Source organism: Gordonia sp. PDNC005, from assembly GCF_016919385.1.
Taxonomy (GTDB): Bacteria; Actinomycetota; Actinomycetes; order Mycobacteriales; family Mycobacteriaceae; genus Gordonia.
The window spans coordinates 683,710-797,292 of record NZ_CP070351.1; the positions used below are offsets into that span (position 1 = coordinate 683,710).

Genomic DNA, 113,583 nt, shown 5'->3' on the forward strand with positions numbered 1-113,583 from the left:
TCCAACTCGGTGCGGGCCCGTTCGTACGCCTGGCGGCGTTCCTGCGGTGACGCGCCGTCGTCCATCGCCAGTGCCAGCAACCGCTGGGCCCGGGACAGCCGTTCCTGCTCCACCGGACTGAAATCCGAACGTCGACGGCGTTTGGCCTCCTGTTCGGCCAGGTCGAGGGACGTCGTGTAGTCGTGCACGGCGTCGCGGTAGGACCGGACGGCGGCCGGATCGGCGGCGTCGTCCGCAGACGGCCGGAGGAGTTCGGCACGACTTCGGGCGCGATGAAACTTCTCCGTCAGCGGCTCGCGAAGGTCGACGAGCATCGGGTAGTCGAGAAGGGTCGCGAGATCGGTTTCATGGGTGAACCACCGTTCGTCGGTGGCGTTGTGATCGGCGACCGCGGACGCGAGCTCCCGCTGCACCGAGGCGGCGTCGATCCGCCCTCGACTCTCCGCCTCCGCTCGGGCGACGCTCGTCTCCTGTTTGATGCGATACCGCTCGAGGCTGCGTTGAGCACGCCGTTCGTTCCACGCGGAGACGGCCCGAATCGCGCCGCCGATCGATCCGCCGAACACGAACACGAGCCACCAGTACTGGCCGATGACGCCCCACATGGCTCTATTGTGCCGTGGTTCAGCAGATCTCGGTGCCCACCGGAGTCGTGTCGTCGAGGTAGCGGGCATACACCTCGCCGCCGATCGAGGCCTTCTTCGCGCAGGTGGCGGCCACCGATGAACCCTCGTAGTAGACCGCGTAGATGGGGCTTCCGTCGTCGTACGCCTGGCGCATCGACGAACAGGAATTGTCGGTGCGCAGGTACTCCGCGCCCGGATTCGCGGCGAGTGCCGCGCCGACCTGCTCCTCGTACCGGCCGGGAGTGGTCGCATTGAACACGATCAGAATGCTCTGCCCATTGCATTCGGGGACAGTGATCGGTGTCGACAGTCCGAGATCGTTCCGGTCGCGGGCCGTTGTCGGACGAATGGCGGTCTCGGTGACCGTGGTGGCGGTCGCTGTCGGCGTGGATGCCGAGATGGTCGTCGTGGACACCGCGACACTCGTCGGCGAGGCCGCAACCGGATCCGTGTCTGAGTTCTTCATGGCCACCCAGACCGCGCCGGCGCCCGCGAGCAGTGCGACTGCTGCGACAGCAGTGGCGATGAGAGCCACACGACCGCTGTTCGACGCCGGAGCAGGTTGTGCGTTGGGATGCATCATCGGTTGGTACGGCATCGCCGGGGCGGGGTGCGGCGCACGAACGGGTGCGACCAGAGTCGGCGTGTGACGGCCCGCGAGTGCATCTTTCGCGGCGGCGGCGAACGCGCCGCACGTGGCGATCCGCTGGGTCGGGTCTTTTGCCGTGCCCGCTGCGATCACCGGGTCGAGGACAGTGCCGGTTGGTGGGACGGGCCTGGTCAAGTGGCCGGTGATGATCTTCTCATAGCTGGTCGACGGGTACGGCGGACCACCCATGACCGACTCGAACAGCACACACGCCAGCGAATAGACGTCGCCGGCGGGAGTGAGCGCAACGTCGTCGGCGAACCGCTCCGGCGCCATGTACGCGAACGATCCGATCGCCGATCCGGTCGCGGTGAAGCGTGTGGCGCCGGCCGACTGCGCGATCCCGAAGTCGACGAGATACGCGAAGTCGTTGGCGTCGACGAGGATGTTCTCCGGCTTCACGTCGCGATGCAGAAGTCCGGACGCGTGTGCCGCGTCGAGCGCGCCCGCGATCTGCGCGATGAGAGCCACCGCCCGCTCGGCGGGCAGCGGTGCGTCCTTGATGAGACTCCGCAGGTCGCGGCCGTCGACGATGCGCATGTCGAGATACAGCAGCCCGTCGATCTCGCCGAAGTCGTGGATCGGGATGACGTGGGGATCGTTGAGCCGTGCGACCGTCTGCGATTCGCGCAGGAACCGGGCACGGAACTGCTCGTCGTCGGCGAGATGGGGCGGCAGGAGCTTCAGAGCGACCGTCCGGTCTTTGACCGTGTCGACGGCCTCGTACACCTCGCCCATACCGCCTCGACCGATGAGTCGGACGAGGCGGTACGGGCCGAGTTCGGTGCCGGAACGATCGGCTGCGGTGCTCATGCCGAACAGACTAATCGGGCGAGTGGCTGATCAGACCGGCAGACCCGCTTCGAGGAGGTCGATCGCCTCGATGCACTCCTCGAGTGTCGGGATCTCGCCGTTGCCGCTGTTGTCGACCACGTGGAACAGCACTCCGACAACCGCGGCGATGAACACGCGCAGACGCAGGTCGTCCGGCTTCACCCCGAGATAGTCGGCGATGAATCCGGTGGTCTCGGTGATCACCTCGTCCGCCTCGGCTTGATGCGCCGCGAACAGGGTCGGTTCGTTCTGGATCAAGTGGTAGCGAGCCATGTTCGACGCCCACTCGTCCTCGGCGGCGATCGCGAACATGTCCGACACCATGCGGCGAAGCAGGTCGAAGCGGCTGAGCCCCGGCTCGATTCCGCGGAGCATCGCCGCCCGGCGTTCGTTGTCCAGGTCGTCTTTCAGGACCACCTGTTCCTTGCTCTGGAAGTATCGGAAGAAGGTGGTGTGCGAGACGTCGGCCGCGTCGGCGATCTGCGCCACCGTGGTGGCGGTGTATCCCTGCCTTTCGAACAGGTCCATAGCGGCGGTGCGAATCGCGTTCCGGGTGCGCGCCTTGTTGCGTTCCCGTAGACCGGGCCGCGGCCCCGGGGTGTTCCCCGGGGCCGCGGTCTGGGTGGAGCTCTCGGTCGACATGGCTACTTCGCCTCGAGCGCCTCTGCGTCGGCCACCAGCGGCTCGGTGGTCTCGCCGACACCGCGGTCGCGCACCTTGCTGCCTTCGATGTCGAAGTCGACGACAAGCTTGTCGAGCCACTTCGGCAGACCCCAGGCACGGTCGCCGAGGAGGGAGATCACGGCCGGGACGACGATCATGCGGATGATGAAGGCGTCGAAGAACACTGCGATCGCAAGGGCGAAGCCCATCATCTTCGCGGTGGTGTCCGGTGCCAGCATGAACGCGGCGAACACGCTGATCATGATGATCGCGGCCGAGGTGACGACGCGGGAACCGTGACGGTAACCGGCGACGATGGCCTCCTTCGCGGACATCCCGTGCATGTACTCCTCACGCATGCGGGTGACCAGGAACACCTGGTAGTCCATCGCGAGACCGAAGACCACACCGATCAGGAAGATCGGCAGGAACGCGATGATCGGCTTGGTGTGATCGATCATGCCGAGTGCGCCGTCGGTGAAGATCCACGTGGTGATGCCGAAGGTGGCGAGCACCGAGAACAGGAAGCCGACGGTGCCGATCAACGGCACCCACAGGGAACGGAACACGCCGATCATGATCAGGAACGCGAGTCCGACCACCACCACGAGGTAGGGGATGAGGGCTTTGTCGAGCTTGGCCGACAGGTCGGACATGATGGCCGTTTGACCGCCGACGTGGATCGACGCGCCCTGCTTCTCGATGTCGCTGGAGATGCCGCGGATGTCCTCCACGAGGTCGTGGGTCTCCGGGGCCGACGGTGCGGTCTTCGGAACGATCTGGATGATCGCCGAGTTCGCGCCGACATTCGGGTTCTTCGGATCAGTGGTGCCGTTGCCCATCCACATCAGGGCGTCCGGCGAGGCGACGCCCGGGAGTTTCGCGATCTCGCTGACGGCAGTGGTCGCGGCCTTGTCGATGGTGCCGGAATCGGTGTGCAGGACAGCGATCAGCGGTCCAGCGACACCTTCGCCGAAGCCCTTGGCGACGAGTTCCTGAGCGGCCACCTCGTCGTCGGTGGTGGTGTCCATGCCGATCTGCATGCCCTTGATGGGCAGGGCGGCGGCGATCAGGATCGCGAGGCCGGCAACGATGAACACGACGGGACGCTTGACGACCATCGAGCCGAACTTCACGCCGAACGTCTCGGTCGACTCGTCGGCATCGCCGTGGCGCAGCCACGGGATGCGGGGACTGAACGCGAAGCGGCCGAACGCGCCGAGCAGCGCCGGAATGAACGTCAGGGCGGCCAGGACGGCGACGATGATCGCGAGGGCCGCACCCAGACCCATCTGGGTGATGAACGGCAGGCCGATCACCATGAGGGCGGCGACGGCGATGACCACCGTCAGGCCGGCGAAGACCACCGCCGTGCCCGCGGTGCCGACCGCTCTGCCTGCGGCGTCTTCGCGACTGCCGCCGCGATTGATCTCCGACCGGTAGCGGGACACGATGAACAGCGCGTAGTCGATGGAGACGGCGATGCCGAGCATGGTGATGATGCCGGTCGCGGCCTGGTTCACCGAGATCCACTCGGCGGACAGGGTCACTAGCATCATGGTCAGGCCGACGCCGACGAGGCCGGTGACGAGCGGGATGAACGCGGCGATCAGTGCGCCGAACGCGACGATCATGATGACGAAGGCGATTGCAAAACCGATCATCTCGGCCTTGCCCGGCTCCTCCTGTGCGGCCATCACGCCGCCGGTGGCCTCGACCTGCAGGCCGTTCACACGGTGTTTCTCGAGGACGTCGAGAAGTTCTGTCTTCGATTCGAGTTTGACGTCCATCAACTCGATGCCCTGCGGGACGGTGATCAGGCCGACGCGGCCCTGGTCACCGAGAACCGCCGACGCCATCTGTGGAGCCGCGGCTGCCGCGGTCACCGGGTTGACGATGGCGTCCTTGTTTGCCTTGGGGAGTGCCTGCAGGCCGGTGACGAGCTTGTCGATCTCGGCGGTGTGGGCGGCGAGGCCGTCCTTGGCGCCGATGACGACCGTCGTCGAGGCCTGGGACTGCGCCTTGTTGGCAGCGGGGAAGTACTCCTCCAACTGCGTCATGGCGGTGCCGCCGTCGGTGCCAGGCAATTCGAAGTCCTTGGAGAACTTCGGCTGCATGGCGTTGACGAGCGAGCCGGTGATCACGAGCGCGGCGATCCACGCGACGATCACCCACCACTTGTGCCGGAAGGAGAACCGCCCGAGGCGGAAGAGAATCGATGACATGCTAACGATTGTTAGTCACTAACAGTTTCGCCGCAACCTCAGACGGGCGTGACGTCCGTCGCCTTCCCTCCCGGGACCACCAGGGCCGCGGCCACCGCGGTGGTCAGCGGAACCGACAGCGCGAGTGCGATGCCGCCGACGAAGGCGCGTGCGAGTTCGATGGCGACCTCCTCCGAACTCAACAGTGACGACACCGGCTGGCCCGCCACGGAGAACAACAGGAGCAGTGGGAGTGCACTGCCCGCGTAGGCGAACACGAGCGTGTACACGGTGCTCGCGATGTGGTCGCGCCCGACGCGCATCGCTGCGCGGAATGCGCCGAGTCGTGTCTGATTCGGCATCGCGGCCAGCTCGAAGGTGGCCGACGCCTGGGTGATCGTGACGTCGTTCAACACGCCCAGGGTGCCGATCACAAAGCCCGCGAGCAGCAGACCTTGGAGCGAGATCGTGCCCTGATACATCTGCAGGTTCGTCGTCGACGACGCCGACAGTCCGGTGAGTGACAGGGTCGAGATCGCGGCATTGCTCAACAGGCCGGCGACGACCAGCGACAGCAGAGTTCCGACCAGCGCCGCACTGGTGCGCAGGTTGACGCCGTGGGCGAGGTAGAGAACGGCGAACAGAATGGCCGCCGCGGACACGATCGCGACGATCACCACGTCGTTGCCGTCCAGGATCGACGGCAGCGTGAAGAAACCGAGGACCGCGAATGCTATCGCCAGGCCGATGATGGCGCGAAGGCCGCGCCAGGTGGCGACGACCACGACTGCGAGCACGAAGGCGATCGCCCAGAAGATCAGCGGGGTGCCGCGAGCGAAGTCGTAGAACGCGTAGCGCACCGAGGCCGTCGACGATTCGGCGCTCTGATCGGGCATCGCGCTGACTTTGATCGAGTCGTCGACCGCGAGACGGGGTTGACCGGGCTGCGGGTCGTCGGGTGCGCCGACGGACATATTCGCGGAGTCGGGTCCAGTGCCTGCCTGGGCTTTGTTCGTCGGAATCGACAAGACCGTGTACCGGCCTTCGTCAGGGCCCGACTTCAGTGCCAGCACGGTCGCGATGCACGGACCGCCGGTTGTCGGAATCTGCGGGAAATCGGCTGTCGGGACGCCTGCGTCGATCATCGAGCAGTCGGTGCGAGTCTGCGCGACGACATCGGCCTCGTACACCTGGAGTGGCCCGCCGTCCGACGACTTGTACTGCATCGGGATCGGGTGAGAGGCGTTCGACGGCCACGTCAGGAACACGCCAACGGACACGAACACGGCCGCCGCGGCGAGGACGACGATGACGGCCGGTTTGGCGAACCGAGTGAGGGTCCCCGGGATGTCCCCACCGTGCGAATGGTGGTGATGGTGCTCGTGCGTGGCAGACGCAAGAGGAGGGCGTGAGACCTCCGGCTGCGGATCTGGGTCCGGTAGTCGGTGGCTCACGCCCTCCGAGTCTGCCCGAAAGCGGCCGCGGCCGCTCTCTCGGGCTGGTGACCTGTGGTTACAGGCCCATGTTCTTGGCGATGATCGAGCGCATGACCTCGCTCGTGCCGCCGTAGATGCGGTTGACGCGGTTGTCCGCGTACAGGCGAGCGATCGGGTACTCGTTCATGTAGCCGTAGCCGCCGTGCAGTTGGAGGCAGCGATCGATGATGTCGGCCGCGGCCTCGGTGCAGAACAGCTTGGCCGAAGCGGCGTCCGCTGCTGACAGCTCCTTGCGGTCGTACGCCTCCAGAGCGCGGTCGACGACAGCCTCCATCGCGTCGGCCTGCGCCTGGCATGCGGCGAGCTCGAACTTGGTGTTCTGGAATGCTGCGACCGGCTTGCCGAAGACGTTGCGCTCGAGCGTGTAGTCCTTCGCGAAGCGGATCGCCGCCACTGCCTGCGCGTACGCGCCGACGGCGATCGACAGGCGCTCGCGGGGAAGATGCTGGCCCAGGTAGTAGAAGCCCTGGTTCTCCTCGCCGAGGAGGTCCTCGACCGGAACCAGCACGTCGGTGAACGACAGCTCGGCGGTGTCCGAGGTGCGCAGGCCCAGCTTGTCGAGCTTGCGGCCGATCTCGAAGCCCTTGGTCTTGGTGTCGACCACGAGCAGCGTGATGCCGAAACGGCGGTCGGACTCGCTCGGAGCCGAGGTGCGGGCGCAGACGATCACGCGATCGGCGTTGACGCCGCCGGTGATGAAGGTCTTCGCGCCGTTCAGGACGTAGTGGGTGCCGTCCTCGGTGAGCTTGGCAGTGGTGCGCATGCCCGCGAGGTCCGAACCGGTGCCCGGCTCGGTCATGGCGATGGCGAACATCGTCTCACCGGACGCCATACCGGGGAGCCAACGCTGCTTCTGCTCTTCGTTCGCGTGCTTGAGCAGGTAGGGGAGGCACAGCGGGATGTGCGCTGCGCTGCCGCCGAGGCTGACGCCGGCGCGCGCCATCTCCTCGGTGACGACGGCCTCGAACTTGTACGAGTCGATGCCTGCGCCGCCGTACTCCTCCGGGACCTCGATGCCGAAGAGGCCGAGCTCGCCCACCTTGAGGTAGAAGTCGCGCGGGACGATGCCGTTCTCGAGCCACTCGTCGTACACGGGCACGATCTGGGTCTCGATGAATGCGCGAACAGTCTCGCGGAACGCATCGTGGTCTTCGTTGTAGATCTCGCGGCGCATCGCCGCCTCCTTCATTGTGTCGACTGGAACTGATGTCGGGTCAGGCTGCGCCCACCATGCGCAGGGAGAGGTCGGCGAAGTAGTCGCCGACCGCTTGCGGGCTCCAGGATCGACCGTCGCGGAACCACCGCGACACGTCGACGGCCAGGGAGGCGACCGCGGTGGTGGTCATGGGGATGTCGCCGATCGTGAACGCGCCCTCTGCGACTCCCGCGTCGAGGACCGCCGTGATCGCGACGTCGATTCCGACTCGCATCTCGACGATCTCGGTGAGATGGTCGGGTTCGAGGCGGGTGAACTCGTAGTTCACCACGCGTGAGCTCGCGTGATTCTGCGCGTGGTAGACGATGAAGTCCCGGACCAGGGTCCGTAACCGCGTCGTCGCGTCGGCGTCGAGGGCGACCGCGGCCTGCACGATCTCAAGCAGCTCGCGGTGGCCTTTTCGGCTGATCTCGTAGAGCAGTTCCTCTTTCGACGAGTAGTGCACGTACACCGCCGCCGGGCTCATGCCCGCCGCCGCTGCGATGTGCCGGGTGCTCGTCCCGTGGAAACCATGATCGGCGAACGACGCCATCGCGCCGTCGAGGAGCCGCTGGCGCGTCAGCTCAGACTTGGATGACATCGCGACTCCTTTCTGGCACTCTAGAAATAAGCGATCGCTTATTTCGCGTTAGATGATACCTCAGACGCAATCGAAGGCACGATCGCGGACATCTCGACGGCGGGGTGCCCGTCTTGTCAAGACGCGATGAGCGGCCTGAGATGGTCGCCGCGTCGGATGATCTCCATGAGGAGCGGTCCGATGTCGTCCCACTGGTACACGACCTGCTGGTAGGTGAGCCGGATCGGTCGATACCCGAGCGTCCACGCGGTGAGGTCGCGTAGACGGTCCTTCTCGAACTGTGACGGATCGACGTGGTACTCGGCTCCGTCGACCTCGATGATCATGGACCGCCCGACCACCAGGTCGACGCGCCCGACTCCCGGAATCTGGACCTGCGGTCGGATCCTACGGTTGGGGGCACGTAGACGCAGTCGGACCATCGTCTCGGTGCCGGACTCTGCGCGGCCGTCGACGGCCGCCAGAGCGCGATGAACCGATCGAGGGGCACTGCCGAACTCCGCCTCCAATTCGGACGGAGCCATCAGTCGTCGGTTGAGGACGGAATCGCAGATGACGATGAAATCCTCCGACGGCAAGCAGTGAGCTGCGTGTCTGAGCGCTGTGGGGAGGTCATCGACGGCGTCGTCGGCGGGCGGTTGGCCGCCATGCTGCCTGCACCACGTTGGATGCATACGTGCTCGGCCGATGCCTCGGACGTGGAACTTCGTCGTCGGAGGCGTCCAAACTCCGTGTAGGCGTAGCGCCGACGAGCAGGTGAGGACTCCACCGGCCTGCACCGCGCGAACGGCGTCGGGGTGTGCGGTGGGCGTCGCTAGCCAGCCGTGCCTGATCTGCGTTAATGAACCGTCGGCGATCGCGCGGTCCACGGCTGCGCGCGGCATCCGGTCGAGCAGCTTCCCCCGCCTGAACACCCCCAAGTCCACGGGTACAGCCTGCCTCAGGGCTAAGTCATTCGGGAGGTTTCGTAAAAATAGGCTGTATGAGGCTCATTGCCGGATATAGGGAGCAACGTGCCGTATAGGGGCGGATTCTACGAAGCAGCCTTAGCGGCGGCGATGAACGCGCGGACCTTGGTGTGGTCTTTGACGCCGGGCGAGGCCTCGACGCCGCTGGAGGTGTCGACTCCCCACGGGTGGGACTGGTTGATTGCCGCGGCGACGTTGTCGGGGGTCAGCCCGCCTGCGAGCAGCCATGACCCTGAGACGCCGCGGTCGGTGAGGACGGTCAGGTCCCAGGTCTCGCCCGAGCCCGGCTTCGGGGCGTCCAGCAGCAGTGCGGCCTCGCCGTAGGCCCCGACCTCTAGTGGAGGATCGTCGGCGAGCGACGTCGCACGCCAGAGGTGGGGAAAGATCGCGGCGGCGGCGTCGAAGTCGGCCCGCGTGTAGGCACCGTGCAGCTGTAGAACCGTGAATCCGAGGTCGGACGCTACGCGGGCGGCGTCCGTGGCGGGCATGTCGTTGACGACGAGGACTGTATCCAGCAGACTGCCCGCTCGATCGATGATCGAGCGGGCAGTCTCGGTGTCCACGGCACGTGAACTCGTCCGATTCATCACCACCCCGACGGCGTCGGCGCCGGCTTCGACGGCGACGTCGACGGTGTCGGGATCGGTGAGTCCGCAGACCTTCACGTACATGGGGTCAACGGTAGCGAATCAAAGCAGTTCGACAACCGCCGACTTGTCGTTCATCACCACGACGGGCGTCACCGTCGGATAGCCGGCGGCTTCGATCTTCGCGAGGTCGACGTTGAGCAGTGCCTGCCCTTCGGTGACGGTGTCGCCCGCCTTCACCAGTGGTTCGAAGCCGTCGCCCTTCATCTTCACGGTGTCCAGGCCGACGTGGATGAGGACCTCGGTGCCGTCGGTCAGCTTGAGTCCGATGGCGTGTCCGGTCGGGAACACCGTGACAACCGTCGCGTCGGCGGGGGCGGTGACCTCTCCCGAGGTCGGGACGATCGCGGCTCCCGGGCCCATCATGCCTGATGAGAACGTCTTGTCGGGTACCTCCGACAGGGCGATCGCGTACCCCTGCAGGGGACGCTTGAGGGCCACGGTCGCGGTCTTCTCGAGAGTGGCGACCGGGCTGGAGTCGACCGTCGCGTCCGGAACGGCGTCCGGGACGTCAGCGGCGTCGGGCGCGTCGATCTGCCCGGCCATGATCTTCTCCATCGCGTCCTTCACGAACTGGACGTTGAGGCCGTAGATCACCTGAACGGAATTGCCGCCCGGCTTGATGGTTCCCGCTGCGCCTGCGCGCTTGAGCGCCGGTTCGTCGATGACCGAGGTGTCGGCGATCTCCATGCGGAGGCGGGTCGCGCAGTTGTCGAGCTCGGTGATATTGGCCTTGCCGCCGAGCGCGTCGATGAACTTGGCTGCAGTGCCGACGAATCCCGCCGACGAGTCGCCGTCCTCGTCGCCCATCTCGTCGTCGTCTTCACGACCGGGAGTCTTGAGCTGGAACTTGAGGATCACCCAGCGGAACACGAAGAAGTAGATCAGGAACCAGATCGGGCCCATGATCAGGATGATCCACGGATTCTCGGCCATGGGGTTGGTCCAGTTGAGCACGAGGTCGACGAAGCCGCCCGAGAAGCCGAAGCCCATGCGGACCGGCAACAGCTGGCTGATCGCCATCGAGATGCCCATGAACACGGCGTGGATCAGGAACAGGAACGGCGCGAGGAACATGAATGCGAACTCGAGCGGTTCGGTCACACCGACGAAGAACGACGCCACCGCACCCGACAGCAGGATGCCGTAGGCGATCTTCTTGCGCTTGGTCTTCGCCGTCACGTACATCGCGAGAGCCGCGCCGGGCAGACCGAACATCATGATCGGGAAGAAGCCGGTCATGTACTGGCCGGTGACGCCGAAGACGCCGTCGCCCTTGTCGCCCGCCGCGAAGTTCGACAGGTCGTTGATGCCCGCGACGTCGAACCAGAACACCGAGTTCAGAGCGTGGTGCAGGCCGAACGGGATGAGCAGTCGGTTGAAGAATCCGTAGATGCCGGAGCCGAACGCGCCGAGTCCGACGATCCATTCGCCGAAGTTGACCAGGCCTGTGTACACGAACGGCCAGACGAACAGCAGGATCAGTCCGACGATCAGGGAGACGCCCGCGGTGACGATCGCGACCGAGCGGCGGCCCGAGAAGAACGACAGTGCGTCGGGGAGCTTGGTGTCTTTGAAGCGGTTGTAGCAGAGCGCGCCGATCACACCGCAGAGGATGCCGATGAAGGCGTTCTGGAACGAGCCGGGAGCGAACGCCGCGTTGACGTCGGGGGACTGCAAGACGAGCTTGCCGCCGACCTCGGCCACCTGCTGGCCCGCGCCGAGTTTCGAATCGGGGTTGAGTTCGGAGTCCGCGAACCCCGAGTTCAACAGGGTCATCACCGAGGTGGGCGCGAGCAGGCTGGTGATGATCAGCCAGGACACCAGGCCCGCGAGGGCCGACGTGCCGTCGGACTTCTTCGCCATGCCGATGGATACACCGACGGCGAACAGAATCGGCATGTTGGCGATGATCGCCAACCCCGCCGTCTGCAGGAACGACGTGACGACATTCGCCTGACCGTCGTTCGCGCCGATTATCCAGTTGGATATACCGACAAGTATCGCGGCAACCGGCAGTACTGCAACTGGCAGCATGATCGATTTGCCGAGGTTCTGAAGGAATTTCATCATGCGGATCTCGCCCGTTCCTCACCTGTGACGTGGTGAACACTTGGTGTGTGTCCGGCTAGACAATACAGCGGGTAGGGCGTTCGACACCGGTGTTCTGTGGGGAGCGTCCGGTCGGCTGATATGTTAGGGCAGGCTACCCAAGATAAGATGTGGCTCTCCCTCTGTGAAAGGCCCCCGAATCATGCGCAAGACCAGACTTCTCGCGTTGCTGACCGCAACTGCGCTCGCGGCGACAGTCACTGCCTGTTCCTCGTCGGACGACGGAACCGCCGGACCCTCCGGTGAAGGCTTCCCGATCACCGTCACCCACGCGCTCGGTTCGACGACGGTGGAGTCGGCCGATCGCATCGCGACCGTCGGCTGGTCGAACCAAGAGGTTCCCCTTGCGCTCGGCGTCGTGCCCGTCGGCATGGCCAAGGCCACGTGGGGCGACGACAACAACAACGGTGTTCTGCCGTGGGTCGAGGACAAGCTCAAAGAGCTCGGCGCCGAGACTCCGGCGATGTACGACGAGACCGATGGCCCCGACTACGAAGCCGTCGCGGCGACCGAGCCGGACGTGATCCTGGCGGCCTACTCGGGAATCACCAAGGACCAGTACGACAAGCTGAGCAAGATCGCACCCGTTGTCGCCTACCCGAAGATCCCGTGGGGCACCACGTGGGAGGAGACGATCGCCCTCAACTCGAAGGCGATGGGCCGTGAAGACGACGGAAAGAAGCTGATCGCCGACCTCACCGGTCAGGTGAATGCCGCCGTCGCCGCGCATCCGGCTCTGAAGACCACGAAGACGATGTTCGCGTACCTCGATCCGACCGATCTGAGCAAAATCGGGTATTACACGCTGAACGATCCGCGCGCTGAGTTCCTGAAGACCGCGGGACTGCCGGTCCCGACTGCGGTCGAGACGTCGTCGTCCACCACCAAGGAGTTCTACGTCGATGTCAGTGCCGAGCAGGCTGACCAGTTCAACGACGTCGGGTTGATCATCACCTACGGAGACGGCAGCACTCTCGCTCGTCTGCAGGCCGACCCGCTGCTCGGCAAGATCCCCGCGATCAAGGCCGGTCACGTCGCGATCCTGAAGGACTCCACTCCGCTCGCCGCGGCGTCGAACCCGTCGCCGCTGTCGATTCCGTGGGGCGCCGCGCAGTACTTCGATCTGATGGCGGCGTCACTCAAGTGACACGCACCCGGGTGACCGGGCGGATCGTGTGCTTGATCGTTGCGCTCGCCGTCCTGGCGGTGCTGTTCTGCGTGTCGATCGCGTTCGGCAATCGCGAGGTGTCGTTCGATGAGATCGGCAACGCGCTCTTCGGGTCCGCGGACACGTTCGGAGAGGCGGCGATCGTCAAACGAGTTCCGCGCACGGTGCTGGCGATCCTGGTGGGTATGGCACTCGCGCTGTCCGGCGCCGGCATGCAGGCGGTGACTCGGAATCCGGTCGCCGACCCCGCGATCCTCGGGATATCGGGCGGTGCATCACTCGCCGTGGTGATCGGGTTGGTCTTCTTCGGGATCACCGATCCGTTCTCCTTCATTGGAGCTGCGATCATCGGTGCGGCGTTGACCGCCGTGTTCGTGTACGCGATCGGCTCGATGGGCCGCGGCGGAGCCACCCCGCTCAAGCTGGCGCTCTCGGGTGCGGCCACCGCCGCTGCCGTGACCTGCCTGATCAGTGCCGTCCTGCTTCCTCGCGTCGACGTCATGTCGAAGTTCCAGCGGTGGCAGGTCGGTGGAGTCGGCGGCGCCGACTGGGAGCGGATCGGGGCTCTGGCCCCGGTCCTGGGGATCGGCGTGCTCATCACGTTCGCGTGTGCGCGAGGCATGAACTCGCTCGCGCTCGGCGACGATGTGGCGACCGGGCTCGGCGAGAACGTAGCTCGTACCCGACTGCTCACGGGCATCGCCGCAGTGGTCCTGGCGGGCGCGGCGACCGCGATCGCCGGACCGATCGGTTTCGTGGGGCTTCTCGTTCCGCACGCGTGCCGCGCGATCATCGGTACCGATCATCGCTGGCTGCTGCCGTTCACCGCGCTCGTCGGCGCGTCGCTTCTCATGTTGTCCGATGTGGTGGGGCGAGTGATCGCGCGGCCGGAAGAAGTCGACGTAGGCGTCGTCACAGCGATCATCGGCGCCCCGTTCTTCATTTGGATCGTCCGTCGGCAGAAGGTGCGTGAGCTATGACGACGACGACCCAGTCAGTGCTCGCCGGCCGCAGGTCTCGCAGTCGCCGCCGGATCACGATTCTCACGGTCCTCGCAGCACTGTGTGTGGTCCTCTTCTTCGTGTCGCTCATGGTGGGCCTGAAGTTCTACCCGCTGGACACGGTGATCCGCGTGACGTTCGGGGAGCAAGTACGCGGCGCGACGTTCACCGTCGGCGAGCTCAGGCTCCCGCGGGTGTGCCTCGCTGCGTTGTCTGGTTTCGCATTCGGTTTCGCCGGTGTGACGTTCCAGACGCTGCTTCGCAATCCGCTCGCCTCTCCGGACATCATCGGCATCTCCTGGGGCGCGTCTGCGGCGGCTGTCGTCGGCATCGTCGTCTTCGGCCTCACCGGCACCTCGGTGTCGGTGGTCGCTCTCGTCGGAGCGGTCGCGGCCGCAGCGGCGGTCTACGGTCTGTCGATGAACGGCGGTTTCGCTGCCACCCGCCTCATCCTGATCGGCATCGGCCTCGCCTCGATGCTCACCAGCATCGTGTCGTACACCCTGGCTCGCGCGTCCGAGTGGGACATCGCGGTGGCACTGCGCTGGTTGACCGGCAGTCTCGGTGAACCGTCGTGGGATCGTGTCATTCCGCTCGCCGTGATCGTCGCCGTCGTCGCACCGTTGATGCTCTACCGCTCGCGGGACATGAACTCCCTCGCGCTCGGTGACGACACCTCTGCAGGTCTCGGCGTCCACGTCGAACGCACCCGACTCCTGTACATCCTCGGCGCGGTGATCCTGCTCGCGTTCGCGACGGCCGGAGCCGGGCCGATCTCGTTCGTCGCATTCATGTCGGGACCGATCGCCGCACGACTGATGACTCGCGCCGGCGGGTCGATGCTTGTCCCGTCCGGGCTCGTCGGCGCGATCCTGGTGATGTCCGCCGACCTCATCGGCCAGTTTGCGCTCCCGCACCGCTACCCGGTCGGCGTCGTGACAGGTGTGCTCGGCGCCCCGTTCCTGATCTACCTGCTCATTCGTGTCAACCGGTCGGGAGGAACTCTGTGACCGCTCACCACTCATTGAACGCCGAGAAGATCCGGCTGTCGTACGGCGATCGGGTGATCGTCGACTCTCTGGATCTCGAAGTGCCTCCCGGCCTGATCACGTCGATCGTCGGCGCCAACGGCTGCGGCAAGTCGACGCTCCTGCGGGCACTCGCACGCCTGCTCGGACCGACGTCGGGCCAGGTGATTCTCGACGGCAAGGACATCTCGTCGCAGCGGTCCCGTGACGTCGCCCGGGTGCTCGGTCTGCTGCCGCAGAGTCCCGTCGCGCCCGAGGGCATCACCGTCGCCGACCTGGTCGGACGTGGCAGGCACCCACACCAGCGGGCCCTGGCACGGTGGACGTCCCACGACTACGAGGCGGTCGCCGACGCTCTCGACGCGACCGGAATCGCCGACCTCGCCGACAGGTCGGTCGACGAACTGTCCGGTGGCCAGCGACAGCGAGTGTGGATCGCGATGGCGCTCGCGCAGGAGACCGACATTCTGCTGCTCGACGAGCCGACGACGTTCCTCGACGTCGCTCACCAGGTGGAAGTCCTCGACCTGCTCACCGACCTCCGCGAAGCGCGTGGCACCACGATCGTGTTGGTGCTGCACGACCTGAACCTCGCGGCCCGGTACTCGGATCGGCTGATCGCGATGCAGTCCGGCCGGATCCACGCCAACGGAACACCCGAAGACGTCGTCACGGCCGAACTGGTCAGCGACGTGTTCGGGCTCAAGAGTCAGATTCTCACCGACCCCGTCTCGGGGAAACCCGCCGTCATGCCGATCGGAAGGCACCATGTCCGCTGACACCACCAGCCCGTTCGTCCTCGCTCGCGCAGAAGTCGACGTCGTCGAACCCGTATCACCGAACTTCGTGCGCATCACCTTCACCGGAGCCGACGTCGATCAGATGGCGACCCCGGGCAACACGTTCGACCAGCGGATGAAGATCATCTTCCCGCCGGTGTCCGGGGTGCTGCCCGACCTCGCCGACGGCGACGACTGGTATCAGCAGTGGCTGGACGTCCCCGAGGAGGAGCGCGGTTCGATGCGCACGTACTCGATCCGCGACGTGGTAGTCGACGACGGCGGAGCGACCAGGCTCGTCGTCGACTTCGTCCTTCATCTCGAGCCGGGCCTGACTGGTCCGGCCGCGACGTGGGCGTCCCGCGCACAGCCCGGCGACGAGGTGCTCCTGATGGGTCCGCGCCGCGGACGCACCGATGGCGGTGGCATCGAGTACAACCCCGGTGATGCCGAATCCGTTCTCCTCGCGGGTGACGAGACCGCCGCGCCCGCGATCGCCAGGATCCTCGAAGACGCACCGTCCGATCTGCGGGGTGTCGCGTTCATCGAGGTCCCGACCGCCGCCGACGTTCTGCCGTTCGCCGCTCCGGCGGGGGTCGACGTCCAGTGGCTCACCCGCGACGGCGCCGCGAAGCACGGCGAACGTCTCCTGCCCGCCGTTCTCGCTCACCTGGACACCGCGGTGTCCGACACCGGTGACAGCATCGATGCACCGGACGACGAACTCGTCTGGGAGACACCTGAATTCTCTCGTCTGGGAGAGGACGTCAACTCCTCCGTCGTTGCCCCCGGCGATCGCTACTACTGGATCGCGGGGGAGAGCAAGGTCGTCACGGGGCTGCGCCGTCACCTCGTGAAGGAATTGGGCGTCGAACGCTCGCAGGTCGCCTTCATGGGGTATTGGCGCCGCGGTGTCGCGATGAAGGGCTGATCACGCCAGGGAACCGAGGTCGACGGTCACCGGGAACGGCACGTCGGACGTGCACGTGCCGGTGACCCAGTCGCCGACATATCGGCCGTCGGCCAGTGTGAGCGCCTCCAGGCGAGGCGTCCCTTCGAAGTCGACGATCCAGTAGTGCGGAATCCCCGCCTCGGCGTACTCGAACGTTTGAGCACGAGGTCGACGCGTCGGGTTCCGGGGAACAGGACCTCGATGACGACGACCACGTTGCGTGCGGCAACAGGTCCGGTCGCTGACCTGGTGACGATCAAGTCCGGTCGACGAACGGTTGGCGGGAATGCGGGGTCGAGGAGAACGTCCACCTCTGGTAGCGCGTCGTATTCGGCGGGCATGGCCGCGTGTAGACAGACACCGAGGCGCATGATCGCGCGCTGATGTCTCGGTGTCGGGCTCGGAGACACGATCACGACCCCCTCCTGAAGTTCCGACCGCACGGACGTGTCCTGCCCCAAGGCACGCCACTGCTCCAGGGACATCAACTCGTTGTGTCGTGAAGCGAGGGGCATGTCCCGAGTCTAGGTTCGATCGACGATCCGGCCCAGGAACTGTCAACAGGTCGGAACATCGAGAGCGTCGGCGCGGTTGGACAGAACATGGCTGCTGATGACATCGAATACCGAATCGAACACGACACGATGGGTGAGGTGCGGGTGCCCTCGGCCGCGCTCTGGAGGGCGCAGACCCAGCGTGCCGTTGAGAACTTCCCGATCAGTTTCCGGCCGCTCGAGCGGACTCAGATCCGTGCGCTCGGACTGCTGAAGGCGGCGACAGCACAGGTCAATCACGACCTCGGACTGCTCGACGCGCAGAAGGCGGACGCGATCGTCGCCGCGGCCCGCGAGATCGCCGACGGTGTGCACGACGACCAGTTCCCGATCGACGTCTTCCAGACGGGCTCCGGCACCAGCTCGAACATGAACGCCAACGAGGTGATCGCGTCGATCGCCGCGCAGAACGGCGTGAGCGTCCACCCCAACGACGACGTCAACATGTCCCAGAGCTCAAACGACACGTTCCCGACTGCCACCCATGTGGCCGCGACCGAAGCCGTTGTACGCGAGCTCATTCCGGCGCTGGAACAGCTCCATGAAGCGCTCGCGACCAAGTCGTCGGAGTGGAAGACGGTCGTGAAGTCCGGGCGTACCCACCTGATGGACGCGGTTCCGGTGACCCTCGGCCAGGAGTTCGGCGGATACGCCCGCCAGGTCGAGGCCGGCGTTGAACGTCTGCGTGCGACGCTGCCGCGTGTCGGTGAGCTCGCGATCGGCGGCACCGCAGTCGGGACCGGACTCAATGCGCCCGACGGCTTCGGAACCAAGGTCGTCGAGCAGCTCGTCACGCTGACGGGTGTCGACGCGCTGAGCCTCGCGACAGACAACTTCGAGGCGCAGGCCGCGCGCGACGGACTCGTCGAACTGTCCGGGCAGCTCAAGACTGTCGCCGTCTCACTCACGAAGATCGCCAACGACGTCCGTTGGATGGGTTCGGGGCCGCTCACCGGGCTCGGCGAGATCGCTCTGCCAGACCTGCAGCCCGGCAGCTCGATCATGCCCGGCAAGGTCAATCCAGTGCTTCCCGAAGCAGTCACGCAGGTCGCGGCTCAGGTGATCGGCAACGACGCAGCGGTCACGTGGGGTGGCGGAAACGGCGCCTTCGAACTCAACGTCTACATCCCGATGATGGCCCGCAACGTGCTCGAGTCGATCACTCTGCTCGCCAATGTGTCGAGGCTGTTCGCCGACCGGTGCATCAGCGGGCTCGTCGCCCACGAGGATCGGCTCCGCACGCTGGCGGAGTCGTCGCCTTCGATCGTGACGCCGCTCAACTCTGCCATCGGATACGAAGAAGCTGCCGCGGTCGCCAAGGAAGCTCTGCGTGAGGGCAAGACCATCCGGCAGACCGTGATCGACCGCGGGCTCATCGGCGACAAGCTGTCGCTCGACGAGCTCGACGTCCGGCTCGACGTCCTCAAAATGGCGAACGTCGACCGACTCCGCTGACCACCGGGGAAGCGGTCAGCGTTCCTTCGACCGGACGCGGATGCCGCTGATCGGAACGTTGACCGTGCCCGAGGGATCGGTGAAGAAGTCGTTGCCCTTGTCGTCGACGACGATGAAAGCGGGGAAGTTCTCGACCTCGATTTTCCAGACCGCTTCCATGCCGAGTTCGGGGTACTCGATCACTTCCTGGCTCTTGATGCAGTCGAGTGCCAGGCGCGCCGCGGGACCGCCGATGGATCCGAGGTAGAAGCCGCCGTGGGCGTCGCATGCGGTGGTGACTTGCTTGGACCGGTTGCCCTTGGCGAGCATCACCATCGAGCCGCCGGCTGCCTGGAACTGCTCGACGTAACTGTCCATGCGCCCAGCGGTGGTCGGTCCGAACGAACCCGACGCCATGCCCTCGGGAGTCTTCGCAGGTCCGGCGTAGTACACCGGGTGGTTCTTGAGGTACTCGGGCATCGGCTGCCCGGAATCGAGGAGGTCCTTGATCTTGGCGTGAGCGATGTCGCGAGCGACGACCAGCGGGCCGGTCAGCGACAGACGGGTCTTCACCGGGTGCTTGGTCAGTTCGGCGAGGATGTCGGCCATCGGCTGGTTGAGGTCGATGTCGACGACCTCGCCGCCTGCGATGTCCTCAGCAACGCCCGCATCGGGCATGTACTGCGCGGGGTCGGTCTCGAGCTGTTCGAGGAATACGCCGTCGGCGGTGATCTTGCCGAGCGCCTGACGGTCGGCCGAGCACGACACGGCGATCGCGACTGGGCACGACGCACCGTGGCGGGGGAGACGGACCACACGCACGTCGTGGCAGAAGTACTTGCCACCGAACTGCGCGCCAATGCCGAACGACTGGGTGAGCTTGAAGACTTCTTCTTCCAACTCGGTGTCGCGGAAGCCGTGTGCTGCCATTGACCCCTCGGTCGGCAGATTGTCCAAGTAGTGAGCGGAGGCGTACTTGGCGGTCTTGAGAGCGAACTCGGCCGACGTTCCGCCGATGACCACGGCCAGGTGGTACGGCGGGCAGGCGGCCGTGCCGAGCGAGCGGATCTTCTCGTCCAGGAACTCGAGCATGCGCTTCGGGTTCAAGATCGCCTTGGTCTCCTGGAACAGGAACGACTTGTTGGCCGAGCCGCCACCCTTGGCCATGAACAGGAACTTGTACTCGGGACCCTTGGGGCCCTGCTCGGTCGCGTAGATCTCGATCTGTGCCGGCAGGTTGGTTCCGGTGTTCTTCTCGTCGTACGTGGTGATCGGCGCGAGCTGCGAGTAGCGCAGGTTGAGCTTGGTGTAGGCGTCGTACACGCCACGGCTGATCACCTCGCCGTCGTCGACGCCGGTGAGGACGCCTTCGCTCTTCTTGCCCATGACGATCGCCGTGCCGGTGTCCTGACACATCGGGAGGACGCCGCCTGCCGAGATGTTGACGTTCTTCAGCAGATCGAGCGCCACGAAGCGGTCGTTGCCCGACGCTTCGGGGTCGTCGATGATCTTGCGGAGCTGGCGCAGGTGTGCGGGACGCAGGTAGTGGCTGATGTCGTGCATCGCCTCGGAGGTGAGCCGCTGGATCGCTTCGGGCTCCACCTTCAAGAACTTCTGACCGTCCACCTCGAACGTTGACACGCCTTCGGTGGTCACCAGACGGTAGGGCGTGTCGTCCTGGTTCGCCGGAAGGAGGTCCGAGTAGAGGAATTCGGGGGCCGATGCAGATTCGCTCACGGGACGCATGGTATCGATCGCGAACGACAAGGCTGGAGTAAGGCTACCCTATATCACTCTTTGTGGGGCGAATCAGTGCTGGTCGGCGGCACTTCGGCGGTCGATGCTCACGAAGACACGAGAGGCTCTGCGGGCTCCGCGCGACGACCTCCGTCGACGTCGAGGAACGATGCCGCGGTCAGGTACGCGTCGACGATGAGTTCGTCGGCCCGACTGAAGTCGAGAGCTCCGACGGTGATCGGGCACGGCGGCGGCAGGACGATCAGTTCTGCATCGTCGGAGTACTCGCGAATGTCGGTGATCAGCCTGCGGTGAATGAGTAGTGCCATGGTGTGGAGCAGGATCTCGGCGACGTTGTCCGGTGGCGCGGTCAAGGTGCACGGGTCACCGCAGGGGAGGACGTAAACGACGTCCGCGCCTCGCTCGATGGCAGGAGCCAGCGCAGTGTTGTCGGAGACTCCGCCGTCCACGAGCGTGCGGCCCTCCCACAGCACCGGCGGCAGGAGTCCGGGCAGCGCGCTGCTCGCGAGGACCGCATCGACGGCCGGTCCGTTCCGGAGCGGAACCTCGTCGCCGGTGATCAGATCGGTGGCGATGACGGTGAGATCGACGGGCGCGTCCTCGATTCGATCGAACGTCAGGTGCCTCTCGATGAGATCGCGCATCCCGCTGTCGTCGAACATCGATGGGCGCTGCCCGCGCAGTGCGCCGACAACCTGCCGGACGCTCGGTGGAAACAGATCCCATGCCTTGAGGGAGCGCCAGATGTCGGCGAGGTCGTCGAGTGCCGAGCCAGTGAAACCGTGCCCGGAGATGAACGATGCGTTCAATGCTCCGGCCGACGTGCCGATCAGGACGTCTGGGGTGATGCCACGTTCGCGAAGGGCCTGCATCATGCCGACTTGTGTGGCGCCAAGATTGGCCCCACCGGCGAGGACGAACGCGGTGGTCATGGCTGCGAGGCTCGCGGTGGAAGGCCGACGTCCACCCGGTGGTGTTCGAGGTCGTGGAGGGCGTACACGGCGAACGTGTCCACCGTGAACGACGAGCCGTTGCTGCGGAAGCCCTGTCGGCTCCATTGGTCGTCGTCGACCATGTCGTAGGCGGCCGCGAACCGGGCGGCGGCGTCGGCGATCTCACCCGCGACGACGGCCGGGTCCTGTGCTGCGTAGCCGTCGGCGACGGCGGTCTGGTCCTGGTCCCAGTTCGCGAACTCGGCGGGTTCGGAGGTCAGCATCAGGTCCAGGCGCTCGGCCATTATCCGGTGCACGTCGCGGACGTGGCAGCCGTACTCCAGTGTTGACCACGTGGCATCGTTCGGCCTGCGAGTCGCGTCGGGCCCGGCCAGGACGTGCGCCCACCCGTCGGCGGACGACGCGATCCGATCGCCGACCAGGTCGCGGCTCACCGTCGACGGGTCGAAGCCGCAGTCGGTGCACGGGTGCGACATCACCCAGGTCCAGTCCTTGGTGTCGGGTTCGATCGCCATGGACGTCATTTTAGGCTGGTGACCTCACGTGCACTGCGTCGACGAGTGATGCGAGCTCGGGTTGCTCGCCGGCCTCCTGGAGGGCTTCTGCGAGCGTGTGGTCGTGGGTGGGGCGTGCGGCTTCGAGAAGCGCCACGCCGGACGGGGTCAGCTCGGTGTAGATGCCTCGTCGGTCGTCGGCGCAGAGGATGCGCGTCAGAAGTCCGCGGTCTTCCAAGCGGGTCACCAGCCGGGTAGTAGCGCTGCTCGACAGTGCCGCCGCACGGGCGAGTTGCTGCATCCGCATGTGCCACCCGTCCTGTCGGTTGAGGGCGTCGAGGACGGTGAACTCGACCACCGACAATCCGTGTTCGGACTGCAGGGAGCGCTCCAGCTTGGTCTCGATGAGGGAGTGAAGTGCCACGAGGGTGCGCCACCCGCGTGCGCGGATCTCGACCGCATCATCTGCGATTCCCATGGTCAGCCGCCTTTCGTCAGTGGACTCAGCATAGCACCTTGCGAAGATAACCAGCGTGTGCAACTATCTATTCGTTGCGTAAGCAAAGATTGCACACGCCGTTAATTGTAAGGAGTTGATATGCCTGTAGCGCTCTACGCCCTCGCCCTCGGCGGCTTCGGAATCGGTCTCACCGAGTTCGTCATCATGGGGCTGCTGCCCGAAGTGGCCACCGACTTCGTCGTCTCCGAGACCGTCGCCGGTTACCTGATCTCCGGGTACGCGCTGTCCGTCGCCGTCGGCGGGATTCTGATGACCGCGCTGCTCGGCCGCATCGACCGCAAGAAGGCGTTGCTGGGGCTGCTTGTCTTGTTCATCGTCGGCAACTTGATGTCGGCCACGGCGTCTACCTACGAACTGATGCTCGCAGGCCGGATCGTCGCCGCGCTGTGTCACGGTGCGTTCTTCGGAATCGGGGCTGTCGTCGCGGCCGACCTTGTTCCAGAGAATCGCCGCGCCGGGGCCATCTCGATCATGTTCGCCGGCCTCACCATCTCCAACGTGCTCGGCGTCCCCCTCGGCACTTTCCTCGGTCAAGCCGCCGGCTGGCGTTCCACCTTCTGGGCCATCACGGTCATCGGCGTGATTGCGCTCATCGGAATCGCCGCATTGGTCAAGCCGACGCCGGCACCCCGCGAGAGCGCTGGCGTGTTCGCCGAGTTCGGCATCTTCCGCAGCCGTCAGGTGTGGCTGTCGATGATCGTCACAGTTCTCGGATACGGCGGCATGTTCGGTGCGTTCACCTACATCGCCTACACCCTCACCGATGTCAGCGGCTTCAGCTCGTCGACCGTCCCGTGGCTGCTTGTTCTCTTCGGTGTTGGCCTCTTCATCGGAAACCTGCTCGGCGGCCGCGCGGCAGACCGCGATCTGCGCCGCACGCTGATCGCCCTGTTCGTCGCCCTTTCGGTGGTTCTCGCCGCGTTTGCTCTCACCGCCGGTTCGCAGATCGCTACCGTCGTGGCCCTCGTCCTCATGGGCGGCCTCGGCTTCGCGACCGTCCCCGGTCTGCAGATGCGCATCATGAATTACGCGGCTGACGCGCCAACTCTGGCCTCCGGAGCCAACATCGCGGCGTTCAACGTCGGAAACGCTCTCGGCGCGTGGATCGGCGGCCTCACGCTGGCGGCAGGACTCGGCTACACCTCGCCGCTCTGGGTCGGCGCGATCATCACCGCGGCCGGGCTGGCCGTCTACCTGGTCGCCACCCGCCTGCCTGGCGGCGAGTCGACAACCACGAATGAGCACGCGCTCGTCGCAGCCTGACAAGTTCACCACCTGACCAAGCTGTGGGTCGCCGACCTCGGGGCGGGCCGTGCCGAAGCCGGTCTCGGCGCCAGCCTCGAGCGGCTGGGTCTCGACGCCCTCTATCTGATCCACTGGCCCGCGCCGGCGACAGACGCCCACCTCGACACGTGGACGCAGCTCGACGAGCTCGGGACGTATCGCACCCGCGCCATCGGCGTCTCGAACTTCCCGTCCGAGCACCGCGGAGATCGACGCCATCAACATGCTCGACCGCGACTGCCGGACGGGGCCGGGCCCTGCCGACTTCAAGGTTGAGGCGCGACCTAAGCGCCGCGCGTCGTCCAGTCGAATGACAGACTGTTCACAGCGAACAAGCTGTGTTCGATGTAGTTGATGTCAGCGTTCGACTCCGGGTCGGCGCGCGGGAGGAAGGGCGCACCGATGAAGCGCAGCATCGCTGGAGTCGTTGGCACCTTCCTCCTATCGGGAGCTGCGATCGTCGTCGTCGGATGCTCCGCGGAGCCGCTGTCGGCGGAGCAGACGACTGTCGACGAGCCGCTCACGCCGTGCGCGTTCGCGGAACCGGACGATCTGGTGATGATGGTTCAGAACTCCGACCTCTCCGAGAGGCTGGCGTGGCCGATCACGTTCGAGCACGTCGACTGCTCTGGTGATTCGGCGATCGCCCACACGATGCCCGACGGCCGGACGCAGCCGACCGGTGTCCTGTTCCGGTACTCGGACGGAACCTGGCGGGCGCTCGATGTCGGAACCTCGATCGACTGTGCGGCGTTCGGCGTGCCTGCGTCGGACGTCGGTCGCCTCGGCGGCTGCATGAAGACCGTCGAATAGCGGTCTCCGTACGCTGGGATGGTGCGCATCCCTGACGAACTGAACGCCCAACGACGTCTCGGGCCCGCCTGGGCGAACTGGCTCGACCGGCTCCCGCGGCTCTGCGACGAGATCGTCTCCGAGTGGGGACTGGCCGTGGCGGGGGAGCCGACCAACGGGTTCGCGTCGATCGTGATTCCGGTCCGCACTTCTGACGGGGACGCGATGCTGAAGGTCGGCTTCGACTCGTCCCCGGAGACCGAACACGAGCACCTGGCGCTGACGTACTGGGCGGGGGACGGTGCGGTGACGATGTTCCGAGCCGATCCCGCCCGCCACGCGATGCTCCTCGAACGTCTCCATTCACGCGACCTGTCGCAGGAGTGGGATCTACAGGCGTGCGAGATCGTCGCGGGCTTCTACCCGAGGCTGCACCGGCCTGCCCCGCCGCGGCTGCGGCCACTCACCGGTTTCGTCGACCGCTGGCTCGACGCGCTGGCGGCCGACGCCAAGGAGGTGCCGGTTCCACGGAGGCTGATCGACCACGCGCTCAACCGCGGCAGGGCGTTCATCGACGATCCGGAGTCGGTCGGTCGGATCGTCCACGGCGACCTCCACTACGAGAACGTGCTGGCGGCCGACCGTGAGCCGTGGCTGGTGATCGACCCTCAGCCGATGTCGGGTGATCCGCACTACGAACTCGCTCCGATGTTGTGGAACCGGTGGGACGAGATGGACGGCTACCTGCGAGAGTCGATCCAGCGCCGCTTTTACACGATCGTCGAGGCCGCCGGACTCGACGACGAGCGTGCACGCGACTGGGTGATCGTCCGCATGATACTCAACGCCCACTGGGCCGTCGAAGACGCCAAACGCATGAACCGTGCCCTCGACGCCGACGAGCGGGACTGGATCACCCGCTGCATCGCCGTCGCCAAAGCCGTCCAGCGCTAGCGTCCCTTCCTCGCCTGCCCCTGCTCCCCACTGCTCCTTGAGCGAGCTTGCGAGTCGAAAGGGCCGAACGCCGCCACAGCTCGGTAGTCGAACAAATTCGCTAACCTATTGTGGTTTCAAACACATATGGGTAAACTGGACATACCGACAGGAACGGCGAAGGAGGTGGCACCCATGACGAGCACTGACCTCCCCGACAGTCCAGTCGAACTCGCACGACTGCAGGGCGCCGTCGCAGAGAAGCTGGCCAGGGTGTCCCTTGATGGACTGTCGAACCGGGAACTCCTCGATGTGGTGCAGGACGTGGAACGTTCGCACCGCCGGAACGTCGGTGTTGATGCCCGATTGTTCGTTGAGGTGTGCGAGCGGGGCGCGCATCGTGATGTGGGGTCGCCGTATCCGCAGCATTACCTGCAGCATCACCTGCGGTTGAGTGCGGGGGAGAACCGTCGGCGGCGTGATGCGGCGGCCGGGTTGGTTCCGATGTTCAACTTCTCCGGTGAGAAACTCGACTCGCCCATGCCGGCCACTGCCGAAGCGGTCGCTGATGGTGACCTGTCCCTGGAGCACGTCACCGAGATCGTGAAGATGGTCGAGGACATCCCCGCCGCGATTCCCGCAGAGGACAAGGGGCGTGCTGAAGCGCAACTGGCCGAGGTCGCTCGCACTCTCACTCCGGAGGGCACACGGACTGCGGGCAAGCGGATCCTCGCCCATCTTGATCCTGACGGTGAGCTCACCGATGATTCTGATCGCGCCCGTACGAGGGGTGTCACATTGGCACCGCAGGATCGCCGGTTGATGTCGGCGATCGGCGCCAAACTGACTCCGGCCGCGCGGGCCAAGCTCGAGGCGCTACTGGTCCTGTGGGCCGCTACTGGGATGAACAATCCCGACGACCCGGAGTCTCCGTCGGGGGCGGCGATCACCGTCGACCCCGCGGCCTTGGCGGCGGCGCGTGAGCGTGACACTCGCACGCAGGCCCAGCGCAATCATGATGCGCTCGATGCGATGTGGACGGTGCTGCTCGAGACCGGCGGGCTCGGCGAGTCCAAGGGGCTGCCCGCCCACCTGGTGGTGACCGCGTCGCTCGGCGATCTCGAGTCTCGTTCGGGTGTGGCGGTGACTGCGACCGGGACTCGTCTGCCGGTGAAGGATCTGGTTGAGGTCGCCGCTGACGCGACGCCGTGGCTCGAAGTGTTCGGCGATGCGTCGTCGCAGGTCCTGTACCTGGGGCGCGGTAAGCGGTTGGCGTCGTTGCCGCAGCGTTTGGCGTTGTTCGGTCGTGATCGTGGGTGCACCGCGCCCGGTTGCACCGTGCCGTGGTCGCGGACTCAGGCTCACCACATGCCCGACTGGGCCGACGGCGGGCCGACCGACATCGACCACCTCGGCGGTGCGTGCGGCGGCCACAATCGCATCGTCTCCACCCGGCCGGGCGGGTGGGAGACCACCATCCTCGCGTCGGGGCCGTTCGCCGGTCGGGTCGGGTGGCGCCCCACCGGCTCGAATGAGCCGTGGCAGGTCAACCACGCACTACAACCGGAGAAGGCGTTGCCGGCCCGGGCGGCCCGGATCACCGAGTCCGGGTCGGCAGTGGAGAAGTGGCTCGGCTGCCGGATCCCCGGTCCACCGCCGGGGCCGTCCGTCCCGAAGGGGACGGACGTGGTGCGGTACCCCGTCTGAGATCGGTCAGGCGGGGACACCGTCATGCCCGACGTCAGGCAAGCATGCGCGCGCGGAGATTGTCGATCGCCGCCTGGTTGATCTTCAGGCCCTTGCGGACGTAGCGTTCCATTGAACCGTAGAGGCGCTTCACCTGATCGAACGCTGCGTTCAGCCAGGAGAGCTCAACGGCGTCACTGCGGCCGAGGTAGGTGTTCGACTTCATGAAGTCGGCCTCGATGGCCGCTCGCGGAACGCCGAGGATGCTCAGGATGATCGCGGTACCCCAGCCGGTGCGGTCCTTGCCCGCGCTGCAGTGGAAGACCACGCCGCCGGGGTTGGTGGCGGCGGCTTCGACCAGGTCGAGGAAGGCCGCGTCCGACCCGACGAAGCTGACCATGAACGGGTATCCGATGCTCTGCCCGACGTTCGACGACCTCGTCGTGTACGCGTCGATCAGCGCACGACCGAGAGTGATCGGCACGAATTCGTGGAACCAGAGTCCGCTGTTCAGGCTGACGACGTCGGCCACCTGGTAGCGGATGCTCTCGGGCATCTGATCGGGCGCCTCGTCGCGCTCGGAAGCGTTGCGGAGGTCCACGTCGAGGGTGATCCCCAGGTCGACGAGTGTCTCCTTGTCGGCGGCGGTGAGGTTGCTCAGCTTGTTCGATCGGAACAACTGCCCGGTGCGGACAGTCTTGCCGTCGACGGTCTCGTACCCGCCGATGTCGCGGAAGTTCGACGCGCTCGACAGTCGAGGGGCGGCCGACGCGGTGCCGGCCGCTCCGGGCACCAGTGCGATGGCGGCGAGCGCTGCGAGTAGCAGTGTTGCGACGCGGATGGACAACGAGCGGAAGGTGATCACCGCCGGAGAGTAGCGCCGCGAGGTGGCGATCGCACGGCGCAGTGTGGTGTTCGGCACGAATCGTCGGCTTCTGCCGCAGCGAGGGAAGCGCCGTCGAGCGGGGCCACGTCACGGATTGGACAACAGCACCGAGCGGATCGCGTCGGTCACCGTGTGGGCGATAGCGGCTGCGTCCCACGGTCCGCCGGGAGCGAGAGCTCCGTCTGATCGGAGGCCGATCACCGACTCCACGAGGCGGAACGGGATCAGCACTCGTGGGTCGTCGGAACGGCCGATCACTTCGGAGGCGAGGCGGGCGTAGTGGTCGGCGAGTTCGGTGCGAGCCGCTCGGAACTCGCCGAACTCGTCTGTCCGAAGCTCAGGCATCAGATAGAGCGCACCGAGGTTCCATCGAGATTCGGCGAGCTGTGTGGCATCGAACTCGGCGAGCTCCAACAGCCTGTCGAGTGCGGGGCGAGGGTCGGCGGCGAGAGCGCGTGCGACGTCGAGTGACGCTCGGACTGTCGAGTCGAGCAGTGCCGTCAGGATGGCGTCCTTGGTCCGGAAATGGTGGTAGAGGGAGGCCTGGCGCACGCCGACAGCGTCGGCGATGAGACGAGTCGACGTGGCCGCGAACCCTCGCGCGATGAAGAGCTCGGCTGCCGCGTCGAGGATCTCGTCAGCTGGTGAGGCGCCGTCGCGCTGCGGGGCTGCGAGGCGCGGTCGCCCCCGTCTACCTGCGGTTTCTGGCGACGCCTCGGTTATCTCCACGCGTGCCACACTACCGCGAGCCGCATCCGACCAGGACGAAACATTCTCGTAGCACCGGTTATCGCGGTTGCAACGAAACGGTAGTCGGCGTGACAACTCCGAGGAGTTTTCTATCAATCGACAGGAAAACATCAGCAGGGAGCACACGCATGACGACAACACACGCGTCGCCGGAGCCAGACTCCGATGACCTGACCGCCCTCGGCTATAGACCCCAGCTGAATCGGTCGCTCGGATCGTTCGCTTCATTCGCGGCCGGATTCTCGTTCGTCTCCATCCTCACGACGATCTTCCAGCTGTTCGGGCTCGGCTTCTCATTCGGCGGTCCGGCGTTCTTCTGGACGTGGCCGGTCGTCTACGCGGGACAACTCCTCGTCGCCTTGTGCTTCGCCGAACTAGCCGCTCGATATCCGATCTCCGGCGCGATCTACCAGTGGTCACGACGCCTCGGTGGGGAAGTCCTGGGCTGGTTCGGCGGTTGGTTCATGATCCTGGCCCAGATCGTCACTGCGTCGGCCGCGGCGATCGCCCTCCAAGTGGTGCTGCCGACGGTGTGGAGCGGGTTTCAGATCATCGGAGACGACCCGTCGCTCACCAGTTCCAGTGGCGCGGCCAACGCGGTTCTGCTCGGCAGCGTGCTGCTGGTCCTCACCACGGGCATCAACTGCATCGGCGTGCACTGGATGGGCCGGATCAACGCGATCGGCGTCACCTGCGAGATCGTCGGCGTGGTCGCGGTGATCGGTGCGCTGGCCGCCCATGCCCGTCGAGGCCCGCAGGTCGTCCTCGACACGGGGCAGGCCGGAGCCGCCGCCACCGGCAGCCTCGGCTACCTCAGCGCGTTCATCGTCTCCGGTCTGATGGCCGCGTACGTGATGGTCGGATTCGGTTCGGCCGGCGAACTCGCCGAAGAGACCCGCAATCCTCGTCGCGTCGCACCGCGCACCATCCGGCTCGCGCTCACCGTCTCGGCAGTCGGCGGCGGCCTCATGCTGTTGACCGCGCTAATGGCGGCTCCGAGCCTGGGCGACAAACTCGCCACCGGCGGCCTGCCGTACGTCCTGTCGTCCGTGCTCGGTTCGTTCTGGGGCAAGGTCCTGCTCGTCGACGTGGCCGTCGCCATCTTCGTCTGCACGCTCGCCATCCAGACTGCGTGCAGTCGTCTGATCTTCTCGATGGCCCGCGACCGCCGTCTCCCGTTCTCGACACAACTCGCACACGTGTCCCGGACCGGCACGCCGATGCTGCCGTCGATCGTCATCGGTCTCGCCTGCATCGCGGTTCTGGGCGTCAACGTCGGCAACCCCGCGATCTTCGCGACCCTCGCCAGCGTGTGCATCGTGCTGATCTACCTCGCCTACCTGTCGGTCACCGGACCGATGCTCGTCGCGCGGATCCGCGGAGCGTGGCCGAAGAAGGACGACGCCCGTGACGCCGACGGTCGAGAGGTGTTCACTCTCGGACGCTGGGGCCTGGCCGTCAACGTCGGCGCCGTGCTCTTCGGAACGTTCATGGTGATCAACCTCGCGTGGCCGCGACCCGAGATCTACGACCCGGCGGGCACCTCCACGCTTCTCCAGTGGGCCGGTCCGCTCATCGTTGTTGCCGCGGTCGTCGGCGGCGCCCTCTGCTTCCCGCGCAGACGCCCGCACCCCGTGCCCGTCCTCGTGCCTGGTCGCGCTCTTCCGGAAGGACTCTGACATGTTCGACACCATCACCGCCACCACCAGCGGCGCCCGTGACCACGCTCGAGCCCAGGCCGCTGCGGCAGCCGCCGACGTCGCCATGCCGATCGTCCCGGCGTCCGCCTTCCAGACCCCTCCCGACGGGATCGACGCGGAACGGCTGACCTGGGCGGAAACCGTGCCCGGCGGGCGATACACCGTCAAAGCGCTGGCGAGAGGAACCCGCCTGCGCCTCACCGACGTCGACGGCACCGCCTGCGCACACGTACTGCTCTGGCGAACGGATGCGCCATGGGAACGGCTCAACGTCGCCGACACGGTGAAAGTCCCGTGGCAGGCGTACCTGGGGGCCGGACATCCGCTGCTGTCCGATCAGGGACGTGTCCTCGCGACCATCGTCGCCGACACCTCGGGCATGCACGACGCGCTGTGCGGGACGACGACCCTCGCCTCCAACACGGAGCGCTACGGCGCCGGAGAGGTGCACTCACTCAGCCCCGCGGGACGCGAACTGCTCCTCCTCGCCGCCGCCAAACACGGTCTCGGTCCGTCGGACGTCGCTCCGTCGGTCTCCCTGTTCCACGGAGTTCGCGTCGATCCCGACGACGGAACGCTCGTGTCCGTCGGGTCCGCCGGAGCGGGTCGCAGCGTCGACCTCGTGCTGCACCTGCCGTGCATCGTCGCGATCGCCGACACCGCACATCCGCTCGACCCGGCGCCTCGCTACACGACCGGACCGCTCGAGGTCCTCGCCTGGCGTGCCGACGCCGATCTGCAGGAACTGATCGACGACGACACCACCGACCCCGAGTACCGCAGGGCGGTCGCCAACTCCGAGGACGCGTTCACCGCGTCCACACTCGCCTGACTAGGAGCCTTGTCATGAGCATTACCGTCACCCCGCGCGCACCCTGGTCTGGGGTTGTCCCGGCGGGCCACACCATCACGATCACCGACCTCGACGGCAATCAGGCCGTCGACACCCTGTTCTACGGCGCGAATGACCACACGATCCGATACAGCGCACAGACGACGATCGCCGCGCAGGGGAGCATCTTCCTGGGTACCGGCAGTGTCATCCGCGATCAGGAGTCGCGCCCGATGATGACGATCGTCTCCGACGAGGTGGGGCGTCACGACACGATCGGCGGCGCGTGCTCTCAGGAGTCGAACACACTCCGCTACGGGCACCACACCAAGCACCAGCACGCGTGCGTGGAGAACTTCCTCATCGAAGGGAGCCGACACGGCCTCGGGAAACGAGACCTCGTCGGCAACGTCAACTTCTACATGTACGTGCCCGTCGACGCCGACGGGACTCTGGGCATCGTCGACGGACTCTCCGCTCCTGGACGGACGATCGTCCTGCGTGCCGAGATCGACACGCTGGTTCTCATCTCCAACTGTCCCCAGATCAATAATCCGTGCAACGGCTTCGATCCGAGTGCCGTGTCGCTCGCGTTGTCAGAGACTGCGGAGCTGATCGCATGACCGCGCAGATGACGATCGTCCGGCCCGGGCCGATGACGACCGTGCAGGACTGGCCGGGGCGAGTCGGCTTCTGGCAGGTGGGAGTCCCGCCGTCGGGCCCGATGGACGATCTCTCGTTCCGCCTGGCCAACGTCGCAGTGGGCAACGATGAGACCGCAGCGGGCCTGGAGAGCACTCTCGGTGGCCTCGCCGTGACCTTCGATTCGACTGTCACCGTTGCAGTCACCGGCGCCCCCGTGGCGGTCGCGGTCGGTGGTCGGCCGGTGGCCGCGTGGCGTCCGGTGGAGGTACCCGCCGGGCAGGAGCTGTCGATCGGTGCGACCGGACAACTCGGCATGCGCGTGTACGTCGCGGTCCGCGGCGGGATCGAGGTTCCCGAGTATCTGGGCAGTGCGTCGACGTTCACTCTCGGTCGCTTCGGCGGCCTCGACGGTCGGGTTCTCGCCACGGACGACGTTGTCGCGATCGGCGCCGAACCGACAGTACGTCCGCGTCGCATACTCAGTGACGAGATCCCGGCCATCACCAGTGATTGGCAGCTGGCGGTGACCGTCGGACCACACTCCGCACCGGAGTACTTCACCGCATCCGACATCGAGACGCTGTACGCGACGCCGTATGAGGTGCACTTCAACTCCGACAGGACCGGTGTCCGGCTCATCGGACCGCAACCCGAGTGGGCGCGCACCGACGGTGGGGAAGCTGGCCTTCATCCGTCGAACATCCACGACAACGCGTACTCGGTGGGCGCTCTGGACTTCACCGGAGACACCCCGATCCTGCTCGGCCCTGACGGCCCGAGCCTCGGCGGCTTCGTCTGCCCGGTCACGGTGACGACGGCCGACAGGTGGAAGCTCGGCCAACTGCGGCCGGGCGACACAGTCCGCTTCGTGCCGGTGAAGGCGGCAACGGCGGCACCGCACACCGCGATCGGATCGGCGCGCCGAGCGTCGTCGCCGACGGTGATCTCGACCGGAGGCGACGCGGACGCGGGGATCCTCTCGCGCGGTGTCACAGCCGACGGGGAGACCGGGATAACGTACCGGCGGTCCGGTGACGACAACGTGCTGATCGAGTACGGCTCCATGACACTCGATCTGGAGCTGCGTGCCCGGGTCCATGCTCTCGCGCAGCGGCTGGGCGACGAGAGACCTCGCGGCCTCGTGGACCTGACTCCTGGCGTCCGCAGTCTGCAGGTCAAGTTCGATCCGAGCGTTCTGAGGCAGGACGCGGCACTCGACTGGATCACCGAAGCCGAATCTCAGCTGCCTGCCGCGCAGGACATGATCGTGCCCAGCCGGACTGTGCGACTCCCGCTCTCGTGGGACGACCCGTCCACCCGTGAAGCCATCGAGCGGTACATGCTCGGCGTGCGTGACGACGCGCCGTGGTGCCCGTGGAACATCGAGTTCATCCGGCGGATGAACGGCCTCGGATCGGTGGACGACGTGCACGACATCGTGTTCGACGCCGAGTATCTGGTGCTCGGCCTCGGCGATGTGTACCTGGGCGCACCCGTCGCTGTGCCGCTCGACCCGCGTCATCGGCTGGTGACCACGAAGTACAACCCGGCGCGGACGTGGACGCCGGAGAACGCGGTCGGGATCGGCGGCGCCTACATGTGCATCTACGGGATGGAGGGGCCGGGCGGCTACCAGTTCGTCGGACGCACCACACAGGTGTGGAACCACCGGCACCCGGGGAACGCAGGCGGCTTCGAACCCGAGCACCCGTGGTTGCTGCGATTCTTCGACCGGATCAGCTGGTACCCGGTGTCGACTGAGGAGCTCGCCGATCTGCGTGCCGACACGGCCGCGGGACGGGGGAGCGTCGACATCACGCCCGGCTCGTTCTCCTTGTCGTCGCACCGCGCATTCCTGGCTGAGCACGCCGAGGACATCGGGCGGGTGCAGCGGGTGATGGAGGCGGCCCGTGCCGAAGAGCGTGGTCGGTGGTCGGCCGCGGGTGAGTTCGCGGGCCGCGCGGCCTGACTGCTCCGACGAGGAAGGAACCACAGATGACCGGATCGGACCGGATTGCCGAGATCTATCGGCGCATTCATCGCGACGGCCGCTACGAAGTGTTCGTGACGTTGCGCGCACAGGCCGATGTCGAGGCCGACTACGCAGCCGCACTTGCGACTGGCGGACCGCTCGCCGGGATGGTGCTCGCGGTGAAGGACAACGTCGACGTCGCAGGTCTGCCGACCACGGCGGCCTGTCCCGGGTATGAGTATCACCCGAGTGCCGACGCGGAAGCCGTCGCGGCATTGCGGGCGGCGGGGGCGACCGTCATCGGCAAGACCAACCTCGACCAGTTCGCCACCGGGCTGGTCGGAACCCGCAGCCCGTACGGAGCGGTGCGGGATTCGCGCCGTCCCGAGTACGTCTCGGGCGGCTCGAGTTCGGGGTCGGCCGTCGCCGTGGCGATGGGCTATGCGGACATCGCGATCGGCACCGACACCGCCGGATCGGGTCGGGTCCCAGCTGCCTTGCAGGGCATCGTCGGGGTGAAGCCGACCATCGGGACGGTGAGCACAGTGGGTGTCGTGCCCGCGTGCGCGTCGTATGACTGCGTCACGATCTTCGCTGCCGACGTCGACACCGCGAACAGAGCGATGACGGTGATGGGCTCGACGGGATCCCGCGCGTGGCCTGCGTCGACCCCGCTTGCTGCGGCGCCGGATGCCGTGCTCGCTGCACCCGTCGATCTGCCGGGCCTGTCGCCTGCGTGGCAGGAGGCATTCGAGGCGGCGGTCGAACGTGCCGTCGGCGCTGGGTTGCGTGTGGAGCGGATCGACATCACCGACTTCCTCGACGCCGCTCGACTGCTGTACGACGGCGCGCTGGTGGCCGAAAGATTCAGCGCGGTGGGGGAGTTCGTCGTTCATGCGGGAGACGCCGCGGGACTCGATCCCACCGTGGCGAGCATCGTTCGAGCGGCGCGTGATCATCCCGCGCATCGGTTCGCAGCCGACCTCGCGCTGCTTCGTGGCGTTAAGGCGTCGACCGCTGCTCAGTTGGCGGGCTTCGCCGGGCTGCTGGTGCCGACGGTGCCGATGCACCCGACGATCGTCGACGTGCTCGCCGATCCGGTCGGCGTGAACTCCCGTATGGGCACGTACACGAACTTCTGCAATCTGCTCGACATGTGCGCCGTTGCAGTCCCTGCGGGTGAGACCTCTGACGGTGCGCAGTTCGGCGTCACCGTCTGCGCGCCCGCCGGGCACGACGCTGTGGCTCTTGATCTCGCGGCCAGGCTCTCGGGCGAAGGATTGCCGCGACCGTGGAACGCGGGCGCAGCGGGCGCCGTCGAACTGGCTGTGTTCGGAGCACACCTTCGCGGACAGACTCTGGAACGTGAGCTGATCGCGTTGGATGCACGATGGGAAGGTGAGGTCCGCACGGCCCCCGAGTACCGGCTGACCGCACTGGACACGATCCCGCCGAAACCTGGGCTGGTCCGGGATCCGTTGGACGGCAGGAGCATCCGCGGTGAGAAGTGGCTGCTCGCTCCGGCCGCACTCGGCCGTTTCTTGGCGGCGCTTCCTGCGCCGATGACGCTCGGCGCCGTCACGCTGTCGGACAGTACCCAGATCGTCGGCTTCAGTTGTGAGCCGTCGGCCGCCGCTGCTGCCACTCCGCTCCTCGTCGACTCCTGGCTGGACCGCGACGCCGCCGGGCTCTCGCCCGCTCGTTGAGCGCCGCCGGACTCTCACTTGCTCGTTGAGCGCCGCCGGGCGCTCACCTGCTCGTTGAGCCGGACCGGAGCGCCAGCGGAGGTCCGTGTCGAAACGCCCGCATCCGGTCACGAAATCGAGTGTGCCCACACCCCGCGTAGCCCCAGACGGGCATGATGGGTGACATGAGTCGTCGTCACGTGGTGGTCGCCACCGGGCTGGGGCCAGTGACGATCGTCGCCGACGGCGAGTGCGTTGTCGGTCTGTACTTCGACGATCAGGCGCGACGTCCCGACGACTCACGCTTCGGCGACGACGTCAGTTCCGCGCCCGATCCACTGCTGACCGCCGCGTCGTCCCAACTCGCGGAGTACCTCGCCGGGGAGCGGACGACGTTCCACCTGCCGCTGGCTCTGACGGGCACGGACTTCCAGCGCAAAGTGTGGGCCGTATTGGAGGAGATCCCGTTCGGCGAGACCGTCACCTACGGCTGGGTGGCCGAGCGGCTCGGCGGCAAGGGCCTGTCGTACGCCGTCGGTCAGGCGGTCGGCTCAAACCCGATCGGCGTGATCGTCCCGTGCCATCGGGTGATCGGCTCAGACGGCTCGCTCACGGGATACGCAGGCGGCCTCGAGCGGAAACAAGCACTCCTGACCCTTGAAGAGCCTCCGGCAGAAGACGCCGGTCGATTGTTCTGACGGGCGAAGTGCCCCCAGTCGGACTCGAACCGACACTTTGCGGATTTTAAGTCCGCTGCCTCTGCCAATTGGGCTATGGGGGCGCGGGGACAAGCATGCCAGGTGTGGTGGACGAGACAGTCGCGCGGCTGGCCCTTCCTCAGAAAATGACTACGCTCAATATTGAGCACGATCAGTGGAGGAGGTGCGAGATGGAGCAGGGGCGACGCGACCGCAACATGGCGGACAAGCGGGACCGCATCTTCCGAGCAGCCTCCGACCTCTTCGACGAGCACGGCTTCGAATCGGTGACGACACGGCAGATCTCCGACCGCGCGGACGTCGCCGCAGGCACCCTCTTTCGCTACGCGTCGTCCAAGGGCGAGCTGCTGTTGATGATCTACAACGAGAGGTTCGCAGCCGCCCTCGACGAGGGGATCGCGGTCGCGGAGGCTGCCTCGGACGTCGTCGACGCGATTCTCGCTGTCGTCGAGCCGATCCTGGCGAGCGCTCGAATTCGACCGGAGGATGCCGCCGCGTATCAGCGTGAACTGATCTTCGGCGCTCCGGCCGAGCGATACCGCGCCGAAGGGCTCGAACTCGTCGCGCGGACGCAGGCGGCGATCGTCGACATGCTCGAGCGGGAAGCCTCGCGGCAGGGCCTCGACCCGTCGCCCACTGCTGCTCGCCTCGCCGGCCGCACCGCATTCGCGGCCGTCCACCTCGCCGTCGCGGCGCATGCGGCGAGCGCACCCACAGACTCCGCCGACGACCTCCGCCGCCAACTGCGGCAGATCGTGGACGGCTACCTGATCGACCCTTCTCACGAGAGGAACCGGCAATGACCGACATCAAGAAAGTGGTAGTCCTCGGCACGGGCGTGCTCGGATCGCAGATCGCGTTCCAGTCCGCTTATCACGGCTTCGACGTCACCGCGTACGACATCAACAACGACGTCCTCGAACAGGCGAAAGGCCGATTCGCCGGACTGGTCGACACCTACAAGAACGAAGTGGACGGCGCCGCTGACGGCAAAGCCGACGAAGCGTTGGCTCGCGTCTCGTACTCGTCCGATCTCGCGGACGCCGTCAAAGACGCCGACTTGGTGATTGAGGCGATCCCGGAGATTCTCGACCTCAAGCGCAGCACCTACGCCACTCTCGGTGAAGTGGCGCCGGCGAAGACGATCTTCGCGACCAACTCGTCGACCCTGCTGCCCAGCGACATCGCCGACTCGACCGGCCGTCCTGACCGTTTCCTTGCGCTGCACTTCGCCAACCACGTGTGGGCTTTCAACACCGCCGAGATCATGGGCACCGCCCAGACCGACCCGGCAGTGTTCGACACCGTGGTCGAGTTCGCCGGCGAGATCGGCATGGTGCCGATCCCGATCCACAAGGAGAAGGCGGGCTACGTCCTCAACTCGATGCTTGTGCCGTTCCTCAACGCCGGGCTCGCACTCGCGGCGGGCGGGTACGCCGCACCGGAGGACGTCGACAAGACTTGGCGCATCGGCACCGGAGCACCCATGGGGCCGTTCCAGATCTACGACGTCGTCGGACTCAACACCCCGTACAACATCCTGATGAGCGGTGGCGACGACGAGCAGAAGCTCGCCGCCTGGCTCAAGGAGAACTACATCGACAAGGGCAAGCTCGGTCTTGCCGCCGGAGAGGGCTTCTACAAGTACAGCTAGGCCGTGTTGCGAAACTCTTCCGCCTCGGATCGGCGGATCCGATGGGCGACTGGCAAGGCGGAGGAGGGAGGGATACCGGTAGGTATCGCGACCGACGACAACGCGGCCAGGCGTTCATCGGGCCGTCGAGACAGGCGAAGGGAGTTTCGCAACACGTCCTAGTCGCAGACGAGAGGAAGGAACACCTCGTCGACGATCGCCTCAAGCGTCTCGTCGGGGACCGGCTTCAAGGTCATCAAGACCTCGTGGCGATACAGATTGAACGGCACGGCTCGCACCAACGGTGTGAGCCGTGCTTCGTTTATGTCGCCACGCGCGACGGCACGTTCGAGGATCTCGTCGATCCCCAACCGCTGCCCGCCCAGCAGGAGGTCGCGGACGTCGCTCGGCGTGGAGCCGGACTCGTCGTAGTACTCGCCGAGACTGGCGGAGAGCAGGACGAGGAAGTTCGATCGCCGCTGGTTGGAGCGACGCAGAGCGGCGAGCAGGTCGCCGCGTAGGCTCCCGGTGTCGGGAGCCGACACGTCCTCGGCGGCACCGTGGTGACGGATGGTCGCCTGCAGGAGCTCGGTGCGCGACGACCACCGCCGGTATAGGACCGGCCGTGACGTTCCAGCTCGCTCCGCGACGGCCTCGAACGTGAATCCGGCGTATCCGCGCTCGGTCAGCTGCTCCCACGCCGCGTCGAGCAACGCTGCTTCCAGCTCGGCCCCGCGCCGACGCGTCGGCTTCTCATTAAGAGTCACTTGCGCATCTTAACTTGTCGGCCTACAGTCGGCGAAATATAAGATACGTAACTGAATCTAAAAAGGGGTTCCATGAGCACTCAGACGCTCGACGCGATACCTGCCGAAGCCAAGAGAGTCGCGGTCGCCGTCATCGCCGGGCTGATCGCGCCGATCCTGGACACGACGATCGTGACCATCGGCTTCGATCGTCTGGCCGCGGCGATGTCGGCATCCGTCGACACCATCGGCTGGACCAACACCGGCTACCTGCTTGCACTCGCCGTCGCAGTCCCACTCGCCGGCTGGTCGGCGTTGCGATTCGGATCGCGGACGGTGTGGCGCACCGGTCTGACCGTGTTCCTGCTCGGCTCCGTGCTGTGCGCGTCCGCCTGGAACATCCACGCGCTCATTGTGTTCCGGGTGCTCCAAGGGTTGGGTGCGGGACTGCTGTTCCCGCTGATGACGTCCGTTCTCGTCGCGGCGAGCGGCGGCCGTGCTCTGGGGCGGCTCGTCGCGATGGTGAGTGTTCCCACCGCGCTCGGCCCGATTCTCGGACCTGTCGTCGGCGGCGTGATCCTCAATTGGCTCGACTGGCGGTGGCTCTTCCTCGTCAACGTCCCGGTCTGCCTGGTGGCACTGGCGCTGTCGGGGAGAATCCCCGACGACCGCTCGAACGACCGGACGCCGCTCGACTGGGTCGGTCTGCTGCTCCTCGCTCCAGGACTCGTCGGTGTGCTTCTCGGGCTGTCGAATGTCCATGCGGGGGTCGTCCGTGCCGACGTGCTGATTCCGGCGACCATCGGTCTCATCCTGCTCGCCGGGTTTGTGGTTCGTGGCCTGAATCCTCGTCGCCCGACGCTCGTCGACGTGCGGGTACTCGGGCGACGAGCGGTGGCGTCGTCGTCTGTTGCGCTGTTCTTCTTCGGTGTGACGTCGTTCGGTGCCATGTTGGCGTTGCCGCTGTACCTCCAGCAGATCCGCGGGGAGTCGGTCCTCGCCGCCGCGTTCGTCCTGGTCCCTCAGGGTGTCGGTGCCCTCGCCAGCAGGACGATCGGCGGCCGATTGACTGATGCGATCGGTGCCAGGTGGGTCGCGGTTGCAGGATTCGCGGTGGTCGCCGTATCGACGATTCCGTTTGCACTCGTCGATGTCGACACACCCTTGTGGTGGTTGATGGTCGCGCTGTTCGCCCGAGGGCTGGGCCTCGGAGTGCTGCTCAGCCCGATCATGTCGGCGTCGTTCGTCGGATTGCCGTCGGACATGAAACACGACGCGTCGATGGTCACGCGGACGTTTCAGCAGGTAGGAGGCTCAGTCGGCACCGCGATCGTCGCGGTTGTCCTCGCTGCGGGGACGGCGGGCGCAGCCGGATTCCGCAACGCGTTCTGGTGGACCGTCGTCCTGACGGGCATCGGTGCGCTGCTCGCACTGCGGATGCCGGGAACATCCGCGCCCGTGCCGGCGTTGAAGACGACTGATTGAGTCATCTTCTCTTGGAGGCGTTACACACATGCAGGTCGAGATCTGGACCGACGTCAACTGCCCGTTCTGCTACCTCGGGAAGAAGCGCTTCAACGACGCGCTCGCTGAGTTCGGCGGACGCGAGTCGGTCACCGTCACACACCGTTCGTTCGAACTCGACCCCACGATCCCCGCGGGAACCTCAGGCAGCGTGGTGGAACATCTGGCCCAGAAATACGGTCGCACCCTGGAACAGGCCGCGGACGGTGAGCGCCAGCTCGGCGCGGCAGCGCATGAAGCGGGTCTGGCGTACGTGACGTCCGGCCGCGACTACGGCAACTCGTTCGACATGCACCGCCTTCTGCAGTGGGCAGCCGAGCTCGGTCGCCAGGAGGAGATGCTGGACGCTCTGTACCTCGCGAACTTCGCTGAGCAGGCTCCTCTGTTCGGCGACGACAATCGGCTTGTCCAGGTCGCGACCGGTGCGGGCTTCGACGAGGCGGCCGTCCGCGAGGTGCTCGATGATCCGTCGCGCTACGCCGACGAGGTCCGACGCGACGAGGCTCAGGCACAGGAGTTCGGAGTCGGCGGTGTGCCGTTCTACGTTTTCGACCGCAAGTACGCGGTCTCCGGCGCCCAGCCCGTCGAGGTGTTCACGCAGGCACTCGACAAGGCCTGGGCCGACCGTCCCGGACCGACGCTGCTCGCCGACGGCGACGCGTGCGGACCTGAAGGATGTGCCGTTCCGTAAGAACTCTGATGCCCAGAGAACTGAAACGGGCTAGGGTCTGATTCGTGGCGCGCATGAATCAGAACTCCGACGACTCGGGTCGTGTGATTCTCGGCCTCGATGCGGCAGAGCGCGCGGAACGTCGCCGCCAATTGCTGCTGGACACGGCGCTCGAGATGTTCGCCACGGCCGGATTCGCCGGAACCACGATCGAAGGGCTGTGCCAGACCGCACTGGTCGGCAACAAGGCGTTCTACGAACACTTCCGCAGCAAAGAGGAGTGCTACGTCGCGCTGCTGCAGAGGTGCACGGAACGAACCTTCAATCGAGTCGTCGCGGCGATCCCGGACGACGACGCCGACGAGGAGACGACAACACGAGCGCTCGTCGGTGCGCTTGCTCGTGCACTCACCGACGATCCGCGAGTCAGCATCGTCACGTTCGGTGTGGCAGGCGGAATCACCGTCCGCATCGACAAACTGCGTCGCGAGAACCGGCGCGGGGCGTCGAGCCTGGTGGTCTCGACCTGGGAACGATCCGGCGCCGACCTCCCCGACAACGTCAGTGCGATCGCCCTCGCGGTGATCGGCGGCCTGTTCGGCCTCATCGGCGACGAACTCGATCGCGTCGACTACCGCCCGGATCCGTCCGCCGTCGACGAGTTGATCACCAACATGGCCGACTTCGTGCTCGCGGTCCGCAGGGGAATGGCCTGACCGACTACAGATCGCGCAAGTGGTACCGCTCAGCATGACCGATGCCGTGAGGGCCTCGGCGCGGCTCAGCGGTACCACCCGCGCGAGGTCACGGAGCTACGTCGATGTACTCGGCGAATCCGTACTGGTCGTGCGGCCCGATGACGGCGAACTCGAACAGCCCGTCGCCGATGACCGAGGTGTCGCCGTCGGTGTAGGTGAACGTCGCGTAGTGGTCGATGGGGCAGAACATCTTCATGGTCGGGTCCAGTTCGGACACCTTGTTACGGACGGGTTCCACCTTCTCGTCGCCCTGCCACATTCCGTGCCGCCAGTCCTGCTCCAGGCCGTAACCGGTTCCGAAACCGATGAAATTCGCGACCTTCGGCTCGCAGCGCACCGATGTCGACTCTCCGGACGGCTTCACAAAACGCAGCGTGGCGCCGGACGGTTCCCGTCCACCGGAGACGAACTCGATGGTGTGCTCCACCCGACCGAGCCATTCCGGTTCGCGCGACGGGTCGTTCCAGACGCGGCGGGCGTCGCCCATGATCCGTTCGCCGGTCCGCAGTTCCTGCACGATCACGATGATCGAGTAGTCGGCGAAACGCATAACCGAGTAGATCCAGAAGAACGACGTCGCATCGGTCTCGGCGGCACGACGCCCGGGCGGCTCGGCTTCGCCCACCGGACGGACACCCCACGACCGGTCCCGATTGCCTCGCCACGTGTCCGGCTGGACGTCGAAGTCGTCGCCGTCGACGGTGAGCGAACCCGTCCACCGACCGGTCTGCACGAACCGCATGGTGTCGAACGTGACGCGCTCGAGTTGGCGCTGGTAGTGACGAGGTTCGAGGGCTGCCGGGCCGTCGGCGTCGAAGACGAGATCAAAGGAGACGTCGCCGTTCCCGGGCTCGAGAGACACGCGCAAGCGCTGTAGGCCGTCGAGGACCTCGACCTTCAACGGCCCAACCGTCAAGTCGTTGCGATTGTCGCCCAACGCTTTCGACGCGCGGACCACGATGTGATCGTCGCCGTGGCGCACCACCGCGAATCCGTCGACGACGCCGAGGTTCGGGTATACGCCGAGTCCGACGATCAGCCATGGCTCGGCGGTGTCGCCGCGCATGTCGCCATGGCAGTTGAAGTAGTACCGATCGTAGAAGTTGCGATCGGACGTCCCGACGTGGCGGACCACCTCCGCGATCTGATGGATCGGGTAGTCGTCCATCTCGGACAGGGCTGAATGGCTCATCGCTTCACGTTCTCCCAGTAGGTCCCGGCCATCATCGCTTCGACGGTGGCGCGGTGCAGGATCATGTCGTCCGGATCAGCCGGTTCGGCGGCCTGTCCGAAATGAATCGCACGGCAGTTGATGCGGAACATGATGACGGCGTGCACCAATGCCGAATAGGTGATGTAGAAGTCGAGGTCACGCGGGGAGTAGCCGGTGCGACGCTCGTACTCGGCGGCGACGTCCTCGCGGCCCAAAAACGTCGGCAGACCCTCGAGTGTGGCGAGTTCGGCGAGGTCTTGGAAGAAGCGGTGGATGAAGATCATCCACGCGATGTCGAGTTCGCGCGGCCCGACGGTGGCCATCTCCCAGTCGAGCACGGCGACGGGTGTGAAGTCGCGGTACATGATGTTGCCGATGCGGGCGTCGCCCCAGGTGAGCACGGGGTCGGACTCCTCGGTGGGGAAGTTCTCCTCCACCCAGGCGAACGCGCGCTCGATCAGAGGCGCCCCTGTACGACCGCTTGCCGCCCAGTCGTAGAACTCACGTAGACGACGCACATGGCCGCGTAGCGGCGTCTCTCCCGGGTTGGGGAGCGTGACGCCGACGCCCGGCGGCGGAGCGGCGTGCACCGCGGCCAGCACGCCGACCGACTCGGACATCAGAGTGCGGCGCTGCTCGTCGGTCGCCTCCGACACCCACGACCCGAAGGTATACGGCATCACGTCCGGGGGAACCATGCCGTCGACTCGTCCCATGACGAAGAACGGAGCCCCGAGGGCGTCCGGACTCGGTTCGGACCACCAGAGTGTGGGCAGCGGGACGTCGGTGTGATCGGCGACGTGGCGGATCAGTTTGAACTGTCCGTCGAGGTCGTATGACGGGAACACCGGGTCGCTGTCGGCCATCGGGGCGACGCGGACGACGAGGCTCTGCTCGACGCCTGCGATGCGTGCTGTGGCGAGCAGCGTCTCGCTCGACATCCCGTTGGCCGACGGCAGCTCGACACTCAAGACGGCGGCGTCGTCGCCCTCATGCGACTTGAGCCAGGTGTCGAGGCGGTCGCGAAGCCACTCGGGGTCGCGCTGGGATTCGCTTGGGCGCGCTACCTGCGCACTCTCATCATTTGTGATCGGGGACACATGCGAATTAGAACAGGTTCCATGCCAATCTGTCGAGGTTCATTTGGCACGGAATTGTACTTTTCATCGTTAAGTTAATGGTGGTAACTTAATCGCGATAACAATGATCGAACGACGTCAGGAGATCGACGTGCTGGCACGGATGACCGAGCGGATCATTTCCGCTCCACGCGCGGTTCTCGCCGTCGCTGTCGTGATTCTCGCGCTCTGTGCCGTGTACGGCGCAGGGGCGGCGGGGAAGATGCTCGCGGGCGGATACGAAGACCCCGGCTCGGAGTCGACACACGCCAACAACGTCCTCCGTGACACATTCGACCGCGGCGGCATGCAGTTCGTCGTCAAACTCGACGGCGCACCCGGTGTCGACATGACCGTCGACCGGAACTCCATCGCCGCACGAGACGAGATCCTCGCGATCGTCGACGGCAAGTCCGTGGCACGCGGCGGGTACGTCCAGCAACCGGTGCTGACGGTGTGGAACTCGCCGAATCTCGCCGGTGAACTGCTCAGCACCGACAAGTCGTCCACCCAGATCGTCGTGTCGATCGCGGGCGGTGACGAGCACGCCCCCAAGAACGCCGACGAACTCCGCGACCTGCTCGGCGCCCAGCGGCACGGCGTGCAGATCCAGACCGGCGGAATGGCGCTGGTCTACGGCACGATCAACAAACAGACGAGCAAGGACCTCGCAGTCGCCGAGGCCATCGCCATCCCGATCAGCTTCCTGTTGCTGATCGTCATCTTCGGTGGTGTCATCGCGGCATCACTCCCGGTACTCGTCGGTGGCGCCGCCATCGTCGGGACCCTCGCGCTGCTTCGACTCATCGCAGGCGTCGCCGACGTCTCGATCTTTGCGCTCAACCTCACCACCGCGATGGGTCTGGCCCTCGCGATCGACTACACGCTCCTGATCGTGACCCGTTACCGCGAAGAGGTGACGAACGGACTGGACCGCCGCGCCGCGATCATCCGGACCATGGACACCGCGGGGCGCACGGTCGCGTTCTCCGCGGTGACCGTCGCACTGTCGTTGGCGGCTCTCGCGATCTTCCCCATGTACTTCCTGCGGTCCTTCGCGTATGCCGGAGTCGGAGTGGTTCTTGTCGCGCTGGTGGCGGCACTCGTCCTGACTCCCGCACTGCTCATGGTTCTCGGCGACCGCGTCGACGCATTGAACGTCCGCAAGGCGTGGCGCAAGCTGAGGCGTCGGCCGCTCGATCCAGTAGTCGACCAGGCACGAGCCGCCGCGCCGATCGAGGAGTCGGGTTGGTACCGGGTGTCTCAGGCGGTGCTGCGACGTGCTGTCCCCGTGGCGATCGTCGTGCCCGTCCTGCTGCTGATCCTCGGCGCGCCGTTCCTGTCGCTGAAGTTCGGGTTCCCCGACGAACGTGTGCTCCCGAAGGATGCGAGCGTGCACTCGATGGCGGACGAGACACGTGCCGAGTACGCGCAGGAACCCGGCGCCACCGCGATCGCCGTGATCGAAGGCGGCGTCGCCGAGTCGGAGTTGGAGCGCTACGTGGCCGACCTGTCGAAGGTCGACGCGGTCGCAGCAGTCACCTCGCCGGTGGGGACGTTCGTTCACGGAAAGTCGGTGGCGCCGGGCGACCCGGCGGACTCGGTGGACGGAGTCGCGCTGGTGAGCATCGCGACCGACGTGGAACCGATGGGCGACACCGGCCAAGACCAGATCGAGGCTCTGCGCGCCGTGGACCGGCCCGCTGGGGCGACGGTGTCGTTCACCGGACTGGCCGCGGTCAACAACGACGTGGTGAGCGCGATGTTCCGTTACCTGCCGTGGGTGCTGATCATCATCGCGGTCGCGACCTACGTGCTCCTCTTCCTGTTCACCGGCAGCGTGTTCCTGCCGCTCAAGGCTCTGGTCCTGAACATCCTGTCGCTGTCGGCGACCTTCGGCGCGATGGTCTGGATCTTCCAGGAGGGACATCTCGGCGGCTTCGACACCACGCCGCAGGGCTACCTCGTGGCGACGATGCCGATTCTGATGTTCTGCATCGCGTTCGGGTTGTCCATGGACTACGAGGTGTTCCTGCTCGGGCGTATCCGCGAGGAGTGGCTCAAATCCGATCGCACGAAGGAGGCGAACGACCATGCTGTCGCCGTCGGCCTCGCCCGCACTGGTCGAGTCGTGACCGCGGCAGCGCTCCTCATGGCCATCGTGTTCGCGGGAATCGCGGCATCCGAGGTGTCGTTCATGCGGATGTTCGGTGTCGGGCTGACACTCGCGGTCTTGATGGATGCGTCGATCATCCGGATGCTGTTGGTGCCCGCATTCATGCGGCTGGCCGGTCTGTGGAACTGGTGGGCGCCCGCGCCGCTCCGCAGACTCCATGATCGGATCGGACTGAAGGAGGAGTGATGGCCGACAACGTGTCGCGCCCGAGGTCTCCCCGCGGCGCCGGGGATCAACTCGCCGACGAGATCCTCGATGCGACCACCGATCTTCTCATTGAGATGGGCAGTGCGCACGCCGTGTCGATCCGTGCCGTCGCGCAGCGGGTAGGTGTCACACCACCGTCGATCTACCTGCACTTCCAGGACAAGGACGAGCTGCTCGACGCCGTCTGCGCCAATTACTACGAGCGTTTCGACGACGTGATGATGGCGGCGGCCGAAGGCATCGACGATCTGTGGCATCGAGCCGTCGCGCAGGGGATGGCATACGTGCGGTTCGCGATCGAGAACGACGTCGTCTTCCGGACGACGTTCTCGCGGGTGACCCGAGCCGGGGAGCCGAGCCTCACCGACGAGGTGCTGCTGTCCTCGGCGTTCGGTCACATTCGGGAGACCATCGAAGAGGCCATGGCGGCCGGACTGATCGCTGAGGGTGATCCGGTGGCGGTGGTGATGCAGGTGTGGTCCGTCGCTCATGGTGTCGCGTCGCTGATGGTCACCAAGCCGGGGCTGCCGTGGGGTGACGATCTGGCGACGGCGGAGGCGGCGATGCGCGCCGTCTGCTCCGGCTTGAGTCAAGTACCGGTAAAGTGGGAACCAATCGGCTTCGACGTTCGTTGAACTGTTCGAACCAGTCGTGGAAGCACCCATTCGTCTAAGGAGCGGACAGTGCGAGAGAGCAGCAACCCGATCATGCGGGGCGTTGTCAAAGACAACAAGCAGCAGAACGCGGGCGGATACGCCACGTTCGGCACCGGTATGGCCGGTGCGGGCCAGGGCGCGATGACCTACGGCCAGCAGCAGTACGGCCAGCAGTACACGCAGCCGGGCTACCAGCCGCAGGCCGGCACCCGACCGATGACCATCGACGACGTCGTCACCAAGACGGCGATGACGCTCGGCACCGTCATCCTGTTCGCCGTCGCCACGTACTTCGTGATCAGCGGACGCGACACCCTCGACGCGCAGATGTCGATCGCCGCGCCGATCATGGGCGTCGGCGCCATCGGCGGCCTCGTCCTGGTCCTCATCGCGACTTTCGGCCGCAAACAGGACAACCCGGCGATCGTGCTCGCCTACGCGGCCTTCGAAGGCCTGTTCGTCGGCGCGATCTCGTTCGTGTTCGGCAACCTTGTGGTCAGCGACGTGTCAGCCGGCGTCCTGATCGGACAGGCGGTCCTGGGCACCCTCGGTGTGTTCGTGGGCATGCTTATCGTCTACAAGGTCGGCGCCATTCGCGTCACCCCGCGCTTCACCCGCATGATCACCGCAGGCATCTTCGGCGTGCTGGTCCTGGTGATCGGCAACCTGGTGGTCGGCTTCTTCAACGGCGGCTCGGGACTCGGCCTGCGCGACGGCGGTCCGATCGCGATCATCTTCTCGCTGGTCTGCATCGCCCTCGCGGCGTTCTCGTTCCTTATCGACTTCGATTCGGCTGACGAACTGATCCGCGCTGGTGCTCCGGCGAAGGCGTCGTGGGGCGTTGCACTCGGCCTCACCGTGACCCTGGTCTGGCTGTATGTCGAGATCCTGCGTCTGCTCAGCTACCTGAACAGCGATTAGTCTTCACTGACTGACAGGTTCCCCGTCGCCCCGGCTTCCGTTCTTCGAAGCCGGGGCGACTGCTTTGTGTGCGCTTCGGATCAGTGCACCAGGCCGATGGCGACAAGCAGGTAGAACACCGAGATCGACACGATGAACACTCGCTCGGCGATGCCGAAGAGACGGGATCGAAGAGGGGTGACCAAAGCGACGACCAGCACGATCAGCGACACCAGCGCGACGATGTGGAGCGCGGACGCGGCAGATGCGAGCCCGCCGCCGACAGCCTCTGACATCCATCGGCTGAAGTTTCCCGTCAGCGAGTACGAGATCGCGAACCAGGCGATGGCCAACACGTAGTGGAGCCTGCCGATCATGGTCACCGCGGCACCCTCGAGATCGGTCGGCACCAGCGGCAACACCACGAAGACTGCGGCGAGGACGAGCAGGAGCGCGGTGGCCTGGCCGGTGTCCGACCACTCCGGGAGGCCCGTCCACACGGCGGCAGCGAGAACCGCCCACCCGGCGGCCGTCACCACCGTCATCGCAGTCGACAGGCCGCGCGTCGGCCCGACCGCGTAGTCGCTCACGGCGTGCCGCACCGGATTGTAGGAGTGGCCGACCACGTGCAATGCAGCGAAGATGATCAAACGAACGGTGAACGCGACGACGGCTGTCGCGGCGAGAGTGGTGCTCATTTCTGATCCTCCGGGGTTCGAACTGCGTTGTGCAGCGCGTGGATGGTGCGGGTGAGTTCCTCTGGGTCGAGCCCGATGCGTCGGGCCGCGTCGCCGAGCCCGTCGCCGAGCAGGTCGTCGCACTCAGTGCGGAGAGCGACACCCGCAGGGGTGGCAGTCCAGTTTCGAACGCGTCCGGACCCGTCGGGGGAGACGTCGTGAATGAGTCCTGCCGCCTCGAGTTTGCGGACTATGCCGCTCGACGCGGCGTCGCTCACACCGACGGCGTGAGCCAACTGGCGACCGCTGATGCCGGGGTGCTCGTCGACGATGATCAGAGCGACGTAGCGGAGGTAACCGAGATCCTGTGTCCGAAGAATGTCGTCTGCCTGGCGGTCCAACGTTCGGACGAGATCGTGAAGTTCATAGGCGAGGTTCACCCGACTGATTTAACTAGTTAAATCACTCCGTGGCAAGTTGTACCGATAACTCGTTTGCATCGTTCGGGGGACGCGGGGTTTCCTTGTTCAGTGAATCGCAAGGACTACACCATCATCGGCACGCTGATCGTCGCGACATTCGTGGTGATCCTCAACGAGACGGTGATGAGCGTCGCGCTCCCGATCCTCCAGACCGATCTTGGTGTCCCCCCGAGCCAAGGGCAGTGGCTGACCACCATCTTCATGCTGACAATGGCCGTCGTCATTCCACTCACCGGTTTCCTGATTCAGATGTTCGGCACGCGGACGATGTTCCTCGTCGCGATGACCCTGTTCACCGTCGGCACGACGATCGCGGTCGTCGCGCCCGGCTTCGAAGTGCTGCTCGTGGCTCGCGTTGTGCAGGCTCTCGGCACCGCGGTGATGCTGCCGCTGCTGATGACCACGGTGATGACGCTCGTTCCCGAAGACCGCCGAGGCGTCATGATGGGCAACATCTCCGTCGTCATCGCTGTCGCGCCTGCACTCGGTCCCACGATGTCGGGGCTGATTCTCGATCACTTCAGCTGGCGCTGGGTGTTCGGTGTGGTGCTGCCGTTCGCGGTGGTCGCGACCGCCGTGGGTGCGAAGTTCGTCGAGCCGGTGGGCGAGCGATCGTCGGCCCGTATCGACTACCTGTCGATCCCGCTGTCGGTTCTCGGCTTCGGTGGCCTGGTGTACGGACTCGTCGCGATCGGCGAAGCGGCCGACGACAAGGCTGCGATGCCGATCTGGATCCCGTTCGTCGTCGGCGCCGTCGGCCTCGCGGCGTTCATCGGACGCCAGCTCCAACTGCAGAGTGACGACAGAGCTCTCCTCGACCTGCGTGTGTTCACCACACGCTCGTTCTCACTCTCGGTGATCCTGGTGGTCGTCGCGATGGCGACGATGATGGGAACGTTCATCGTCGTCCCGCTGTTCGCACACGAAGTTCTCGGCATGAGTCCGCTGGCGACCGGCCTGATCACCCTTCCCGGCGGCCTCCTGATGGGCATCTCGTCGCCGTTCATCGGTCGGATCTACGACGTGCGCGGCCCGCGGATCCTGGTGATCCCCGGAACTCTGCTGATCGCAGGCGCAGTGTGGCTGATGACGCTGATCACCCCGGACACGTCGTTCTGGTTGCTCATGGGTGCCAACATGATCCTGTGCGTGGGCCTCGCCGCGACGTTCACCCCGCTGATGACACTGAGCCTCGGTTCCCTGAAGCCGACGTTGTACTCGCACGGTTCCGCAGCACTGGGAGCCCTGCAGCAGGTGGGCGGAGGCGCGGGCACCGCACTGTTCATCACGATCATGACCGTCGTTGCACGCAGCGGCGTCGATGCCGGTGACGCCGCCGACATCGCCATGACCGACGGAGTGCGCACAGTGTTCCTCGTAGCCGGATGCCTGAGCATCGTGCTCGTGGCGCTCGGCCTGCTCATCAAGGCGCCGAAGCCCGTGGAACGCGAACTGGAGGTCGCGACCACGCATTGACTCAGGTCAGCCCACTCGGGGATCCGTCGCCCTCAGCTGGCGGATCAGAGTCTGTGCATCGTGCGGGCCGACGAGTCGTCGACCATTGACGTAGAACGTCGGCACCGCGGTGATGTCCATGGCCTCGGCGTCGAGCATGTCGTCGCGAACTCGGGCCGACACCTCGGCTGAGGAGAGATCGTCGGAGAACCGGTCGACGTCGAGTCCGAGTTCCTCGGCGCGACGGATGATGTCGGACGGAAGCTGTCGATCCTGGTCTGCCATCAGGGTCTTGCCGTACGCAAAGAACGCACCCTGGCGGGCAGCGGCCTCCGACGCCTCCGCGGCGGCGACTGCATTCGGGTGATGATGCTCCAGCGGTGCATGCCGCCACACATAGCGGAGCTCGTCGCCGAGCGCCTGCCGCACCTCGTCGATCGCGCCCGATGCCCGAAGGCAGAAGTCGCACTGGTAGTCGCCGTACTCGACCATCGTGAGCGGTGCGTCGACCGGTCCGGCGATGTGGTCGCGATGGGGATCGACAGGCCTGGCCAGCAGGAGGTGCGACGCGTCGTCGGCCGGCCGGAGGCGCTCGGCGATACGGAACACAACAGTCGCCAGTGCAAACGCGAGCACTGATGCGAGGAGGACACCGACGCGGGCCTCGTTCTGAGCGGCCGGATCGTCGATGGCGAGCTCGATGATGAACAGCGAGATCGTGAATCCGATGCCGCAGAGGGCCGCGCCTCCCGCGATGCGGTCAAGGGTGAGGCCAGGGCCGAAATCGCCGACACCGAGCTTCTTCAGAACGGCCGACGAACCGAAGACGCCGACGAACTTGCCGACCACGAGGCCCACCACCACAGCCCAGGTGAGCGGTGACCGGAGGGCCGTGGACAAGATGTCCCCGTTCAAGCGGACGCCCGCGTTCGCCAGCGCGAACAACGGCAGGACGATGAACGCGATGTACGGCGCGTACGCGAGCTGCAGGCGTTCGTTCACCGAGATCGACGACCTCAAACTGTTGGCCGCGGCTCGCGCGTACTTCGTGTTGGGCGACTGCTGGAACGATCGTGCCAGATCAAGCGCGTGTTCCACCTGCCGCCGATCCGGCCGGTACACCGGCACCACCATCGCGACCGCGACGCCCGCCAGCGTCGGATGGACTCCGGATTCGAGGAAAGCAGTCCACACGACGAGTGCGAGCATCGTGTACGCCAGCGCCCGCCCCTGCGGTAGGAACCGAGTCGCATAGATGCCTGCGAGCCCTGCCGCGGCGACGACGAGCGGCCAGAGGGTGAGGTCGTCGGTGTAGACGCCTGCGATGATCGCGAGGGCCCCGATGTCGTCGACGACGGCGAGCGCCAACAGGAACACTCGGAGGCGTCCCGGTGCCGAAGGTCCGATCAGGGCGAGCGCTCCGACGAGGAACGCCGTGTCCGTGGAGATGACCACACCCCACGCACCCGCGTGCCCGGTACCCGACGCGATCACCGCGAACAGCACCGCTGGGATCACGAGGCCCGTCAGCGCGGCGATCACCGGGACCAGCGCACGTCGGGTGTTGGTGAGCTCACCGATCGTGAACTCGCGGCGCACCTCGAGTCCGACCGAGAAGAAGAAGATCGCCATCAGTGCGTCGTTCACGATCGAGTGCATCGTGAAGTCGAGCCGGGCGTCGCCGATGAACGCCCCGACCTTCAGGCCCCAGAAGTCGTGGTAGCTCGTATACGACGTGTTGGCCCAGACGATGGCCACGACTGTCGCTGTCAGCAGGGCGACAGCACCGAGGCGGGCGTCGCCCATCGATCGGATTCGTGCGGCGACCGATGGGCGGCACCCGTCGTCGGGTTCGGTGGGGTCCGGTGATCGGGTCGTGACCGTGAGGAACTGCGCGGACCGGACCTCCGGCATCGGGAGATCGGAGCGATCGCGTCGACCCATCAGTCGTCCTCGAGCGCCCGGGCGATCATGTGGAGTGCAGCGGTGGTGGCGAGACGACGAACAGAGTCCCGGTCGCCGGGGAACTGCCTGGTGGCGGTGACGGTTTCCTGGCCTGCGATCGACAGGCCGAAGCAGACGGTGCCGACGGGTTTGCCGGGGCGCTCGCCGCCGGGGCCGGCGATGCCGGTGGTGGAGACCGCGATGTCGGAGCCGATCACTTCTCGAGCGCCGTCGGCCATGGCGGCGGCGACGGGTTCGCTGACGGCGCCGAGTTCGTCGATCAGGTCGACAGGCACTCCGAGTACACCGGTTTTGACTTCGTTCGAGTACGAGACGACACCGCCGAGCATGTAGGCCGACGACCCGGGACGATCCGTGAACCGCGCGGCGACGAGACCACCGGTGCACGATTCGGCGGTTGCGATCGTTCGCCCGTTCAGCCGTCCGACGAGGACGTCGTCGATCGTCGAATCGTCGGTGGAGAAGATGCGCTCACCGTGGCGGGCCAGGAGCAGGTCCTGCAGGCGGTTGTAGGTGCTCGCCGCGCGGCCGTCGAACCGGCTGACTATCTCGAGCTCGCCACCTCGCATGCAGGTTGTCACTTCGACGTCGGCGATGCCGACCACCTCAGATTCGGCGCTCTGCAGAGTGACCGCGAGATCCGGCTCGGACAGCCCGTACGCGCGAATCGTCTTCTGCTCGTGCAGGACTCGCCCAACGATCGCCTCTACGATCGGCGCGGTCCGGACGGCGACAGGCCACATCGCCTGCAATTCGTGGGGCGGTCCGGGAAGCACGAGGACAGCCGGGAGCGTGTCCGACGACGGGACGGCGACCCCGGGGGCCGTACCTGCCGGGGGGATGGCCTCACTGCCCAGCGGGATGAGAGCTTGTTTGTCGATCGCGGCTTCCAGCGGCGCGGGAAGTGCAGCGCCGTCCGGCACTTGGCGCCACGCGCGGATCACCGTCGCGATCGTCTGCCGCATCGCGGGATCCTGCTCGAGCGGGCGATCGAGGAACTCGGCGACGGTAGCGACTGTCAGGTCGTCCGCGGTCGGTCCGAGACCGCCGGTCGTGACGATCAGGTCGACACCTTCGGACGCGAGGAAACGCAACTGTGCGAGGAGGTCGGCCGGCCGGTCTCCGCACACCGTCAGGTGGACGACGTCGACGCCGAGATCGGCGAGCCTTGCGGACACCCACGGACCGTTCCGGTCAGTGATCCACCCGCTCAGAACTTCAGTGCCAGTGACGACGATCCCCGCGCGTGTACTCACGGTGATGAGAGTACGCGCGCGGGGATCGTCGTGTGGTCCGCGGCAGAGCGTCAGCCGAGGCTGAAGGGCTTGCCGTAGGCGGTGATGTTGCCCTTGAAGGTGTCGGTCGAGACCTGGACCTTCACGAGTGCACGAGCCGAGGCGTGGCCTGCGCAGCCGTCGACGCCGAAGCGCTCCTGGCTGTAGGCGAGGCCGCCGCGGCCGTTCTCGAAGCTGATGCTGTTGACGTCTTCATCGTCGACCGAAGCCTTGATGATCGGGAAGAAACCGGCTTCGCCGGGGCCGAGGGTGAAAGACCCATCCACAGAGGGGTCGCCAGAGGGGGTGGCCTCGGCGATATCACCGGTGCCTGCGCCGGCGCTTGCGCCGAAGTTCAGTTGGCAGCCGACGAGGTAACCCGCGGTCAGGGTCGCGCCCTTGATGTCGCCGGTGGTGCTGACGGCGATCTTGCCGGTGACCCAGGCCTCGCGGCTGGTGGGGATGTTGGTGACGGCGCGGGCCACGCGGACCGACTCGTCGTAGAGGCGGATGGTGACGCCGTTGCCGTCGCCGAGGTTCTTGTGCTTGAACGAGCCGGGCAGCTTGCCTGCGTCGGCGTGGCCTGCGGCGACGCCGGTGAAGGCCATGGCTGCGGCGCCGACGACACCTGCGACTGCGAGGATGCGAGAGTTCTTCTTCATGGTGTGTGAGTCCTTATGCAGGGTCGTCGGGGTCAGGAGAGGCTGAAGGGCTTGCCGTACAGGGTGGACTGCACGAAGCCGCTGGCGCCGGAGATCGCGCCGTCTTCGGCGGTGAAGCCGTCGGCAGCGAGGACCTGGACCACCGAGCGGGCCGATGCGTAGCCGCCGCACTGCTCAACGTTGATCTGGAACGAGTCGACCAGGACGGTGCCGTGGCCCTTCTTCAGCGATAGCCCGTCGCTCTTGACGAACTTCACCTCGCCCGGCTTGAGCGGGACCGACACTGAGCCGCTCAGCGACGGCGCTGCCGAGATGGTGCCCGACAGCCCGCCTTCGAGGCCGGTGATGTTGATCTGGCAGCCGACGAGGTATCCGACGGTCAGCGAGCCGGTGCCCTTGCTGAGCTTGGCCGAGTACGTGCCCGAAACGGCGGCCGAGCGGCCTGCTCCGTTGTTGGCGACAGACACCTGGGGGCGGACGCTCTCGCCGGTGCGGGAGAGCTTGACGACCTGGCCGTCGATGCCAGTGGTGGTCTTGCTGCCGCCGGGCAGACGAGCGGCGTCTGCGTCTCCGGTCGACGCGATGACGCCGGTCGCTGCGACTGCGAGTGCAGCCGACGCGACGGCTGCGCGCCGCACGAACGAGGTGGTCTTGACGGTCATCCAGGGCTCCTACATGTGGGGGTAAGAAATTCTTCGGACGTGACATTAGCGGATCGATGCCCCATGTCGCAGGGAAAGATTCACTATGAACTTAGGTAACACTAAGGTTGGATGCGTGCCAAGCTGGGCATGTTGATTTCTCGTAACCCGCCCGACCCTGCTGTGTTGCATTCTGTCGTCCGAATGGGCGAATTGTCACGGATTATGTGAAAAACATAAGTGAAACTGCGAATCACAGGTGTTACATCCACATGCCTGTGAGTTCGGTCACCTCGTCTCGTTCTGTGGGACGGTCGACATCCGAACACACGATTCCGGCGACAAAAAACGGGCGGCCCCGGATCGCTCCGGGGTCGCCCGCTTAGGGTTTCTTCAGGTTCAGCTCAGGCGCTCGAGCACCATCGCCATGCCCTGGCCGCCGCCGACACACATCGACTCGATGCCGAACTGCTTGTCGGAGGTCTGCAGGTTGTTCAGCAGGGTGGTGGTGATGCGCGCACCGGTCATGCCGAACGGGTGCCCCAGCGCGATCGCACCGCCCGAGACGTTGAGCTTGTCGTGGTCGATGCCGAGTTCGTTGGCCGAACCGAGCACCTGGACGGCGAACGCCTCGTTGATCTCGAACAGGTCGATGTCGCTGACGCCCATGCCCGCGACGCGCAGCGCCTTCTTGATCGCCTCGATCGGGCCGAGGCCCATGATCTCCGGTGACAGACCGGTGGCGGCCGTCGAGACGATGCGAGCCAGCGGCGTCAGGCCGAGTTCCTTGGCCTTGACGTCGCTCATGATGACGAGCGCGGCCGCGCCGTCGTTCAGCGGACACGCGTTGCCTGCGGTGATGGTGCCGTCGGGGCGGAACACCGGGTTCAGCTGCGAGATCTTCTCGTAGGTGGTACCTGCGCGCGGGCCGTCGTCCGTCGACACGACCGTGCCGTCGGGGAGAGTGACGGCGTCGATCTCACGTGCGAAGAAGCCGCTGTTGATCGCTGCTTCGGCGCGGTTCTGCGACAGGACACCCCAACGGTCCTGGTCCTCGCGGGAGATGCCGGTGTAGGTCGCCACGTTCTCGGCGGTCTGGCCCATCGCGATGTAGACGTCCGGGATGAGACCGTCTTCGCGCGGATCGTGCCATGCGCCCGCTCCGCCTTCAGCGGTCTTCGCGGTGCGAGCCTGAGCCTCGTCGAACAGGGGATTCTTCGAGTTCGGTGCGCCGTCGGCCCCGCCCGAGATGCCGAAGCTGGAGACGCTCTCGACACCTGCCGAGATGAAGACGTCGCCTTCGCCCGCCTTGATCGCGTGCAGCGCCATGCGTGTGGTCTGCAGCGACGACGAGCAGTAACGGTTCACGGTGACACCGGGAACGTGGTCGAGGCCGAGCTGGACGGCGACCGAACGGGCGATGTTGTAACCGCCCTGTCCGCCGGGCTGGCCGATGCCGAGGTGGATGTCCTCGATCAGGGTCGGGTCGAGCGAAGGAACCTTCGCCAGTGCCGCGGCGATCATCTGCCGGGCGAGTTCGTCGGGTCGGACGTCCTTGAGGGATCCCTTGCCTGCACGCCCGATGGGCGAACGAGCATGGGCCACAATCACTGCTTCTGCCATGAGCGTCAGGATACGCGAACGTGTTCCAGTTCAAGACAGTTACGGTCATGTATCGGGCCGGTACGCCGCAATCGCCCGCGAGGTGGGACGATGGACTCATGCGCATCGCCAATCATGTCGTGGACCTGGTCGGAAACACTCCGCTCGTCAAGCTCAACTCGGTCGTCAAGCCGGGATCGGGCCTGGTCGCAGCGAAGATCGAGTACCTGAACCCCGGCGGCAGTTCCAAGGACCGCATCGCCACCCGGATGATCGACGCCGCCGAGAAGTCGGGCGAGCTGAAGCCGGGCGGCACGATCGTCGAGCCGACGTCCGGAAACACCGGTGTCGGGCTCGCACTGGTCGCGCAGCAGCGCGGCTACAAGTGTGTGTTCGTCTGCCCCGACAAGGTCGCAGAGGACAAGCGGAACGTGCTGCGTGCCTACGGCGCCGAGGTCGTCGTCTGCCCGACCGCCGTTCCGCCGGAGCACCCCGACAGCTACTACAACGTCTCGGACCGTCTCACACGTGAGATCCCCGGAGCGTGGAAGCCGAATCAGTACGCCAACCCGGCGGGCCCGCAAAGCCACTACGAGACCACCGGTCCCGAGATCTGGCGCGACACCGACGGCACGGTGACCCACTTCGTGGCGGGTGTCGGCACAGGCGGCACCATCACCGGCACCGGTCGATTCCTCAAAGAGGTGTCCGACGGTGCTGTGAAGGTCGTCGGCGTCGACCCCGAGGGCTCGGTGTACTCCGGCGGTTCGGGGCGCCCGTATCTCGTGGAAGGTGTCGGTGAGGACTTCTGGCCCGCTGCATACGATCCGACCGTGCCGGACGAGATCATCGCCGTCTCCGACTCCGACTCGTTCGAGATGACTCGTCGTCTCGCCCGCGAAGAGGGACTCCTCGTCGGTGGATCGTGCGGCATGGTGATCGTCGCCGCTCTCGAGGTCGCCGAGCGTGAGGGCCCCGACGCCGTTGTCGTCGCGCTGCTGCCCGACGGCGGCCGCGGATACCTGTCGAAGATCTTCAACGATGACTGGATGAGCAGCTACGGCTTCCTCCGCACCCCGCTCGGCGGCGGCGACGTCCCGCAGTCGAACGTCGGCGACGTGCTGCGCGGCAAGACCGGCAACCTGCCCGATCTCGTTCACACGCACCCGCAGGAGACTCTGCGCGACGCCATCGAGATCCTCCGCGAATACGGCGTCTCGCAGATGCCCGTCGTCGGTGCCGAGCCGCCCATCATGGCAGGCGAGATCAACGGCGCGGTGACCGAACGCGACCTGCTCAGCGCAGTCTTCGAGGGTCGCGCGAGTCTCGCCGACCCGGTGTCCGCTCACATGGGCGGGGCGTTTCCGCTCATCGGTTCCGGCGAGCCCGTGTCCGCCGCGATGAAGGCACTCGGCGAGTCCGACGCCCTGATGGTCGTCGATGAGGGCAAGCCGATCGGCGTCATCACTCGCCACGACCTGCTCGCCTTCGCCAGCACTCACCCGATCGCCCCCAACCTGATCACCGCAGTGAAGGAGGACTGAACCACATGACCGACCAAGGATTCTCGACCAAGGCCATCCACGCGGGCTGGGATCCGGATCCCCAGACCGGTGCCGTCAACGTGCCGATCTTCGCGTCGTCGACGTTCGCGCAGGACGGCGTCGGCGGAATGCGCGACGGCTTCGAGTACGCACGCACCGGCAACCCGACTCGGCGTGTCCTCGAGGCGAACATGGCCGCCATCGAGGCCGGCGCGTACGGCCGCGGCTTCTCGTCCGGTATGGCCGCGACCGACGCCCTGCTCCGCGCGACGCTGCGCCCGGGTGATCACCTCGTCATCCCGAACGACGCCTACGGTGGAACATTCCGGCTGATCGACAAGGTGTTCAGCCAGTGGGGGATCACCTACTCGGTCGCGCCCGTCGTCGACCCCGAGGCCGTCGCCGCCGCGATCAAGCCCAACACCAAGCTGGTGTGGATCGAGACTCCGACGAACCCGCTGCTCAACGTCGGCGACATCGCCGCTCTCGCGGACGTCGCTCACGCGGCGGGCGCCAAGCTCGTCGTCGACAACACCTTCGCGACGCCGTACCTTCAGCAGCCGCTGACGCTCGGCGCGGACGTCGTCCTGCATTCCACCACCAAGTACCTCGGTGGCCACTCGGATGTCGTCGGCGGGGCCCTTGTCACCAACGACGAGCAGTTGGACTCCGACATCGCGTTCCTGCAGAACGGCGCGGGCGCCGTCCCCGGCCCGTTCGACGCGTACCTCACGATGCGCGGCATCAAGACACTCGCCGTTCGCATGGATCGCCACAGCGACAACGCGGAGAAGCTCGTCGACTTCCTGGTCGCGCACCCGAAGATCGACACTGTCTTGTACCCGGGGCTGGACGGCCATCCCGGCCATGACGCCGCGGCCAAGCAGATGAAGCGCTTCGGCGGCATGATCTCGGTGCGCGTGGCGGGTGGAAAGCAGGCGGCTCTCGACTTCTGCGCGAAGACCAAGATCTTCACACTCGCCGAATCACTCGGCGGGATCGAGTCGCTCATCGAGCATCCCGGCGCCATGACGCACGCGTCGACCGCCGGTTCGCTCCTCGAGGTGCCGGACGATCTCGTCCGCCTCTCGGTGGGCATCGAAGACGCCGATGATCTCCTCGCCGATGTCGATCAGGCCCTCGCCTGATTGTTCTGCCTCCACTTCGGCACTCGCACCGGGCTCTGGTCCCGGCGCGAGTGCCGAAGTCGTTTCAGGCCGCGAGTCGGCGTCGATCCAGGATGCTGGTGAGTTCCCGGTACACCTCGTCGGCCGAGTAAGTGAGCCGCTTCCATGTGAAGACGAGTGGCACCCAGCCGATTCCGACGAGCATGTTGGTGGTCTGCTGATCGGTCTCCCACCGATCGTGGTGCCGATGGAAGGCCCACCCGTGCAGCGATACGGCGAGCCTTTCCTCAGGCCATACGAAATCCATCCGCCGCCCGTTGATCCACTCCTGCTGTGTCCAACCGGAGATCCGCCGTCGGTGGAGGAACCGCACGAACTTGCGTTCAAGCTCCGATTCCGAGAGGTCCTCCGCAGAGGTCAAGATCCTTCGTGCTTCGGCCATTCCGTGAGCGCCCGAGTTGCGGTCAAGGGCTGCCCGCAGCTCTGCGAGCGTCACGCGCCGGGTCTGGAGGGCCCGATCCATCATCGCGATCCCATCGCTCAACTCTGCCGACGCCGCCAAGATGGTCAAGGGGAGCGCAGTCGTCGGCACGCCGCGCACCAGCGTGAGGTCCTCTGCCGGGAACGTGCGACGGCGGATGGACGTCTCGACCGCACACTGCGCGGCTCCGTGGCCGGATCGCGGAATGGACAGGGTGACCGGGGTCGGCAGGTCCTGCGGTACCAGGTTGTGTAACCACGCCGCCGACGTGCGGTCGACGACCCCACGGTGAGCGGCGGCCGCCACCCGGAGACGACCGATCGAGGTCATGTGATGCTCGGCCGACAAATACACGGATCTCGCGTGTGGAATCCACAGACCTTGCGCGGTCTTGCGGCGGATTTGGTCGTCGGTGAGGCCCAGTTCGCGTGCCTGGTTCAGTGTGATGACCCCGTCGTGGTCGGCGAGGAACTGAGCGGTCCGAACCGCCTCGGACGATTGTGTCCCCATACTCGGTTAGACGCACAAAACGGGTGAACGGTTCCGTCTGCTCTTACTTCGGCACTCCAACCGGGCGCAGAACCCGGCCTGAGTGCCGAAGTCGGGTCAGAACGTGGCGAAGTGTTTGATCGTGTCCGTGCGGACCATTCCGAAGGCGCCGTTCGCAATCGGACCTGACAGGAACGGGGGGAGGCCCGCGCCGGCCAGTTCCATCGCGAACTTCCACACCAGGCGAGTGCCGTGCTCGGCGGGGGAGACCTCGGTGTACTCGCCGAACTTCTTCAGGCCTGGAATGTTCGCCTGTACGCCGTGGAAGGCGTGGCGGTAGGTCGACGACGCCCTGTCCTCGTCCCAGATGAAGAACACCTCGTCCATCTTCACAAGCCCGGGCGCCAGCGCGATCGACCGAGTGGTGCCGGCATGATGCGGTTCCGGGGAGGTGTAGGTGACCGACGACAGGGCGCGGCACCAGTCCAGGGTGTTCTGACGTGTGAACTCAGCCCACGCGACCTCCGGCGCGACAGGCAACGTCACGTCGATCGTGTACTTCATGGGGGCGGCGTCGAAGAACGGTTCGTCGAATGAGTCGAGGTCGTAGGCCATGGGGCGCAGTGTAGGCGATCGGACCGCGACGGCGTTGCGCAGACCGGCACCTGCGTCGACCTCGTATTGTGTTGCGCCGCAACACGATACGCACAACATGATGTGCGGACAATGCGTTGTGAGTCGGCCAGCATGAAGGGGTGAGTACACCGCGGTGGGGATCCCTCGAATGGGACACGTACGCGTACTCGTTCGGCCACCGGCTGCTCGTGGTCCGTAAGGAGTGCGGCTACTCGCAAGAGCAGCTCGCGGAGCGCAGCGGGATGCACCGCAATCAGATATCCAACCTCGAGCGGGGCACCAGCAACCGGGAACCGTTCGTCTCCGACCCCCAGTTGTCGACGGTCTACCGTCTGGCGCGGGCCCTGGACGTCCCGCCCGCATATCTGCTTCCCGATCTCGAGCAGCAAGTTCGTCCCCGCTCCACCGAGCAGGCGTCGTCCGACGCGTTGTCCGTAGTCGAAATGCGTCTCCGCGACGACCTCGAGTTCCTCCGCCGGCCGTAGACACAAGACGCAACGCGGAAACGACTCAGCGGCACCGGACGAGTGATGTCCGATGCCGCTGAGAAGGTCGTGTCAGGAGTGGTACGGCTCCGCGCTGACCAGCGTCACGCTGATCTTGGCGCCACTGGGGACCGTGTACTCGCGCGTTTCGCCGACCTTGGCGTCGATGATCGCGCCGCCGAGCGGTGAGCTCGGCGAGTAGATCTCGAGGTCGCTGGCCGAGCTCTCTTCGCGCGTTGCGATGAGGAACGTCTCGGTGTCGGACTTGTCACCGTCGAAGTAGACGGTGACGACCGAACCTGGCAGTGCGACGCCCGACTGGGTGGGCGCCTCGCCGACCTTGGCGTTGTTGAGCAGGTCCTGCAGCTGGCGGATGCGCGCCTCCTGCTGACCCTGCTCGTCACGGGCCGCGTGATAGCCGCCGTTCTCCTTGAGGTCGCCTTCTTCACGACGCTCGTTGATCTCGGCGGCAATGACTGGACGATTCGCGATGAGCGAATCCAGCTCGCCCTTCAAGCGCTCGAACGACTCCGGCGTCAACCATGTAACGCGGGTATCAGTCATTGTGATCTCCTTTTGCTGTCCGCGAATTGGACTGCTCTGAATGCAGCAACACGACCCCTCGCGAGGCCGTGCACGAGTCATCCTATCATTCGTGTGTTTTATGGCACACGGATGCTCGACTGCTGCTGCGCTTCGAGGGCCTCCCGGTATGACGGCTCCGCCCGCTTGAGGTGACCGACGACGGCGTACGTCAGGGGCATCACCACGACCTCGACCAGCGTCTTCCACACAAAACCGATGACGACGTAGTTGATGAAGTCCGACCATGTGGCGATACCGATCGCAGTGGCGGCAATCGAGCAGAACACCAGCGTGTCGAAGAACTCGCCGACCACAGTCGAACCGATGAGGCGCGCCCACAGCCTGCGTTCTCCGGCGCGTTCCTTCATCTTCACCAGGACGAGCGAGTTCAGCAGCTCGCCGACCACGTATCCCGCCAGGCCTGCGGCGACGATCTGGGGGACCGAGCCGAGCACACCTTCGAAACCCGACTGGTTGTCGTAGAAGTCTGCGGCAGGAAGCTTGATCGCGATCCAAAAGCACAGGGACGCGAGGAGGATCACAGCGAAGCCCGCGGCGATTGTGCGTCGCATCGCGCGGAAGCCGTACACCTCGCTGATCACGTCGCCGATCACGTAGCTCAGCGGGAACAGGAAGAAGGCGCCGTCGGTGACGAGACCGTTCACGTGAAGCGGACCGAGGTCGAAATGCAGCCAGTCGCCGAACAGCACGACGGCCTTGGTCGCGGCGATGTTGCTGATCAGCATGACGCCGACGAACAGGGCTGTCAGGATCGGGAAGTACGGGCTCGAGAGTCGAGCGAAGACCGCCTTGTTGACGGCGCTCATGCGGCCGGCTTCAGGTACGGCGGAACGGTCGCGGTGCAGCCGAACACCTCGCCGATCACCGCGGGCTGCGAGGTCAGGACCTCGGTCTTCGCGCCGACCTGCGTCTCGCTGCCCGCGGGGATGAGGACCTCGCGGCGTCCGACCTCTGAGCCGTCCTGTGCGCGTGCCCGCACGACGCAGGCGACTGCTTCGTCGGGATTGCTGCGATTCACGGTGTACTGCACGGAGACGGTGTCGGACGACAGGATTTCGAAGGCCGTTGCGCTGCCGGAGACTTCCGGGTCGGCGAACTGTGTGTAACCGGCGTACGCCAGTCCGACACCCGCCACGACGACCAACGCCGACAGTGCGTAGAACCACCGCTTCTTGCTCGACGACGACTGTTCCACCGGATATGTCGCACGTGGGCCGCTGCGGGGAAACGTGGACTCATCCTCGGCTGGGCCGGGCTCGACACTGCCCCCGTCTGAACTGCTCACGTGTCAATACCTACCATGAGTAGGAACAGCTAGCGAAGGTGAGGAAGCGTGAGCGAACACGCGAACGGTCTGCGTCTGATGGCCGTGCACGCACATCCCGATGACGAGGCCAGCAAAGCTGCTGCGACGCTGGCCAAGTACGTGGCCGAGGGTCACGAAGTGATGGTGGTGACGCTCACCGGCGGTGAGCGCGGCGACGTGCTGAACCCGGCGATGGATCGTCCGGGCGTGCTGGAGAACCTTCCGCAGGTGCGTCGTGACGAGATGGCGGCCGCGGCGAAGGTGCTCGGTGTGCAACATCACTGGCTCGGTTACGTCGACTCGGGACTGCCCGAGGGCGATCCGCTGCCACCGTTGCCCGAGGGCTGCTTCGCTCTCGTCCCGAATGAGGAGTCGACGGGCAAGCTCGTCGAGGTGATCCGCGACTTCCGGCCGCACGTGATCGTCACGTATGACGAGAACGGCGGCTACCCGCACCCGGACCACATCAAATGTCACGAGATCTCGGTTGCGGCGTTCGACGCGGCGGGCGACCCCGACGCGTACCCGGAGGCGGGGGAGCCGTGGACCCCGTCGAAGCTGTACTACACCCACGGTTTCATCCGTGCGCGGATCCTGCGGTTCGCCGAGGAGTTCGGAAAGAACGGTCAGGACAATCCGTTCGAGGAATGGCTCAGCCGCTGGAAGACCGACCAGGGCGACATGATGGCCCGCGTGACCACTCAGGTGACCTGTGGGGAGTACTTCCCGCAGCGTGACGACGCCCTGCGTGCGCACGCGACCCAGGTGGACCCGAATGGATTCTTCTTCGCAGTTCCCCTTGAGTGGCAGCAGCGCCTCTGGCCCACGGAGGAGTTCGAGCTCGCGCAGACCCGCGTGAAGACGGCGATTCCCGAGACCGATCTGTTCTCCGGAATCGAGCAGTCATGAGTCTGCACGCGTTGGCCGGTGCGGCCGCTGTCGTCGCCGCGGACCAGGAACCCCGCGGCCCCGAATTCGGCAAGGCGTCCCCGCTCGGCCTGCTCATCATCGTGCTGCTCCTGGTGGCGACGTTCCTTCTGATCCGGTCGATGAACCGTCAGCTCCGCAAGCTGCCCGAGAGCTTCGACACCGAACATCCCGAAGCCGACCAGAAGTTCGACGAGGGCACCGACGCAGCGGCTGCTGACGAAGCCGCTCCGGCCGAAGGCGCTCCGGATCCGTCCGACGCCGGTCCGCCGCCGAAAGACACCTGACTCCATCCCGTGTGAGAATCCCACCTGCTTGTTGGTCGAGCCGGTGGGATTCTTTGTTGTGCAGCGGAATTCCGGAATCGCCTGAACTTGAATCCGACTTCAATTACGTTCGTGTGGTGACCCCGATCACTCTGTGGGGCGCGTCGAACGAGTGAGAGGCCCGGTTGCATGGTCAATGTGGCGGCGATCGTCTGGGAGAACGCGGCGGCAGATCCGACGCGGGTTGCGCTCCGGTCGGCACGAGGGGACCTGACCTACGGTGACCTGCGCGATCTGAGTGGTCGCGTCGCCACTGCGGTCCGGGCGGCAGGCCGCCGGCCGCGCGAACGAGTCGTGTTCATCGCGCCGACGATCATCGAGTTCCCGATCGTCTACTACGGTCTGCACGCGGCAGGCGTCAGCGTGATCACGATGAACACCATGGCTACGGCGGCGGAGATCGGGTACGTCCTCGACGACTCCGGGGCGTCGCTGGTGATCGCATGGCACGAGTGCGCCGGATCCGCCGAAGCGGCTGCAGCAGAGCATGGGCTGCCCTTCTGGCTGATCAACGACGGCGCCGTGTTCAACGATCAGCCACTCGCGAAAGCGCACGATCACGAGCCGGACGACACCGCCGTCATCCTGTACACGTCGGGGACAACCGGACGACCGAAGGGCGTTGAACTGACCGCAGCGAACCTCGTCGACACCACGGCGTCGTTCACACCCGTCCTCGGACTGACCTCGGACGACAGGTTCGGCACCGCCCTGCCGCTGTTCCACGTGTACGGGCAGGCCGTCATCATGAATCTCACGTTGGTATTGAACGCGTCGTTGTCCCTGCTGTCGCCATTCGACCCGACCGCGATGATCGAGCTGGTTCGCAACGACAGGCTGACCGCGCTCGCAGGCGTCCCGACCATGTGGAACGCGATGCTTCAGGCGTCCGACGGTTATGGTCCCCGCGACTTCGAGCAGCTCCGCCTGGCCACGTCGGGTGGAGCCTCGTTGCCCGTCGAAGTGATGCGCGCGTTCAATGAGCGGTTCGACTGCGCGATCCTCGAGGGCTACGGCCTCACTGAGTCGACGGGGGCGGCGAGTTTCAACGACATCCACCGCATCCTGAAGCCGGGAACGGTGGGGCCGGCGCTGCCGGGCACCTCGATCGAGGTCCGGGGCCCGGATGGCGGCATGCTTCCCGCAGGGGAGGTCGGGCACGTCTACCTCAAGGGCCCAACGATCATGAAGGGCTACTGGAACCGGCCCCAGACCACCGCAGAGGAACTGCGCGACGGGTGGCTCACCACCGGCGACCTCGGGAAGCTCGACGACGACGGCTACCTCAGCATCGTCGATCGTGCAAAAGACCTGATCATCCGTGGTGGGTACAACGTGTACCCGCGGGAAGTCGAGGAAGTGCTCTACGAGCATCCCGATATCGTCGAAGTCGCGGTCGTCGGCGTGCCGGACGATCATTTCGGCGAGGAGGTCGCGGCCGTGATCGCCTTGCGGCCCGGAACGACGGCCACGGTCGACGGCATTCGGACGTGGGCGAAGACGCAGTTGTCGGCCTACAAGGTGCCGCGACTGATCCAGTTCGTCGACACCCTTCCGAAGGGCGCGACCGGCAAGATCTTGAAACGGGAGATCAACAGGGACGCCATCCGGGCGTCGGTCGCCGGGACGAGTGCCGATGGCTGACGGCACGACTGTCAAAGAGCCGCCTGCGACGGCGCGTGGCGCGCGTACCCGCTCTGCGTTGATCTCTGCGGCACGCATCGTCTTCGAGCGTGACGGGTTCCTCAACTCGCGCCTCACGGACATCACGGCGGAGGCGGCCTGCTCGACGGGATCGTTCTACACCTACTTCGCCACGAAGGAGGACGTCTTCTTCGCCGTGATGGAGCGGGCGCGCGACGACATGTTGCACCCGGGAGTACACCACCAAGCCCCCGACGACGATCCGGTCGCCGTCATCGAGGCGAGCAACCGGGCGTACTTCGAGGCCTACCAGCGCAATGCGCGACTCATGATGCTGCAGGAGCAGGTGGCGACGATCAACGCCGACTTCCGTGCGTCACGCATCGAACGTGGTGAGGCGTTTGTGGAGCGGAACGCGCGAAGCATCAAGCGGATGCAGGACGCCGGTCTCGTCGACGAGACGCTCGAACCGATCATGACTGCTCGAGCGCTGTCGGGCATGGTCGCGCGCCTCGCATATCACCACCTCGCGCTCGGCGTCGACGGCGACATCAACGACCTCGTTTTCACCAGTACGAAGCTCTGGGCCAACGCGCTCGGGCTGACCCCGAGGATTGACCCCTCCCACTGAAAGGCACGTCAAGCATGAGCACCATCCAGACCGTCACCGGGCCGATCGACTCCAGTGAACTCGGACGAACCCTCGTCCACGAGCACGTCTTCATTCTCAACACCGAACACAAGGAGAACTACCTCACCGACTGGGACGAAGAACAGCAGATCGCGGACGCGGTCGAAAAGCTCACCGAACTCAAAGCGATCGGCATCGACTCGATCATGGATCCGACCGTGCTCGGCCTCGGCCGATACATTCCTCGGATCAAGCGGATCGCCGAGCAGATCGACCTGAACATCGTGGTCGCGACCGGTCTGTACACGTACAACGACGTCCCGTTCCAGTTCGAGTACCGCGGTCCCGGGACTCTCGTCGAGATGCCGGAACCGCTCACCGAGATGTTCGTCAAAGACATCACCGAGGGCATTGCGAACACGGGTGTGCGCGCCGGGATTCTCAAGTGCGCGATCGAGCATCAGGGTCTGACACCGGGTGTGGAGCGAGTGATGCGCGCCGTCGGTCAGGCGCACGTGCAGACCGGGGCGCCGATCACCGTGCACACGAACCCGGCGGCCGGCACCGGTCTGATCGCGCAGCAGGTCCTCAAGGAAGAAGGCGTCGATCTGAGCAAGGTGATCATCGGCCATTGCGGTGACAGCAACGACATCGACTACCTGTGCAAGGTCGCCGACAACGGTTCGATGCTCGGCATGGACCGCTTCGGGCTCGACGTGTTCAACCCGACCGGCGAGCGCATCACGACGATCATCGAGCTGGTGCGTCGCGGCTACGTCGACAAGATCACCCTCGCCCACGACGCGAACTGCTTCATCGACTACTTCAGCCCCGAGCACAAGCATGCGATCGCGCCCAACTGGAATTACACCCACATCAGCAAGGACGTCATCCCGGCACTGTTGGACGGCGGCGTCACCGAGGCGGACATCAACACGATCCTCGTGACCAATCCCCGTCGGCACTTCGAGTGAGCCGGGTGGCCTGGAGCTAGGAGAACCCCGGTTCGGCGGTCACGGCGAGGAGGCCCACTCGGCCGAACGCCGGGGGTGCTGTTCTTCGCCTGTCGGCCGGAGTGCTCGGCCATCGCGATGCCCAGGCTTCCGAGCGTGAGCATCTTCGCGGTGGAACCCTTGCTCATGACCCGCACTGCCGCCAGTTGGGGCGTGCCGACAGATTCGACGAATCAGTGGCCATCGCGCGCTTCCTTCGGGCGATTCGTCAACGGACGTCGGACCACGATAAGCGATGAATGTCGGGTCGCAGGGTGGTTTGCCCGCTCACCGGGACCGGTGGATCGGGGCCGTGTCGCTCACACTGGGGAATGATGGAGACCATGAATCGTCTGGCGGAGTCCACCAGTCCGTACCTTCGGCAGCATTCGGGAAATCCGGTGCATTGGCGGGAGTGGAGCGATGCGGCGTTCGACGAGGCGCACAAGCGTGACGTTCCGGTCCTGTTGAGCATCGGCTACGCCGCGTGCCACTGGTGCCATGTGATGGCGCACGAGACGTTCGAGGACGCCGAGCTTGCGGCCCAGATGAACGACGGATTCGTCTGCATCAAGGTGGACCGCGAGGAACGCCCCGACATCGACTCGGTGTACATGGCGGCGACCGTCGCGATGACCGGCCAGGGCGGCTGGCCGATGACCTGCTTCCTCACCCCGGACGGCGACCCGTTCTACTGCGGCACCTACTTTCCGCCGCGACCGCGAAACGGGCAACCCGGTTTCGGTGATGTCCTCGACGCCATCAGTCGTACCTGGGAGTCTCGGCGCGACGAGGTGGAACTCGCCGGATCGAAGATCACCGAGCATCTGCGATCGTCCGCCGCCGGACTGCCCGACGGACCGCGACTCGATCGGCAACTGCTGGCCGACGCGGTCAGCCAGATCGTCGCCGATGAGGATCCGGTCTCGTCCGGATTCGGCGGCGCGCCCAAGTTCCCGCCGTCGGCGATGCTCGAAGGGCTGATCCGTGCCGCCGAGTACACCGGCGACGACACCGCGCTCGCCGCGGCGTCGCGGACCCTGGAAGCGATGGCGCGCGGAGGAATCTACGACCAGCTCGCGGGCGGCTTCGCGCGATACGCCGTCGATTCGGCCTGGGTGGTCCCGCATTTCGAGAAGATGCTCTACGACAACGCACTGCTCCTACGCGCGTACGCCCACTTGGCCCGACGCGGTGATCTGCTGGCGGCGCGGATCACCGAGGAGACCGTCGCGTTCCTCGACGACGTGCTGTGGACGGGAACGGGATACGCGTCGTCGTTGGACGCCGACACCGAAGGCGTCGAGGGCCTCACGTACGTGTGGAGTCCGGCCGAGTTCGCCGACATCCTCGGCGACGATGCGGGCTGGGCGGCCGACTTGTTCACCGTCACCCACGAAGGGAGCTTCGAGCACGGGACGTCCACGTTGCAACTGCTGCACGACCCGGACGACCTCGCACGGTACGAGTCCGTCCGGGCCAGGCTCTCCACCGTGCGGGCGCAGCGGCCCCAGCCTGACCGCGACGACAAAGTGGTCACCGGATGGAATGCGTTCGCGATCACCGCGCTCGTCGAGGCCGGCGCGGGACTCGGGCGGCCCGACTGGATCGACAGGGCGGCGGAGTGCGCGTCGAATCTCCTCGCCACGCACCTCGTCGACGGCGACCTCCGTCGATCGTCACTCGACGGAAAGCCCGCCACGCCGCTCGGCGCCCTCGAGGACTACGCCGCGCTGGCCACCGCGTTGCTGGCGCTGCACACGGTGACGGGTGCAGATCGGTGGCTCGATGCCGGACTGTCGATCGTAGACCGGGCGATCGACGTCTTCGCCGTCGTCGACGAGCCGGGGGCGTGGTTCGACGCGCACCCGACCGGTCTGCTGCTCCGGCCCAGGGACCCGGTGGATGGCGCCACCCCGGCGGGCGCGTCGCTGATGGCCGAGGCGCTGCTCACCGCGACGGTCCTCGCCGACACCGAACGCGCCACGCGCTACGCCGAACTCGCCGACGCCACCCTCGCGCGGGCGGGCATCATCCTGGCGAAAGCCGCTCGGTCGGCGGGCCACTGGCTCGCGGTGGCGCAGGCGTACGTGGCGGGGCCTGTCCAGGTGGCCGTCGCGCAGACTCCCGACTCCGACGGGGCCTTCGCTGCCGAAATCCGACGGATCGCGCCCGGCGGAGTCGTCGTGGTCGCGGGGCCGAAGGACTCGGCGTCGCTGCTGGCCGACCGTGGACCGCTCGCCACCGGCGGTCGACTCCGCGACGCGGCCTACGTCTGCCGCGGTGAGGTGTGCTCACTGCCCGTCACCGCTCTCGACCGCGTGGAGTCGTTGCTGTAATGGCCTTTCGGCTCGCGCGTCGCCCTCCTGCTTCTTGAGCGCGCGCCGTCCTCCTGCTCCTTGAGCGAGCTTGCGAGTCGAAAGGTGTTCGGGTGCAGGGCCTTTCGACTCGCTCCGCTCGCTCAAGGAGCAGAAGGTCGCGGCTCGCTCAAGACCCGTTTGCGAGTCGAAAAGGTGCCAGAGAAGAGCATTCTCAGGCCCGATGTGGATCGATCGATCAGATGTCGGTTATGGTGTCGTCGACATCACACCGCGAACGACCTTTGCGGTAGCTCACCCTCGACACGCGCGGGGAGCAGGAGGAGTGCGACACATGGGCTTGGACGACCACACGATCAACCGTCGGAGCGTGCTGGTGGGCGGCTCCGTCGCCGCGGCAGGACTCGTCGCCTCATCGCTCGCCGGTCAGGCGGGCGCGGCGCCGCGGCAGGACGCCGACGTGATCGTCGTCGGTCACGGACTCGCCGGTCTGGTCGCGGCCTCCGAACTCGCCGCCGCAGGACGGTCGGTGATCGTCGTCGACCAGGAGTCACGCTCGAATCTCGGTGGTCAGGCGCACTGGTCGCTCGGCGGACTGTTCTTCGTGAACTCGCCCGAGCAGCGTCAGTGCCAGATCCGGGACTCGATCGAACTCGCGCGTGCCGACTGGTTCGGTTCCGCCGGATTCGACCGCAAGCCGCACGACCGACTGGGAGAGGACTACTGGGCCCGCCAGTGGGCCGAGTCGTACTTGAACTTCGCCGCGGGGGAGAAGCGCAGCTGGCTCGAACGCAAGGGTGTTCGCTGGGTTCCGGTGGTCGGATGGGCCGAGCGGGGCGGCACGTCAGCGAGTGGACACGGCAATTCCGTGCCACGTTTCCACATGACACTCGGCACCGGACCGGGTGTGGTCGAGCCGTTTCGGAACGCCGTCCTCGACGGTGAACGTCGCCGCCGGATCTCGTTCCGATTCCGCCACCGCGTCGACGAACTGATCACCGACGGCGGACGTGTCACCGGTGTGCGAGGCAAGAAACTCGCAGCGTCCAACGCCCCGCGCGGCGTCAAGTCGAACCGGACCGTCATCGGCGACTTCGAACTCCGCGCACCGATCACCCTCGTCGCGTCCGGCGGCATCGGTGCCAACCACGAGCTGATTCGTCAGAACTGGCCGTCGCGCCTCGGCGCCCCGCCCAAGACGATGGTCACCGGCGTCCCCGCCCACGTCGACGGCCGGATGCTCGCCATCACCGAGGCGGCAGGCGGGCGCATCGTCAATCGCGACCGCATGTGGCACTACACCGAGGGCCTCAAGAACCACTCGCCGATCTGGCCCGACCACGGGATCCGGGTGCTCGGCGCACCGTCGTCGATGTGGTTCGACGCCGAAGGCAACCGCTTCGACAGTCCGGCGATCCCCAGCTACGACACGCTCGAGACGCTCGCCATGATCAAGCGGACGGGCTACGACTACTCCTGGTTCGTCCTCAACAAGAAGATCATCAGCAAGGAGTTCATCCTGTCCGGGTCGGAGCAGAACCCGGAACTGACACGCAAGGACCTGGTGGCCTACCTCGCCAGCCGTGCACTCGACGACGTCCCGAAGTCAGTGCAGAAGTTCGTCGACAAGGGCGTCGACTTCGTGCAGGCCCGGAGCGTGGACGACCTCGTGCGGAAGATGAACCGGCTTGCGGGAAGTGATCTCGTCGACGCGGGCAAGCTGCGGGCGCAGATCGTTCAGCGCGACCGGCAGGTGCACAATCCGTTCACCAAGGACCCGGGTGTCATGGGGATTCACAATTCGCGGAACTACTTGGGCGACAACATCGTCCGCACTGTCGAGCCGCACCCGATCCTCGACCCGGCGGCCGGCCCGCTGATCGCGATCCGGATGAACATCCTGACCCGCAAAACACTTGGCGGACTTCAGACGAATCTTTCCGGCCAGGTGATGAACGACGGCGGGACACCCGTGCCCGGCCTCTACGCCGCGGGCGAGGCGTCCGGTTTCGGCGGCGGCGGTGTGCACGGCTACAACGCGCTCGAGGGTACTTTCCTCGGCGGTTGCCTGTTCTCCGGCCGTGCCGCAGGTCGCGCCGCGGCACGCGCGACGTCGTAGGCGCTCCGGCCGATCATCCACCCGGCTGACAAGACCGCGCGGAGGCGATACTGTCTTGTCCTCTGGTCGTCGCAGGTAAGGACAGGATCTTGCAACTCGTCTCGAAGACGAAGCGGGTAGTCGAAGCGCATCTCAACAACAGTTCGATCCGTGCATTGAGCGGGTCGATGGTGGCGTTCGAAGGGCAGGTGTCCTTCAAGTCCGCTGGTTTCGGGGGCGGCGAAGGACTGGTCGCGGGAATCAAGAAGAAGGCGACCGGTGAAGGACTGTCGCTGATGGAGGCGTCCGGGACGGGCATCGTGTACCTCGCGCAGGACGCTGCCAACGTGACCGTTCTCGACCTGAACGGCGAAACCCTGCAGGTGGAGGCGTCGCAGCTGCTCGCGCTGACGCAGAACCTCACCACCAACGTCACCTTCGCCGGTGTGCGGGGCGGTGCTTCGGGGCAGGGTCTGTTCACCACGACGGTCACCGGTCAGGGGCAGGTGGCGCTGCTGTCGCAGGGCGGCCCACTCATCCACCTGGAAGTGTCGCCGCAGTTCCCGCTCGTCGTCGACCCCGATGCGTTCGTGTGCGCCAAGGGAGCGCTGTCGCAGTCGTTCGTGACCGACGTGTCGTGGCGGAACGTGGTCGGACAAGGCAACGGGGAAGCCTTCTCCCTCCGCTGGGACGGCACGGGCGTCGTCTCCATTCAGCCGGCCGAGCGATAGGAGACGGACATGTTCACCAAGGTCAACAACAAGGTCGTGTCCGTGAACCTCGCGCAGGCTGGACCGATCGTGGCCCGCCGCGGGGCGATGCTGTTCTACACCGGCAACGTGCTGTTCCAGCCGCACCAGATCCCCGGATCGGGCGGCATGGGCGCGATGAGCGGCATGGTCGGGATGGCGGGCCGCATGATGCAGGGCGAGCACGAGACGACGATGATCGCCCAGGGCGACGGCACCGTCCACTACGGTTTTCGAGGTCTTGAAGTCGAGATCGTCGACCTGTCCGGTGGCGGAGAACTGCGCGTCGAGGCGTCCAGGCTGCTCGCCCATACCCAGGGTCTGCAGGCGTCTGTGGTGTCGACGTCGGCCCAGTCCGGCGGAGGCGGTGGCGGACTTCGCGGTGCACTGCGGTCAGCGGCGAGCGGTGTCGCCACCGGCCAGGGGATGTTCACCACGCAACTCATCGGCATGGGATCGGCCGTGATCCTCGGCCACGGCGGGTTCATCGCGCTGCAGGTGGCGCCGAACCGGCCCATCACCGTCGACCCGCAAGCGTTCGCCGCATCTGTCGGCCAGATCCAGACCAGCCTCCGCTCGACGGTCAGCTTCCGCAACATGGGACGCACCGGCGGCGAGGGATTCCAACTCGACTGCACCGGACAGGGTGTGGTCTACGTGCAAGCATCGGAGCAACGGCTGTGACACAGGTGAACACGGTGTGGAATCCGCACACTCTGCCGTCCGACGACAACGTTCCGGACAACAAGTACTCGTTCTGCATCGACCTCACCACACCGTGGTTCATGTCGAAGGGCGCGATGATCGCCTACTACGGGCAGGTCAACTTCACATCCCTGCAGCGCGGTCTGCAGGCGGGCCTGCTGCACATGGTGGCGCAGCAGTTCTCCGCGCCGCTCTACTTGAGCGACTACGTCGTGGCCGAAGGCCAGGGCAAGGTGATCATCGGCGACCGCGGATACGAGATCAACTCGTACGACCTCGAAGACAACGGCAATCTGACGATTCGAGCGGCGAACCTCCTGGCGTTCGAACCGACACTCGCGCTCAAGCAGTCCATCGTGCCGGGGTTCCTCACCCTGATCGGAACCGGTCGATTCCTGGCGTCGTCGAACGGCAGCGTCATGTTCGTCGAACCGCCGGTCCGAGTGGACCCGGAGGCCCTCGTCGGATGGGCCGACTGCCCGTCGCCCAGCCATCACTACGACCAGGCGTGGGTCACCGACATGCTCGGCGCGGCCGCCTCGCGTATGGGGGTGCGGTCGGGTGAGGAGCAACAGTTCGATTTCACCGGGGCGGGCACCGTTCTGGTTCAGTCGAGCGAGAAGGTGATCGACGACAGCGCCGTGGTCCGCAGCATCACCGGTCAGTTGCCCGGCGTGTCCGCGCCGGGTCTCCAGCAGATCAACGCGCACATCCAGGCGCAGATGCAGCAACACCAGTAGGCGCGCACGGTCGTCGGCGCGAATGTGTTACCGTCGGAGCCATGTCGACGACCGCCTATTGGCGCTTTTTTATGCAGGCTCCGGGAGAGCCTGCGATGAAGCGTCGATAACGCACGTCGTACATCCCGGAGCCTGAAGCAGTGACCATCATGGGTCGCTGCTTCTTCTCGTTCCGGGATGAGATGCGCGCCGCAGGGTGTTGACCGGGACGGCCACCCCTCACCTGCGTCAGCGCCCCGAAAGGCACATCGTGACCATCACGTCCGACATCAGCTCGACCACCTCCGACCGTCGGGTCACCGCGTTCTCGCCGATCCCGTCCCCCGAGACGCTGCGCAGCGAACTGCCGTTGACTTCGCGACGCGCCGAAGCCGTCCAACGCGACCGCGACGAGATCGCCGCGATCCTCGCAGGCCGTGACGACCGGCTGATCGTCGTCGTCGGCCCCTGCTCCGTTCACGACCCGGTCGCTGCTCTGGACTACGCCCGCCGTCTTGCACCGCTGGCCGTCGAGTACGCCGACACCCTCAAGATCGTGATGCGCGTGTACTTCGAGAAGCCTCGCACCACCGTCGGGTGGAAGGGCCTCATCAACGACCCCGGGATGGACTCCTCCTACGACGTGGAACGCGGTCTGCGCACCGCACGCGCGCTGCTGCTCGACGTCATCGACCTCGGGCTTCCGGTCGGCTGTGAGTTCCTCGAACCGACGAGCCCCCAGTACATCGCCGACACCGTCGCATGGGGTGCGATCGGAGCGCGCACGACCGAATCGCAGGTCCACCGCCAATTGGCGTCCGGGCTGTCGATGCCCATCGGCTTCAAGAACGGCACCGACGGCAACGTCCAGGTCGCGATCGACGGTGTGTCGGCGGCGTCCGCCGAGCACGTGTTCTTCGGAGTCGACGACTTCGGTCGTGGAGCCGTCGTCCAGACCGCGGGCAATGAGGACTGCCACATCATCCTGCGTGGTGGCACCCCGGGGCCGAACTACGACGCCGACTCGGTGAGCTCCGCCGTTGCGGCGCTGACGCAGGCGGGCAAGTCGCCGAAGGTGATGGTCGACTGTTCGCATGCCAACTCGGCCAAGGACCACGAGCGCCAGGCCGTCGTCGCCGTCGAGGTGGCCGAGGAGTTCGCCGCGCGGCGACGCGCCGGGGAGCCGGTGCAGCTGTCGGGCGTGATGCTCGAGAGCTTCCTCGTCCCCGGCGCGCAGAGCCTCGGCGGCGACCTCGTCTACGGGCAGTCAGTCACGGACAAGTGCATGGGGTGGGACGCCAGCGTCGACGTGCTCGCCGCCCTCCACAACGCTGCTCACGTCGGCCGCTGACTGGCCGTCGTCTCCCGGACGACGTCGTGACCTGACGAATGTCGACACGACATCAACCACGACGAACACCAGTAACGGCCATCCGAGGAGCGGGACGAACCAGCCGACGGCGATCGCGATCGCGATCAACCCGACGCTGACCGGCCACGGCGCGGCCCGCAGGCCACCTGCTGCGGGCGCGCGCCGATTCCGGCGCTGCCACCACGCTCGATAACCGAGCACGATCATCGCCACGAGCGCCGCGGCGAGGAGGAACAGCACGATCTGGTTGGCGACGCCGAACAGCAGCCCCATGTGGAGTGCGATGGCGAGGTTCGACGCCCGAGCGGCCAGCGGCCAGTCGGCGAATCGGTTCTCACTCACCACGCGGTCGGACGCCGGATCGACGGCGACCGTGTCGGGAGAGAACTGCCACGGGCGTCGGACTTCGGCGACGGTGTACGCGGTGTCCGCCTCTGCGGGCAGTGTCACCTCGATTCCCGAGTCGATGCCGACTGATCGTGCAAGGGCGACGGCGGCGTCGACCTGGGCGACGGCGCCCGAGGTATCACCCGAGGCGACGGGGGAGCCGTGCCCTGCGTGTTCGCCGCCGCTGGGCGCTGACGTGCTGCCGGACAGTGAGGTGTCGGTCGCGGGTGTGGTCCAGCTCAGTGCGGTGCGCAGGTCGGAGACGTTCTGTCCGGCGTACGTCGACCAGGTGAGGCCGGTCGCCGACAAGAAGACCAGGCCGACGGAGATCCACATACCGATCACTGCGTGCCGATGCACGGTGCGGGTGCGTCCGGCGCCGACTCGTCGTCTGGCCTTGCGAGTTCGGGCGAACCAGATTCCGAGTCCGGCGAGCACGATCACCCAGAGCCACGACGCGGCGAGTTCGCTGTAGAGCCGCCCCGGTTCGCCGAGGTGAAGGTCGCGATGCAGCCGGTCGAGCCACTGCCGCATCGGAAGGGCGTTCGAACTGCCGTACACGGGCAGTTCGCCGCGGGTTTCGAGGGTCACCGGGTCGACGAACACCGCGAGTCGCTCCGAGTCGCCGAGTGTCGGGTCGGCGAACAGTACCTGGGTGGTGTCACCCGATTCGGCGGGAGGACGCACTGCGGAGACCTGCAGGTCCGGGCGAGTCTTCTGGGCGGCCCCGATCTGGTCGGCCAAGGACTGCGTCACGCCGACCGAGTCGGTGTGCAGTTCATGGCGGTAGACGACGTTCTCAACCGACGGTGCGAGCGCGTACAGCGCTCCCGTCACCGCGGCTATCAGCAGGAACGGTGCGACAAGCACGCCTGCGTAGAAGTGGATCCGGTGGAGTATCCGGACGAGCGAAGATTTCATGTCTGCCTCTCGGGCACGAAGGAGTCGTCGTCGTACCGGCGTGCACGAGAGATGCACGTCGGTACGGCGAGAAGGTGATGAGGACTACTTCAGCGAGAGGGGAGGGCCGCGAAGTCCGACGGACCCGAACAACAGGAGAGCGGCGGGCGCCTCTGTGCGGCTTCGAGGGGCAGGCGCCACTCGGCGTGACGGGACCGCAACGAACGGCACGGGAGTCGAGACCCGGCGAACTGCACATGCGACGGCGTCGTACGTCGCGATCAGTGCGAGCGCAACAAGTGTCCCGACGCCGTGGGCCACCGCCATCGACGGGCTCCACAAGTCGTGGTGGTGCCCGGTGAGGACAACCAAGAGGATGTGGACAACGCCCTGGCCTGCGAGAAGTGCAGGAAGCGTAGGCAGTCGCGGGGCGGCGCCGACGACGGCGCCGATCACCACCGCGGCGGCTGCGACGATCATCAGCGTGTCCGTCGACGGGAGCATTCCCTGCGCCAGACCGTGCGCGGCGATCGCGGTCAGCGCCGATGCTCCACCCACGACGCCGCCGCGCATGCGCGAGGGGGCGGCGATTCCGGTGGACACAGGCGGTGACTCTACGGCAGGAGGGCCGCGGTCAGTTCAGGACTACCAACCAGACCGCGATGTAGTGCAGAAGCGCCGCGAGAGCTGTGCAGGCGTGGAACACCTCGTGGTGGCCGAACACTCCCGGCCACGGGTCGGGCCAGCGTAGTGCAAAGAGCACCCCACCGACGCTGTAGAGGACGCCGCCGACTGCCAGCAACACCAGGACGGCGACGCCCGCGGTGCTGACCAGTGCGGGTGCGACGAAGATGATGACCCATCCGAGCGCGATGTACAGGATCACTCCCAGCCAGCGAGGCGACGTGGGCCAAAGCATCTTCAGCGTGACGCCTGCGAGGGCTCCCGCCCAGACGCCGCCGAGTATCCACCACCGAGTAGGGGCGTCGAGAGCCATCATGCAGAAGGGCGTGTACGTGCCCGCGATGAAGACGAAGATCATCGAGTGGTCGGCACGTTTCATGGCGATCCGCGCCTGCGGGGTCGTCCAGTGCACGCGGTGGTAGACGGTGCTGACCGTGAACAGTCCGCAGATCGTGACGACGTACACGACCACCGACAGGACGTCATTCGCGTCGCGGTGAATGGCGGTTCCGGCGATGAGGATGACTCCGATCGCCGCGGCGACTACGGCGGAGTACGTGTGGATCACGCCGCGCAGGGTCGGTTTCACGGCCTGCACCTCGGAGGGAGTATCGATCATGGAACCTACGCTACCGTAAGTTTCGCGCCGGTAACTTGTTCGCCGAGTAACATCGCGGCTGTGAAACTCCTCCCCGACGCCCTCCGCGGAGGCATGTACCGCGTCTACGAACGCCGTCTCGTGCAACTCATGGACCCCGACCGGGTTCCGCGGCACGTCGCTATCATCTGCGACGGCAATCGGCGGTGGGCGCGAGAGGCTGGATTCGACGATGTCGCGCACGGTCACCGCGTCGGCGCCAAGCGAATCGCGGACATGCTCGGCTGGTGCCACGAGTTGGGCATCGAGGCCGTCACGATCTACCTCCTGTCGACGGAGAATCTGTCCCGCGCGTCGGACGAGCTGAATGCGCTGATGGAGATCGTGCCCGACATCGTCGACGAGATCTCGCACGGCGACTGGCGTGTGCGGATCGTCGGAAACCTCGACAACCTGCCCGGACCCGTCGCGAACCGCCTGCGTGAGGCCTCCGAGCGGACGGCCGGGCTCTCCGGCATGAACGTCAACGTCGCAGTCGGCTACGGTGGCCGCCAAGAGATCGTCGACGCTGTGCAGGCGCTGCTGTCCGACGCCGCGGATTCCGGCGCGACGCCCGCCGAGATGATCGAGGCCGTCACGGTGGCCGGGATCGACGCGAACCTGTACACCTCGGGCCAACCCGACCCGGATCTGGTGATCCGGACGTCCGGCGAACAGCGACTCAGCGGATTCCTGCTGTGGCAGAGCGCGTACTCGGAGATATGGTTCACCGACGCCTACTGGCCCGAATTCCGCCGCGTCGACTTCCTCCGGGCGCTCCGCGACTACGCGGCCCGCAGTCGGCGTTTCGGCAAGTAGTGGCGGCGACACCGGCGATCGCCGCGCTCGAACAGGCGGGAGTCGCGCACACCGTCCGCAGCTATCACCACGATCGACGCAGCACCGACTACGGCGCCGAGGCCGTCGACGCGATGGCGGAACTGGGCATCAGCGCCGAACGGATCTTCAAGACTCTCGTCGTCGACCTCGGCGGCACACTCGCCGTCGCCGTCGTGCCCGTCCCCGAGAAACTGTCGTTGAAGGCCGCGGCGAAAGCGCTCGGGGCGCCGAAGGCGGCGATGGCCGACGCGTCGAAGGTCACGCGCACGACTGGCTACGTGCTCGGGGGAGTGTCGCCGGTCGGGCAGAAGACGACGCTGCCGACCGTCGTCGACGAGTCCGCCTTCATGTGGGACACGGTGCTCTGCAGCGCCGGGAAACGCGGCCTCGAGATCGAACTGGCGCCCGACGACCTCGTCGCGGCGACCGACGCCGTCGTCGCAGACATTCTTGCGTAGTTGGACCGCCGTCCGCTGCTCGTCGAAGCGACCGGACTCAGAGCTTCCGCAGGCGGACCTTGTTGATCGAGTGATCCCGGTCTTTGCGGAGCACAAGCGTCGCGCGGGGCCGGGTCGGAAGCACGTTCTCGATGAGGTTGGGGCGGTTGATCGACGTCCAGATGTCGCGCGCGGCGATCTTCGCCTGCTGGTCGGTCAACGACGCGTAGTGGTGGAAATGCGAGTTCGGATTCTGGAACGCGGTGGTCCGCATCTGCAGGAAACGCGAGATATACCAGCGTTCGATGTCGGACGTCTTCGCATCGACGTAAATGGAGAAGTCGAACAGGTCCGAGACGGTCAGGGTCGGGCCGGTCTGCAGGACGTTCAAGCCCTCGACGATGAGGATGTCGGGCTGTTCCACCTCGATGAACGCATCGGGGACGATGTCGTAGCTGACATGTGAGTACACGGGCGCGGTGACGAACGACGCCCCCGACTTCACCTCGGTGACGAACCTCAGCAGACCACGCCGGTCGTACGACTCCGGGAAACCCTTGCGATGCATGATGCCGCGTCGTTCGAGTTCGGCGGTCGGATAGAGGAACCCGTCCGTGGTGATCAGGTCGACCTTCGGGTGCGTCTCCCACCTCGACAGGAGCTTCGCGAGCACACGCGCAGTGGTCGACTTGCCTACGGCCACGCTGCCTGCGATGCCGATGACAAACGGCACCTGCCGGTTGCGTTGGTGCTCGCCGAGGAACGTCGACGTCGCGGCGAACAACCGGCGTCTGGCCTCGACCTGCATGTGAATCAGACGGGAGATCGGCAGGTAGACCTCGGCGACCTCGGTGAGGTCGATCTGCTCACCCAGACCGACGAGGTCTTCGAGCTCGGACTCGGTCAGCACCATCGGCATCGACTGCCGCAGTTCACGCCACTGCTTGCGGTCGAGTTCGAGATAGAGGCCGGGGTCGCGGTCGCTGGAATGGCGCGCCATGACCGGTAACGGTACAGGCATAGGCTGGCAGGCATGACCGCAGCGCAGCGCCCGTCCGATGATCCGGTGATCGAGTACCTCCGCATCGGGCTGCTGTTCGACCGTTTGGAGGAGGGATTCGTCGACGCCTTCACCGGCGACCCGGCGTTGCGGGCCGAGGCACAGAACGCGCCGCGGCCCGATCCGGCGCAGCTCGGCGCACGTGCTCGCGCGCTCCTCGAACGACTTCCCGACGGACTCCCGGCCGACCGTGCAGAGTTCGTCGCCGCGCACCTGCGTGCGCTGGAATGCTCGGCGCGAAAGTTCGCGGGGGAGGACGTCGGGTTCGTGGACGAGGTGCGCGCGTACTTCGACGTCGACATCGCGCCCGCCGATCCGGCTCGTTACCGGGAGGCGCACGGCGCACTGGCGGAGGCGCTCGGAATCCCGGGCGCGACGGGCGAACGGCTGCGCGACGAGTACCAGCGGTACCGCCGCGCGGGCGAGATCCCCGCGGACCTCACCGAGCCGCTGATCGCCGCTTTCGCGAGCAGCCTGCGTGACCGGGTGCGTGCGGAGTTCCCACTGCCGCCGAGTGAGGTGGTGGAGTTCGACGTCGTCTCGGACAAGCCGTGGTCGGGCTTCAACTACTACCTCGGCGACTACCGATCGAAGGTCGCCGTGAACACCGACCTCCCGCAGCACCTGTCTGGGCTGCCGGGACTCATCGCTCACGAGGCGTACCCGGGGCATCACACCGAGCACTGCCGGAAGGAGCAGAGGCTTGTCGGGACCGGGCAGATCGAGCACACGATCTTCCTGGTCAACACGCCACAGTGCCTGATGGCCGAGGGCCTGGCCGACCATGCGCTTGCCGCCGCGATGGGGCCGGAATGGCATGAGTGGGCCGCTGAGATCTACGCCGACTTCGGTCTGCGGTTCGATGCGGAGAGGGCCCGTGCCGTGTCGGCGGCCACCGCCGGCCTGCTCACCGTCCGGCAGGACGCCGCGCTCATGCTTCACGATCGGCACGACGACGCCGACACCGTCGCGGCGTTCCTTCAACAATGGCTGCTCGTCGATCCGGACCGCTCGCGGCAGATGCTGAGGTTCCTCACCTCGCCGCTGTGGCGGGCGTACATCTCCACCTACGTCGAGGGCTACCGACTGCTGGGCGATTGGCTCGACGACGCGCCGTCGGACCAGCGACTCACCCGATTCGGAAGGTTGCTCGACGAACCCCTCACCCCGGCGGTTCTCCGAGCTGAACTATCGAACTAGAATGCACGGCATGAGTCAGTTCACGCAGTCCTTGGCCGAACTCGATCCCGATGTGGCTGCCGCCATGAACGGTGAGCTGTCCCGTCAGCGCGACACCCTCGAGATGATCGCGTCGGAGAACTTCGTGCCGCGCGCGGTGCTTCAGGCGCAGGGCAGCGTCCTGACCAACAAGTACGCCGAGGGATACCCGGGCCGCCGTTACTACGGAGGCTGTGAGTACGTCGACGTCGTCGAGGACATCGCCCGCAACCGTGCCAAGGAACTGTTCGGCGCCGAGTTCGCCAACGTGCAGCCGCACGCGGGCGCCCAGGCGAACGCCGCAGTGCTGCAGGCGCTGATGGAACCCGGCGAGACGCTGCTCGGTCTCGATCTGGCGCACGGCGGCCATCTCACGCACGGCATGCGACTGAACTTCTCGGGCAAGCTGTACGAGAACGCCTTCTACGGTGTCAGCAAGGAAGACTTCCGCATCGACATGGACGAGGTGCGCAAGATCGCCCTCGACACCAAGCCGAAGGTGATCGTCGCGGGCTGGTCCGCCTACCCGCGCACGCTCGACTTCGCGGCGTTCCGGTCGATCGCAGACGAGGTCGGCGCACACCTGTGGGTCGACATGGCGCACTTCGCCGGTCTTGTCGCGGCCGGCCTGCATCCGAACCCGGTCGAATATGCCGACGTCGTCTCGACCACCGTCCACAAGACCCTCGGTGGTCCGCGCTCGGGCATGATCCTGGCGAAGAAAGAGTGGGCCAAGAAGCTCAACTCCGCCGTCTTCCCCGGTCAGCAGGGTGGACCGCTCATGCATGCCGTCGCCGCCAAGGCGGTCGCACTCAAGGTCGCAGCGAGTGACGAGTTCGCCGAGCGCCAGCGGCGCACGCTGTCCGGTGCGAAGATCCTCGCCGACCGCCTTCTCGGAGACGATGTCGCCAAGTCCGGAATCACCGTGCTGACCGGCGGCACCGACGTCCACCTCGTGCTCGTCGACCTCCGCGATTCCGACCTCGACGGCCAGCAGGCCGAAGATCTTCTCCACGAGATCGGCATCACCGTGAACCGCAACGCCGTGCCGTTCGATCCGCGTCCGCCGATGGTCACTTCCGGCCTGCGCATCGGCACGCCTGCGCTCGCAACTCGCGGTTTCGGCGACACCGAGTTCACCGAGGTCGCAGACATCATCGGCACCGCGCTCGCGGCGGGCAAGAACGCCGACGTCGCATCGCTGCGCGCCCGTGTCAGCGCTCTCGCGCTCGACTTCCCGCTGTACGAAGGTCTCGAGGACTGGGGCCTGATGAGCGGTGTGAAGTAAGGTGGCGCCCGTGTCAGTACTGAGCGAAGACGAGTTGATCACCGCGCTGGAGAAGGCTCTCCCCGAGATCGCCGAAGAACACGCGGCCGCCGCGCTCGCGTGGAACCCAGGCGACTGGGTGCCGTGGGACAAGGGCCGCAACTTCGCGTTCCTTGGCGGCGAAGACTTCCAGCCCGGCGACGAGACACTGAACGAGACGGCCGCGGCAGGCCTGCTCGCGCTGCTGCTGATGAAGGACAACCTGCCGTCCTTCCACCGCGTCATCTCGATGTTCTTCCCGCCGTTCTCCGACTGGCGCCAGCTCGTCGGAACGTGGACCGCGGAGGACAACCGTCACGCGATCGTGCTGCGCGACTACCTCGTCGTGACCCGCGCGACCGACCCGGTCGACGCCGAGAACCGTCGTCGCATCCACGTCGTCGCGGGCTGGCGTCAGACGCCTGAAGAGGTCGATTCGCTCGGCCCGCTCGACGTCCTCGCGCTGCTCGCAGTGCACGAGAACCAGTGTGATCACTTCATCGGCAAGCTCCTCGAGCACGCCGACGATTCCGATCTGAAGAACATCCTGGAGAAGATCCGCCACGACGACGCGGCACAGGCCTCATTCTTCGAGGCGTTCCTGGTCGCGGGAGCCGTCGCGGACCAGGAGGCGACGCTGCTCGCAGTCGACCGCGCACTGGCAGGCATCGAGCACATCGGTGACGACGTCGCCGACTTCGACGCTCAGCGCGCGCTCATCAGCGACTTCGAAGACGCCGCATCCGACGCTGCGATCGCCCGCCGGCTGGCCGACGCGCTGAAGATCGACAGCCTGCAGAGCCTCTCCGACGATGCGGAAGCAGCCCGCGCGCGCATCCTGGAGCGGGCCGGGAGTCACTGACCGTCGATCGTCACGGCTCACCCGAAGAAGCCCGCAGTCAGCCATCCTGTGAACACGGGAGTTCTGATCTGCGGGTTTTCTCGTTGCGTCGACGTCAGTGTGTCGGCAACTGATCCGTCGGAGTCACCCCGCGATAAGACGTTCGAGTGCTCTCTTGTGGGCCTCGAACGCCTTCTTGCCGTCGCCGGTGATCTTGTACGTGGTCGAGCCGCCGCGGCCGCGGGACTTGGTCACGCTGACGTATCTGGCGTCGACGAGCGCTGCCATCTGTTTGGACAGGTCGGAGTCGCTGACGGCGAGGTGATCTCGCAGGAACGTGAAGTCGGTGGTCGTCGCGTTGCGCAGCACGGCGAGCGCCGCGAGGCGTTTCGGCGGAGTCAAGACGGGGTCGAGATCGCCGAGTGGGCTGGTCACTCCAGTCGCTCCCGGACGGCGCGGGCGGCACGCGCATACGCGGCCTCGTAGGCTGCGATTCCGGCGGTGACGAGGACGAATGTCGCGAGCACTCCGGCGAGCGGCTCCCACATCCCGAGAGGGATCACGACCGCCGCGATAACCACGACGCCCGCGGCGTAGGCAAGCATCGGGCCTCGAAGCTCGCGCGGCGCGCCGGTCAGGGTGGGCATCGTCCCGCGGACTCGTGTGTGCCAGGCGACGAAGGCGCCGACCAGAGCTATCAGGACGATCATCGCCGGGATCGCGAACTTCGTGTCGGGTCGATACCAGACGATCGCCGCCAGGCAGGTGAACCAGGCTCCGACGGCGGGTGAGTACCAGGGCGGAGTCGGCGGGTAGTCGACGAACGGTGCGGCGGCGGCGCGCTCGGCTTCGCGGAGTGCGTCTCGCGCCGCCTGCGGGTCCGGTGTAGTTTCCATATTGGAAAATATAGAGAGTGCTTTCTCATCTGGCAAGTACTGATTCTTCTGGTTACACGTTGTTCACCGACACGCTGGCCGGCATTCGCCGATGGTCGGTGTGACCCGGCGTACGTTGAGCCTTGACGGGCCGTGGGGAAGCGGTTCGTTCGGGAGGTTCGATTCGTGGACGATCACGTCACGAGAGGACCGGCCCCGGTCCTCGCCGACGTCGGCTGACACCGACTCAGGCACGAACCGGCCGGCCGGAGAAAACTCGGACCGCGCGGGAGCCGCGCGGCGCCAAGGAGCCTTGACGTGACCGCACGCACCTACGTCCTCGACACCTCCGTACTGCTCTCCGACCCGTGGGCGGTGACTCGGTTCGCCGAGCACAACGTTGTCCTCCCACTCGTGGTGATCAGCGAACTCGAGGGCAAACGGCATCACAGTGAACTCGGCTGGTTCGCCCGCCAAGCCCTCCGTCTGCTCGACGACATGCGCGTCGAACACGGTCGGCTCGACGAGCCGCTACCGGTCGGTGACCTCGGCGGAACCGTTCAAGTGGAGCTCAATCACACGGACCCGGCCGTCCTGCCCGCGGGATTCCGCAACGACACCAACGACTCCCGCATCCTCGCGTGCGCTCTCAATCTGCGGGCCGAGGGGCGGGACGTGACCCTCGTGTCCAAGGACACGCCGTTGCGAGTCAAGGCAGGCGCGGTCGGACTCGCCGCCGACGAGTACCACGCGCAGGACGTGGTCGTATCCGGTTGGACGGGAATGGACGAGCTCGACGTTCTCGACTCCGACATCGACACGCTCTTCGCTGACGGGGTCGTGGACGTCGACGAAGCCCGCGACCTGCCGTGCCACACCGGTGTCCGAATGGTCGGAGCGTCCGGGAGTGCGCTTGGCCGAGTCACGGACACCAAACAGGTCCAGTTGGTCCGCGGCGATCGTGAGGTGTTCGGCCTCCGTGGACGATCGGCCGAGCAGCGGGTTGCGCTCGACCTGCTCCTCGACGAGTCCGTCGGCATCGTCTCGCTCGGCGGCAAGGCCGGCACCGGAAAATCCGCGCTCGCACTGTGCGCGGGCCTGGAGGCGGTACTCGAGCGCCGGACGCAGCGGAAGGTCGTGGTCTTCCGCCCGCTGTACGCGGTTGGTGGACAGAATCTCGGTTACCTGCCCGGCAGCGAATCGGACAAGATGGGGCCCTGGGCGCAGGCCGTCTTCGACACCCTTGAGGGCCTGGTGTCCACAGAGGTCATCGACGAAGTCCTCTCTCGCGGGATGCTCGAGGTGTTGCCGCTGACTCACATTCGAGGCCGCTCCTTGCACGACTCGTTCGTCATCGTCGACGAAGCGCAATCGTTGGAGCGAAACGTGCTGCTCACCGTGCTCTCGCGGCTCGGTTCCGGATCTCGTGTGGTCCTGACTCACGATGTCGCTCAGCGCGACAATCTCCGGGTCGGCCGCCACGACGGAGTCGCCGCCGTCATCGAGAAGCTCAAGGGGCACCCGCTCTTCGCTCACATCACCCTGACGCGCAGCGAGCGCTCTCCGATCGCCGCTCTTGTCACCGACATGCTTGAGGAGTTCGCGCCTGGCGCACCCTGATCATTCGCGCGAGTGGTACCTGAGGGGTCGACGGACCTACCATGCGGGTTCGGTCGTCATCTCCGGTACCACTCCGGCGAGTACCGACCGGCGCATATGCGCGCCGTTCCGAATTGCAGTCATGATCCGCTCGTGGGTCTTGTCCTTGTCGAGGACCACTTGGTCGTAGCTGAACGGCAGCAAGTGATAGCCGAGGTTCTGCGCATCGGTGATTCGGATGCGGTCGCTCGTGAAATGCGGGCGGTCGCCGTGGAACTCGAACCCGTCGAGTTCCACGATCAGCCACCGGCCGATCAGGATGTCGACGGTTCCGACGCCTGCGATCTTCACCTGGATGTCGAGCTTCACGTTCTCGCGGAGCAAGCGAAACCGGATCATCGACTCCTGGCCGGACATGGCACGACCATCGATCTTGTCGAGCAGTCGACGGACGCGCCCGGGGGCGCTGCGGAACAGGTGCTCGATCTCGTCGAACGACATCATCCCGAGGTAGACCAGCGAATCGCACACCACGACGATGCCCTCGTCGTCCAGGCAGTGCACGCTGTGGGCGAGTGCGGTCGCGACGTCATCGATTGCGCCGTACTCCGACTCCGGTCTGCCGAACCGTCGGCAGAAGGGCCCGCGGCGGTTGGACACCGCCCAGCGGTTGCCTCGAACGTGCACATCGTGATGCTCGGGAACCGACACGCCGTGGTAGTCGAGTGCGGACACGCAGCTGAGCACGCCCCCACGACGGACCGCCTCTACAGCGGGATCCTGCCGATCTCCGACCTGGATCCATCCGCGTCGAAGGACGCGTGCCTTGCGTTCACGGAGGAGTTTCTCCACACTCGCCCGTCCGAGAGTCTGATACAGCCGGCTGGTGGGGTACACCCCGAAGGGGATCTCGTTCATTCCGCGAGCATTATCGGCTGAGCATCCTCTGTCCGGCGGAAATCGTGGAAACCGGGCTTCTGTGGACAGCGCCGATTCCATCCACAGATCGCGCGGGTGGTACCGCTGGCGCGGTCGAGGGTGCTATGCGGCGGTGGTCGTCGGCAGGCGTACCAATCAGGCGAGGCGGAGGATCGACACCGCAAAGTCGGCGTCGTCGCGCCAAGGTCTTACGTCCCACGTGGAGAGTCGGAGATCGAGGGTGAGACCTGCGGCGGCGACGGCGTCGTCGAAGGTGGCGATGCTCAGCTTGTCGGTGTGGAACCCGACCGCGATGAACCCGTCGTCGGTCAAGTGTGCCTTCAGGCGGCTGAGGACCAGGGCTTCGGTGTCCGGCGCGACGAATGCGAGAACATTTCCGGCGCAGACGATCGCGTCGAACGCAGTCCCGAGGTCGAGCGTCGACAGGTCCTGGACCCGCCAGTCGGGACCCGGATGGTCGGCGATCGCCGCGTCGATCAGGATCGGGTCCACATCCACGCCGACCACCTCATGGCCGACTCCGTGCAGGTAGCCGCCGACACGGCCGGGTCCGCAGCCCGCGTCGAGAATCCGAGAACCGCGGCCCACCATCGCGTCGATGAGGCGGGCCTCGCCGACGAGGTCCGCGCCGTCGGCTGCCATTGTGCGGAATCGGTCGACGTACCACTCGCTGTGTCCGGGCTTGGTGTCGGTGATCCAGCGGGGCGGGGGAGGGGTGGTCATGGCCTCGACGATAGCTGCGCCGCTGTCGCATTGCGGAAAGGTGACGATGCTCTCCCGGGGTGGCGTATGCCCGGATGTCGCTGGCACACTGAGATGATGCTGAAGTTACTGATGAGGCGTGTGTGGCAATTGGGACTACTGGGGACGGCGGTTGTCGTTGCGCTGGTGGTCGGGACGGGATCGGCGTCCGCCGCGCCGACGGCCCCCGCTCCCACTCCCGGAACGTCGGACATCACGACGTTGATCGAAACCATTCTGAAGTCGTTGAACGTCCCCGGGCTGCCCGGTGGAACCACTCCGCAGGCCGCTGACGCGACCAAGCAGATGGTTGTGGTCACCGCGCCGGTGGCGACGTCGCAGACCGCGACGTTGACCGCATTCGAGAAGGACGACGCGGGCGTCTGGAAGCCGGTCATCGGCCCGACGAAGGCGTGGCTCGGAGAGAAGGGCATGGGTAAGGCGCAGGACAACGTCTACCGCACACCGCAGGGCACTTTCCCGCTCGACCAGGCGTTCGGTCGCCAGGAGAACCCGGGCACCAAGATGCCGTACTTCAAGGCGGACACTCAGGACTGGTGGGATTCGGACCCGAAGTCGCCGACCTACAACACCCACGTCCGCCAGGCGCAGAGCCCAGGCGGCGACAGCGAGAACCTCTACAACATGGGCCCCGTGTACGACTACGCGGTCAACGTCGCGCACAACCCGAACCGCGTGCCGGGCGACGCGTCGGCGATCTTCCTGCACGTGAGCGACAATCAGCCGACGTGGGGCTGCATCGCGATCGAGCGCCAGAAGATGATCGACGTCCTCAAATGGCTCGACCCGGCGAAGAGCCCGAAGATCACGATCGGCGTGAACATCGACGCACCGAAGGACGCTCCGGCGCCTGAAGCCAGCCCGAACGGCGACGTCATCGGCGGAGTCCTCGGCAACCTCGCCGCGCTCATCCCCGACACGTTGAAGGGGTTGATCCCCGCCACGAGTTGACGGCGGATTGCCGTCAGCGGAAACCCACACGAACCTTTCAGCGAGCCGAGGCCGTACGCGATACACGCGTGCGGCCTCGGACTTATGGTGGGGAAATGATCACAAACGTTTCGCTCACGAGCATCTGGGTCAAGAACATCGACGAGTCGAAGGCGTTCTACACCGACGTCCTCGGCTTCGACCTCCAAGAGGACATGACGATGGGCGACTTCCGGTGGTGCACCGTGTCGCACCCCACGCAGCCGGAGCTGAGCATTCACCTCACCACTCCGAGCGCCCCGTTGCCCGACTACCTGATCTCGGCGATGGTCCGCGCGCAGGACGAGGGCGGCCTCCCCGCGTTGGGACTGAACGTCGACGACTGCCGGGCCACCGTCGAAGAACTGAAGGGCAAAGGCGTGGAGTTTCTGCAGGATCCTGAAGAGCGCCCCTACGGCGTGGAGGCGATCATGCGAGACAACTCCGGAAACTGGCTGGTCCTCGTCGAGCCGCGCGAGTACACAGATGCTGACTTCGAGGGCGTCGACCTCGGCTAACGGGCTGCGCGCAGCAGTTCCAATCCTGTCGCGCGGGCTGCCGGGAAGCCGTCGATCGGGCCGGTCGACCGTTCGACCTGGGCCGCTGCCTGCTCGTCGACGGGCGTCGACGGGTCGAGCACTTCCAGATACACGCGGTGGCATTCGAGGGCGCGAGTCGCTGCGTCGGTGAACCCCTCGACGTCAACCGCGTGTGTTGCACCCGGGCCGTTGCAATACAGCGGACCCGGGCCGTCGTACGCGTCGACAACGGCCTGTGCGAATTCCATGTGATCACGCTGGTTGGGGAGGCCAGGACCCCATTCCGGACCGCCGTACAGGCTGATGACAACGTCTGGGTTGATCCGCGCCACGGTTTCGGCGACCTTCGCCCGGAGCTCGGCGGTGTTGAAGATCTCGCTGTCCGGGAAGCCCCAGAACTCCACCTCGTCGACGCCGACTACGGCCGCTGACGCGATCTGCTCACCTTCTCGGAGCGGGCCCGCCTCGGCTGGCGCCATCCCTTCGATGCCCTTCTCTCCGCTGGTCGCGAGGGCGTAGACCACCCGCTTGCCCTGCGACGTCCACCGCGCGACGGCGGCGGCAAGCCCGTACTCCGGATCGTCGGGGTGCGCGACGAGGACGAGGGCCGTGGACCAGTTCTCCGGGACTGTTTCGATCATGGGCCCACCGTACGCCCGCGTCAGTCGATCAACCCGCGGTCTCGGGCCGCGGCGATCACCTTGGTGCGACTGTTGACGCCGAGCTTGTCGAAGATGTGGACGAGATGCGATTTCACGGTCGCCTCGGAGATGACCAGCCGACGGGCGATCTCCCGGTTGGTCCCGCCCGAGGCGAGCTGTTCGACGATCTGGAGTTCCCGACCGGTGAGCGCCGAGTCCGGGGACGTGACGCGCGACAGCAGGCGGGCCGCGATCGCCGGACCGAGCACTGTTTCGCCTGCAGCGGCGGAGCGGATCGCAGCGGTCAGAACGTCGGGCGCGGCGTCCTTCAACAGATAGCCGACGGCGCCGGCGTCTACGGCGCGGACGATGTCGACGTCGGACTGATAGGTGGTCAAGATGAGGACGTTGGGCGGGTCGGCGAGCCCGCGGATCGACGCGGTCGCGTACACGCCGTCGGCCGTGGGGTCAGCGCCGTGCAGCCGAAGGTCCATGAGGACGACGTCGAGGAGGGTTCCGGTCGCGGTGTCGACAGCGTCGGCCGCAGTGCCGGCTTCGGCGACGACCGTGATGTCGGGGACCGGCCCGAGGACGGCCCGAAGTCCTGCGCGGACCACCGGGTGATCGTCGACGATCATCACGCGGATCATGCGATCGATCCGATCGGAATCCGGGCGTGCACAGTTGTTCCTCCTCCCGGTGTGGCGTCGACGCTCACCTCACCGTTGCATCGGGCCACGCGTGAGCGCATGGCCCGAAGCCCAAAACCTGAACCGCCCACACGAGTACCGATCCCGACCCCGTCGTCCACGACATCCACGTGGACTTCACCGGGCAGCCACGTCAACGTCAGCGCGGCGGACGTCGCTTCGGCGTGACGGCGGACGTTGAGGACAGCCTCCTGGACTGTCCGCAGGAGAGTGCGTTCGACGTCGTCGGACACCTCGATAGGTGTGCCGTGCTCGGCGAAGACGGCGGGCACACCCGCATCCGTCAGGACTGCGGCCTGTCGTGCCAAGGCTTCCGACAGCCCGCCTGCGGGTGCAGGACCGTCGATGCCGGAGAGGAATCGACGCGATTCGACCAGCGCGGCCTGCGCGGTGTTGAGCGCGGCGTCGGGCTGTCCGGCGCGCAGCAACATGATGATGCTCGCGAGATGCTGGCCGACGCCGTCGTGGATCTCGCCGCCGAGACGATCGCGTTCGGCCAGCACGCCTGCTTCTCGTTGCTGTGCCGCGAGTTCGTCCCGCGTGAGCACCAGCTCGTCGACCAGGCGGTCCCGCTCGGCGACCATGGCGGCGATTCGAGTGAATGCCTCGGTGACGGCGACGGCCGTCGCGATGCCGATGGTCGGCCCGATGACGCCGCCGACCGTGAAGCCCTGCGTCACCCAGACACCCGCGACGGACACGATCGCGATCACGACGGCCGCGGCGGCCGCGGCCGCGCGAGGAAGGAACCGCCAGCAGAGGATCGCCAGGACGAACGCCAACCACACGAAGTCGTCGGACGCCGCCACCAGGGCGATCCAGCCGGCAGTCAGCGTCAGCGACCACAGGCCGGCACGCTCGCGGTGACCGCGAGCCGACGCGACCGCACCCACGACGTACCACCCGGCGACCAGCGCGGCGAGCATCAACGGAACCGCGGGCTGCGGTCCGGTCGACGATTTCGCCACACCCACCGCGAGCAACGTCGTGAACAGGACGTGGCCGCCCCATTCGGCGTAGCGGTCGGTGGTGCGATCGTCGGTCACTCACTCAGTATCACCGGCGGACAAGGCCCACTTCGACCAGTGCACCTTTTGATGGATGCGAAGACGACCCGTGCGGGCGATGCGCAGTGGCGCCGTTCGACGCGAGGCTGGAGGGACCACTGAACGACAGGAGAGAGACGTGTACATCGGATGGCGCGAGATCCGCGACGCCAGAGGACGATTCACACTGATCACGGGTGTGATCGCGGTGTTGACGTTGATGGTGGTGATGCTGTCGTCACTCGCCGCCGGGCTCGACGACGAATCGACGTCCGCCGTCCGCGCACTGCCAGGCGACGTGCGAACGCAGACCGCAGCCGACGGCGCGGCGTCGTCGCTCACCGACAGTCGAGTCGTCCCGACCGCAGGTGTCCCGGCACTCGGTGTCGCGACCACGCGCATCACCGCGGGGGAGCGAGCAGCGGCCGTGTCGGCGTTCGGCTTCTCCGACGTCGACACCGTCACCGTCGACCCGACCACGGCATCAGCGCTCGGTCTCACAACGGGATCGACTGCGACCATCGGAAGCACCCCCGTCCGCATCGACACGATCGCCGTCGTCGGCAAATACGCGCACACCCCAGTGCTGAGGATGCCGCTGAGCCTCTGGCAGGAGGCGACCGGACGCGACGCCGCATCGGCCCTGCTCACTGACCGGTACATACCCGGAACAGTGAGGACTGCGCACCGTGATCTGCCGTCACTCGTCCCCGGCTACAGTTCTGAACACTCGTCGCTGTTGCTGATCCAGGCCCTGCTTGTGGGCGTCTCGGCGATCGTCGTCGGCGGCTTCTTCGCAGTCTGGACCGGTCAGCGAGTGCGCGCGCTCGCGGTGGTCCGAGCGATGGGTGCGAGTCGTCGCTACCTGCTGCGGGACGGGCTCGGCCAAGCTGCTGCGGTGCTCGGAGTCGGGCTCGTCGTCGGACTCTCGGTGGGATCGCTCGGCGCATGGATCGCATCGTCGACGGTTCCGATCGCCGTCGACCTGACGGCCACCGCCGGTCTTGTCGCGGGCATGGCGGTGCTCGGCATGGCTGGCGCGGGACTTGCCCTCAGACCGCTGGTCCGTGTGGATCCCCTCATCGCACTCAACCGATAGGAGAGAGACGGATGTCCCTCGAAATCACCGATGTCACCCTCACCTACCCGGACGGCGACGGGGCGCGTCTCACCGCCGTGGACGACGTCTCGCTGACCGTTCCGCGCGGCCGCCTCGTCGGACTCACCGGGCCGTCCGGATGCGGGAAGTCGAGCATTCTCTCGGTCGCCGGAACCCTCGTCGCGCCCGACCGCGGCCGGGTCGTCGTGGACGGGGTCGACGTGACCGACCTGACCGAAGAACAACGCGCGGAAGTGCGTCGCACCAGAATCGGCTTCGTCTTCCAGCACGACAACTTGCTGCCCGATCTGACAGCGCTCGAACAGGTACTTCTGCCAGTGCACATCGCGGGCGGTCGGCCCGCGGCCGCGAAGTCACGTGCTCGTGAACTGCTGGCCGACGTCGGTCTGGCTGACGCGGTGGACCGTCGGCCGCATCAACTGTCGGGCGGCATGAGGCAGCGGGTGAACATCGCACGAGCCCTCATCGGCGACCCCGGACTGGTGCTCGCCGACGAGCCGACGTCAGCCCTCGACTCGCACCGGGCGGCGGAGACCATGGCCCTGTTGACCGGCCTCGTTCGAGAACGAGGCATCGCCGCACTGCTCGTCACCCACGATCACCGCGCACTCGACGACGCCGACGACGTTCTCGTGATGCTCGACGGGCAATTGGATCCGCTGAAAGTCTGAACACAAGGCAGGCCCCGCCGGTGGCGGGGCCTGCCTTGTCGTGCTGGAGAACTACAGGTCGATGCGCGCGAACTCGCGGAGCTTCGACGTCTGGTGGACGGCCTCGACGGTGCGGACCGTGCCAGACTTGCTGCGCATGACGAGCGAGCGGGTGGTCGCGCCGTTCGGGCGGTAGGTGACGCCGCGGAGCATGTCGCCATTGGTCACGCCGGTGGCGCAGAAGAAGGAGTTCTCGCCGCTGACGAGGATCTCGTTGGTGAGGACTCGATCAAGGTCGTGACCTGCGTCGATTGCCTTCTGGCGCTCGGCCTCGTCCTTCGGCCACAGCTTGCCCTGGATCTCGCCGCCCATGCACTTCATGGCGACGGCACTGATGATGCCTTCGGGAGTGCCGCCGATGCCCATCAGCATGTCGACGGTCGAGTAGTCGCCTGCGGCGGCGATCGCGCCCGCGACGTCACCGTCGGAGATCAGGCGGATCTTGGCGCCGGCCTCGCGGATCTCGGAGATCAGCTCGGCGTGACGCGGGCGGTCGAGGACGACGACGGTCAGGTCGGCGACATCGATGCCCTTGGCTGCGGCGACGGAGTTGATGTTCCACTCGACCGACTGGTCGATGTCGATGGCGCCCTTGGCGGCCGGGCCGACGGCGATCTTGTTCATGTAGAACACTGCGGACGGATCGAACATGGTGCCGCGCTCGGAGACCGCGATCACGGCGATCGAGTTGGGGCGGCCTTCGGCCATGAGAGTGGTGCCGTCGATCGGGTCGACGGCGACGTCGACCTCGGGGCCTTCGCCGTTGCCGACGACCTCGCCGTTGTACAGCATCGGGGCTTCGTCCTTCTCGCCCTCGCCGATGACGACGGTGCCGCGCATCGAAACCGTCGAGAGGAGTTCACGCATCGCGTCGACAGCCGCGCCGTCGCCGCTGTTCTTGTCGCCGCGTCCAACCCAGCGGCCTGCAGCGAGTGCTGCCGCCTCGGTGACTCGAACGAGTTCCATCGCGAGATTACGATCGGGTGCTTCCTTCGACGACATGTGACTCCACTCCTAGGCACCAATGCACAACACAGACGCTCCAATTCTTTCATGGCCGCGACGGACCCGGGAAGCGTGGGTGCACGAGAGTCCGTGGATAATGGCTGGCATGGCCGATAAACCCCGAATCCTGCAGGACGGCAGGGACATGATGTGGTCCCTCATCCCGCTCGCTGTTCTCGTGTTGATCGTCGCGGGTGTCGCGGGCAGCTGCAGCTGGGGATTCGGCAGCGATGCCAACGACAAGAAGGTCCCGTACTTCGACGTCTCCGACGGCCTGCTCGCCGACGCGTCGACGATGCACTTCCCGATCCGGGATCCGAAGGTGCCCGCCGACTGGCAGCCCAACTCGGGATCAACACAGAACGTCGAGACGACATTGTCGAGCAACGTCGGATGGATCACCGGGGCGGGCGCGTACGTGCAGCTCACCCAGACCGACGCCACCGAAGAGCCGCTTCTCCGTCAGCTCCTGGGCGACGAGGCGTCCGGCACGGGTACGCGAGAGATCGGCGGCCGCACCTGGGTCACCTACGAGAACGCCGACCACAAGAAGGCGTGGATCTCCGACTTCGGCGACGTCCGCATCGCAGTCAAGGGCTCCGGCAAGGACGAGTCGCTGGAAGCGCTCGCCGTAGGCGTCGCCGCCGCGCAGCCGATCGTCTCCACGCGACCCAAGCCGACGGGATAACCTGCTCTGCGCCGTGCTCGACCGGACTCCTCCACCGCGCGTTGATCGCTCCGCTCGCTCAACGAGCGCGAGGCGCTAGTCGTCGTCGCCGGCGTTGAGGGCCTCTTCGATGCGGGCGCGGGCGCCTTCGAGGTGGGCCGTGCAGCGGGTCGCGAGGGCCTCGCCGCGCTCCCAGAGGGCAAGTGACTCGTCGAGTCCGAGACCGCCGTGTTCCAGGGCGGCGACGACCTGCGACAGTTCGTCGCGGGCGTCCTCGTAGGAGAGTTCCTCCACCGGGATCGGGGTATCGGTCATGAGCGTTCTCCTTCGATGGTCGCGTGGACGGACCCGTCGGCCACCCGGATGCGCACCTGCGCGCCGTCGGGCAGGTCGTCGACGGTCGCCACCGCATGCGGTTGAGCGGTGTCGGTGCGCTGGACGACCGCGTAGCCGCGAGCGAGAGTCTGAGACGGACCGAGGGTGGCGAGACGGGCCGCGAACTGCGCGTGCCGATGCTCTTCGACGGTCACCAGATGCCGGATGCTGCGCCGGATGTCGACGACGGCCGAATCGACCTTGTCCTGCCTGCCGTCGATCATCGTCAGCGGTCGGGCGAGGACCGGCCTGGCGCGCAGTCCGTCGAGAACACGCTGTTCCCGGTGCACCCAGTTGCGGAGCGCGTGGGCGCTGCGTTCACGCAGCACGGCGATCGCCCGGAGTTCGGCAGTCACATCGGGGACCACACGTTTCGCGGCGTCCGTCGGAGTGGCGGCGCGGACATCGGCGACGAGGTCGAGCAGGGGAGTGTCCGGTTCGTGGCCGATCGCACTGACGACTGGTGTCTGACAGTCGGCGACGGCGCGCAGCAGCGTCTCGTCGGAGAAGGGGAGCAGGTCTTCGACACTTCCGCCGCCGCGAGCGATGATGATCACCTGGACGCGGGGATCTGCGTCGAGTTCGGCGAGTTGAGCGATGATCGCGGGGACGGCGGTCGGTCCCTGGACCGGAGTGTCGCGGACGTCGAATCGGACCGACGACCACCGTTCCTCGGAGACGGCGACCACGTCGCGCTGAGCGGCGCTCGCTCGGCCGCTGATCAAGCCGATCGTGTGCGGCAGGAACGGCAGGGGGCGTTTGCGTCGTGCGTCGAACAGGCCCTCCGCGGCGAGCAGGGCCTTGATCCGCTCGATGCGGGCGAGCAGTTCACCGATGCCGACCGGGCGGATGTCGGTGATTCGGAGTGACAGGGTGCCGCGTCCGGCGTAGTAGCTCGGCCGACCGCAGACCACGACGCGAGCCCCGTCCGTCAGTGGGACGGGGCTGCGGCGCAACAGGTTCGGATCACACGTGACTGAGATGGACATGTCGGCGGCCGGGTCACGGAGCGTCAAGAACGCCGTGCGGGTCCCGGGCCGGGAGTTGATCTGCGTCAACTGCCCCTCTACCCACACCTGGCCGAGCTTGTGGACCCACTCGCCGATCTTGAAGCTCAGCGTGCGTACCGGCCACGGCTCTTCGGGCGAGGTCACTGGCCGGCGTCGGCCTTCTTCTGGTGGCCCGCGATGCGGTTCTCGATCATCGTCACGAACGGCGTGCGGTTGCGGTTGGCGCGCTCGTACTCGGCCACCACCTGCAGGGTGTCGACGTCGAGGGTGCGGACCTTCGCGCGCAACTGCGCGAGGGTCAGCGCGTCGTAGTCGAGAGCGGCGACGGCCTCGGGCGTCGGGCCGACGGGCGTGTCCGACTTCGGGGTAGCGGTGGTGGTCCCGGGCGCGAGATCGGCCGGGACAGAGCTGAACAGCGCGTGGCGTCCGGCGGCGTCGGCCTTCGGCTCGGGAGCGGGCTCGGCGGCCGGAGTCGCCTCAGCGACGGACGTGGGGGCCGGATCCGCTTCGGGCTCGGGGACAGACTCGACCACCGCGGCGGCGGGCTCGTCGTCATCATCGAAGCGCGCCCATTCCGGCTGCTCCTCGGCTTTGTCGAAAATGGGCGACAACACTTCGTCACCCTTGATGGCGAGTTCGGCGATGTTCTGCTGCAGACGCATGCCCGCTTGCAGGGCGCTGCTCACCGCAGACATCGGCAGAGTGATGACCCGAGTCGGCAGTTTCCGGGTCTCCTCAACGGTCGTGACCAGCAGACCTGCCACCACGCGGGCGGGGTACGGAGGACGATTCATGTAAACACCTTCTCACAGCCGTACTCTTGATGTTATGGCTGAATCCAAGCGAGTCCTCCTCGCGTCGCCGCGCGGCTACTGCGCGGGTGTCGATCGCGCCGTCGAGACTGTCGAACGCGCGCTCGACAAGCACGGCGCTCCCGTCTACGTCCGCAAGGAGATCGTCCACAACCGGCACGTGGTCGACACCCTCGTCGAACGCGGTGCGGTGTTCGTCAGCGAGACCGACGAGGTGCCCGAGGGCGCCATCGTCGTGTTCTCCGCGCACGGTGTCTCCCCGGAGGTGCATCGCACAGCCGCGGAGCGCAGCCTCAAGACGATCGACGCCACATGCCCCCTGGTCACGAAGGTGCACCAGGAGGCGAAGCGCTTCGCACGCGACGACTACGACATCGTCCTGATCGGTCACGAGGGCCACGAAGAGGTCGAGGGCACCGCGGGTGAGGCACCCGAGCACATTCAGCTCGTCGACGGCCCCGACGCCGTCGACCAGGTGCAGGTGCGCGATCCCGAGCGTGTCGTCTGGCTCTCGCAGACCACACTCTCGGTGGACGAGACGATGCAGACCGTCAACCGCCTGCGGGAGAAGTTTCCCCTGCTCAACGATCCGCCGTCGGACGACATCTGCTACGCCACCCAGAATCGTCAGGTGGCGGTGAAGGCGATGGCGCCCAAATGCGATCTGGTGATCGTCGTCGGGTCGAAGAACTCGTCGAACTCGGTCCGTCTCGTCGAAGTGGCCCTGCAGAACGGTGCACAGGCGTCGTACCTCGTCGACTACGCGCGTGAGATCGACCTCGCGTGGCTCGACGGCGTCACCACGGTGGGGCTCACCTCCGGCGCTTCCGTTCCCGAGGTCCTCGTCCGCGGTGTGATCGATCTGCTCGCCGAGCACGGTTTCAACGATGTCGAGACCGTCACCACGGCGGAGGAGACGCTGACGTTCGCCCTTCCCCGCGAACTGCGGCCCTCTAGGAGCTGACCACGATGTCGGTGGCGTCTCTGATGAGGGTCTTGAGCTCTCGAGAGTCGCCGTCGAACCACCGGCGGTACGCGTAGGCGGCCGCCGCGAGGACGGCGTGCACTCGTACGCCCGCCTCGAGCGAATCCCCGGAGACGCCCATCCGTTCGGCCGCGAGCTGCACCAGCTCGCGGCCGTCGTCGTCTCGGATCAGGGTGACGCGGTCACGGAGTTCGGGGGCCCCGGCCAATGCGGTCCGCCACAGTTCCAGTTCCTCGTCCGATGACGCCTCGGTGCGCTCGACGATCGCATCGGCGAGCGCACGGAGCACTCCGACGTCGGTCGGCTGTGCGGCGAACGTGGAGACGATCGCAGCGCTGCTCGCTTCGAGCGGGTAGAGCAGCAGGTCGTCCTTATTGGTCACGTGCCGGAAATAGGTGCTCTCGGAGACGCCCGCCGCATCGGCGATCTGCTTTGTCGTGACCGACGAGTATCCCGCTTCGCCGAACAGGCGCCACGCGGCCGACTGAATGTCTTGTCGGACACGTGTGCGTTGGCGGGTGCGCAGGGGACGGCTCATGGTGTCCACCGTGCACTCTTGAACGTCGGCCTGCAAAATGATAGAAACTGTCACTATGAAAGAAACTGTCAGAACGGTGTCGGTGTCGGGTGCGGCGGGCCTCCCCGCGGAAGTCGACGTTGTCGTCGTCGGATCGGGCGCCGCCGGGATGTCGGCCGCGATCACCGCGGCCGCGGCTGGGCTCAAAGTGGTGATCGTCGAGAAGTCGCAGCGCTGGGGCGGCACCACGTCGCGCTCCGGCGGCGGTGTCTGGATTCCCGGGAACGAAGTGCTCGCCGCGAAGGGCCCCGCCGATTCCACGAGCGACGCCCGGACATATCTTCATTCGCTCGTCGGCGACGACGTCCCGGCCGAATTGATCGATGCGTACCTGGAACACGGGCCTGAGACGATCGCGTTCCTCAACCGGAACAGCGCCCTCGATCTGGAGTGGGTCCGCGGCTACAGCGACTACTTCCCGGAGGCTCCGGGAGGCCGCGCGTCGGGGCGCTCGTGTGAGCCGAAACCGTTCGACGTGCGCACGATCGGCGACGACTTCACGACGATGGAGCCGTTCTACACGCCGACCCCGCTGAATGTCGTCGTCAAACAGTCGGACTATCGCTGGCTCAGCACCGGGCTGCGGCGGTGGCGGGGCCCGGTCCGGATGATGGCAGTGGGCGCGCGCACCTTCGCCGCGAAGGCCCGCGGGCGCAGACTCGTCGGACTGGGCAACGCACTGGTCGCCTCACTGATGGTCGGCCTGCAACGCCATGGCGTGCCGATTCACCTCGGGGTTGCGCTCAGCGGTCTGATCACCGACGCCGAGGGCGCCGTCCTCGGAGCCCGAGTGACTGGCTCCGACGGTGAACACGAGGTGATCGCGCGACGCGGAGTGATCCTGGCCTGCGGCGGCTTCGATCACGATCCCGCACTGCGGGCACAGCATCACCGCGCGCCCGCCGGTCCGGACCTCTCGCTCGGTGTGGTCACGAACTCGGGCGACGGGCTCCGTGCTGCCACCGCGGTCGGCGCGGACACCGCCTTGCTCGATGACGCGTGGTGGGCGCCGTCGATCCCGCTGCCACGCGGGCCGTGGTTCGCGCTGGCCGAGCGCTCGCTGCCGCGGAGCATCATCGTGAACAAGCGGGGCGAGCGGTTCATGAACGAGTCGCTCCCGTACGTCGAGGCCACTCACGCGATGTTCGGCGGTGAGCACGGTGTGGGTCCGGGTGCAGCGGAGAACCTGCCCGCGTGGCTCGTCTTCGATCAGACGTACCGCAACCGCTATCTGTTCGCGGGCAAGCCGGCCCGCAGCCCGTTGCCGAAGAAGTGGTTCGACTCGGGGGCGCTCGTCAAGGCGGACACCGTTGCCGAACTCGCGGAGCGACTCGGGCTGTCCGAGGGCGCGCTGACGGCGACCGTCGACAGGTTCAACGGGTTCGCGCGCGACGGCGTCGACTCCGACTTCCACCGAGGGGAGTCGGCGTATGACCACTACTACGGCGACACGTCCAACAAACCCAACCCGAGCCTCGGGGAGATCTCCACTGGCCCCTTTTATGCTGCGGCGATAGTCCCGGCCGACCTCGGCACCAAGGGCGGCGTCCGGATCGACGTCCGTGCACGTGTGCTGCGCGACGACGACTCGGTGATCGACGGCCTCTATGCGGCGGGCAACGTCGCCGCGCCGGTCATGGGCCACACCTACGCCGGTCCGGGCGCGACTATCGGTCCCGCGATGGTGTTCGGGCGTGTCGCCGCGCTGGACGCAGCATCACGCTGAGGGCCACGGTGGCCGCGGCCAGCCCGGCTGTCAGGGCCACCCGTCTCAGGCCGCTGTCGCCGTCTTCGACCGGGGCGGGCGCGGCGATCCGGCGGGACGTCGACGACGGTCGAGCAGGGGGCGACTGCGCAGTCAGGGCGGCCACCGGATCGATCACACCGCGTCCGACGGCGGTGTCCGCACCGCCGCCGTGAGCTGTCGCGACGATCCGGTGGATCACCTCGGCGGCGGTCAGGTCGGGGAACCGAGACCGGATCAGTGCCGCCGTGCCTGAGACGTAGGGCGCCGCGTAACTGGTGCCTGCCAAGCCGCTCTCCCCAGTCGGCCCGGCGAGAGCGGTGATCGGTCCGGTCGGCGCGAGACCGACCACATCCGCTCCCGGCGCCGCGACCGACACCCACGGCCCGCGCAGAGTGAACGGTGCGGCCCTCCCGTCGGACGCCTGCGTCGCGCCGACAGTGAGCACCAGGGGCGACAGTCGCGCCGGCGTGGCGACCGTGACCACCGGAAGGCCTACGACGTCGGGATTCTGCTCGCGGCACTGTGTGCCGTCGGAGAGATTGCCCGCAGCCGCCACCACGACGACGTCGCGGACGACGGCGTCACGGAGCGCATCACGGACAGCACCGTCCCCTGCCGCCTGCGCTGCCGGAACGCACGCAGTCTCCGAGATGTTGACGACGTCGGCGCCGAGGTCGACCGCGCGTCGGATCGCCGCGGCGAGAGTCTCCAGCGGTCCGTAGCCCGCACCCACGGCCGCAGCGTCCCGGTCGGACGACTTCGCACGGTACGCGCCGCTCGACTGCCGGATCGAGATGATCGTCGCCTCCGGCGCCACCCCGATGTAGTCGTCGGCGGGTGACGGGCGGGCCGCGATGATCCCGGCGACCAGAGTGCCGTGGAGATCGCAGTCGTCGAGGCCGTCGCCAGAACTCACGTAGTCGCCTCCGCCGGTCAGCCCGGGGAGTCGGGGGTGCGGGGTGACGCCGGTGTCGATCACCGCCACCTTGACACCCGCGCCTCGACTGAACCGGTGGGCGGAAGCCAGATCGAGCAGGGTGTGACCGGGCGGCGTGCCGGTGAATCGTTCGGCCGTCGGGCGGGCGCACCGCGCGAACTGTTCGGTCGGGCTCGGCGGGGCTCCAATGGCGATCCCCGGCGCAGAGGCGAACGAGATCAGCAGGAGCGACGCCGTGATCACCGTCGCGCGCACGTCACAGCTCTCGGATCAGGCGATATGCGTCGAGCACCCACAGCAGAATCGGCAGCACCAGCGCTAGGACCAGGTACTGACCGATCTCTGCGACCCGCACCTGCAGCGGCGTGAACTCGCGGTTCGCCGCCACCGTGCCCGCCACCAGTGCCACGATTCCGACACCGAGTGCCGCGAGCATCGCGGTGACGGCCGACGCCGCGTCGCCGGTCAGCAGGGTCTGGACCAGCGGGACACCGATCGCACATGCCGCCGCGCCGCCGATCAGCGTCGCGGATTGAGTGTGGTCGGAGTGCACCCGTCCCCTTGCGGCCAGGACCAGCGTGATGACCGCCCAGAACGCGAACACCGCGCGGCTCGGTTCGGTTGCCGCGACAAGCGTGCACCCGACCGTGGTGAGCGTCGCCCCCGCGATGATTCCGGTCAGGTACGACGACGCGGCAGCCGCCCTGGCGGCCAATGAGTCGAGGTCGCCCAGCGCGATGTCGGCGATCGCGCCCAGCGGGTCGGACCGATCGGGGCCCAATGCCTCGACGCCGTCGACAGCGGATCGTTCCTCGGCCGGGTCGCCGATCGGCGGCGGTGAGGACGGCACCGGTGGAAGCGGGAGGTGCGCGGCCGCGATCGCGATGCGACCCGCGATCATCACGGTGGTGACGCCGAGTGCCGCGCCGACGGCGGCGATCGACGAAACGGGTGCGGCCCACGCCGCGAACAGTGCTCCGACGGCCGCCGTCGACAGTCCCGCGGTCGCGATCGCGGTGTGCGCTGCGAGCAGCGAGCCCGTCCCGCGGCAGCCGATCACGGCGACCGTGGCGGCGGCGAGGCCCGCAGCGGCCACTCTGGAGCCTCCGGTGGTTCCGACGGCGGCACCCGCGCTCGCGGCCAGAAGGCACGCTGCGAGTGAGAACGTCGCAGATGTGCGCGGATCCGTGCCGAGTCGGTCGCCCGTCAACGCCGCGACGAGCAGGAATGCGGTCGCGACGCTCGCGATCAGCAGGGGAGTGGACGTGTCACCGCGGAGGGCCGCGACCGATCCCGCCGCAGCCGCGCCGCAGGCGGCGATCACCGCCACGGCGTATGCCGTCCACCTGGCTGAACCCGCAGTCCACGGGGGCCTTTCGTCGCTGATCAATGCGGCGACGCCCGCCACGACATCGTCGGTCACCGGGCGCGCCCCGCCAGGCGGATCGTCGGTCAACATCAGTATCTCGCCGTCGTGGACGCCGCTGTCGCGCAACGACTCCGACGGATTCAACACCGCGCCGCCGATGCGGGCCAACGTCCAACACGCGGTGCCTGTTCCGGGGGCCTCCGCGGGTGGGTCGTCGACGTGCAGGAGCATGAGGACGTCCGGCATCAACGATGCCAACGGCATGCTCGACGGAACCGCGAGGTCCACCTGAGTGCGTCCCCCGACCACTGAAATCCGCACCAGTCCAGTCACAACGGTCATTTACCGTAACCCTCCCCCGAGGTTCTGATACAACCGAGTCCATCGCCGCGAGGTGAGGACGATGTCGACATAACCATCCCGACATCGTCACGGTGGGGGATTCGGGGGAATCATGCCAACTGCGAATATCGACGAGTGGTCGTCGACGATCGGTCATCGTCGTCGCCCGCGGACCGCCCCGCCGACGGTCCCGGCGAGCGACCTACAGATCGCGTCGCCGCCAGAACTCGCCCGGGCCGTCCCACAGAGCTTGTTCCTGCGCCTTCTACCTGCGGTGATGGTAGTAGCTGTGATCGGCATGATCTCGATGATGGCCGTCACCGGCGGACGCACGGCGTTCGCGAACCCCCTGTTCCTGATGTTTCCGCTGATGATGCTGATGTCGATGGTCGGGATGGTCGCGTCGGGCGGCCGAGGTGGTCCAGCACGGGCGGCCGAGGTGAACGAGGACCGCAAGGACTACCTGCGGCATCTCACGCAGGTACGGGGACGGGCCGACTCGGTGATGCGGGCGCAGCGGGCCGAAGCGGAGTGGAATCACCCCGACCCGCGGGCCGTCGCGTCGTTGATCGGATCGGACCGGATGTGGGAACGCCGCCCCACCGACTCCGACTTCGTCGACGTCCGCGTCGGACTCGGGGTTCACCGGCTCGCAGGTGGACTGCAGCCACCGGAGTCCGCACCCGCCGAGGACGTCGAACCGGTGTCGGCGGTGGCTCTGCGACGATTCGTCCAGGCTCGGTCGTCAGTACCCGACATGCCGACGGCGATCGCCCTCCGCGGATTCCCCGCGATCAGTCTCAGCGGGCCTCACGACGAAGTGAATGCGCTGGTCAGATCGATGACCTGTGTCCTCGCCGTCCAGCACGGGCCGGACCATCTCGGCATCGCGATCGTCGTCGACGATCCGGTCGCGCCGGAGTGGGACTGGTGCAAGTGGCTGCCCCATGTCGGCCACCAGGAGAGGCAGGACGGCCTCGGCGCGACTCGAATGGTCTATCGATCGCTCGCGGATCTCGAATCGGATCTGGGAGACGTGCTCGCGGCCCGGGTGAGGTTCTCGCGGACCGAGCCGGACACGACGGTCAGGCACCTGGTTGTCGTCCTCGGTGGCGGGGAGGTCACCGGTGACGAGGAGCTGTCGTCCGGGGCGGGGCTCGACGGGGTGACCGTTGTTGAACTCGGTTCGACGGCCGATTCGATCGCATCGCGGAGAGGGCTCGTCCTGCAGGTCGACGGGGGCCGACTCAGCGCACGCACGGAGGCGGGATCAGAAGAGTTCGCCGTCGCCGACGCCCGTGACGTGGTCACCAGCGAAGCGATCGCGCGTCGCCTCGCCAGATACTGGCCCGCGCAGTTCGGCCCGCTCGCCGATCTGGACCTCACCTCGTCCGCCGTCGACAGGGGGCTGCCCGACCTGCTCGGTGTTGCAGACGCCGGAGCCTTCGCCCCTGAATCGGAGTGGGTCGGTCGTCGTGGCTCGGCCAGACTTCGTGTGCCGATCGGCCACACCGCCACCGGAGAGCCGGTTCACCTCGACCTCAAGGAGAGCGCCCACGGCGGAATGGGGCCGCACGGCCTGTGCGTCGGTGCAACTGGAAGTGGAAAGTCCGAGCTGCTCAGGACGCTGGTTCTCGGCCTCATCGCAACCCACTCGCCGGACGAACTCAATCTGGTGCTCGTTGATTTCAAGGGCGGCGCGACGTTCCTCGGCCTCGACTCCCAGCACGTCGCCGCCGTGATCACGAACCTCGAAGCCGAACTCGAACTCGTCGACCGGATGGCCGACGCACTCTCCGGCGAACTGCACCGCCGACAAGAACTCCTTCGAGCGGCGGGGAACTTCGCCAACGTCACCGAGTACGAGAGGGCACGGCTCGGCGGTGCGGATCTGCCTCCGTTGCCCGCACTCGTCGTGGTGGTCGACGAGTTCTCCGAGCTCCTCGCACAGAAGCCCGACTTCGCCGAACTGTTCGTCGCGATCGGTCGGCTCGGGCGATCGTTGCACATTCACCTCCTCCTCGCCTCACAGCGTCTGGAGGAGGGGCGGCTCCGCGGCCTCGACAGCCACCTGTCGTACCGGATAGGGCTGAAGACGTTCTCCGCCAGCGAATCCCGCACGGTGCTCGGCGTACCCGACGCTTATCACCTGCCAAGCGAGCCGGGGGCGGCCTACCTCAAATGTGATTCGGCGACCCCCATCCGATTCCGCACGTCGTATGTGTCGGGGGTGTACCGACCGCCCGTGGAGGCGATCGACTCGACGGCCCACTCGGACAACTCGGTGACGGTCTTTCGTGCCGACACCGTCGTCGCGCTTCCGGAGGTCGACGAGGCGGCCGTCGAGGACGTCGACGGCCCGAGTGTCCTCGAGACGCTGGTCGGTCGGATCGCCGGGCACGGCTCCGATCCGCATCGAGTGTGGCTCCCGCCGTTGGAGTCCTCAGTGAGCCTCGATGACGTGCCGCCGGTCCCGCACGAGATGCTGACCGCGTCGATCGGCGTCGTCGACCGCCCGTACGACCAGCGCCGAGACCCGCTGCGTGTGGACCTCTCACGCGGGGCAGGGCACGTCGCGATCGTCGGCGGACCTCAGTCGGGCAAGTCGACGGCGCTGCGCACCCTGATCTGCTCCCTCGCTCGTGGGCATTCCCCGAGCCGGACGACGTTCTACTGTCTCGACTTCGGCGGTGGTGGGCTCGCGGCGCTGGCCGACCTCCCTCATGTCGGCGGCGTGGCGCCGCGCAACCGGCGAGACGCCGTCCGGCGGACGGTCTCCGAAGTGATGGGCGTGCGAACCGAGCGGGAGATCACGTTCGCCGACGCCGGAATCGACTCGATGACCGAGTACCGCGAGCGATGCGCGTCGGGAGACCACCCCGATGACCGGTACGGCGACGTGTTCCTGGTCATCGACGGGTACGGCGTGCTCCGCAACGAGTTCGACGAGTTGGACGACCAGATAGCCGACCTCGTCGCCCGCGGTCTCTCGTACGGTGTGCACGTTGTTGTCACGGCCGGACGGTGGGCCGAGATCAGACCCGCGGTGAAAGACCTGATCGGAACCCGCATAGAGCTGAAGCTCGGTGACGCGCTCGACTCTGAGATGGACCGGCGCGCGGCCGCGAGAGTGCCGACCGGCAAACCCGGCCGAGGCGTCACCGCAGACGGCCTCCACATGTTGATCGCGCTCCCCAGCATCGTCGGCGTCACCGACGGCGAACCCGCGCCCGCCGTCCGCACCCTCACCGCTCATCTGACGCCAGGTGAGTTCACCGTCCCCGACGGTCTGGTCACAGGCCAAGTCGCGCTCGGCGTTGGCGAATCGGATCTCCAGCCGTACGTCGTCGACTTCGCCCGCGAACCGCACCTGCTCGTCTTCGGCGACGCCGAATGCGGAAAGACGGCGACGCTGCGCGTCCTGATCGACGGCATCGTCGCGGCGGCCAGTCCGGTGCAGGCGAAGGTTGTGCTCGTGGACTTCCGGCGATCGCTGCTCAGCGCCGTCGACGACGACCACCTCGGCGGCTACGCCAGCTCCCTGCAGACCGCCGGGCCGATGATGGTCGAACTCGCCGCGCACCTCGCCGGTCGTCTGCCCGGTGACGACGTCACCGCCGATCAACTCCGGGAGCGGAGCTGGTGGAGCGGACCCGACGTCTACCTGGTGATCGACGACTACGACCTCGTCGCAACGGCATCGGGCAACCCGCTCGCGCCGCTCGCCGATCTGTTGGGGCACGCCCGCGACATCGGTCTCCGAGTGATCCTGGCCCGTCGGTCCGGCGGTGTCGGGCGGGCGTTGTTCGACCCGTTCATCAACCGGATGCGGGACCTGTCGTGCGACGTCTTCATGATGGCGGGAGACCCCGACGAGGGATACATCGTCGGACGTCACCGTATGCAGCGGTTCGGCGTCGGGCGGGGTGAGTACGTCTCACGGAGCAGACAAGCGGACACGGTGCAGGTGGTGGCGCCGTCGTGAGCCGGATCGTCGACCTCGCGTACGGCGAGGGCGAACCCGCGGTCGCGGAGTTGTTGGAGGGCGTCGACTGCGGTGTGCGGCACGTCGTGTCAGTCGGTGCAGATGTCACCGTGGTTCATCCCACCACGTGGGGTCGACGTCGGACTGCCGCGCTCATCCGATCCGTCGGCGCGGCGGACGGAGTTCCGCGGGCAGTGGCCGTCGCGCGGAGTCACGCGGATGCGACGGTCACCCGCTGCGCCGTCGTGGAGACGACGCTGCTGCCGGACACCGGCGGCCACTGGTCGGTCCACATGATCCGACGCAGCGCAGGGGAGTGGACGATCGAGACGGGTCTCGTGGACCTGCCCGCCGGCGTCGGCAAAGCATGGCATGACCTGATCGAGAGTGCGGATATCGTGCTCATCGACGGAGCCGACGAGACGCAGGTCGATGCGGCTTCACGACTGCTGCCGAGCCCGGCAGGTGGAACCGTCCGTGTCGACCGAGACCTCGTCGTGCAATTCGGCGGCGTGCGCAGGCCTGTCAGGTCCACGATCGACGCAGCGCTCCGTCCGCCGCCGGAACCTGTGCCGCGCCGCCGTCGACGACTGGCCGTCGTGGTCGCGGCTGCCCTTGTAGCGGTGGGTTCGGGGTGGGTGGCGACCCGCGGACAGCCCGCGCGGGCCCAAGCCGTGCGTGTTGAACAGGTCGGCGCGGCGACAGTCGACGTACCGGGCGACTGGCGGCGGACCGGACTGCCCGACGACCGCCCCGTCGACGGAGAGGGAGAGCGAGCCGTGTTCGCCGATTCCGATGACGGCCGTCGGATCATCGTTGTCGTCACTCCGCTGCGGGCCGGGTCGACGCGGGCGTCGGTCGCGGTCAGCATGCGGAACCGACTCGCACAGCGTGGTGACGATGTGATCCGCGAGTTCACCGCCGACGCGTCATTCGCAGGTAAGCGGGTCATCGCATACCGGGAGACTCCCGCCTCCGGTCCGCCGATCGCCTGGTACGTCCACGTCGACCGGAACACGCAGGTCAGCATCGGTTGCCAGACCGGGACGGGTGACGATTCGATCGACGATCCCTGCGCGGAGGCGGTCCGCACTCTGCGCTGAGGTCCGTAGGCTGGGCCCATGAGCACCCTGCACTTCGGCCCAGACAACGGCGACGTGACGCTTCACACCGGAGTGGCGGGCAAAGCCGCCCGCACCGGTCACCGGCTGATCATCGGCTTCACCGACTGGTCGGCGACCGTCGACGGTGTCGAACCGTCCCACGTGCGGGTTGTGGTGAGGACGCCGTCGCTCGAAGTCCGCTCGGGGGAGGGCGGCCTCACGCCGATGTCGGCGCCGGAGCGGCTCGTCGCGCGCGCCAACGCGGTGAAGGCGTTGAAGGCCGACAAGCACGATGAGATCGTGTTCGACGCGTCCGACATCGTCGCCGACGGCGAGGGATACCGCCTCGCCGGAACGCTGACGATTCTCGGCACCTCGAAGCCGCACACCGTCACCGTCGCGCCTACCGGCGAGGGCGCCGATCGCCGAGTGACGGGCGAGACCACGGTCCGGCAGACCGACTTCGGCGTGAAGCCGTACTCCGCAATGATGGGTGCACTGAAGGTCGCCGACGACGTGATCATCCGCGTCGACCTCGCCTTCCCCTGACTGCTCGCACGTTTTGACCTGCGAAGGTCCGCCCGCGTACCCTGGATCCTCGGTGCCTTGAGCATCGAGCACCCGGGTCCCCACTGGTCGCCGGGAGTCTGCTCGCAAGGACCGCTGACCAGCAAAGAAGCAACCCGAATGAGGACTACTGTGGGTACTTACAGCCCTAAGGCTGGTGACGTGACACGTACGTGGCACATCATCGACGCCTCCGACGTCGTGCTCGGCCGTCTGGCCGTGCAGACCGCGAATCTGCTCCGCGGCAAGCACAAGCCGACCTACGCACCGCACGTCGACGGTGGCGACTACGTCGTCATCATCAACGCCGAGAAGGTCGCCGTCAGCGGCAACAAGCTCACCGACAAGCGTCTGTACCACCACTCGGGTCACCCCGGTGGTCTGAAGTCGCGCACTGTCGGCGAGGTCCTCGCGACCCGCCCGGACCGTCTCGTGGAGAAGGCCGTCAAGGGCATGCTCCCCAAGAACAAGCTCGGCGATCAGATCGCCTCGAAGCTGAAGGTCTACGCAGGCCCGAACCACCCGCACACGGCTCAGCAGCCCGTCCCCTTCGAGATCAAGCAGGTGTCCCAGTGACCAACGAGAACGAGAACATCGAGGTCGTCGCTGACGAAGAGGTCGTCTTGGAAGACGGCTCGTACACCACCGAATCGACCGAGGACGTCGCAGCCGAGGCCGCGCCGACCCGCGGTCCCGTGGTGCTCGATCACCCGATCCAGACCGTCGGCCGCCGCAAGGAAGCCATCGTCCGCGTCCGTCTGGTCGCAGGCACCGGTGAGTTCACGCTCAACGGCCGCACCCTCGAGGACTACTTCCCGAACAAGGTGCACCAGCAGCTGATCAAGGCTCCGCTGGTCATCACCGAGCGCGTCGAGGCATTCGACGTGCACGCCAAGCTGGTCGGCGGCGGCCCGTCGGGACAGGCAGGCGCTCTGCGTCTGGCCATCGCTCGCGGCCTCATCGAGGTCAGCCCCGAGGACCGTCCGGCACTGAAGAAGGCCGGCTTCCTCACTCGCGACGCGCGTGCGGTCGAGCGCAAGAAGTACGGCCTCAAGAAGGCTCGTAAGGCTTCGCAGTACAGCAAGCGCTGATCGCTTCTGTGGCACGCCTTTTCGGCACCGACGGCGTCCGAGGCCGGGCCAACGACCAGCTCACTCCCGAGCTGGCGTTGCGCCTGGCCTCGGCCGCCGTTTCTGTTCTCGGTGCACATGCGAACTCCCGACGCGACGATGTGGCCCGAGTCCGGCCGCGAGTTGTGGTCGGTCGAGACCCCCGAGCATCCGGCGAACTGCTGGAGGCCGCACTCTGTGCGGGCCTCGCCGCCGCCGGAGCAGACGCGATCCGAGTCGGCGTGGTGCCGACCCCTGCGGTCGCGTTCCTGACGGCGGACTACGGCGCCGACTTCGGCGTGATGATCTCCGCGTCGCACAATCCCATGCCCGACAACGGCATCAAGTTCTTCGGAGCGGGCGGACACAAGCTGGCCGACGATGTCGAAGACGCCATCGAAGCCGCGATGGACGCGCCCGCCGAGCGACCCACCGGCGCCGACGTCGGACGTCTCCGTGACGCACCCGACGCCGAGGAGCGCTACCTGCGTCATCTCGCGGCGTCCGTGGACGCGCGACTCGACGGCCTGACGATCGTCGTCGACGGCGCCAACGGTGCCGCATCGACCGTGGGGCCCCACGCCTATGAGGCGGCGGGCGCCACCGTCATCCCGATCCACTCCGATCCCGACGGCCTCAACATCAACGACGGCTGCGGATCCACGCATCTGGACGTGCTGCAGGCCGCCGTCCTCGAACACGGAGCCGATCTGGGCCTGGCTCACGACGGAGACGCCGACCGCTGCCTCGCCGTCGACTCCACCGGCGCCGTCGTCGACGGCGACATGATCATGGCCATCCTCGCGATCGACATGCACGAACGCGGTGAGCTCACCGACAACGTGCTGGTCGCCACCGTCATGAGCAACCTGGGACTCCACATCGCGATGCGCGAAGCCGGGATCGACGTGAAGGTGACCGGAGTCGGTGACCGCTACGTCCTCGAAGAGCTTCGCAGCGGCGGTTACGCTCTCGGCGGTGAACAGTCGGGCCACATCGTGATTCCCGCCGCAGGAACCACCGGCGACGGAGTCCTCACCGGACTCATGCTCGCCGGACGAGTCGCGTCCACGGGTACCCGCCTCGCGGATCTCGCAGCGGTCGTGACGGTCCTCCCGCAGGAACTCATCAACGTCCCCGTCAGCGACAAACATGCCGTCGCCGTCGCCGACACCGTGCAGGACGCAGTCCGCGTCGCCGAAGCCGAACTCGACGGGTCCGGCCGCATCCTGCTGCGGCCCTCCGGAACCGAGCAGCTCGTCCGGGTGATGGTCGAAGCGGGCACGGCCGACGACGCCCGCGGCATCGCCGAACGTGTCGCCGCGGTGGTCGCCGCCGTCTGATCAACAACTGACTGAGAACGTCCCCCACGCGGGCGTCCGACGGCAAATAGCCCTCGGAGCCGCCTCCGGGGGACGTTTCAGTCGTGTCGCTCAGCTGCCGGCTGTAGTGGTGGCGCATTTGGCGGGTCGCCGTCTGAGCTCGGCGGGCAGCCGTCGGCGTGTCGCGGAACTGGGCACAGGTCCCGTGCGTCTAACGAGTATGAAGGGTAACAATTCGTCAGACGTGCGAGTGGACGTCGACGCACTGCAGTCGCGGGCCTCGAGGCAGGCGGCCGTGGTCGACGCAGCGGCCGACTGCGTCGCCGAGCTGAAGGCCGGAGGCTTCGGCGAATGGTGGCGGGACGGTCGGGAGAACCCGCTGGCCGGACGGATCGCCGACATCGCCGATCGACTCGACTGCGCGGCGTCCGATGTCGGCGCGTTCACGGCGGGGCTCCGACGGCAGGTCGTGGAACTGTCGGCCGCCGACGAGATGGCCGCCGAGGCACTGGCCGGTCGACGATGACGATCGACGACTTCGTCTCCGTCCTCGACGCGGGAAGCAGGCTCGGCGTGATCACCTTCGACGAAGCGACCGTCCGCGCGCCGCACCACGACGTGGTGGCCTTCGACGCCGCCGCACTCGCGGCAGATGCGGCGCGCCTCCGCGCGGTTGTGACCCGCTTGGGCACCGGAGCGGTCCGATCGGTGGGAGGAACGCTCGGCGACGACTGGCTGGGGAGCGGGGGCCGCGCGGCGGACGCCGTCGCGCAGACCACGACCGGGCGAGTGGCCGCCGCCGTCGCCGACCTCGGCATGTGCGCGGACGAGTTGGCGAGCGCAGTCACCACGATCGACGACGTCCTGATCCGCTACCGCCGCGTGATGACGATAGTGTCCGATCCGGCAGTCGTGGTGCCGGGAACGGCGTCGTCCGACGACGTCCGCACCGAACTGATCGCGCGAATGGAGTATGCGAACGCGGCCGGACGGGTGGCTTCCGCCGCACTCGTTGATATCGCCGCACTCACCGCCTCGTCCGGGGAACTGGTCCTGGCTGGTGACCGATGACCACTCCGGACCTCGTCGAGGAGGCCCGCCGAAGAGCCGCCGCTGAGTTCGACGCCGCAGAACACCAGTACCGGATGCGGAGCCGAACTGCCGCGACACAGAGGTCCGACAGGGCCCGGGCGGCGGATCCCGACGCGCCGCTCCCGAGGCTTCTCGCGCCCGCTGTTCGCAGGCCTGACTAGGCTAGGCACGTGGCCGGTAAGAAGAAGGCGGCGCCGCCGCCCGACAAGCTGATGACGGAACTCGCACGACGCGGACCCCATAAGGTGGACCGTGGCGACCTGGGCATCGTCGGTATGAGTGGGCAGATCTTCGCGCCGCGCACCGGCCGGAAGCTGCCGGCCGT

112 protein-coding genes and 1 tRNA gene (2 of these 113 cut by a window edge) are annotated in these 113,583 nt (G+C 66.6%); 62 read left to right on the forward strand and 51 right to left on the reverse strand.

The features are described 5' to 3' along the window. The 10 genes from JVX90_RS03335 to nagE all read right to left on the reverse strand — a co-directional run. Positions 1-605: the 5' portion of a hypothetical protein gene (locus JVX90_RS03335; RefSeq protein ID WP_205331040.1), read on the reverse strand. It extends 85 nt beyond the left edge of the window; the window shows 605 of its 690 coding nt (coding positions 1-605); its start codon is at positions 603-605; its stop codon lies off the left edge, out of view. Between the two features lie 19 nt (positions 606-624). After that, complete coding sequence (locus tag JVX90_RS03340) at positions 625-2,088, reverse strand: serine/threonine-protein kinase (RefSeq protein WP_205331041.1); 1,464 nt, start codon at positions 2,086-2,088, stop codon at positions 625-627. Between the two features lie 30 nt (positions 2,089-2,118). Further along, positions 2,119-2,751, reverse strand: a complete 633-nt coding sequence (locus JVX90_RS03345) for a TetR family transcriptional regulator (RefSeq protein ID WP_205331042.1) — start codon at positions 2,749-2,751, stop codon at positions 2,119-2,121. 2 nt (positions 2,752-2,753) lie between these two features. Continuing rightward, positions 2,754-4,997, reverse strand: coding sequence for an MMPL family transporter (locus JVX90_RS03350; protein WP_205331043.1), 2,244 nt, complete (start codon positions 4,995-4,997; stop codon positions 2,754-2,756). 38 nt (positions 4,998-5,035) lie between these two features. Then, a complete protein-coding gene (locus JVX90_RS03355) occupies positions 5,036-6,430 on the reverse strand; it encodes a YibE/F family protein (RefSeq protein WP_205331044.1) in 1,395 nt (464 codons plus the stop codon). A 58-nt stretch (positions 6,431-6,488) separates the two neighbouring features. Continuing rightward, the gene (locus tag JVX90_RS03360) at positions 6,489-7,646 is read right to left on the reverse strand and encodes an acyl-CoA dehydrogenase family protein (RefSeq protein ID WP_205331045.1); all 1,158 of its coding nucleotides are present in this window, start codon (positions 7,644-7,646) and stop codon (positions 6,489-6,491) included. Positions 7,647-7,686: 40 nt separating this feature from the next. Further along, positions 7,687-8,268: a TetR family transcriptional regulator gene (locus JVX90_RS03365; protein ID WP_205331046.1), complete on the reverse strand. Its 582-nt coding sequence runs from the start codon at positions 8,266-8,268 to the stop codon at positions 7,687-7,689. Positions 8,269-8,384: 116 nt separating this feature from the next. Then, the gene (locus JVX90_RS03370) at positions 8,385-9,194 is read right to left on the reverse strand and encodes an endonuclease domain-containing protein (RefSeq protein ID WP_240194044.1); all 810 of its coding nucleotides are present in this window, start codon (positions 9,192-9,194) and stop codon (positions 8,385-8,387) included. Positions 9,195-9,301: 107 nt separating this feature from the next. After that, positions 9,302-9,907: a phosphoribosylanthranilate isomerase gene (locus JVX90_RS03375; RefSeq protein WP_205331047.1), complete on the reverse strand. Its 606-nt coding sequence runs from the start codon at positions 9,905-9,907 to the stop codon at positions 9,302-9,304. Between the two features lie 18 nt (positions 9,908-9,925). After that, the gene (gene nagE, locus JVX90_RS03380; protein ID WP_205331048.1) at positions 9,926-11,956 is read right to left on the reverse strand and encodes an N-acetylglucosamine-specific PTS transporter subunit IIBC; all 2,031 of its coding nucleotides are present in this window, start codon (positions 11,954-11,956) and stop codon (positions 9,926-9,928) included. Between the two features lie 181 nt (positions 11,957-12,137). On the opposite strand from nagE, the gene JVX90_RS03385 reads away from it, so the two are divergent. Genes JVX90_RS03385 through JVX90_RS03405 form a run of 5 tightly spaced genes read left to right on the forward strand, consistent with a single transcriptional unit; the run spans position 12,138 to position 16,902 of the window. Further along, positions 12,138-13,142: an iron-siderophore ABC transporter substrate-binding protein gene (locus JVX90_RS03385; RefSeq protein ID WP_205331049.1), complete on the forward strand. Its 1,005-nt coding sequence runs from the start codon at positions 12,138-12,140 to the stop codon at positions 13,140-13,142. Next, the gene (locus JVX90_RS03390) at positions 13,139-14,143 is read left to right on the forward strand and encodes an iron ABC transporter permease (RefSeq protein WP_205331050.1); all 1,005 of its coding nucleotides are present in this window, start codon (positions 13,139-13,141) and stop codon (positions 14,141-14,143) included. Before JVX90_RS03385 ends, JVX90_RS03390 begins: the two co-directional genes overlap by 4 nt. Continuing rightward, complete coding sequence (locus JVX90_RS03395; RefSeq protein WP_205331051.1) at positions 14,140-15,174, forward strand: iron ABC transporter permease; 1,035 nt, start codon at positions 14,140-14,142, stop codon at positions 15,172-15,174. The genes JVX90_RS03390 and JVX90_RS03395 overlap by 4 nt, the downstream gene beginning before the upstream one ends. Further along, positions 15,171-15,971: an ABC transporter ATP-binding protein gene (locus JVX90_RS03400; protein WP_205331052.1), complete on the forward strand. Its 801-nt coding sequence runs from the start codon at positions 15,171-15,173 to the stop codon at positions 15,969-15,971. The genes JVX90_RS03395 and JVX90_RS03400 overlap by 4 nt, the downstream gene beginning before the upstream one ends. Beyond that, positions 15,961-16,902: a siderophore-interacting protein gene (locus JVX90_RS03405; protein ID WP_205331053.1), complete on the forward strand. Its 942-nt coding sequence runs from the start codon at positions 15,961-15,963 to the stop codon at positions 16,900-16,902. Before JVX90_RS03400 ends, JVX90_RS03405 begins: the two co-directional genes overlap by 11 nt. Positions 16,903-16,928: 26 nt before the next feature. Here the strand turns inward: JVX90_RS03405 and JVX90_RS03410 are convergent, their stop codons facing one another. Continuing rightward, positions 16,929-17,438: a Uma2 family endonuclease gene (locus JVX90_RS03410; RefSeq protein ID WP_345891088.1), complete on the reverse strand. Its 510-nt coding sequence runs from the start codon at positions 17,436-17,438 to the stop codon at positions 16,929-16,931. Between the two features lie 87 nt (positions 17,439-17,525). Between JVX90_RS03410 and JVX90_RS03415 the strand changes: the two genes are divergently transcribed. Further along, the gene (locus JVX90_RS03415) at positions 17,526-18,932 is read left to right on the forward strand and encodes a class II fumarate hydratase (protein ID WP_205331054.1); all 1,407 of its coding nucleotides are present in this window, start codon (positions 17,526-17,528) and stop codon (positions 18,930-18,932) included. 15 nt (positions 18,933-18,947) lie between these two features. Here the strand turns inward: JVX90_RS03415 and JVX90_RS03420 are convergent, their stop codons facing one another. From JVX90_RS03420 to JVX90_RS03435, 4 genes are all read right to left on the reverse strand, one after another. Continuing rightward, positions 18,948-20,648: a fumarate hydratase gene (locus JVX90_RS03420; protein ID WP_205331055.1), complete on the reverse strand. Its 1,701-nt coding sequence runs from the start codon at positions 20,646-20,648 to the stop codon at positions 18,948-18,950. A 107-nt stretch (positions 20,649-20,755) separates the two neighbouring features. Continuing rightward, positions 20,756-21,601, reverse strand: coding sequence for a patatin-like phospholipase family protein (locus tag JVX90_RS03425; RefSeq protein WP_205331056.1), 846 nt, complete (start codon positions 21,599-21,601; stop codon positions 20,756-20,758). Further along, on the reverse strand, positions 21,598-22,137 hold the full coding sequence (locus JVX90_RS03430) for a DinB family protein (protein WP_205331057.1): 540 nt from the start codon (positions 22,135-22,137) through the stop codon (positions 21,598-21,600). Before JVX90_RS03430 ends, JVX90_RS03425 begins: the two co-directional genes overlap by 4 nt. A gap of 10 nt (positions 22,138-22,147) precedes the next feature. Then, positions 22,148-22,594, reverse strand: coding sequence for a MarR family transcriptional regulator (locus JVX90_RS03435; protein ID WP_205331058.1), 447 nt, complete (start codon positions 22,592-22,594; stop codon positions 22,148-22,150). Positions 22,595-22,714: 120 nt separating this feature from the next. On the opposite strand from JVX90_RS03435, the gene JVX90_RS03440 reads away from it, so the two are divergent. The 5 genes from JVX90_RS03440 (at position 22,715) to JVX90_RS03460 (ending at position 27,352) form a co-directional block, all read left to right on the forward strand. Further along, on the forward strand, positions 22,715-23,899 hold the full coding sequence (locus tag JVX90_RS03440; protein ID WP_205331059.1) for an MFS transporter: 1,185 nt from the start codon (positions 22,715-22,717) through the stop codon (positions 23,897-23,899). A 21-nt stretch (positions 23,900-23,920) separates the two neighbouring features. Beyond that, a complete protein-coding gene (locus JVX90_RS20715) occupies positions 23,921-24,196 on the forward strand; it encodes an aldo/keto reductase (protein ID WP_345891089.1) in 276 nt (91 codons plus the stop codon). 126 nt (positions 24,197-24,322) lie between these two features. After that, positions 24,323-24,733, forward strand: coding sequence for a hypothetical protein (locus JVX90_RS03450; protein WP_205331060.1), 411 nt, complete (start codon positions 24,323-24,325; stop codon positions 24,731-24,733). A gap of 18 nt (positions 24,734-24,751) precedes the next feature. Further along, positions 24,752-25,666, forward strand: coding sequence for an aminoglycoside phosphotransferase family protein (locus JVX90_RS03455; protein WP_205331061.1), 915 nt, complete (start codon positions 24,752-24,754; stop codon positions 25,664-25,666). 174 nt (positions 25,667-25,840) lie between these two features. Continuing rightward, a complete protein-coding gene (locus tag JVX90_RS03460; RefSeq protein ID WP_205331062.1) occupies positions 25,841-27,352 on the forward strand; it encodes an HNH endonuclease signature motif containing protein in 1,512 nt (503 codons plus the stop codon). A 34-nt stretch (positions 27,353-27,386) separates the two neighbouring features. Here JVX90_RS03460 and JVX90_RS03465 read toward each other — a convergent pair whose 3' ends face one another. Next, complete coding sequence (locus tag JVX90_RS03465) at positions 27,387-28,253, reverse strand: tyrosine-protein phosphatase (protein WP_240194045.1); 867 nt, start codon at positions 28,251-28,253, stop codon at positions 27,387-27,389. Positions 28,254-28,304: 51 nt separating this feature from the next. Beyond that, positions 28,305-28,940 (reverse strand): TetR/AcrR family transcriptional regulator, encoded by a 636-nt coding sequence (locus JVX90_RS03470; protein ID WP_240194143.1) that lies wholly within the window; start codon positions 28,938-28,940, stop codon positions 28,305-28,307. Positions 28,941-29,095: 155 nt separating this feature from the next. Here JVX90_RS03470 and JVX90_RS03475 point away from each other — a divergent pair, with 155 nt between their 5' ends. The 6 genes from JVX90_RS03475 to JVX90_RS03500 all read left to right on the forward strand — a co-directional run bounded on the left by JVX90_RS03475 (position 29,096) and on the right by JVX90_RS03500 (position 36,499). Continuing rightward, the gene (locus JVX90_RS03475; RefSeq protein ID WP_205331064.1) at positions 29,096-30,646 is read left to right on the forward strand and encodes an amino acid permease; all 1,551 of its coding nucleotides are present in this window, start codon (positions 29,096-29,098) and stop codon (positions 30,644-30,646) included. Between the two features lies 1 nt (position 30,647). Next, complete coding sequence (locus tag JVX90_RS03480; protein WP_205331065.1) at positions 30,648-31,499, forward strand: urea amidolyase associated protein UAAP1; 852 nt, start codon at positions 30,648-30,650, stop codon at positions 31,497-31,499. Positions 31,500-31,513: 14 nt separating this feature from the next. Beyond that, positions 31,514-32,122: an urea amidolyase associated protein UAAP2 gene (locus JVX90_RS03485; protein WP_205331066.1), complete on the forward strand. Its 609-nt coding sequence runs from the start codon at positions 31,514-31,516 to the stop codon at positions 32,120-32,122. After that, positions 32,119-34,113: a 5-oxoprolinase/urea amidolyase family protein gene (locus JVX90_RS03490; RefSeq protein ID WP_205331067.1), complete on the forward strand. Its 1,995-nt coding sequence runs from the start codon at positions 32,119-32,121 to the stop codon at positions 34,111-34,113. Before JVX90_RS03485 ends, JVX90_RS03490 begins: the two co-directional genes overlap by 4 nt. 26 nt (positions 34,114-34,139) lie before the next feature. Continuing rightward, the gene (gene atzF / locus JVX90_RS03495) at positions 34,140-35,822 is read left to right on the forward strand and encodes an allophanate hydrolase (RefSeq protein WP_205331068.1); all 1,683 of its coding nucleotides are present in this window, start codon (positions 34,140-34,142) and stop codon (positions 35,820-35,822) included. 164 nt (positions 35,823-35,986) lie between these two features. After that, positions 35,987-36,499, forward strand: a complete 513-nt coding sequence (locus tag JVX90_RS03500; RefSeq protein ID WP_205331069.1) for a methylated-DNA--[protein]-cysteine S-methyltransferase — start codon at positions 35,987-35,989, stop codon at positions 36,497-36,499. A 9-nt stretch (positions 36,500-36,508) separates the two neighbouring features. On the opposite strand, the gene JVX90_RS03505 is transcribed toward JVX90_RS03500, so the two are convergent. Beyond that, positions 36,509-36,582: transfer RNA gene (locus tag JVX90_RS03505), tRNA-Leu, on the reverse strand. Between the two features lie 108 nt (positions 36,583-36,690). On the opposite strand from JVX90_RS03505, the gene JVX90_RS03510 reads away from it, so the two are divergent. Both JVX90_RS03510 and JVX90_RS03515 read left to right on the forward strand, forming a co-directional pair. Then, positions 36,691-37,323, forward strand: a complete 633-nt coding sequence (locus JVX90_RS03510; protein WP_205331070.1) for a TetR/AcrR family transcriptional regulator — start codon at positions 36,691-36,693, stop codon at positions 37,321-37,323. Further along, positions 37,320-38,174 carry a 3-hydroxyacyl-CoA dehydrogenase gene (locus JVX90_RS03515; RefSeq protein ID WP_205331071.1) on the forward strand — a complete coding sequence of 285 codons (855 nt, stop codon included), beginning with the start codon at positions 37,320-37,322 and terminating at the stop codon, positions 38,172-38,174. The genes JVX90_RS03510 and JVX90_RS03515 overlap by 4 nt, the downstream gene beginning before the upstream one ends. A 158-nt stretch (positions 38,175-38,332) precedes the next feature. On the opposite strand, the gene JVX90_RS03520 is transcribed toward JVX90_RS03515, so the two are convergent. Further along, a complete protein-coding gene (locus tag JVX90_RS03520) occupies positions 38,333-38,920 on the reverse strand; it encodes a TetR/AcrR family transcriptional regulator (protein ID WP_205331072.1) in 588 nt (195 codons plus the stop codon). A 72-nt stretch (positions 38,921-38,992) separates the two neighbouring features. Between JVX90_RS03520 and JVX90_RS03525 the strand changes: the two genes are divergently transcribed. From JVX90_RS03525 to JVX90_RS03535, 3 genes are read left to right on the forward strand one after another with little or no spacing between them, the layout of a single operon-like run. Further along, entirely contained in the window at positions 38,993-40,384 is a 1,392-nt protein-coding gene (locus JVX90_RS03525) for a DHA2 family efflux MFS transporter permease subunit (RefSeq protein WP_205331073.1), read from the forward strand. 28 nt (positions 40,385-40,412) lie between these two features. Beyond that, entirely contained in the window at positions 40,413-41,114 is a 702-nt protein-coding gene (locus tag JVX90_RS03530) for a DsbA family oxidoreductase (RefSeq protein WP_205331074.1), read from the forward strand. Between the two features lie 53 nt (positions 41,115-41,167). After that, complete coding sequence (locus JVX90_RS03535) at positions 41,168-41,809, forward strand: TetR/AcrR family transcriptional regulator (protein ID WP_205332257.1); 642 nt, start codon at positions 41,168-41,170, stop codon at positions 41,807-41,809. A gap of 88 nt (positions 41,810-41,897) precedes the next feature. Here JVX90_RS03535 and JVX90_RS03540 read toward each other — a convergent pair whose 3' ends face one another. Continuing rightward, positions 41,898-43,043 carry a hypothetical protein gene (locus tag JVX90_RS03540; protein WP_205331075.1) on the reverse strand — a complete coding sequence of 382 codons (1,146 nt, stop codon included), beginning with the start codon at positions 43,041-43,043 and terminating at the stop codon, positions 41,898-41,900. Then, positions 43,040-44,164 (reverse strand): phosphotransferase family protein, encoded by a 1,125-nt coding sequence (locus JVX90_RS03545; protein WP_205331076.1) that lies wholly within the window; start codon positions 44,162-44,164, stop codon positions 43,040-43,042. Before JVX90_RS03545 ends, JVX90_RS03540 begins: the two co-directional genes overlap by 4 nt. A 130-nt stretch (positions 44,165-44,294) precedes the next feature. On the opposite strand from JVX90_RS03545, the gene JVX90_RS03550 reads away from it, so the two are divergent. The 3 genes from JVX90_RS03550 to JVX90_RS03560 are packed head-to-tail and all read left to right on the forward strand — an operon-like array spanning position 44,295 to position 48,142. Beyond that, positions 44,295-46,544 carry an MMPL family transporter gene (locus JVX90_RS03550; protein WP_205332258.1) on the forward strand — a complete coding sequence of 750 codons (2,250 nt, stop codon included), beginning with the start codon at positions 44,295-44,297 and terminating at the stop codon, positions 46,542-46,544. Continuing rightward, on the forward strand, positions 46,544-47,200 hold the full coding sequence (locus JVX90_RS03555) for a TetR/AcrR family transcriptional regulator (RefSeq protein WP_008379645.1): 657 nt from the start codon (positions 46,544-46,546) through the stop codon (positions 47,198-47,200). Before JVX90_RS03550 ends, JVX90_RS03555 begins: the two co-directional genes overlap by 1 nt. 48 nt (positions 47,201-47,248) lie before the next feature. After that, entirely contained in the window at positions 47,249-48,142 is an 894-nt protein-coding gene (locus JVX90_RS03560; protein ID WP_205331077.1) for a Bax inhibitor-1/YccA family protein, read from the forward strand. Between the two features lie 80 nt (positions 48,143-48,222). Here the strand turns inward: JVX90_RS03560 and JVX90_RS03565 are convergent, their stop codons facing one another. Both JVX90_RS03565 and JVX90_RS03570 read right to left on the reverse strand, forming a co-directional pair. After that, positions 48,223-48,819, reverse strand: a complete 597-nt coding sequence (locus JVX90_RS03565) for a DUF998 domain-containing protein (RefSeq protein WP_205331078.1) — start codon at positions 48,817-48,819, stop codon at positions 48,223-48,225. Next, positions 48,816-49,238, reverse strand: coding sequence for a MarR family transcriptional regulator (locus tag JVX90_RS03570; RefSeq protein ID WP_205331079.1), 423 nt, complete (start codon positions 49,236-49,238; stop codon positions 48,816-48,818). Before JVX90_RS03570 ends, JVX90_RS03565 begins: the two co-directional genes overlap by 4 nt. 90 nt (positions 49,239-49,328) lie before the next feature. On the opposite strand from JVX90_RS03570, the gene JVX90_RS03575 reads away from it, so the two are divergent. Then, a complete protein-coding gene (locus tag JVX90_RS03575; RefSeq protein WP_205331080.1) occupies positions 49,329-50,756 on the forward strand; it encodes an MDR family MFS transporter in 1,428 nt (475 codons plus the stop codon). A gap of 6 nt (positions 50,757-50,762) precedes the next feature. Here the strand turns inward: JVX90_RS03575 and nhaA are convergent, their stop codons facing one another. From nhaA to JVX90_RS03600, 5 genes are all read right to left on the reverse strand, one after another. Next, complete coding sequence (gene nhaA / locus JVX90_RS03580; protein ID WP_240194046.1) at positions 50,763-52,679, reverse strand: Na+/H+ antiporter NhaA; 1,917 nt, start codon at positions 52,677-52,679, stop codon at positions 50,763-50,765. Beyond that, positions 52,679-53,956: a competence/damage-inducible protein A gene (locus JVX90_RS03585; RefSeq protein ID WP_205331081.1), complete on the reverse strand. Its 1,278-nt coding sequence runs from the start codon at positions 53,954-53,956 to the stop codon at positions 52,679-52,681. Before JVX90_RS03585 ends, nhaA begins: the two co-directional genes overlap by 1 nt. 50 nt (positions 53,957-54,006) lie before the next feature. Next, positions 54,007-54,636 (reverse strand): MspA family porin, encoded by a 630-nt coding sequence (locus JVX90_RS03590; protein WP_205331082.1) that lies wholly within the window; start codon positions 54,634-54,636, stop codon positions 54,007-54,009. A gap of 32 nt (positions 54,637-54,668) precedes the next feature. Continuing rightward, on the reverse strand, positions 54,669-55,298 hold the full coding sequence (locus tag JVX90_RS03595) for an MspA family porin (RefSeq protein ID WP_205331083.1): 630 nt from the start codon (positions 55,296-55,298) through the stop codon (positions 54,669-54,671). A gap of 378 nt (positions 55,299-55,676) precedes the next feature. After that, positions 55,677-56,900, reverse strand: a complete 1,224-nt coding sequence (locus JVX90_RS03600; RefSeq protein ID WP_008379663.1) for an acetyl-CoA C-acetyltransferase — start codon at positions 56,898-56,900, stop codon at positions 55,677-55,679. 98 nt (positions 56,901-56,998) lie between these two features. Here JVX90_RS03600 and JVX90_RS03605 point away from each other — a divergent pair, with 98 nt between their 5' ends. Continuing rightward, positions 56,999-58,423 carry a cystathionine beta-synthase gene (locus tag JVX90_RS03605; protein WP_205331084.1) on the forward strand — a complete coding sequence of 475 codons (1,425 nt, stop codon included), beginning with the start codon at positions 56,999-57,001 and terminating at the stop codon, positions 58,421-58,423. Positions 58,424-58,428: 5 nt separating this feature from the next. Continuing rightward, on the forward strand, positions 58,429-59,571 hold the full coding sequence (locus JVX90_RS03610) for a cystathionine gamma-synthase (protein ID WP_205331085.1): 1,143 nt from the start codon (positions 58,429-58,431) through the stop codon (positions 59,569-59,571). A 64-nt stretch (positions 59,572-59,635) separates the two neighbouring features. Here the strand turns inward: JVX90_RS03610 and JVX90_RS03615 are convergent, their stop codons facing one another. Both JVX90_RS03615 and JVX90_RS03620 read right to left on the reverse strand, forming a co-directional pair. Then, on the reverse strand, positions 59,636-60,541 hold the full coding sequence (locus JVX90_RS03615; RefSeq protein ID WP_205331086.1) for a DUF559 domain-containing protein: 906 nt from the start codon (positions 60,539-60,541) through the stop codon (positions 59,636-59,638). 96 nt (positions 60,542-60,637) lie between these two features. Then, the gene (locus JVX90_RS03620; protein ID WP_205331087.1) at positions 60,638-61,135 is read right to left on the reverse strand and encodes an SRPBCC family protein; all 498 of its coding nucleotides are present in this window, start codon (positions 61,133-61,135) and stop codon (positions 60,638-60,640) included. Between the two features lie 140 nt (positions 61,136-61,275). On the opposite strand from JVX90_RS03620, the gene JVX90_RS03625 reads away from it, so the two are divergent. Next, complete coding sequence (locus tag JVX90_RS03625) at positions 61,276-61,641, forward strand: helix-turn-helix transcriptional regulator (RefSeq protein ID WP_205331088.1); 366 nt, start codon at positions 61,276-61,278, stop codon at positions 61,639-61,641. 72 nt (positions 61,642-61,713) lie between these two features. On the opposite strand, the gene greA is transcribed toward JVX90_RS03625, so the two are convergent. The 3 genes from greA to JVX90_RS03640 form a co-directional block, all read right to left on the reverse strand. Continuing rightward, positions 61,714-62,205 carry a transcription elongation factor GreA gene (gene greA, locus JVX90_RS03630; RefSeq protein ID WP_205331089.1) on the reverse strand — a complete coding sequence of 164 codons (492 nt, stop codon included), beginning with the start codon at positions 62,203-62,205 and terminating at the stop codon, positions 61,714-61,716. A 98-nt stretch (positions 62,206-62,303) separates the two neighbouring features. Continuing rightward, entirely contained in the window at positions 62,304-63,053 is a 750-nt protein-coding gene (locus JVX90_RS03635; RefSeq protein WP_205331090.1) for a queuosine precursor transporter, read from the reverse strand. Then, positions 63,050-63,532 carry a DUF4307 domain-containing protein gene (locus tag JVX90_RS03640; RefSeq protein WP_205331091.1) on the reverse strand — a complete coding sequence of 161 codons (483 nt, stop codon included), beginning with the start codon at positions 63,530-63,532 and terminating at the stop codon, positions 63,050-63,052. The genes JVX90_RS03635 and JVX90_RS03640 overlap by 4 nt, the downstream gene beginning before the upstream one ends. 78 nt (positions 63,533-63,610) lie before the next feature. On the opposite strand from JVX90_RS03640, the gene mca reads away from it, so the two are divergent. The 11 genes from mca to JVX90_RS03695 all read left to right on the forward strand — a co-directional run bounded on the left by mca (position 63,611) and on the right by JVX90_RS03695 (position 76,013). Further along, a complete protein-coding gene (gene mca / locus JVX90_RS03645) occupies positions 63,611-64,462 on the forward strand; it encodes a mycothiol conjugate amidase Mca (protein WP_205332260.1) in 852 nt (283 codons plus the stop codon). Then, on the forward strand, positions 64,459-64,767 hold the full coding sequence (locus JVX90_RS03650) for a hypothetical protein (RefSeq protein WP_205331092.1): 309 nt from the start codon (positions 64,459-64,461) through the stop codon (positions 64,765-64,767). The genes mca and JVX90_RS03650 overlap by 4 nt, the downstream gene beginning before the upstream one ends. A 168-nt stretch (positions 64,768-64,935) precedes the next feature. Beyond that, the gene (locus JVX90_RS03655; RefSeq protein WP_205331093.1) at positions 64,936-66,450 is read left to right on the forward strand and encodes an AMP-binding protein; all 1,515 of its coding nucleotides are present in this window, start codon (positions 64,936-64,938) and stop codon (positions 66,448-66,450) included. Then, positions 66,443-67,081 carry a TetR/AcrR family transcriptional regulator gene (locus tag JVX90_RS03660; protein ID WP_205331094.1) on the forward strand — a complete coding sequence of 213 codons (639 nt, stop codon included), beginning with the start codon at positions 66,443-66,445 and terminating at the stop codon, positions 67,079-67,081. The genes JVX90_RS03655 and JVX90_RS03660 overlap by 8 nt, the downstream gene beginning before the upstream one ends. 14 nt (positions 67,082-67,095) lie before the next feature. Beyond that, the gene (locus tag JVX90_RS03665) at positions 67,096-68,055 is read left to right on the forward strand and encodes a phosphotriesterase (RefSeq protein ID WP_205331095.1); all 960 of its coding nucleotides are present in this window, start codon (positions 67,096-67,098) and stop codon (positions 68,053-68,055) included. 362 nt (positions 68,056-68,417) lie between these two features. Next, complete coding sequence (locus JVX90_RS03670; RefSeq protein ID WP_205331096.1) at positions 68,418-70,412, forward strand: thioredoxin domain-containing protein; 1,995 nt, start codon at positions 68,418-68,420, stop codon at positions 70,410-70,412. A 313-nt stretch (positions 70,413-70,725) separates the two neighbouring features. Next, positions 70,726-72,510 (forward strand): FAD-binding dehydrogenase, encoded by a 1,785-nt coding sequence (locus JVX90_RS03675; RefSeq protein ID WP_205331097.1) that lies wholly within the window; start codon positions 70,726-70,728, stop codon positions 72,508-72,510. Between the two features lie 89 nt (positions 72,511-72,599). After that, positions 72,600-73,220: an AIM24 family protein gene (locus tag JVX90_RS03680; protein WP_205331098.1), complete on the forward strand. Its 621-nt coding sequence runs from the start codon at positions 72,600-72,602 to the stop codon at positions 73,218-73,220. Positions 73,221-73,229: 9 nt separating this feature from the next. Then, a complete protein-coding gene (locus tag JVX90_RS03685; protein WP_205331099.1) occupies positions 73,230-73,922 on the forward strand; it encodes an AIM24 family protein in 693 nt (230 codons plus the stop codon). After that, positions 73,919-74,683 (forward strand): AIM24 family protein, encoded by a 765-nt coding sequence (locus JVX90_RS03690; protein WP_205331100.1) that lies wholly within the window; start codon positions 73,919-73,921, stop codon positions 74,681-74,683. Before JVX90_RS03685 ends, JVX90_RS03690 begins: the two co-directional genes overlap by 4 nt. 223 nt (positions 74,684-74,906) lie before the next feature. After that, the gene (locus tag JVX90_RS03695; protein WP_205332261.1) at positions 74,907-76,013 is read left to right on the forward strand and encodes a 3-deoxy-7-phosphoheptulonate synthase; all 1,107 of its coding nucleotides are present in this window, start codon (positions 74,907-74,909) and stop codon (positions 76,011-76,013) included. Here JVX90_RS03695 and JVX90_RS03700 read toward each other — a convergent pair. From JVX90_RS03700 to JVX90_RS03710, 3 genes are all read right to left on the reverse strand, one after another. Beyond that, a complete protein-coding gene (locus JVX90_RS03700) occupies positions 75,930-77,342 on the reverse strand; it encodes a PepSY domain-containing protein (protein WP_205331101.1) in 1,413 nt (470 codons plus the stop codon). The two genes, JVX90_RS03695 and JVX90_RS03700, sit on opposite strands and share 84 nt — an antisense overlap. 84 nt (positions 77,343-77,426) lie before the next feature. After that, positions 77,427-77,924 (reverse strand): hypothetical protein, encoded by a 498-nt coding sequence (locus tag JVX90_RS03705; RefSeq protein WP_205331102.1) that lies wholly within the window; start codon positions 77,922-77,924, stop codon positions 77,427-77,429. 31 nt (positions 77,925-77,955) lie between these two features. After that, positions 77,956-78,624, reverse strand: coding sequence for a hemolysin III family protein (locus JVX90_RS03710; protein ID WP_205331103.1), 669 nt, complete (start codon positions 78,622-78,624; stop codon positions 77,956-77,958). A 60-nt stretch (positions 78,625-78,684) separates the two neighbouring features. Here JVX90_RS03710 and JVX90_RS03715 point away from each other — a divergent pair, with 60 nt between their 5' ends. Beyond that, positions 78,685-79,461 carry an isoprenyl transferase gene (locus tag JVX90_RS03715; RefSeq protein ID WP_205331104.1) on the forward strand — a complete coding sequence of 259 codons (777 nt, stop codon included), beginning with the start codon at positions 78,685-78,687 and terminating at the stop codon, positions 79,459-79,461. Beyond that, positions 79,461-79,940: a Cys-tRNA(Pro) deacylase gene (gene ybaK / locus JVX90_RS03720; RefSeq protein ID WP_205331105.1), complete on the forward strand. Its 480-nt coding sequence runs from the start codon at positions 79,461-79,463 to the stop codon at positions 79,938-79,940. The genes JVX90_RS03715 and ybaK overlap by 1 nt, the downstream gene beginning before the upstream one ends. A gap of 37 nt (positions 79,941-79,977) precedes the next feature. Here ybaK and coaA read toward each other — a convergent pair whose 3' ends face one another. Next, a complete protein-coding gene (gene coaA / locus JVX90_RS03725) occupies positions 79,978-80,919 on the reverse strand; it encodes a type I pantothenate kinase (protein ID WP_008379709.1) in 942 nt (313 codons plus the stop codon). Between the two features lie 33 nt (positions 80,920-80,952). On the opposite strand from coaA, the gene JVX90_RS03730 reads away from it, so the two are divergent. From JVX90_RS03730 to JVX90_RS03740, 3 genes are read left to right on the forward strand one after another with little or no spacing between them, the layout of a single operon-like run. Next, positions 80,953-82,179, forward strand: coding sequence for a DUF885 domain-containing protein (locus JVX90_RS03730; RefSeq protein ID WP_205331106.1), 1,227 nt, complete (start codon positions 80,953-80,955; stop codon positions 82,177-82,179). A 10-nt stretch (positions 82,180-82,189) separates the two neighbouring features. Continuing rightward, complete coding sequence (gene glyA / locus JVX90_RS03735; protein ID WP_205331107.1) at positions 82,190-83,485, forward strand: serine hydroxymethyltransferase; 1,296 nt, start codon at positions 82,190-82,192, stop codon at positions 83,483-83,485. A 10-nt stretch (positions 83,486-83,495) separates the two neighbouring features. Beyond that, entirely contained in the window at positions 83,496-84,365 is an 870-nt protein-coding gene (locus JVX90_RS03740) for an acyl-ACP desaturase (protein ID WP_205331108.1), read from the forward strand. 123 nt (positions 84,366-84,488) lie between these two features. Here the strand turns inward: JVX90_RS03740 and JVX90_RS03745 are convergent, their stop codons facing one another. Next, the gene (locus JVX90_RS03745; protein ID WP_205331109.1) at positions 84,489-84,779 is read right to left on the reverse strand and encodes a transcriptional regulator; all 291 of its coding nucleotides are present in this window, start codon (positions 84,777-84,779) and stop codon (positions 84,489-84,491) included. After that, positions 84,776-85,240, reverse strand: a complete 465-nt coding sequence (locus tag JVX90_RS03750; RefSeq protein WP_205331110.1) for a hypothetical protein — start codon at positions 85,238-85,240, stop codon at positions 84,776-84,778. The genes JVX90_RS03745 and JVX90_RS03750 overlap by 4 nt, the downstream gene beginning before the upstream one ends. Before the next feature lie 297 nt (positions 85,241-85,537). Here JVX90_RS03750 and JVX90_RS03755 point away from each other — a divergent pair, with 297 nt between their 5' ends. Then, positions 85,538-86,839 carry a PhoH family protein gene (locus tag JVX90_RS03755; protein ID WP_205331111.1) on the forward strand — a complete coding sequence of 434 codons (1,302 nt, stop codon included), beginning with the start codon at positions 85,538-85,540 and terminating at the stop codon, positions 86,837-86,839. 36 nt (positions 86,840-86,875) lie between these two features. Here the strand turns inward: JVX90_RS03755 and JVX90_RS03760 are convergent, their stop codons facing one another. Next, a complete protein-coding gene (locus JVX90_RS03760) occupies positions 86,876-87,736 on the reverse strand; it encodes a DUF559 domain-containing protein (protein ID WP_205331112.1) in 861 nt (286 codons plus the stop codon). Positions 87,737-87,892: 156 nt separating this feature from the next. Further along, positions 87,893-88,480: a class I SAM-dependent methyltransferase gene (locus JVX90_RS03765; RefSeq protein WP_205331113.1), complete on the reverse strand. Its 588-nt coding sequence runs from the start codon at positions 88,478-88,480 to the stop codon at positions 87,893-87,895. 111 nt (positions 88,481-88,591) lie between these two features. Between JVX90_RS03765 and JVX90_RS03770 the strand changes: the two genes are divergently transcribed. Together JVX90_RS03770 and JVX90_RS03775 are read left to right on the forward strand one after the other, a co-directional pair. Next, positions 88,592-89,470: a L,D-transpeptidase family protein gene (locus tag JVX90_RS03770; RefSeq protein WP_240194047.1), complete on the forward strand. Its 879-nt coding sequence runs from the start codon at positions 88,592-88,594 to the stop codon at positions 89,468-89,470. Between the two features lie 95 nt (positions 89,471-89,565). After that, the gene (locus tag JVX90_RS03775) at positions 89,566-90,006 is read left to right on the forward strand and encodes a VOC family protein (RefSeq protein WP_205331114.1); all 441 of its coding nucleotides are present in this window, start codon (positions 89,566-89,568) and stop codon (positions 90,004-90,006) included. Here JVX90_RS03775 and JVX90_RS03780 read toward each other — a convergent pair. The 3 genes from JVX90_RS03780 to JVX90_RS03790 are packed head-to-tail and all read right to left on the reverse strand — an operon-like array spanning position 90,003 to position 92,424. Then, the gene (locus tag JVX90_RS03780; RefSeq protein WP_205331115.1) at positions 90,003-90,668 is read right to left on the reverse strand and encodes a PIG-L family deacetylase; all 666 of its coding nucleotides are present in this window, start codon (positions 90,666-90,668) and stop codon (positions 90,003-90,005) included. The two genes, JVX90_RS03775 and JVX90_RS03780, sit on opposite strands and share 4 nt — an antisense overlap. 20 nt (positions 90,669-90,688) lie before the next feature. After that, positions 90,689-91,318: a response regulator transcription factor gene (locus tag JVX90_RS03785; RefSeq protein ID WP_205331116.1), complete on the reverse strand. Its 630-nt coding sequence runs from the start codon at positions 91,316-91,318 to the stop codon at positions 90,689-90,691. Next, positions 91,315-92,424: an ATP-binding protein gene (locus tag JVX90_RS03790; RefSeq protein WP_205331117.1), complete on the reverse strand. Its 1,110-nt coding sequence runs from the start codon at positions 92,422-92,424 to the stop codon at positions 91,315-91,317. The genes JVX90_RS03785 and JVX90_RS03790 overlap by 4 nt, the downstream gene beginning before the upstream one ends. Before the next feature lie 139 nt (positions 92,425-92,563). Between JVX90_RS03790 and JVX90_RS03795 the strand changes: the two genes are divergently transcribed. Both JVX90_RS03795 and JVX90_RS03800 read left to right on the forward strand, forming a co-directional pair. After that, positions 92,564-93,523: an ABC transporter permease gene (locus tag JVX90_RS03795; protein ID WP_205331118.1), complete on the forward strand. Its 960-nt coding sequence runs from the start codon at positions 92,564-92,566 to the stop codon at positions 93,521-93,523. An 11-nt stretch (positions 93,524-93,534) separates the two neighbouring features. Beyond that, complete coding sequence (locus JVX90_RS03800) at positions 93,535-94,215, forward strand: ABC transporter ATP-binding protein (RefSeq protein WP_205331119.1); 681 nt, start codon at positions 93,535-93,537, stop codon at positions 94,213-94,215. A 51-nt stretch (positions 94,216-94,266) separates the two neighbouring features. Here JVX90_RS03800 and glpX read toward each other — a convergent pair whose 3' ends face one another. Continuing rightward, the gene (gene glpX, locus JVX90_RS03805; RefSeq protein ID WP_008379736.1) at positions 94,267-95,256 is read right to left on the reverse strand and encodes a class II fructose-bisphosphatase; all 990 of its coding nucleotides are present in this window, start codon (positions 95,254-95,256) and stop codon (positions 94,267-94,269) included. Between the two features lie 109 nt (positions 95,257-95,365). On the opposite strand from glpX, the gene JVX90_RS03810 reads away from it, so the two are divergent. Next, positions 95,366-95,947 (forward strand): DUF4245 domain-containing protein, encoded by a 582-nt coding sequence (locus JVX90_RS03810; RefSeq protein WP_205331120.1) that lies wholly within the window; start codon positions 95,366-95,368, stop codon positions 95,945-95,947. Positions 95,948-96,022: 75 nt separating this feature from the next. Here the strand turns inward: JVX90_RS03810 and JVX90_RS03815 are convergent, their stop codons facing one another. From JVX90_RS03815 to JVX90_RS03825, 3 genes are read right to left on the reverse strand one after another with little or no spacing between them, the layout of a single operon-like run. Continuing rightward, positions 96,023-96,241, reverse strand: coding sequence for an exodeoxyribonuclease VII small subunit (locus JVX90_RS03815; RefSeq protein WP_205331121.1), 219 nt, complete (start codon positions 96,239-96,241; stop codon positions 96,023-96,025). Further along, the gene (xseA, locus tag JVX90_RS03820; RefSeq protein ID WP_205331122.1) at positions 96,238-97,455 is read right to left on the reverse strand and encodes an exodeoxyribonuclease VII large subunit; all 1,218 of its coding nucleotides are present in this window, start codon (positions 97,453-97,455) and stop codon (positions 96,238-96,240) included. The genes JVX90_RS03815 and xseA overlap by 4 nt, the downstream gene beginning before the upstream one ends. Next, positions 97,452-98,105, reverse strand: coding sequence for a lipid droplet-associated protein (locus JVX90_RS03825; protein WP_205331123.1), 654 nt, complete (start codon positions 98,103-98,105; stop codon positions 97,452-97,454). The genes xseA and JVX90_RS03825 overlap by 4 nt, the downstream gene beginning before the upstream one ends. Positions 98,106-98,139: 34 nt before the next feature. On the opposite strand from JVX90_RS03825, the gene JVX90_RS03830 reads away from it, so the two are divergent. Next, positions 98,140-99,087, forward strand: coding sequence for a 4-hydroxy-3-methylbut-2-enyl diphosphate reductase (locus tag JVX90_RS03830; RefSeq protein WP_205331124.1), 948 nt, complete (start codon positions 98,140-98,142; stop codon positions 99,085-99,087). On the opposite strand, the gene JVX90_RS03835 is transcribed toward JVX90_RS03830, so the two are convergent. Beyond that, entirely contained in the window at positions 99,077-99,646 is a 570-nt protein-coding gene (locus JVX90_RS03835) for a TetR/AcrR family transcriptional regulator (RefSeq protein WP_205331125.1), read from the reverse strand. The two genes, JVX90_RS03830 and JVX90_RS03835, sit on opposite strands and share 11 nt — an antisense overlap. Before the next feature lie 55 nt (positions 99,647-99,701). Between JVX90_RS03835 and kstD the strand changes: the two genes are divergently transcribed. Continuing rightward, positions 99,702-101,411: a 3-oxosteroid 1-dehydrogenase gene (gene kstD, locus JVX90_RS03840; RefSeq protein ID WP_205331126.1), complete on the forward strand. Its 1,710-nt coding sequence runs from the start codon at positions 99,702-99,704 to the stop codon at positions 101,409-101,411. On the opposite strand, the gene mycP is transcribed toward kstD, so the two are convergent. Both mycP and eccD read right to left on the reverse strand, forming a co-directional pair. Continuing rightward, entirely contained in the window at positions 101,353-102,624 is a 1,272-nt protein-coding gene (gene mycP / locus JVX90_RS03845; protein WP_205331127.1) for a type VII secretion-associated serine protease mycosin, read from the reverse strand. The genes kstD and mycP overlap by 59 nt on opposite strands. 1 nt (position 102,625) lies before the next feature. Further along, complete coding sequence (eccD, locus tag JVX90_RS03850; RefSeq protein ID WP_205331128.1) at positions 102,626-104,080, reverse strand: type VII secretion integral membrane protein EccD; 1,455 nt, start codon at positions 104,078-104,080, stop codon at positions 102,626-102,628. 112 nt (positions 104,081-104,192) lie between these two features. On the opposite strand from eccD, the gene eccCa reads away from it, so the two are divergent. The 9 genes from eccCa to JVX90_RS03895 all read left to right on the forward strand — a co-directional run. Beyond that, a complete protein-coding gene (gene eccCa, locus JVX90_RS03855; protein WP_205331129.1) occupies positions 104,193-108,065 on the forward strand; it encodes a type VII secretion protein EccCa in 3,873 nt (1,290 codons plus the stop codon). Beyond that, positions 108,062-109,168 carry a type VII secretion-associated protein gene (locus JVX90_RS03860; protein ID WP_205331130.1) on the forward strand — a complete coding sequence of 369 codons (1,107 nt, stop codon included), beginning with the start codon at positions 108,062-108,064 and terminating at the stop codon, positions 109,166-109,168. The genes eccCa and JVX90_RS03860 overlap by 4 nt, the downstream gene beginning before the upstream one ends. 18 nt (positions 109,169-109,186) lie before the next feature. Beyond that, a complete protein-coding gene (locus tag JVX90_RS03865) occupies positions 109,187-109,717 on the forward strand; it encodes a YceI family protein (RefSeq protein ID WP_205331131.1) in 531 nt (176 codons plus the stop codon). A gap of 150 nt (positions 109,718-109,867) precedes the next feature. Beyond that, positions 109,868-110,311, forward strand: coding sequence for a 50S ribosomal protein L13 (gene rplM, locus JVX90_RS03870; protein WP_205331132.1), 444 nt, complete (start codon positions 109,868-109,870; stop codon positions 110,309-110,311). After that, positions 110,308-110,826, forward strand: coding sequence for a 30S ribosomal protein S9 (gene rpsI, locus JVX90_RS03875; RefSeq protein WP_008379756.1), 519 nt, complete (start codon positions 110,308-110,310; stop codon positions 110,824-110,826). Before rplM ends, rpsI begins: the two co-directional genes overlap by 4 nt. A gap of 8 nt (positions 110,827-110,834) precedes the next feature. Continuing rightward, positions 110,835-112,187, forward strand: coding sequence for a phosphoglucosamine mutase (gene glmM, locus JVX90_RS03880; RefSeq protein WP_205331133.1), 1,353 nt, complete (start codon positions 110,835-110,837; stop codon positions 112,185-112,187). 199 nt (positions 112,188-112,386) lie between these two features. Then, complete coding sequence (locus tag JVX90_RS03885) at positions 112,387-112,692, forward strand: hypothetical protein (protein WP_205331134.1); 306 nt, start codon at positions 112,387-112,389, stop codon at positions 112,690-112,692. Beyond that, positions 112,689-113,237, forward strand: coding sequence for a hypothetical protein (locus JVX90_RS03890; protein ID WP_205331135.1), 549 nt, complete (start codon positions 112,689-112,691; stop codon positions 113,235-113,237). Before JVX90_RS03885 ends, JVX90_RS03890 begins: the two co-directional genes overlap by 4 nt. Before the next feature lie 191 nt (positions 113,238-113,428). Next, positions 113,429-113,583, forward strand: the 5' portion of a protein-coding gene (locus JVX90_RS03895; RefSeq protein ID WP_205331136.1) for an alpha/beta hydrolase. The gene runs 745 nt beyond the window's last position; 155 of the gene's 900 nt are visible here — the first part of the coding sequence; the start codon lies at positions 113,429-113,431; its stop codon lies beyond the right edge, outside the window.

Excerpts from the sequence above, each read along its gene's own strand:
- JVX90_RS03340 (WP_205331041.1), bottom strand. The coding sequence starts at position 2,088 with ATGAGCACCGCAGCCGATCGTTCCGGCACCGAACTCGGCCCGTACCGC.
- JVX90_RS03345 (WP_205331042.1), bottom strand. The coding sequence starts at position 2,751 with ATGTCGACCGAGAGCTCCACCCAGACCGCGGCCCCGGGGAACACCCCG.
- JVX90_RS03350 (WP_205331043.1), bottom strand. The coding sequence starts at position 4,997 with ATGTCATCGATTCTCTTCCGCCTCGGGCGGTTCTCCTTCCGGCACAAG.
- JVX90_RS03360 (WP_205331045.1), bottom strand. The coding sequence starts at position 7,646 with ATGCGCCGCGAGATCTACAACGAAGACCACGATGCGTTCCGCGAGACT.
- JVX90_RS03365 (WP_205331046.1), bottom strand. The coding sequence starts at position 8,268 with ATGTCATCCAAGTCTGAGCTGACGCGCCAGCGGCTCCTCGACGGCGCG.
- JVX90_RS03375 (WP_205331047.1), bottom strand. The coding sequence starts at position 9,907 with ATGTACGTGAAGGTCTGCGGACTCACCGATCCCGACACCGTCGACGTC.
- nagE (WP_205331048.1), bottom strand. The coding sequence starts at position 11,956 with ATGATGAAATTCCTTCAGAACCTCGGCAAATCGATCATGCTGCCAGTT.
- JVX90_RS03385 (WP_205331049.1), top strand. The coding sequence starts at position 12,138 with ATGCGCAAGACCAGACTTCTCGCGTTGCTGACCGCAACTGCGCTCGCG.
- JVX90_RS03395 (WP_205331051.1), top strand. The coding sequence starts at position 14,140 with ATGACGACGACGACCCAGTCAGTGCTCGCCGGCCGCAGGTCTCGCAGT.
- JVX90_RS03405 (WP_205331053.1), top strand. The coding sequence starts at position 15,961 with ATGTCCGCTGACACCACCAGCCCGTTCGTCCTCGCTCGCGCAGAAGTC.
- JVX90_RS03410 (WP_345891088.1), bottom strand. The coding sequence starts at position 17,438 with ATGCCCCTCGCTTCACGACACAACGAGTTGATGTCCCTGGAGCAGTGG.
- JVX90_RS03415 (WP_205331054.1), top strand. The coding sequence starts at position 17,526 with ATGGCTGCTGATGACATCGAATACCGAATCGAACACGACACGATGGGT.
- JVX90_RS03425 (WP_205331056.1), bottom strand. The coding sequence starts at position 21,601 with ATGACCACCGCGTTCGTCCTCGCCGGTGGGGCCAATCTTGGCGCCACA.
- JVX90_RS03430 (WP_205331057.1), bottom strand. The coding sequence starts at position 22,137 with ATGGCGATCGAACCCGACACCAAGGACTGGACCTGGGTGATGTCGCAC.
- JVX90_RS03435 (WP_205331058.1), bottom strand. The coding sequence starts at position 22,594 with ATGGGAATCGCAGATGATGCGGTCGAGATCCGCGCACGCGGGTGGCGC.
- JVX90_RS03440 (WP_205331059.1), top strand. The coding sequence starts at position 22,715 with ATGCCTGTAGCGCTCTACGCCCTCGCCCTCGGCGGCTTCGGAATCGGT.
- JVX90_RS03450 (WP_205331060.1), top strand. The coding sequence starts at position 24,323 with ATGAAGCGCAGCATCGCTGGAGTCGTTGGCACCTTCCTCCTATCGGGA.
- JVX90_RS03455 (WP_205331061.1), top strand. The coding sequence starts at position 24,752 with ATGGTGCGCATCCCTGACGAACTGAACGCCCAACGACGTCTCGGGCCC.
- JVX90_RS03460 (WP_205331062.1), top strand. The coding sequence starts at position 25,841 with ATGACGAGCACTGACCTCCCCGACAGTCCAGTCGAACTCGCACGACTG.
- JVX90_RS03475 (WP_205331064.1), top strand. The coding sequence starts at position 29,096 with ATGACGACAACACACGCGTCGCCGGAGCCAGACTCCGATGACCTGACC.
- JVX90_RS03480 (WP_205331065.1), top strand. The coding sequence starts at position 30,648 with ATGTTCGACACCATCACCGCCACCACCAGCGGCGCCCGTGACCACGCT.
- JVX90_RS03485 (WP_205331066.1), top strand. The coding sequence starts at position 31,514 with ATGAGCATTACCGTCACCCCGCGCGCACCCTGGTCTGGGGTTGTCCCG.
- JVX90_RS03490 (WP_205331067.1), top strand. The coding sequence starts at position 32,119 with ATGACCGCGCAGATGACGATCGTCCGGCCCGGGCCGATGACGACCGTG.
- atzF (WP_205331068.1), top strand. The coding sequence starts at position 34,140 with ATGACCGGATCGGACCGGATTGCCGAGATCTATCGGCGCATTCATCGC.
- JVX90_RS03500 (WP_205331069.1), top strand. The coding sequence starts at position 35,987 with ATGAGTCGTCGTCACGTGGTGGTCGCCACCGGGCTGGGGCCAGTGACG.
- JVX90_RS03510 (WP_205331070.1), top strand. The coding sequence starts at position 36,691 with ATGGAGCAGGGGCGACGCGACCGCAACATGGCGGACAAGCGGGACCGC.
- JVX90_RS03515 (WP_205331071.1), top strand. The coding sequence starts at position 37,320 with ATGACCGACATCAAGAAAGTGGTAGTCCTCGGCACGGGCGTGCTCGGA.
- JVX90_RS03525 (WP_205331073.1), top strand. The coding sequence starts at position 38,993 with ATGAGCACTCAGACGCTCGACGCGATACCTGCCGAAGCCAAGAGAGTC.
- JVX90_RS03530 (WP_205331074.1), top strand. The coding sequence starts at position 40,413 with ATGCAGGTCGAGATCTGGACCGACGTCAACTGCCCGTTCTGCTACCTC.
- JVX90_RS03535 (WP_205332257.1), top strand. The coding sequence starts at position 41,168 with ATGAATCAGAACTCCGACGACTCGGGTCGTGTGATTCTCGGCCTCGAT.
- JVX90_RS03540 (WP_205331075.1), bottom strand. The coding sequence starts at position 43,043 with ATGAGCCATTCAGCCCTGTCCGAGATGGACGACTACCCGATCCATCAG.
- JVX90_RS03555 (WP_008379645.1), top strand. The coding sequence starts at position 46,544 with ATGGCCGACAACGTGTCGCGCCCGAGGTCTCCCCGCGGCGCCGGGGAT.
- JVX90_RS03565 (WP_205331078.1), bottom strand. The coding sequence starts at position 48,819 with ATGAGCACCACTCTCGCCGCGACAGCCGTCGTCGCGTTCACCGTTCGT.
- nhaA (WP_240194046.1), bottom strand. The coding sequence starts at position 52,679 with ATGGGTCGACGCGATCGCTCCGATCTCCCGATGCCGGAGGTCCGGTCC.
- JVX90_RS03590 (WP_205331082.1), bottom strand. The coding sequence starts at position 54,636 with ATGAAGAAGAACTCTCGCATCCTCGCAGTCGCAGGTGTCGTCGGCGCC.
- JVX90_RS03595 (WP_205331083.1), bottom strand. The coding sequence starts at position 55,298 with ATGACCGTCAAGACCACCTCGTTCGTGCGGCGCGCAGCCGTCGCGTCG.
- JVX90_RS03600 (WP_008379663.1), bottom strand. The coding sequence starts at position 56,900 with ATGGCAGAAGCAGTGATTGTGGCCCATGCTCGTTCGCCCATCGGGCGT.
- JVX90_RS03605 (WP_205331084.1), top strand. The coding sequence starts at position 56,999 with ATGCGCATCGCCAATCATGTCGTGGACCTGGTCGGAAACACTCCGCTC.
- JVX90_RS03610 (WP_205331085.1), top strand. The coding sequence starts at position 58,429 with ATGACCGACCAAGGATTCTCGACCAAGGCCATCCACGCGGGCTGGGAT.
- JVX90_RS03615 (WP_205331086.1), bottom strand. The coding sequence starts at position 60,541 with ATGGGGACACAATCGTCCGAGGCGGTTCGGACCGCTCAGTTCCTCGCC.
- JVX90_RS03620 (WP_205331087.1), bottom strand. The coding sequence starts at position 61,135 with ATGGCCTACGACCTCGACTCATTCGACGAACCGTTCTTCGACGCCGCC.
- greA (WP_205331089.1), bottom strand. The coding sequence starts at position 62,205 with ATGACTGATACCCGCGTTACATGGTTGACGCCGGAGTCGTTCGAGCGC.
- JVX90_RS03635 (WP_205331090.1), bottom strand. The coding sequence starts at position 63,053 with ATGAGCGCCGTCAACAAGGCGGTCTTCGCTCGACTCTCGAGCCCGTAC.
- mca (WP_205332260.1), top strand. The coding sequence starts at position 63,611 with ATGGCCGTGCACGCACATCCCGATGACGAGGCCAGCAAAGCTGCTGCG.
- JVX90_RS03650 (WP_205331092.1), top strand. The coding sequence starts at position 64,459 with ATGAGTCTGCACGCGTTGGCCGGTGCGGCCGCTGTCGTCGCCGCGGAC.
- JVX90_RS03655 (WP_205331093.1), top strand. The coding sequence starts at position 64,936 with ATGGTCAATGTGGCGGCGATCGTCTGGGAGAACGCGGCGGCAGATCCG.
- JVX90_RS03660 (WP_205331094.1), top strand. The coding sequence starts at position 66,443 with ATGGCTGACGGCACGACTGTCAAAGAGCCGCCTGCGACGGCGCGTGGC.
- JVX90_RS03665 (WP_205331095.1), top strand. The coding sequence starts at position 67,096 with ATGAGCACCATCCAGACCGTCACCGGGCCGATCGACTCCAGTGAACTC.
- JVX90_RS03670 (WP_205331096.1), top strand. The coding sequence starts at position 68,418 with ATGAATCGTCTGGCGGAGTCCACCAGTCCGTACCTTCGGCAGCATTCG.
- JVX90_RS03675 (WP_205331097.1), top strand. The coding sequence starts at position 70,726 with ATGGGCTTGGACGACCACACGATCAACCGTCGGAGCGTGCTGGTGGGC.
- JVX90_RS03685 (WP_205331099.1), top strand. The coding sequence starts at position 73,230 with ATGTTCACCAAGGTCAACAACAAGGTCGTGTCCGTGAACCTCGCGCAG.
- JVX90_RS03700 (WP_205331101.1), bottom strand. The coding sequence starts at position 77,342 with ATGAAATCTTCGCTCGTCCGGATACTCCACCGGATCCACTTCTACGCA.
- JVX90_RS03710 (WP_205331103.1), bottom strand. The coding sequence starts at position 78,624 with ATGATCGATACTCCCTCCGAGGTGCAGGCCGTGAAACCGACCCTGCGC.
- coaA (WP_008379709.1), bottom strand. The coding sequence starts at position 80,919 with ATGGCGCGCCATTCCAGCGACCGCGACCCCGGCCTCTATCTCGAACTC.
- JVX90_RS03730 (WP_205331106.1), top strand. The coding sequence starts at position 80,953 with ATGACCGCAGCGCAGCGCCCGTCCGATGATCCGGTGATCGAGTACCTC.
- glyA (WP_205331107.1), top strand. The coding sequence starts at position 82,190 with ATGAGTCAGTTCACGCAGTCCTTGGCCGAACTCGATCCCGATGTGGCT.
- JVX90_RS03750 (WP_205331110.1), bottom strand. The coding sequence starts at position 85,240 with ATGGAAACTACACCGGACCCGCAGGCGGCGCGAGACGCACTCCGCGAA.
- JVX90_RS03760 (WP_205331112.1), bottom strand. The coding sequence starts at position 87,736 with ATGAACGAGATCCCCTTCGGGGTGTACCCCACCAGCCGGCTGTATCAG.
- JVX90_RS03765 (WP_205331113.1), bottom strand. The coding sequence starts at position 88,480 with ATGACCACCCCTCCCCCGCCCCGCTGGATCACCGACACCAAGCCCGGA.
- JVX90_RS03770 (WP_240194047.1), top strand. The coding sequence starts at position 88,592 with ATGAGGCGTGTGTGGCAATTGGGACTACTGGGGACGGCGGTTGTCGTT.
- JVX90_RS03775 (WP_205331114.1), top strand. The coding sequence starts at position 89,566 with ATGATCACAAACGTTTCGCTCACGAGCATCTGGGTCAAGAACATCGAC.
- JVX90_RS03780 (WP_205331115.1), bottom strand. The coding sequence starts at position 90,668 with ATGATCGAAACAGTCCCGGAGAACTGGTCCACGGCCCTCGTCCTCGTC.
- JVX90_RS03785 (WP_205331116.1), bottom strand. The coding sequence starts at position 91,318 with ATGATCCGCGTGATGATCGTCGACGATCACCCGGTGGTCCGCGCAGGA.
- JVX90_RS03800 (WP_205331119.1), top strand. The coding sequence starts at position 93,535 with ATGTCCCTCGAAATCACCGATGTCACCCTCACCTACCCGGACGGCGAC.
- glpX (WP_008379736.1), bottom strand. The coding sequence starts at position 95,256 with ATGTCGTCGAAGGAAGCACCCGATCGTAATCTCGCGATGGAACTCGTT.
- JVX90_RS03810 (WP_205331120.1), top strand. The coding sequence starts at position 95,366 with ATGGCCGATAAACCCCGAATCCTGCAGGACGGCAGGGACATGATGTGG.
- JVX90_RS03815 (WP_205331121.1), bottom strand. The coding sequence starts at position 96,241 with ATGACCGATACCCCGATCCCGGTGGAGGAACTCTCCTACGAGGACGCC.
- JVX90_RS03825 (WP_205331123.1), bottom strand. The coding sequence starts at position 98,105 with ATGAATCGTCCTCCGTACCCCGCCCGCGTGGTGGCAGGTCTGCTGGTC.
- JVX90_RS03830 (WP_205331124.1), top strand. The coding sequence starts at position 98,140 with ATGGCTGAATCCAAGCGAGTCCTCCTCGCGTCGCCGCGCGGCTACTGC.
- JVX90_RS03835 (WP_205331125.1), bottom strand. The coding sequence starts at position 99,646 with ATGAGCCGTCCCCTGCGCACCCGCCAACGCACACGTGTCCGACAAGAC.
- kstD (WP_205331126.1), top strand. The coding sequence starts at position 99,702 with ATGAAAGAAACTGTCAGAACGGTGTCGGTGTCGGGTGCGGCGGGCCTC.
- eccD (WP_205331128.1), bottom strand. The coding sequence starts at position 104,080 with ATGACCGTTGTGACTGGACTGGTGCGGATTTCAGTGGTCGGGGGACGC.
- eccCa (WP_205331129.1), top strand. The coding sequence starts at position 104,193 with ATGCCAACTGCGAATATCGACGAGTGGTCGTCGACGATCGGTCATCGT.
- JVX90_RS03865 (WP_205331131.1), top strand. The coding sequence starts at position 109,187 with ATGAGCACCCTGCACTTCGGCCCAGACAACGGCGACGTGACGCTTCAC.
- JVX90_RS03885 (WP_205331134.1), top strand. The coding sequence starts at position 112,387 with ATGAAGGGTAACAATTCGTCAGACGTGCGAGTGGACGTCGACGCACTG.
- JVX90_RS03890 (WP_205331135.1), top strand. The coding sequence starts at position 112,689 with ATGACGATCGACGACTTCGTCTCCGTCCTCGACGCGGGAAGCAGGCTC.